This is a genomic window from Pseudomonas sp. G1002, assembly GCF_013385455.1.
GTDB lineage: Bacteria > Pseudomonadota > Gammaproteobacteria > Pseudomonadales > Pseudomonadaceae > Aquipseudomonas.
Map to the genome: position 1 here is coordinate 57,672 of NZ_JACAPY010000016.1, position 115,343 is coordinate 173,014.

At 61.2% G+C, this 115,343-nt stretch carries 99 protein-coding genes and 2 pseudogenes (2 of these 101 cut by a window edge); 42 read left to right on the forward strand and 59 right to left on the reverse strand.

Going from position 1 to position 115,343, the window contains the following annotated elements; translation table 11 throughout:
• The 4 genes from HX801_RS06460 to glyA all read right to left on the reverse strand — a co-directional run.
• A protein-coding gene (locus HX801_RS06460; RefSeq protein ID WP_177021807.1) for a cytochrome c crosses the window boundary here: on the reverse strand, window positions 1-441 show its start. The gene continues 1,002 nt to the left of window position 1, outside the view; only the first 441 of its 1,443 coding nucleotides appear in the window; it begins with the start codon at window positions 439-441; the stop codon falls past the left edge of the window.
• Window positions 442-444: 3 nt separating this feature from the next.
• Window positions 445-2,034, reverse strand: coding sequence for a GMC family oxidoreductase (locus HX801_RS06465; RefSeq protein WP_102369856.1), 1,590 nt, complete (start codon window positions 2,032-2,034; stop codon window positions 445-447).
• A 14-nt stretch (window positions 2,035-2,048) separates the two neighbouring features.
• Window positions 2,049-2,585 carry a sugar dehydrogenase complex small subunit gene (locus tag HX801_RS06470; RefSeq protein ID WP_177021808.1) on the reverse strand — a complete coding sequence of 179 codons (537 nt, stop codon included), beginning with the start codon at window positions 2,583-2,585 and terminating at the stop codon, window positions 2,049-2,051.
• A 256-nt stretch (window positions 2,586-2,841) separates the two neighbouring features.
• Window positions 2,842-4,197: a serine hydroxymethyltransferase gene (glyA, locus tag HX801_RS06475; RefSeq protein WP_177021809.1), complete on the reverse strand. Its 1,356-nt coding sequence runs from the start codon at window positions 4,195-4,197 to the stop codon at window positions 2,842-2,844.
• A 279-nt stretch (window positions 4,198-4,476) separates the two neighbouring features.
• On the opposite strand from glyA, the gene HX801_RS06480 reads away from it, so the two are divergent.
• Window positions 4,477-5,082: a helix-turn-helix transcriptional regulator gene (locus HX801_RS06480; protein ID WP_003216382.1), complete on the forward strand. Its 606-nt coding sequence runs from the start codon at window positions 4,477-4,479 to the stop codon at window positions 5,080-5,082.
• Window positions 5,069-5,965: a queuosine precursor transporter gene (locus HX801_RS06485; protein WP_003216380.1), complete on the forward strand. Its 897-nt coding sequence runs from the start codon at window positions 5,069-5,071 to the stop codon at window positions 5,963-5,965. Before HX801_RS06480 ends, HX801_RS06485 begins: the two co-directional genes overlap by 14 nt.
• 122 nt (window positions 5,966-6,087) lie before the next feature.
• Here the strand turns inward: HX801_RS06485 and queC are convergent, their stop codons facing one another.
• The 8 genes from queC to hmpA all read right to left on the reverse strand — a co-directional run bounded on the left by queC (window position 6,088) and on the right by hmpA (window position 14,442).
• Window positions 6,088-6,780 carry a 7-cyano-7-deazaguanine synthase QueC gene (queC, locus tag HX801_RS06490; RefSeq protein ID WP_177021810.1) on the reverse strand — a complete coding sequence of 231 codons (693 nt, stop codon included), beginning with the start codon at window positions 6,778-6,780 and terminating at the stop codon, window positions 6,088-6,090.
• A gap of 102 nt (window positions 6,781-6,882) precedes the next feature.
• The gene (gene cyoE, locus HX801_RS06495) at window positions 6,883-7,770 is read right to left on the reverse strand and encodes a heme o synthase (RefSeq protein ID WP_003216376.1); all 888 of its coding nucleotides are present in this window, start codon (window positions 7,768-7,770) and stop codon (window positions 6,883-6,885) included.
• A gap of 11 nt (window positions 7,771-7,781) precedes the next feature.
• Window positions 7,782-8,117, reverse strand: a complete 336-nt coding sequence (gene cyoD / locus HX801_RS06500; protein WP_003216374.1) for a cytochrome o ubiquinol oxidase subunit IV — start codon at window positions 8,115-8,117, stop codon at window positions 7,782-7,784.
• A complete protein-coding gene (locus HX801_RS06505; protein ID WP_008435616.1) occupies window positions 8,117-8,743 on the reverse strand; it encodes a cytochrome o ubiquinol oxidase subunit III in 627 nt (208 codons plus the stop codon). The genes cyoD and HX801_RS06505 overlap by 1 nt, the downstream gene beginning before the upstream one ends.
• Before the next feature lie 3 nt (window positions 8,744-8,746).
• Window positions 8,747-10,765, reverse strand: coding sequence for a cytochrome o ubiquinol oxidase subunit I (gene cyoB / locus HX801_RS06510; protein ID WP_003216371.1), 2,019 nt, complete (start codon window positions 10,763-10,765; stop codon window positions 8,747-8,749).
• A gap of 3 nt (window positions 10,766-10,768) precedes the next feature.
• Window positions 10,769-11,710, reverse strand: a complete 942-nt coding sequence (gene cyoA / locus HX801_RS06515; RefSeq protein WP_008435619.1) for a ubiquinol oxidase subunit II — start codon at window positions 11,708-11,710, stop codon at window positions 10,769-10,771.
• A 798-nt stretch (window positions 11,711-12,508) separates the two neighbouring features.
• Window positions 12,509-13,015, reverse strand: a complete 507-nt coding sequence (locus HX801_RS06520) for a disulfide bond formation protein B (RefSeq protein ID WP_003216367.1) — start codon at window positions 13,013-13,015, stop codon at window positions 12,509-12,511.
• Window positions 13,016-13,260: 245 nt separating this feature from the next.
• Entirely contained in the window at window positions 13,261-14,442 is a 1,182-nt protein-coding gene (gene hmpA, locus HX801_RS06525) for an NO-inducible flavohemoprotein (RefSeq protein WP_177021811.1), read from the reverse strand.
• Between the two features lie 147 nt (window positions 14,443-14,589).
• Here hmpA and norR point away from each other — a divergent pair, with 147 nt between their 5' ends.
• Entirely contained in the window at window positions 14,590-16,134 is a 1,545-nt protein-coding gene (norR, locus tag HX801_RS06530; protein WP_087692812.1) for a nitric oxide reductase transcriptional regulator NorR, read from the forward strand.
• A 138-nt stretch (window positions 16,135-16,272) separates the two neighbouring features.
• Here norR and HX801_RS06535 read toward each other — a convergent pair whose 3' ends face one another.
• Window positions 16,273-17,184, reverse strand: a complete 912-nt coding sequence (locus tag HX801_RS06535) for a DMT family transporter (protein ID WP_102369860.1) — start codon at window positions 17,182-17,184, stop codon at window positions 16,273-16,275.
• A 137-nt stretch (window positions 17,185-17,321) separates the two neighbouring features.
• Between HX801_RS06535 and HX801_RS06540 the strand changes: the two genes are divergently transcribed.
• Entirely contained in the window at window positions 17,322-18,197 is an 876-nt protein-coding gene (locus tag HX801_RS06540) for a helix-turn-helix domain-containing protein (RefSeq protein ID WP_008435627.1), read from the forward strand.
• Window positions 18,198-18,332: 135 nt separating this feature from the next.
• Here the strand turns inward: HX801_RS06540 and dacB are convergent, their stop codons facing one another.
• The 8 genes from dacB to HX801_RS06580 all read right to left on the reverse strand — a co-directional run bounded on the left by dacB (window position 18,333) and on the right by HX801_RS06580 (window position 26,887).
• Complete coding sequence (gene dacB / locus HX801_RS06545) at window positions 18,333-19,793, reverse strand: D-alanyl-D-alanine carboxypeptidase/D-alanyl-D-alanine-endopeptidase (RefSeq protein WP_177021812.1); 1,461 nt, start codon at window positions 19,791-19,793, stop codon at window positions 18,333-18,335.
• A 58-nt stretch (window positions 19,794-19,851) separates the two neighbouring features.
• A complete protein-coding gene (locus HX801_RS06550) occupies window positions 19,852-20,886 on the reverse strand; it encodes a YncE family protein (protein WP_177021813.1) in 1,035 nt (344 codons plus the stop codon).
• The gene (locus HX801_RS06555) at window positions 20,886-23,312 is read right to left on the reverse strand and encodes a TonB-dependent receptor (protein ID WP_177021814.1); all 2,427 of its coding nucleotides are present in this window, start codon (window positions 23,310-23,312) and stop codon (window positions 20,886-20,888) included. Before HX801_RS06555 ends, HX801_RS06550 begins: the two co-directional genes overlap by 1 nt.
• 110 nt (window positions 23,313-23,422) lie before the next feature.
• A complete protein-coding gene (locus tag HX801_RS06560; protein ID WP_008435631.1) occupies window positions 23,423-24,358 on the reverse strand; it encodes a glutathione S-transferase family protein in 936 nt (311 codons plus the stop codon).
• A gap of 75 nt (window positions 24,359-24,433) precedes the next feature.
• Window positions 24,434-24,709: a GIY-YIG nuclease family protein gene (locus tag HX801_RS06565; RefSeq protein ID WP_003216354.1), complete on the reverse strand. Its 276-nt coding sequence runs from the start codon at window positions 24,707-24,709 to the stop codon at window positions 24,434-24,436.
• A 36-nt stretch (window positions 24,710-24,745) separates the two neighbouring features.
• Window positions 24,746-25,216: a nuclear transport factor 2 family protein gene (locus HX801_RS06570; RefSeq protein WP_008435632.1), complete on the reverse strand. Its 471-nt coding sequence runs from the start codon at window positions 25,214-25,216 to the stop codon at window positions 24,746-24,748.
• A 100-nt stretch (window positions 25,217-25,316) separates the two neighbouring features.
• Window positions 25,317-25,952 carry a response regulator transcription factor gene (locus tag HX801_RS06575; RefSeq protein WP_003216351.1) on the reverse strand — a complete coding sequence of 212 codons (636 nt, stop codon included), beginning with the start codon at window positions 25,950-25,952 and terminating at the stop codon, window positions 25,317-25,319.
• A 200-nt stretch (window positions 25,953-26,152) separates the two neighbouring features.
• Window positions 26,153-26,887, reverse strand: a complete 735-nt coding sequence (locus HX801_RS06580; RefSeq protein WP_177021865.1) for a response regulator — start codon at window positions 26,885-26,887, stop codon at window positions 26,153-26,155.
• Between the two features lie 504 nt (window positions 26,888-27,391).
• On the opposite strand from HX801_RS06580, the gene HX801_RS06585 reads away from it, so the two are divergent.
• From HX801_RS06585 to HX801_RS06620, 8 genes are all read left to right on the forward strand, one after another.
• A complete protein-coding gene (locus tag HX801_RS06585) occupies window positions 27,392-28,021 on the forward strand; it encodes a DUF1120 domain-containing protein (protein WP_087692818.1) in 630 nt (209 codons plus the stop codon).
• 44 nt (window positions 28,022-28,065) lie between these two features.
• Window positions 28,066-28,683: a DUF1120 domain-containing protein gene (locus HX801_RS06590; RefSeq protein WP_166742204.1), complete on the forward strand. Its 618-nt coding sequence runs from the start codon at window positions 28,066-28,068 to the stop codon at window positions 28,681-28,683.
• Window positions 28,684-28,726: 43 nt separating this feature from the next.
• Window positions 28,727-29,356, forward strand: a complete 630-nt coding sequence (locus HX801_RS06595) for a DUF1120 domain-containing protein (protein WP_177021815.1) — start codon at window positions 28,727-28,729, stop codon at window positions 29,354-29,356.
• Window positions 29,357-29,420: 64 nt separating this feature from the next.
• A complete protein-coding gene (locus tag HX801_RS06600) occupies window positions 29,421-30,047 on the forward strand; it encodes a DUF1120 domain-containing protein (RefSeq protein WP_250884758.1) in 627 nt (208 codons plus the stop codon).
• Window positions 30,048-30,075: 28 nt separating this feature from the next.
• Window positions 30,076-30,774, forward strand: a complete 699-nt coding sequence (locus HX801_RS06605) for a fimbria/pilus chaperone family protein (RefSeq protein WP_008435638.1) — start codon at window positions 30,076-30,078, stop codon at window positions 30,772-30,774.
• 141 nt (window positions 30,775-30,915) lie between these two features.
• Window positions 30,916-33,285, forward strand: coding sequence for a fimbria/pilus outer membrane usher protein (locus HX801_RS06610; RefSeq protein ID WP_177021866.1), 2,370 nt, complete (start codon window positions 30,916-30,918; stop codon window positions 33,283-33,285).
• 11 nt (window positions 33,286-33,296) lie between these two features.
• Entirely contained in the window at window positions 33,297-34,424 is a 1,128-nt protein-coding gene (locus HX801_RS06615; protein ID WP_177021816.1) for a DUF1120 domain-containing protein, read from the forward strand.
• Between the two features lie 15 nt (window positions 34,425-34,439).
• The gene (locus HX801_RS06620; protein WP_087692824.1) at window positions 34,440-35,090 is read left to right on the forward strand and encodes a DUF1120 domain-containing protein; all 651 of its coding nucleotides are present in this window, start codon (window positions 34,440-34,442) and stop codon (window positions 35,088-35,090) included.
• Here HX801_RS06620 and HX801_RS06625 read toward each other — a convergent pair.
• Window positions 35,087-36,367 (reverse strand): CynX/NimT family MFS transporter, encoded by a 1,281-nt coding sequence (locus HX801_RS06625; RefSeq protein WP_177021817.1) that lies wholly within the window; start codon window positions 36,365-36,367, stop codon window positions 35,087-35,089. The genes HX801_RS06620 and HX801_RS06625 overlap by 4 nt on opposite strands.
• A complete protein-coding gene (locus tag HX801_RS06630) occupies window positions 36,357-37,016 on the reverse strand; it encodes a FadR/GntR family transcriptional regulator (RefSeq protein WP_003216331.1) in 660 nt (219 codons plus the stop codon). Before HX801_RS06630 ends, HX801_RS06625 begins: the two co-directional genes overlap by 11 nt.
• Before the next feature lie 159 nt (window positions 37,017-37,175).
• Here HX801_RS06630 and HX801_RS06635 point away from each other — a divergent pair, with 159 nt between their 5' ends.
• Together HX801_RS06635 and HX801_RS06640 are read left to right on the forward strand one after the other, a co-directional pair.
• On the forward strand, window positions 37,176-37,487 hold the full coding sequence (locus tag HX801_RS06635; RefSeq protein WP_003216329.1) for a type II toxin-antitoxin system MqsR family toxin: 312 nt from the start codon (window positions 37,176-37,178) through the stop codon (window positions 37,485-37,487).
• Window positions 37,484-37,966, forward strand: a complete 483-nt coding sequence (locus HX801_RS06640; RefSeq protein ID WP_003216327.1) for a type II toxin-antitoxin system MqsA family antitoxin — start codon at window positions 37,484-37,486, stop codon at window positions 37,964-37,966. The genes HX801_RS06635 and HX801_RS06640 overlap by 4 nt, the downstream gene beginning before the upstream one ends.
• A gap of 61 nt (window positions 37,967-38,027) precedes the next feature.
• Here the strand turns inward: HX801_RS06640 and HX801_RS06645 are convergent, their stop codons facing one another.
• From HX801_RS06645 to HX801_RS06660, 4 genes are all read right to left on the reverse strand, one after another.
• A complete protein-coding gene (locus HX801_RS06645; RefSeq protein ID WP_003171943.1) occupies window positions 38,028-38,792 on the reverse strand; it encodes an amino acid ABC transporter ATP-binding protein in 765 nt (254 codons plus the stop codon).
• Between the two features lie 10 nt (window positions 38,793-38,802).
• Window positions 38,803-39,900: an amino acid ABC transporter permease gene (locus tag HX801_RS06650; protein WP_003216325.1), complete on the reverse strand. Its 1,098-nt coding sequence runs from the start codon at window positions 39,898-39,900 to the stop codon at window positions 38,803-38,805.
• A 10-nt stretch (window positions 39,901-39,910) separates the two neighbouring features.
• Window positions 39,911-41,092, reverse strand: a complete 1,182-nt coding sequence (locus tag HX801_RS06655; RefSeq protein ID WP_003216323.1) for an amino acid ABC transporter permease — start codon at window positions 41,090-41,092, stop codon at window positions 39,911-39,913.
• A gap of 72 nt (window positions 41,093-41,164) precedes the next feature.
• Complete coding sequence (locus HX801_RS06660) at window positions 41,165-42,196, reverse strand: amino acid ABC transporter substrate-binding protein (RefSeq protein ID WP_003216321.1); 1,032 nt, start codon at window positions 42,194-42,196, stop codon at window positions 41,165-41,167.
• A 347-nt stretch (window positions 42,197-42,543) separates the two neighbouring features.
• Between HX801_RS06660 and HX801_RS06665 the strand changes: the two genes are divergently transcribed.
• Both HX801_RS06665 and rhlB read left to right on the forward strand, forming a co-directional pair.
• Entirely contained in the window at window positions 42,544-43,200 is a 657-nt protein-coding gene (locus HX801_RS06665) for an alpha/beta hydrolase (RefSeq protein WP_177021818.1), read from the forward strand.
• A gap of 96 nt (window positions 43,201-43,296) precedes the next feature.
• Entirely contained in the window at window positions 43,297-44,784 is a 1,488-nt protein-coding gene (gene rhlB, locus HX801_RS06670) for an ATP-dependent RNA helicase RhlB (RefSeq protein WP_032899430.1), read from the forward strand.
• Between the two features lie 11 nt (window positions 44,785-44,795).
• On the opposite strand, the gene HX801_RS06675 is transcribed toward rhlB, so the two are convergent.
• Both HX801_RS06675 and HX801_RS06680 read right to left on the reverse strand, forming a co-directional pair.
• Window positions 44,796-49,568: an RHS repeat domain-containing protein gene (locus tag HX801_RS06675; RefSeq protein WP_177021819.1), complete on the reverse strand. Its 4,773-nt coding sequence runs from the start codon at window positions 49,566-49,568 to the stop codon at window positions 44,796-44,798.
• Between the two features lie 46 nt (window positions 49,569-49,614).
• Window positions 49,615-50,640: a hypothetical protein gene (locus HX801_RS06680; RefSeq protein WP_087692829.1), complete on the reverse strand. Its 1,026-nt coding sequence runs from the start codon at window positions 50,638-50,640 to the stop codon at window positions 49,615-49,617.
• A gap of 254 nt (window positions 50,641-50,894) precedes the next feature.
• On the opposite strand from HX801_RS06680, the gene HX801_RS06685 reads away from it, so the two are divergent.
• Window positions 50,895-52,031 carry an FAD-binding oxidoreductase gene (locus tag HX801_RS06685; RefSeq protein WP_177021820.1) on the forward strand — a complete coding sequence of 379 codons (1,137 nt, stop codon included), beginning with the start codon at window positions 50,895-50,897 and terminating at the stop codon, window positions 52,029-52,031.
• Between the two features lie 50 nt (window positions 52,032-52,081).
• On the opposite strand, the gene moaE is transcribed toward HX801_RS06685, so the two are convergent.
• The 5 genes from moaE to HX801_RS06710 all read right to left on the reverse strand — a co-directional run bounded on the left by moaE (window position 52,082) and on the right by HX801_RS06710 (window position 56,279).
• Window positions 52,082-52,531 (reverse strand): molybdopterin synthase catalytic subunit MoaE, encoded by a 450-nt coding sequence (moaE, locus tag HX801_RS06690; RefSeq protein ID WP_003216307.1) that lies wholly within the window; start codon window positions 52,529-52,531, stop codon window positions 52,082-52,084.
• Between the two features lie 2 nt (window positions 52,532-52,533).
• Window positions 52,534-52,776: a molybdopterin converting factor subunit 1 gene (moaD, locus tag HX801_RS06695; protein WP_003216306.1), complete on the reverse strand. Its 243-nt coding sequence runs from the start codon at window positions 52,774-52,776 to the stop codon at window positions 52,534-52,536.
• The gene (moaC, locus tag HX801_RS06700; protein ID WP_008435663.1) at window positions 52,773-53,246 is read right to left on the reverse strand and encodes a cyclic pyranopterin monophosphate synthase MoaC; all 474 of its coding nucleotides are present in this window, start codon (window positions 53,244-53,246) and stop codon (window positions 52,773-52,775) included. Before moaC ends, moaD begins: the two co-directional genes overlap by 4 nt.
• A 164-nt stretch (window positions 53,247-53,410) precedes the next feature.
• Window positions 53,411-54,805, reverse strand: a complete 1,395-nt coding sequence (locus HX801_RS06705; RefSeq protein WP_010170407.1) for a PhoH family protein — start codon at window positions 54,803-54,805, stop codon at window positions 53,411-53,413.
• A 349-nt stretch (window positions 54,806-55,154) separates the two neighbouring features.
• The gene (locus HX801_RS06710) at window positions 55,155-56,279 is read right to left on the reverse strand and encodes a polysaccharide deacetylase family protein (protein WP_003216300.1); all 1,125 of its coding nucleotides are present in this window, start codon (window positions 56,277-56,279) and stop codon (window positions 55,155-55,157) included.
• A 295-nt stretch (window positions 56,280-56,574) separates the two neighbouring features.
• On the opposite strand from HX801_RS06710, the gene yaaA reads away from it, so the two are divergent.
• The 15 genes from yaaA (at window position 56,575) to HX801_RS06785 (ending at window position 76,146) form a co-directional block, all read left to right on the forward strand.
• Entirely contained in the window at window positions 56,575-57,354 is a 780-nt protein-coding gene (yaaA, locus tag HX801_RS06715) for a peroxide stress protein YaaA (RefSeq protein ID WP_102606060.1), read from the forward strand.
• 868 nt (window positions 57,355-58,222) lie between these two features.
• Window positions 58,223-59,539: a nucleotide sugar dehydrogenase gene (locus HX801_RS06720; protein ID WP_003216295.1), complete on the forward strand. Its 1,317-nt coding sequence runs from the start codon at window positions 58,223-58,225 to the stop codon at window positions 59,537-59,539.
• A gap of 84 nt (window positions 59,540-59,623) precedes the next feature.
• The gene (alg8, locus tag HX801_RS06725) at window positions 59,624-61,105 is read left to right on the forward strand and encodes a mannuronan synthase (protein ID WP_017477650.1); all 1,482 of its coding nucleotides are present in this window, start codon (window positions 59,624-59,626) and stop codon (window positions 61,103-61,105) included.
• A gap of 36 nt (window positions 61,106-61,141) precedes the next feature.
• Complete coding sequence (locus tag HX801_RS06730; protein WP_003216292.1) at window positions 61,142-62,311, forward strand: alginate biosynthesis protein Alg44; 1,170 nt, start codon at window positions 61,142-61,144, stop codon at window positions 62,309-62,311.
• Between the two features lie 90 nt (window positions 62,312-62,401).
• Window positions 62,402-63,826 (forward strand): alginate biosynthesis TPR repeat lipoprotein AlgK, encoded by a 1,425-nt coding sequence (algK, locus tag HX801_RS06735; protein WP_371316557.1) that lies wholly within the window; start codon window positions 62,402-62,404, stop codon window positions 63,824-63,826.
• Window positions 63,823-65,310 carry an alginate export family protein gene (locus HX801_RS06740; protein WP_003216288.1) on the forward strand — a complete coding sequence of 496 codons (1,488 nt, stop codon included), beginning with the start codon at window positions 63,823-63,825 and terminating at the stop codon, window positions 65,308-65,310. The genes algK and HX801_RS06740 overlap by 4 nt, the downstream gene beginning before the upstream one ends.
• Complete coding sequence (gene algG, locus HX801_RS06745) at window positions 65,310-66,869, forward strand: mannuronan 5-epimerase AlgG (RefSeq protein WP_177021821.1); 1,560 nt, start codon at window positions 65,310-65,312, stop codon at window positions 66,867-66,869. The genes HX801_RS06740 and algG overlap by 1 nt, the downstream gene beginning before the upstream one ends.
• A gap of 11 nt (window positions 66,870-66,880) precedes the next feature.
• The gene (locus tag HX801_RS06750) at window positions 66,881-68,329 is read left to right on the forward strand and encodes an alginate O-acetyltransferase (protein WP_076014451.1); all 1,449 of its coding nucleotides are present in this window, start codon (window positions 66,881-66,883) and stop codon (window positions 68,327-68,329) included.
• An 8-nt stretch (window positions 68,330-68,337) separates the two neighbouring features.
• Entirely contained in the window at window positions 68,338-69,447 is a 1,110-nt protein-coding gene (locus tag HX801_RS06755; protein ID WP_008434173.1) for a mannuronate-specific alginate lyase, read from the forward strand.
• 217 nt (window positions 69,448-69,664) lie between these two features.
• Window positions 69,665-71,230 (forward strand): MBOAT family protein, encoded by a 1,566-nt coding sequence (locus HX801_RS06760; protein ID WP_177021822.1) that lies wholly within the window; start codon window positions 69,665-69,667, stop codon window positions 71,228-71,230.
• An 11-nt stretch (window positions 71,231-71,241) separates the two neighbouring features.
• A complete protein-coding gene (locus tag HX801_RS06765; RefSeq protein ID WP_177008751.1) occupies window positions 71,242-72,429 on the forward strand; it encodes an alginate O-acetyltransferase in 1,188 nt (395 codons plus the stop codon).
• A 16-nt stretch (window positions 72,430-72,445) separates the two neighbouring features.
• Window positions 72,446-73,093, forward strand: a complete 648-nt coding sequence (locus tag HX801_RS06770; RefSeq protein ID WP_008434181.1) for an alginate O-acetyltransferase AlgF — start codon at window positions 72,446-72,448, stop codon at window positions 73,091-73,093.
• A 149-nt stretch (window positions 73,094-73,242) separates the two neighbouring features.
• Window positions 73,243-74,694, forward strand: a complete 1,452-nt coding sequence (locus HX801_RS06775) for a mannose-1-phosphate guanylyltransferase/mannose-6-phosphate isomerase (protein WP_003216275.1) — start codon at window positions 73,243-73,245, stop codon at window positions 74,692-74,694.
• 154 nt (window positions 74,695-74,848) lie between these two features.
• A complete protein-coding gene (locus HX801_RS06780; RefSeq protein WP_003216273.1) occupies window positions 74,849-75,313 on the forward strand; it encodes a hypothetical protein in 465 nt (154 codons plus the stop codon).
• A 20-nt stretch (window positions 75,314-75,333) separates the two neighbouring features.
• On the forward strand, window positions 75,334-76,146 hold the full coding sequence (locus HX801_RS06785) for an SDR family oxidoreductase (RefSeq protein ID WP_177021823.1): 813 nt from the start codon (window positions 75,334-75,336) through the stop codon (window positions 76,144-76,146).
• Between the two features lie 161 nt (window positions 76,147-76,307).
• Here the strand turns inward: HX801_RS06785 and HX801_RS06790 are convergent, their stop codons facing one another.
• Complete coding sequence (locus HX801_RS06790) at window positions 76,308-77,171, reverse strand: LysR family transcriptional regulator (protein WP_003216270.1); 864 nt, start codon at window positions 77,169-77,171, stop codon at window positions 76,308-76,310.
• 111 nt (window positions 77,172-77,282) lie between these two features.
• Here HX801_RS06790 and HX801_RS06795 point away from each other — a divergent pair, with 111 nt between their 5' ends.
• Both HX801_RS06795 and HX801_RS06800 read left to right on the forward strand, forming a co-directional pair.
• Window positions 77,283-78,473 carry an MFS transporter gene (locus HX801_RS06795; protein ID WP_177021824.1) on the forward strand — a complete coding sequence of 397 codons (1,191 nt, stop codon included), beginning with the start codon at window positions 77,283-77,285 and terminating at the stop codon, window positions 78,471-78,473.
• Window positions 78,470-78,868, forward strand: coding sequence for a DUF4440 domain-containing protein (locus HX801_RS06800; RefSeq protein ID WP_177021825.1), 399 nt, complete (start codon window positions 78,470-78,472; stop codon window positions 78,866-78,868). Before HX801_RS06795 ends, HX801_RS06800 begins: the two co-directional genes overlap by 4 nt.
• A 102-nt stretch (window positions 78,869-78,970) precedes the next feature.
• On the opposite strand, the gene HX801_RS06805 is transcribed toward HX801_RS06800, so the two are convergent.
• Genes HX801_RS06805 through HX801_RS06820 form a run of 4 tightly spaced genes read right to left on the reverse strand, consistent with a single transcriptional unit; the run spans window position 78,971 to window position 83,737 of the window.
• Window positions 78,971-79,831, reverse strand: coding sequence for an HlyD family secretion protein (locus HX801_RS06805; protein ID WP_087692839.1), 861 nt, complete (start codon window positions 79,829-79,831; stop codon window positions 78,971-78,973).
• A 10-nt stretch (window positions 79,832-79,841) separates the two neighbouring features.
• Entirely contained in the window at window positions 79,842-80,042 is a 201-nt protein-coding gene (locus tag HX801_RS06810; protein ID WP_003216262.1) for a DUF1656 domain-containing protein, read from the reverse strand.
• Window positions 80,032-82,215, reverse strand: coding sequence for an FUSC family protein (locus tag HX801_RS06815; protein WP_008434187.1), 2,184 nt, complete (start codon window positions 82,213-82,215; stop codon window positions 80,032-80,034). The genes HX801_RS06810 and HX801_RS06815 overlap by 11 nt, the downstream gene beginning before the upstream one ends.
• 10 nt (window positions 82,216-82,225) lie before the next feature.
• Window positions 82,226-83,737, reverse strand: a complete 1,512-nt coding sequence (locus tag HX801_RS06820) for an efflux transporter outer membrane subunit (RefSeq protein ID WP_032899258.1) — start codon at window positions 83,735-83,737, stop codon at window positions 82,226-82,228.
• 182 nt (window positions 83,738-83,919) lie between these two features.
• On the opposite strand from HX801_RS06820, the gene HX801_RS06825 reads away from it, so the two are divergent.
• On the forward strand, window positions 83,920-84,888 hold the full coding sequence (locus HX801_RS06825; RefSeq protein WP_003216257.1) for a LysR family transcriptional regulator: 969 nt from the start codon (window positions 83,920-83,922) through the stop codon (window positions 84,886-84,888).
• A 13-nt stretch (window positions 84,889-84,901) separates the two neighbouring features.
• Here the strand turns inward: HX801_RS06825 and HX801_RS06830 are convergent, their stop codons facing one another.
• The 4 genes from HX801_RS06830 to HX801_RS06845 are packed head-to-tail and all read right to left on the reverse strand — an operon-like array spanning window position 84,902 to window position 91,223.
• Complete coding sequence (locus HX801_RS06830) at window positions 84,902-86,266, reverse strand: heavy metal sensor histidine kinase (RefSeq protein ID WP_102369879.1); 1,365 nt, start codon at window positions 86,264-86,266, stop codon at window positions 84,902-84,904.
• On the reverse strand, window positions 86,256-86,933 hold the full coding sequence (locus tag HX801_RS06835; RefSeq protein WP_003216255.1) for a heavy metal response regulator transcription factor: 678 nt from the start codon (window positions 86,931-86,933) through the stop codon (window positions 86,256-86,258). Before HX801_RS06835 ends, HX801_RS06830 begins: the two co-directional genes overlap by 11 nt.
• A gap of 31 nt (window positions 86,934-86,964) precedes the next feature.
• A complete protein-coding gene (locus HX801_RS06840; protein WP_008434191.1) occupies window positions 86,965-90,060 on the reverse strand; it encodes a multidrug efflux RND transporter permease subunit in 3,096 nt (1,031 codons plus the stop codon).
• Window positions 90,057-91,223 carry an efflux RND transporter periplasmic adaptor subunit gene (locus HX801_RS06845; protein WP_003216249.1) on the reverse strand — a complete coding sequence of 389 codons (1,167 nt, stop codon included), beginning with the start codon at window positions 91,221-91,223 and terminating at the stop codon, window positions 90,057-90,059. The genes HX801_RS06840 and HX801_RS06845 overlap by 4 nt, the downstream gene beginning before the upstream one ends.
• A 214-nt stretch (window positions 91,224-91,437) precedes the next feature.
• On the opposite strand from HX801_RS06845, the gene HX801_RS06850 reads away from it, so the two are divergent.
• The 4 genes and pseudogenes from HX801_RS06850 (at window position 91,438) to HX801_RS06860 (ending at window position 94,323) form a co-directional block, all read left to right on the forward strand.
• A complete protein-coding gene (locus HX801_RS06850; RefSeq protein WP_003216247.1) occupies window positions 91,438-91,680 on the forward strand; it encodes a hypothetical protein in 243 nt (80 codons plus the stop codon).
• Window positions 91,681-91,849: 169 nt separating this feature from the next.
• The gene (locus HX801_RS06855) at window positions 91,850-92,641 is read left to right on the forward strand and encodes a transporter substrate-binding domain-containing protein (protein ID WP_008434195.1); all 792 of its coding nucleotides are present in this window, start codon (window positions 91,850-91,852) and stop codon (window positions 92,639-92,641) included.
• 107 nt (window positions 92,642-92,748) lie between these two features.
• Window positions 92,749-93,030: pseudogene (locus HX801_RS32215) on the forward strand (PAS domain-containing protein); the annotation flags it as partial.
• A 153-nt stretch (window positions 93,031-93,183) separates the two neighbouring features.
• A complete protein-coding gene (locus HX801_RS06860; protein ID WP_371316558.1) occupies window positions 93,184-94,323 on the forward strand; it encodes a methyl-accepting chemotaxis protein in 1,140 nt (379 codons plus the stop codon).
• A gap of 3 nt (window positions 94,324-94,326) precedes the next feature.
• Here the strand turns inward: HX801_RS06860 and HX801_RS06865 are convergent, their stop codons facing one another.
• From HX801_RS06865 to HX801_RS06880, 5 genes and pseudogenes are all read right to left on the reverse strand, one after another.
• Window positions 94,327-95,070 (reverse strand): YkgJ family cysteine cluster protein, encoded by a 744-nt coding sequence (locus tag HX801_RS06865; protein ID WP_003216242.1) that lies wholly within the window; start codon window positions 95,068-95,070, stop codon window positions 94,327-94,329.
• A gap of 108 nt (window positions 95,071-95,178) precedes the next feature.
• Window positions 95,179-95,661, reverse strand: coding sequence for an N-acetyltransferase (locus tag HX801_RS06870; protein ID WP_003216240.1), 483 nt, complete (start codon window positions 95,659-95,661; stop codon window positions 95,179-95,181).
• 3 nt (window positions 95,662-95,664) lie between these two features.
• Window positions 95,665-96,567, reverse strand: a complete 903-nt coding sequence (locus HX801_RS06875; protein ID WP_003216238.1) for a chemotaxis protein CheV — start codon at window positions 96,565-96,567, stop codon at window positions 95,665-95,667.
• A 51-nt stretch (window positions 96,568-96,618) separates the two neighbouring features.
• A pseudogene (locus HX801_RS31970) lies at window positions 96,619-96,717 on the reverse strand (outer membrane lipoprotein carrier protein LolA); the annotation flags it as partial.
• A gap of 28 nt (window positions 96,718-96,745) precedes the next feature.
• Entirely contained in the window at window positions 96,746-97,720 is a 975-nt protein-coding gene (locus tag HX801_RS06880) for a D-glycerate dehydrogenase (RefSeq protein WP_003216236.1), read from the reverse strand.
• Between the two features lie 351 nt (window positions 97,721-98,071).
• Between HX801_RS06880 and HX801_RS06885 the strand changes: the two genes are divergently transcribed.
• From HX801_RS06885 to HX801_RS06895, 3 genes are all read left to right on the forward strand, one after another.
• Complete coding sequence (locus tag HX801_RS06885; RefSeq protein WP_008434205.1) at window positions 98,072-99,394, forward strand: OprD family porin; 1,323 nt, start codon at window positions 98,072-98,074, stop codon at window positions 99,392-99,394.
• Window positions 99,395-99,480: 86 nt separating this feature from the next.
• Entirely contained in the window at window positions 99,481-100,974 is a 1,494-nt protein-coding gene (locus HX801_RS06890; protein WP_177021827.1) for a sensor domain-containing diguanylate cyclase, read from the forward strand.
• A 51-nt stretch (window positions 100,975-101,025) separates the two neighbouring features.
• Window positions 101,026-102,531 carry a diguanylate cyclase gene (locus HX801_RS06895; RefSeq protein ID WP_102369887.1) on the forward strand — a complete coding sequence of 502 codons (1,506 nt, stop codon included), beginning with the start codon at window positions 101,026-101,028 and terminating at the stop codon, window positions 102,529-102,531.
• A 103-nt stretch (window positions 102,532-102,634) separates the two neighbouring features.
• Here the strand turns inward: HX801_RS06895 and lpxC are convergent, their stop codons facing one another.
• The 11 genes from lpxC to murF all read right to left on the reverse strand — a co-directional run.
• Window positions 102,635-103,546: a UDP-3-O-acyl-N-acetylglucosamine deacetylase gene (lpxC, locus tag HX801_RS06900; RefSeq protein WP_003216227.1), complete on the reverse strand. Its 912-nt coding sequence runs from the start codon at window positions 103,544-103,546 to the stop codon at window positions 102,635-102,637.
• 112 nt (window positions 103,547-103,658) lie between these two features.
• Entirely contained in the window at window positions 103,659-104,855 is a 1,197-nt protein-coding gene (gene ftsZ / locus HX801_RS06905; RefSeq protein WP_003216225.1) for a cell division protein FtsZ, read from the reverse strand.
• 65 nt (window positions 104,856-104,920) lie between these two features.
• A complete protein-coding gene (gene ftsA / locus HX801_RS06910) occupies window positions 104,921-106,183 on the reverse strand; it encodes a cell division protein FtsA (RefSeq protein WP_003216224.1) in 1,263 nt (420 codons plus the stop codon).
• Window positions 106,184-106,198: 15 nt separating this feature from the next.
• Window positions 106,199-107,065: a cell division protein FtsQ/DivIB gene (locus HX801_RS06915; protein ID WP_023659197.1), complete on the reverse strand. Its 867-nt coding sequence runs from the start codon at window positions 107,063-107,065 to the stop codon at window positions 106,199-106,201.
• 4 nt (window positions 107,066-107,069) lie between these two features.
• Window positions 107,070-108,026 (reverse strand): D-alanine--D-alanine ligase, encoded by a 957-nt coding sequence (locus HX801_RS06920; protein ID WP_003216220.1) that lies wholly within the window; start codon window positions 108,024-108,026, stop codon window positions 107,070-107,072.
• Entirely contained in the window at window positions 108,023-109,468 is a 1,446-nt protein-coding gene (gene murC, locus HX801_RS06925) for a UDP-N-acetylmuramate--L-alanine ligase (RefSeq protein ID WP_003216219.1), read from the reverse strand. Before murC ends, HX801_RS06920 begins: the two co-directional genes overlap by 4 nt.
• Complete coding sequence (gene murG / locus HX801_RS06930; RefSeq protein WP_003216217.1) at window positions 109,461-110,531, reverse strand: undecaprenyldiphospho-muramoylpentapeptide beta-N-acetylglucosaminyltransferase; 1,071 nt, start codon at window positions 110,529-110,531, stop codon at window positions 109,461-109,463. Before murG ends, murC begins: the two co-directional genes overlap by 8 nt.
• Window positions 110,521-111,744 carry a putative lipid II flippase FtsW gene (gene ftsW, locus HX801_RS06935; protein ID WP_003216215.1) on the reverse strand — a complete coding sequence of 408 codons (1,224 nt, stop codon included), beginning with the start codon at window positions 111,742-111,744 and terminating at the stop codon, window positions 110,521-110,523. Before ftsW ends, murG begins: the two co-directional genes overlap by 11 nt.
• On the reverse strand, window positions 111,741-113,087 hold the full coding sequence (gene murD / locus HX801_RS06940) for a UDP-N-acetylmuramoyl-L-alanine--D-glutamate ligase (protein WP_003216212.1): 1,347 nt from the start codon (window positions 113,085-113,087) through the stop codon (window positions 111,741-111,743). Before murD ends, ftsW begins: the two co-directional genes overlap by 4 nt.
• A gap of 6 nt (window positions 113,088-113,093) precedes the next feature.
• Complete coding sequence (gene mraY / locus HX801_RS06945; RefSeq protein ID WP_008434230.1) at window positions 113,094-114,176, reverse strand: phospho-N-acetylmuramoyl-pentapeptide-transferase; 1,083 nt, start codon at window positions 114,174-114,176, stop codon at window positions 113,094-113,096.
• On the reverse strand, window positions 114,176-115,343 hold the 3' portion of the coding sequence (gene murF / locus HX801_RS06950; protein WP_177021828.1) for a UDP-N-acetylmuramoyl-tripeptide--D-alanyl-D-alanine ligase. It continues 203 nt past the right edge of the window; only the last 1,168 of its 1,371 coding nucleotides appear in the window; the start codon falls outside the window, past its right edge; it ends in the stop codon at window positions 114,176-114,178. The genes mraY and murF overlap by 1 nt, the downstream gene beginning before the upstream one ends.

Here is a 115,343-nt window from a genome sequence, read left to right on the forward strand (position 1 = left end):
GAACGGGAACGCCAGGTGCGTTTCCGGCACCGGCTGGTCCACGGCTTTGACGCCCTGTTGCAGGTACACATACAAGGCGTGGATGTCGTCATCGCTCATGCCCTGGTAAGAGGTGTAGGGCATCGCCGGGTACAGGTGCTGGCCCTTGGCGTTAATGCCTTTGCGCAAGGCGTCCGCCAGTTGTTGCTCGGTGTAGTCGCCGATGCCGTAGGCCTTGGACGGGGTGATGTTGCTGGAGATGATCTTGCCCATGGGCGAGTCGATCACATACCCGCCGGCCAGCGGCGCGCCGCCATTCTCGGCGGTACGGTGGCAGGCTTCGCAATCGCCGGCACGGGCGACATAGGCACCTTTCTGGATCAGCGCGGCGGTGTCTTCAGCGGCAAACACCGGCAACGCGGTGAGCAGCAAGGCCAGCAGCGGAAATTTAAGCAATCCCATCACCTAGACCTCCCGCGCAATGATGTCGGCCATACGGATACTCAGCGCCACGCCGGCCAGGGTCGGGTTGATGGTGCCGGAGGCCGGTATCACCCCGGTGGTAGCGAGAAACAGGTTGGCGTGGTCGTGGGTGCGGCACTCGTGGTTGACCACCGAATCCTTGGGGTTGGCGCCCATGATCACGGTGCCCATCAGGTGGTCGCGGTTCTGGTAGCCGGTGTTGTCTTCCACCACCGTACCGCCCATCAGCTGCACGAAGTGCGCATAGTCTTCAGTGACGCCGGCCTTGGCCGCCTTCACGTAGTCGCCCACCTCGTAGTTGACCACCAGCATCGGAATGCCCAGGGCGTCCTTGCGGGTGCGGCTCGGGCGCACGGTGTTGGTCTGCAATGGCAGGGTTTCATACACGGTAGAGACGTCGACCCAACGCGCCGCATCGTGGCGGATGCGTTCGTCCAGCTCCTTGCCGTACACGCCCTGGGCGATCAGCCGCTTGGCCACGGCAATGTTCGGCACGTTGTTGGAGATCGAGTGTTTGACCGAGGCCCGTTCCTTGCGGAACTCGCCGTCGCGGCGGTTGAAAATCCCGCCCTGCTGCACCGCGCCGCGTCCCGGCCACAACGGCTCGTCGGCGATAAATTGCAGGCCCTGGCCGGTGTGGTCCATCAGGTTGCGACCGACCTGGTCGGAGGAGTTGGCCACCTCGGAAATCAGCAGCAGCTTGGGGGTTTCCAGACCGTGGGCGGCAACGATGAAGTACTTGGCAGTGAGCCGCACATCAGCGCCGGTGGAGCTGCGGTAATGGATCGCGACGATCTTGTCGTCCGCGCCTTTTTCCAGCTTGTAGGCGGTGGCGTCGGTGATCAGCTTGGCGCCGGCCTGTTCCGCATGGCGGGCGTGCACGTCGCCGCTGTACATCGCGCCGATGGGGCAGACCGGCATGCAGTTGTTGTTGCCGCTGCACGCCGGGCGCCCGTCGTAGGGTTCAGTGGCACGGCCATTGGGCTCATGGATAAAGTGATACCCCGCCGGGGCCATGCGTTCGCGCAGGCGCTGGAACAGGTAGGTATCACCTTCCGGCGCCATCGGGTACGGGCTTGAGCGTGGCGGGAACGCGCCGCCGCCCTGCCCGCTCTGGTCCTGGGTGTCACTGCCGCATACGCCCAGGGCAATTTCCGCACGCACGTAATAGGGTTCCAGCTCGCTGTATTCCAGCGGCCAGTCGCGACCTACGCCGTAGAGCGTCTTGAGTTTCATATCGTTGGGCAAGTAACGCCAGCACGCTGCCGCCCAGTGCCAGGTGGTACCGCCCACCAGTTTCAACATGCCGGGGCGGAACTCGAAAGAACCGGTGTTCTCGATGTATTGCTCATCATAAGAATGATGGGCCCACGGCTCATTTGGATAGGGTGAGTTGTAATTGCCCTTGTTCGACGAATTACGGAAGTTCTCGACTATCTTCCAGCGGGGAATATGTTCACCCGCTTCCAGAATAATCACCGACTTGCCGAGTTTGGCCAATTCAAAGGCTGCGTTACTGCCTAATGCGCCGGAGCCAACCACAATGACATCGGCGTCAAAATCCTGATTCATAAAAGTGCCTTGTCTTAGTCGTTGGCCAGCGTGGCCGGAGGATTGACCCAGTAATTGGTTTTTCCCCGGGAGTACGTCGGGATCACCGTGGCGTCCGCGGTCGGCGCATAGGCCAGGGCGCCGGTGAAGGTGACCAGGCGCGTGCCGTCGGTGGCGCGCAGGGACACCGGCGTGCCGGTGTAGCCCAGGTACCAGGCGGAGACGATTTTCTGCGTCGTGTCCTTGATCACCGGGTCGGCGTAGAACGGGCTGCCGGACAACTGGCCGACGTTACGCAAGTGATGCTGGCCAATCTTGCTCCACAAGGCTTTGATCTTCTCGGGGAATGCAGGGTCGTTCCGGGTGCACTGGGCCAGGATGCGCAAGGACAAGGCGGCATCCAGGTTCGAGCGTTCGAGGAGGAACATCGACAGTTGGCGGAAGGATTCAATGTCGTCGCTGGCGGCGCTGCTGACTTCCTGCGCCAGCGCGGCACCTGCCCACAGCGGGGCAAACAGGCCAGCACCGGTCAAGGCTGCGCCTGTATACAGGAGTTTTCTTCGGGTTATCACGGGATATCTCCTCATGAGTCGAACAACTATCGGCGCACGGGCCTAGTTCGACTTCACTGCAAAAGGCTGAGTACTTCGTTCACGGAGGTTGAACGGACTTTAAGAGCCCTTTTTATAACTGCCAGGAGAACGCCAAGCTGTCGTGCAGCTTGTTAATGATGAGAATGAGCAACAACGCGACCGTCTATAACAGCCGCTTAAACACCGTACAGCAATTTATCCTGCAATAACATGAAACATCCATTTGGATGTTTGCTCAGTTGTGCAGGTAATCCGCGAGGGGATACTTCGCGCACAAGGCTTGAGCCTGCAAGCGCAGTGATTCCTGTGCATTCGGATCCAGGGTGAACTTGTGCTCGTTGAGGGGCGTGACCGCATCGAGTACCCGGCACACCAGTTCGACGACCTGCCGACATCCATCGGCGTCGAGCTGGCGTTGCGCCAGGGAGCCGGTGCCGATACACAACCCGCCAGCGACGAATGATGGTCGCGTCTCTCCCGGTGCGCGATGCTTGTCCACGATGATGCCGCACTGCTCCAGCGCCGCCTGGGCGATGGCGCCGGTGATGCCGCCACGCAAGCGAATCAGCACCGAGTGGTTTTCACTGCGCCCGCCCACCACCTCGTAGTCACAGGCCTGGAACGCGCTGGCCAGTTCGTCGGCCGTGGTGCGAATACGCGCCATCCAGGCGTCGAAATCCGCGGACATGGCGTAGCCGAACGCCGCCGCCTTTGCCGCGATCATGTTGAAGGCCGGTGCGCCCTGCATTCGTGGGAACACGGCTTGATCGAGGAGCCGGCTGAAGCTGGTCTTAAGGCCCGGCACCTTGGTTTCGGAATCGCGACCGGAAAGGATCAGGCCGCCACGCGGGCCGCCCAGTTGTTTATGGGTGCACAGCGTAGTGACGTGGGCTGCGTCGATCGGGCTCGGATGGCGCCCGGTGGCGACCAGGCCGGCGATGGTCGAAATGTCCGCCAGCAGGATCGACCCGGCTTCGTCGGCAATCCCACGCAAGCGCGCGAAATCAATGGTGTGCGAGTAGGCCGTCGCCCCGCAGATGATCACGCGCGGGCGATGGGCCAGCGCCAGTGTGCGCACCTGGTCGTAGTCGATAACACCCTTGGAGGTAGTGCCGTACCTGAGCGCCTTGTAGTTCGCGCCGGTGAACGCGACGGGGCTGGCGTGGCTCAGATGCCCGCCGTGATCGGGGGCCATGCCGAGCACGGTGTCTCCCGGCTCCAGCAAGGCCGCCAGTACCTGATAGTTGGCAGTCGACCCCGAGTGTGATTGCACGCCGGCGTATTGCGCACCGAACAGCTCACGCGCTCGGCGCACAGCCAGGGCTTCGACCCGGTCGGCATTCTCGCAGCCGGCGTGATGACGCCAGCCGGGCGTGCCCTCGGCGGTCACGTTGACCAGCAGCGAGGCGGACGCCGCCAGGATATTCGGCCTCACTGCGCAGGATGAAGCGGCCAGCGACAGCGTCTGGTGTTGGCGCGTGACTTCCGCATCCAGCAACCCTGCCAGCTCCGCGTCTTCTGCCCGTAGATCCGCCAGCCCTCGTTGCAGCAGGTCGGCCTGGTGGGTAAGTGATTGCGTGTCGACTGCCATTGTCCTGTGTTCCTTCCCTGAAAATCCCGTGCGCCTTTCCGTTGGGCGCAGGGCAATTAAGCAGAAAAATGAACATTTTCCAAATTAAATGATTCTTTTTGGCTGAGCATAGGGGGACAAGACGCGGTTTTTCCTGGCTGAATGCTGGCCAATCGCCAAAAAACTGATCACGGTCTTTATTCTTGTGGCAGGCGCATGCAACACTTCGCGCCGCGGCGAAGCACGCACCCCCAGCGCAACATGGACGCTCTGTGTAGAACATAAGGAAGTGGTGGGCATTTGATTCACAGAAAAGAACGCACCGAGTATTTGAAGAGCAATATCAAATACCTGATCAAGAGCCGCGGAGAGACGCAGCTGTCGTTGTGCAATGCGGCCGGCCTGACCAGAACCACGATCTACAACATTCTGGAAGGCAAGGTCGTTAACGTACAGCAGTCCACCATCCGCAAGATCTCGGATTTCTTCGGCGTTTCCTATGAAGAAATCGAGACCCTCGACTTCGAAGAAAAAGAGATCATCGACAGCAGTATTTCCCCCCAGGGCAACATGAACCCTGCTGCCGTGCCGATCATCAAGCAAAGCCAGGTCATGGCGAGCATGGACAAGCGCATTGGCGAACTCGCCACGCTGTACCCGCTGACCTACTACTTCGGCACTTCCTACAACTTGATAGCCGTGCTGCTGGAACATGCGATTGCCGGCGTCAACGAGCCGGGCGATTTGTTGATCGTGCAGAAAGGGACGTCGAGCGACGACAAGGAAAAGTTGGTGTACGACAGGCTCAGCAAAAAACTATTTATCACGGATCAAGCGTGTGTCAGCTCGGATCGTATCTGTGTGGTGGGAGATATCATCGAGGAGCGCTTCAATGACAACGTATGAGCACGAAGTCGAGAACAGCAAATACAAGTTGCTGGGGTTCGAGAATGACAAGAGCCTGGCGGTGATCATGGTGATCGCCACGGGCAAGATCATTCGGATAAAGCTGAGCGAAGTGCTGAACAGCGAAATCATGGACAATTTAAACAAAATGGAAGTGAAGAACATGTACAAGAAGTTCTACTCACAGGGCGGAGCGCTGACCGCGTACGACCTCAACGACCGCAACGAGAACTCATGGATGATTTACATCATCCTGAACCTGCTGCTCTTTACGTTCTATATCTTCACCAGCATCGCCGCGACCAAACCTATTTACCTGGAGTCGCTGGGCATTATCGTCACGCCCGGCACGTTCCTTTACCCGCTGACGTTTCTGATCGTGGACTTGCTCAACGAACAGTTCGGCCTGCGGCTGGCGAGACGGGCCATCCTGTTTGCGTTTGCCAGTAACGCGATGATCATCATCCTGCTCTACGGCTCGACCTTCCTCCCCGGCTTGCCAGGCTGGAAGCTCGACGGGCCTTACAACGACGTGATCATCCAGGTGTCGTCGGTGCTCATCGCCTCTTCGGTTTCGTTCCTGGTGTCGGAGAACATCAACTCGTACCTGCTGTGCAAGATCAAGGAGCTGACCAATTCCAGGTACCTGTTCCTGCGGATTTTCCTGAGTACGTTCTTCGCGGTGATCATCGACAGTTTCCTGTTCTGCTTCATCGCGTTCTACGGCGCCATGCAGACCAGCGACATCCTGAACATGATCTACGTGCAGATCGCGATCAAGGTCTGCTTTGCCTTCTTCAACATCCTGCCGGCCTATGGCGCCCGCTCGCTGTTCAAGCGCTACATCACGGGCGATACCCAGGCCCAACCACACGCCAGCTGATGATCGCTGATGATCGTTCCCACGCTCTGCGTGGGAATGCCGCGTTGGACGCTCCGCGTCCGCCTTTGTGACGCGGAGCGTCACGGGATGCGTTCCCACGCGGAGCGTGGGAACGATCGACATCACGCCAGTTTGCTTTTCAGGCTCTGCATGACGGCTGCCTTGTTTTCGAGGTAGTCGTTCAGGCCACGTGCGCGAAGGTTGCACGCGTCGCAGTTGCCACAACCCGTACCGATAATGCCGTTGTAGCAGGTCAGGGTCTGGTTGCGGATCAGGTCCAGCTGCTGGTGATCGTCCGCCAGGGCCCAGGTCTCGGCCTTGTTCAGCCACATCAACGGCGTTTCCAGGCGCACGTCGTATTCCATGCCCAGTTGCAGCGCTTTGTTCAGCGCCTTGACGAACTCGTCCCGGCAATCGGGATAGCCGGAGAAGTCGGTTTCACACACCCCGGTGATCACCTTCTCCGCCTTGACCTGGTAGGCGTAGATCGCCGCGAGGGTCAGAAACAGAATGTTCCTGCCAGGCACGAAGGTGCTCGGCAAACTCTCGCCCGAGCTGTTCACCGTGGGTACCGGAATGTTGTCGCGGGTCAGGCTGCTGATGGCCAGCTCGTTCAACAGCGACACGTCCATCACTTTGTGAACGGTGGCGCCCAGCTGTTTGGCGAGTTTCTGTGCGACTTCGATTTCCGCCACATGGCGCTGGCCATAATCGAAGGTAATGCAGTGCACCTCGTCATACAGCGCCAGTGCCTGGATCAGGCAGGTGGTCGAATCCTGCCCACCACTGAATACGATAACGGCTTTTTTACTCATCACGCTGCTTCCTGCATTTGTAAGATTTGGCATAGTTTAAAGGCCCCTCAATAAAAAACCCCGCGCTTCTTTCGAAGGCGGGGTTTTTTACTGCTCGATCACTCAGTGAGCGTACGTCAGCAGCAACTCTTTCGGCACCTGGAAATCCAGGGACATCATCACGCTCAAGGCGGTGATGGTGAAGATCGAGAAGACGAACAGCTTGCGTGCCCAGACGGTGTCATCCACCGCCTTGTAGCCGGTCCAGGCCATGTACAACCAGTACATGCCCATGGCGGCGGCAACGGCGAGGTAGCTCATGCCGGCGTAGCCACTGAAGGTCAACATCAAGGTCGCCACGAGGAAGGCCAGGATGTAGAGCAGGATGTGTTTCTTGGCGACCTTGATGCCACGCTTGACCGGAAGAACCGGAATCGAGGCGGCCAGGTAGTCGTTGAAGCGGAAGATCGCGATGGCATAGGAGTGCGGCATCTGCCACAGGCTGAACATCACCAGTAGCACCAACGCGGCCATGTCGAAGCTATTGGTCACAGCCACATAACCAATCACCGGCGGCATCGCCCCCGACAGACTGCCCACCAGCGTGCCGTGAACCGACTTGCGCTTGAGGTACAGGCTGTAGAAGCCGACGTAGATGACAAAGCCGATCACGGCAAACAGCGCCGCCAGCGGGTTGGCCACCTTGTACAGCAACACCACGCCGGCGATACCCAGGATGGTCGCGAAGATCAGTGCCAGTTTCAGGGAGATAAGGCCCTGGACCAGCACACGATTCTTGGTGCGTTCCATCTTGATGTCGATATCGCGGTCGATGCAGTTGTTGAATACACAACCGGAAGCTACCACCAGGGACGTGCCGATCATCGCAGCCAGGAAAATGGCCAGATCGACATGCCCCTTGGAGGCCAGGAAGAAACCGCCTGCCACAGAAAGCACGTTACCGAAAATGATCCCCGGTTTGGTGATTTGGATAAAGTGCTTAAGCGACATCGGGTCTTACCTCACTTCGCCATCATGAACGTATGGATGCTGAACATGATCCATACCGACAGGCCAACCAGCAGGAGGATCACCAAACCTGCGAACACGAACGCAATCACGTTATCGCGCTGAGCCTTCGAGCGGTCCAGGTGCAGGAAGTACACCAGGTGAACCAGAACCTGGATCACCGCGAACGCCAGGACGATCATCAAGGTGATCGACTTCGGCAAGGTTGGGTACATCACCAGGCCGAACGGGATCAGCGTCAGGATGACCGACAGGATGAAGCCAATGGCGTACGACTTGACGCTGCCGTGGCTGTCATCATGGCTGTCATGGGAATGTGCATTAGCCATTACAGAGTCCCCATCAGGTAGACAACGGTGAAGACGCAGATCCAGACCACGTCCAGGAAGTGCCAGAACAGGCTCAGGCAGCTCAGGCGAGTCTTGTTGGTGTTGGTCAGGCCATGTTTGTTGACCTGATACATCATGGTCGCCATCCAGATCAGACCGGCAGTCACGTGCAGACCGTGGGTGCCTACCAGCGTGAAGAACGCCGACAGGAAGCCGCTACGGTGCGGGCCGTAACCTTCGGAGATCAGCAGGTGGAACTCGTTGACCTCCATGCCGATGAAGCCCAGGCCGAACAGGAAGGTCAGTGCCAACCAGCTCAGGACGCCTTTCTTGCTGCCCTTGTAGAAGGCCAGCATGGCGAAGCCGTAGGTGATCGAGCTGAACAACAGCAAGGCGGTTTCGCCGAGCACGTAAGGCAGTTCGAAGATGTCGTGGCCCGACGGGCCACCCGCTACGTTGTTTACCAGTACCGCGTACACCGCGAAGATCGACGCAAACAAGATGCAGTCGGTCATCAGGTAGAGCCAGAAACCGAATACGGTCATTGGCCCCGAGTCGTGGTGATGGTCATCGTGCCCATGGTCATCGACATGGGCGTGTCCAGCATTGGTCACTAAGTTCGACATGGTTTAAGCCTGTTCCAACGAGGTTTCAACACGGTTGGCCGGGATCTTCTTCTCGGCAACCAGGCGAGCGTGTTGCTCGGCTTCGATGCGTTCGATCACGTCGACCGGCACCATGTAGCCTTGGTCATCACGGGCAGCGTGAACGATGAAGTAGCCGATGGTGCCCACCAGGCTCACGATGGCCAGCCACCAGATGTGCCAGATCATCGCGAAACCGAACACGGTCAACAGCGCGCCCATCACAACGCCGGTAGCGGTGTTGTTAGGCATGTGGATCGGTTCGTAACGCGCAGGCTTCTGGTACGCAGTACCGTCTTCCTTGGCTTCGGTGAACGGATCGATGCTGTCAGCCTTCGGCAGTACGGCAAAGTTGTAGAACGGCGGTGGCGACGAAGTCGACCATTCCAGGGTGTGTGCATTCCATGGGTCGCCGGATTCGCACATGTTCTGCTTGCGATCACGCACGCTGACATACAGCTGGATCAGCTGGCAGGCGATACCCACAGCGATCATCAGTGCACCCACCATGGCAACGTACAGGTACGGTACCCACTCAGGGTTGGTCGTGGCGTTCAGACGACGGGTCATGCCCATGAAGCCCAGAGCGTAGAGCGGCATGAACGCGACGAAGAAGCCCGAGATCCAGAACCAGAATGCAGCCTTGCCCCAGCCTTCGTGCAGCTTGAAGCCGAACGCTTTCGGGAAGTAGAAGCTGAAACCTGCGATGTAGCCGAATACTGCGCCGCCGATGATCACGTTATGGAAGTGAGCAATGACGAACAGGCTGTTGTGCAGTACGAAGTCAGCACCCGGGATAGCCAGCAGTACGCCGGTCATGCCGCCGATCGCGAAGGTCACCATGAAGCCCAGGGTCCACAGAACCTGGCTGGTGATACGCAGACGACCGTGATAGATGGTGAATAGCCAGTTAAATAGCTTCACCCCCGTCGGGATGGAAATCAGCATCGTCGCCAGTCCGAAGAACGCGTTGACGCTGGCCCCCGAACCCATGGTGAAGAAGTGGTGCAGCCAAACCATGAAGCCCAGTACCGAGATCGCGCCCGAGGCGTAGATCATCGAGTGGTGACCGAACAGGCGCTTGCCCGAGAAGGTCGAGATCACTTCGGAGAAGATACCGAACGCTGGCAGGATCAGGATGTACACCTCAGGGTGACCCCATGCCCAGAACAGGTTCACGTACATCATTGGATTGCCACCAAGTTCATTGGTGAAAATGTGGAAATCCAGGTAACGGTCAAGCGACAGCAACGCCATGGTTGCAGCCAGGATCGGGAACGATGCAACGATCAGTACGTTGGCCCAGGTGCAGGTCCAGGTGAAGATCGGCATGTCCATCAGCTTCATGCCAGGGGCGCGCATTTTCAAGACGGTGGCCAGGAAGTTGACCCCCGTCAGTGTCGTCCCGAGTCCTGATAACTGTAGCGCCCAGATGTAGTAATCCACACCCACGCCCGGACTGTAGGCCAGGCCCGACAATGGCGGATACGCAACCCAACCGGTCTTGGCGAATTCGCCGACGCCCAGGGACAGGTTGATCAGCACTACGCCGGATACCAGCAGCCAGAAGCTCAGGGAGTTCAGGAACGGGAACGCAACGTCACGCGCACCGATCTGCAGCGGCAAGGCAAGGTTCATCAGGCCGGTGAAGAAAGGCATCGCCATGAAGATGATCATGATCACACCGTGGGCGGTGAAGATCTGGTCATAGTGTTCAGGAGGCAGGTAGCCAGGCGAACCCTCGGTGGCCATGGCCAACTGGGTACGCATCATGATGGCGTCGGCAAAACCACGCAGCAGCATGACCATGGCAACGATGACGTACATGACGCCGATTTTCTTGTGGTCGACCGAAGTCAGCCACTCGGTCCACAGGTAGGTCCACTTCTTGAAGTAAGTGATACCTGCAAACAGTGCCAGACCACCCAGCGCGATCATGGCGATGGTCACCATCACGATCGGCTCGTGGAACGGGACCGCATCCCAACTTAATTTACCAAACATCGTTTACTCCTCTGCCCCAGCAGTTGAATGCGAGCCCGTGTCAGAACCTTCAACCGCGGCCACTTCTTTCTTCTCGTGCTCGATCGGCTTGCCTGGCTTCATACCTTCGTACTTGTCGACGATTTTCTGAAACAGGTCCGGCTCGTACGTGGAGTACAGGGCGACTGGGTTGTTCTGGCTTGGTTTGGCAAGGGCGTCGTATTCAGCTTGATCAAGCTGTTTAGGTGCGGCCTTGACTTCGGCTACCCAGGCGTTGAAATCTTCCTGGCTCGTCGAGATCGCTTTGAATTTCATGCCGGTGAAGCCAGCACCGCTGTAGTTGGCGGAGATGCCTTCCATTTCAGCTTTCTCGTTCGCGATCAGGTGCAGACGGGTCTGCATGCCTGCCATCGCGTAGATCTGGCCACCCAGTGCAGGGATGAAGAACGAGTTCATCACGGCGTCGGAGGTGATCCGGAAATTAAGCGGGGTGTTCTCCGGGAACCGGATCTGGTTCACAGTGGCGATACCCAGGTCCGGGTAGATGAACAGCCACTTCCAGTCCAGCGCGACCACTTCGATGTTGATCGGCTTGACGTCGGAGTCCAGCGGACGGTACGGGTCCAGCTCATGGGTCGACTTATAGGTGATGTAACCCAGGGCGATGATGATGAGGATCGGCACCAGCCACACCGCGATTTCAATCTTGGTGGAGTGCGACCACTTCGGCGCGTAGGTGGCGCTGGTGTTCGACGCGCGGTATTTCCAGGCGAACGCGAACGTCATGATGATCACGGGCACCACGACCAACAGCATCAGCAGGGTGGCGGTGATGATCAGGTTGCGTTGATCCAGACCGACCTGACCTTTAGGGTCGAGCAAGGTCCACTTGCAGCCTCCCAGCATTAACATCATGCCAAGCAGCGGCAAAAAGCCTAGTAATCGGGGGTACCTGTTTTTACTCATCTCACGACCTCTAAAGCAGCTTGCGCAATGCAGTTGGGTTTTGATCGCCAACACTTCACCCTGCCAAGGGTTGGCATTTCTCTTCGATTGAATAAGGGCCTGCCCGTCGCACCTTGCGCGAATCGACACGTCCCGGGCTAGCGGTGAGTTCTTATTCGAATTCGTTGGTCAAAGGCCTTGTTACAGACCAATTCCATTTGGTGCGGATAGTTGAAAGGCTGCCGGCACCTGGGGTCGCATGAAACGTTACATCCGCTTCTCGACCGCCCTAGTTTGCTCAGGGGTGAGCAGCACCGGACATTCAGTGCGGGCGATTGTAGTTAGCTAGCGATGTATAAACCATGTCTTATCCAGAAATAATTTTTATCGTTTCCAGCAATAATCCTTCACCATTATTGCAAAGGTCCGCGATCGTATCGCGTTTGATTCTCGACAAAAACCACAAAAAATGCCGTGTTATTGGGCAATCTGCCACATCCCTTACAGCCTGTAAGGGCATCGAAAACGGATCCAAGTCCCCTAAAAACAAGGCATTCGGACATCGGGCAATGTCGCCGACCGCACGCCACTCGCGGCGTCGGCCAGACGACGAACTGACAGCCATAAAACGCCGCTTCATGCAAATTTATGGCGCGTTTACGAGCGTCAGAAACGTCCTGCGACAGCTTCCGTGTGACAACATGTCGCACGCTGCGCACACCCAAACTTGCCCCGCGTCACGGCCTCTTCACAAATGCCTACAAACAAAAACGCCCCAGCCTTCTTTAGAGGAAGGCCGGGGCGTTGAGTTGTAACCGCTTAGGCGTTGCCCTGGCGATTACGGTAAATGCCCAGTGGCACCAGGATCACCGTCAGCACAAAGGCCACCAGCGCCCACTGGGCCAGGGACAGGCCGAGCACGGGCGGGTACGGCGTCTCGCAGAAGCCGTCGACCTGGAACCCCAGGGGAAACACCGAGGCCAGCGGCAAGCCATCGACAATCGGTTGCAGCACGTCGATGCCGCAGCTGACCTTCGGAAAGAACTGGATGTACACGTGATAGCCGGCAGCGGCGACGCCCCCCAGGGCGCTGAGGGTCACCAGTGCTTCAAACACCGTGACACTGCGGGTGGTGCGCATGGCGGCACCGATGAAGGCGAAGATCGCGATCAGCAGCAAGGCATAACGTTGCAGGATGCACAGCGGGCAAGGGGCCTCGCCCAGCACCACCTGCATGTACAGCGCCCCGCCGATCAGCGCCAGGCAGATGATGCCCAGCAGTACCAGAAAGCGTCGCTCCCTGCCCAAACGCAATTCGTCGATCATCCCCGTTTCCCTTTAGCCAATGATGGTTGTGCCAATGGCCGCAAGTTTACACGCGGACGGTGAAAGTTGAGCAGTTGGCGTGTGGAGGTTTAAACAGGAGGCATTAACAGGAGATTAATCAGGGAAAATGGAGATCAAAATGTGGGAGCGGGCTTGCTCGCGAAGGCGGTGTATCAGACACACATTCAGTGACTGACACTCCGCTTTCGCGAGCAAGCCCGCTCCCACATTTTTGACCGAGTAAGTTATTCCAGAGCCGACGCCGGCCCAAAGAACTCATACCGGCTCTGCGCTTCCGGCACACCCAGGGCCTTCAAGTGACGCTTGATCGCCGCCATGAAGCCTTTAGGCCCCAGGAAGTACGCATCCACATCGCGCTCCTGCGGCAGCCACGCCGCCAGTTGCTCCTGGCTCAGCATCCCGACCTTGTCCGCCGCCGGGCTCACGCCATCATCCTCGGCGTAGCAATAGAAGCGCTTGAGCTGCGGATGCTGCGCCGCCAGGCCGTCCACCCATTCGCGGAACGCATGCACGCCGCCATTACGCGCGCAGTGGATAAAGTGAATCGGACGCTCGGTGGCCAGCGCCGCTTCGAGCATCGGCAATGTTGGCGTGATGCCCACGCCGCCGCTGATCAGCACCAATGGCTTGTCGCTGGCCGCCAGGGTGAACTCCCCCGAAGGCGGGAACAGATCGATGGTCGCACCCACCTGGAACTGGTCATGCAGGTAGTTCGACACCCGCCCACCGGCTTCGCGCTTGACGCTGATGCGGTACTGGCCCGAATCGCCACGCGCCGACAGGGAATAGTTGCGGCGCACTTCCTCGCCCTCCAGCACCAGCTTCATGCCGATGTACTGCCCAGGCTCGGCGGCCAGGATCGGGCCGTTATCCACAGGCGCGAAGTAAAACGAGATAATTTCCGCGCTCTCCTCCACACGCTTGACCAAGGTGAACGGCCGCGCGCCACGCCAGCCGCCCGGTGCTTGTTCCTTCTCTTTATAGATAGCCGCCTCGGCACCGATCAGGATGTCGGCCAATTGGCCATAGGCGGCGCCCCAGGCACTCATCACTTCAGGGGTGGCGATTTCGCTGCCCAGCACTTCGGAAATTGCCCGCAGCAGGCAGGTACCGACAATCGGGTAATGCTCCGGCAGGATCTGCAGGGCCACGTGCTTGTTGATGATCTTTGCCACCAGATCGCCCAACTGGTCGAGTTGGTCGATATGCCGGGCGTACATCAGCACGCCGTTGGCCAAGGCCCGGGGCTGGTCGCCGCTGGCCTGGTGGGCCTGGTTGAACAGCGGACGTACTTCTGGGTATTCGGACAGCATCATCCGGTAGAAATGGGTGATCAGGGCTTCGCCGCCACTTTCCAGCAGGGGCACGGTGGATTTGACGATGGCACGGTCTTGGGCACTAAGCATGGCAGACTCCTGAGTCTTCTTACTGAATACCCTTTACTACTCAGTATTCATGCCAACTAATAAATCCTTATAAATCAAATGCTTAATATTAATGTAGTCAGTATGACTTCCTACGTTATATAGTCACTATGACTACAAGGAGTCATTATGACTGCGAAGCCGCTGCTCACCACCCTGCTGCCCCTGGTCGCCGACCTGTCCCGCGAGTTGCCCGAAGGCGAGCGTTACCGGCGCCTGCTCCAGGCCATGCGCGCCCTGCTACCCTGCGACGCGGCCGCCCTGCTGCGCCTCGACGGCGAATGGCTGGTGCCGCTGGCGGTGGATGGCTTGAGTACCGACACCCTCGGCCGGCGCTTCAAGGTCAGCGAACATCCGCGTTTCGCCGTGCTGCTCAGCAGCCCCGGCCCTACCCGCTTTGACAGCGACAGCGAACTGCCCGACCCCTATGACGGCCTGGTGGATGGCCTGCACGGGCACCTGGAAGTCCACGACTGCATGGGCTGCCCGCTGTTTGTCGACGACCGGCCCTGGGGCCTGCTGACCCTCGACGCCCTGGATACCGAGCGCTTCGAACGGGTGGAACTGGACGCCCTGCAAGCCTTCGCCAGTCTCGCCGCCGCCACCGTCAATGTCGCTGAACGCATTGAACGCCTGGCCCTGCGTGCCGAAGACGAACACCAGCGCGCCGAAATCTACCGCCAGGCCAGCGGCCAGCAGCACAAGGAAATGATCGGCCAGAGCAAGAGCCACAAACGCCTGGTGGAAGAAATCAACCTGGTGGGTGGCAGTGACCTGACGGTATTGATCACCGGCGAGACCGGCGTGGGCAAGGAGCTGGTGGCCCAGGCGATCCATGCTGCATCAAACCGCGCCGAGAAACCGCTGATCAGCCTCAACTGCGCCGCCCTGCCGGAAACCCTGGTGGAAAGCGAACTGTTCGGCCACGTGCGCGGGGCGTTTACCGGCGCGCTCAACGAACGCCGGGGCAAGTTCGAGCTGGCGAATGGCGGCACGCTGTTTCTTGATGAAGTGGGCGAGTTGTCCCTCACCGTGCAGGCCAAGCTGCTGCGGGTGCTGCAAAGTGGCCAGTTGCAGCGCCTGGGGTCTGACAAGGAGCACCAGGTGGATGTGCGCCTGATCGCCGCTACCAACCGGGATCTGGCCGAAGAAGTACGCAGCGGCCGCTATCGTGCCGACTTTTATCACCGTTTGAGTGTGTACCCGTTGCAAGTCCCGGCGCTGCGTGAGCGCGGTCGCGATGTGCTGTTGCTGGCGGGCTTTTTCCTTGAACAGAACCGCTCACGCATGGGCCTGGGCAGCCTGCGCCTGACCAGCGATGCACAGGCGGCACTGCTGGCTTATACCTGGCCGGGGAATGTGCGCGAACTGGAACACTTGATCGGCCGCAGCGCCTTGAAAGCCCTGGGTAACTGCCGGGAGCGCCCGAAGATTCTCAGCCTCAGCGCGGCAGACCTGGACTTGCCGAACGCCACCGCGCCACCGCTCGAAGCGCAGCCCGACCCCGTGCCGGATGTCACCGGCGACCTGCGCCTGGCCACCGAGAACTACCAGCGCCAGGTCATCAGCGCTTGCCTGGAGCGCCACCAGCACAACTGGGCCAGTGCCGCCCGCGAGCTGGGCCTGGACCGGGCCAACCTGGGACGAATGGCCAAGCGCCTGGGCCTGAAGTAGCGAACGGTGACTCTCAGGTAAAAGAGATTAAATGTGGGAGCTGTCGAGCCTTAGCGAGGCTGCGATGGCATCACCGCAGTGCACCTGCAAAACCGCAGCGCCTGCATCGCAGCCTCGCTTGGCTCGACAGCCCCCACACTAAACCTGCTTCGCCTTGTAGATTGGATTGATCGGCGCGCCAGCCTTGGGCTTGCGAAACACCAACACATTCCCCAGCATCACCAGCACCAACCCCGCCAACGCCGGCGGCGTCCACTGATAGCCCTCGGCAAACGCCGAGACGTTCAACGCCACCACCGGGAACAGCACGGTGCAATACGCCGCCCGCTCCGGCCCCATGCGCCCGACCAGGGTCAGGTAGGCGGTAAAGCCAATCACCGAACCCGGGATCACCAGGTACAGCAGCGAACCGATGTACCGGCTGTTCCATTCCATGTCGAACGGAATGCCCTGCACCGCGCAGTACATCGCCAGCATCGACGCACCATAGGCCATGCCCCAGGCATTGGTGGTCAGTGGCTTGAGGCCCGCCTTCTGCTGCAGGCTCGACAGCATATTGCCCGCCGAGAAACACATGGTGCCGAGCAATGCCAAACCCAGGCCGAGCAAGGTTTGCGGGCTGGCGGTGTGCCCCACCAGTTCCGGCCAGAACAACAGCCCGAGGCCGAGCAAGCCAAGGCCGCCGCCCATCAACACATTGCGTGCGACCTTCTGCCCGAAGAACACCCGGGCGTTCAGCGCGTTCCACAAGGTGGCCGTCGAGAACACCACCGCCACCAGGCCGCTGGGAATCCACTGGCTGGCGGTCAGGAAGCACATGAAGTTGACGCAAAACAGGCACAGGCCCTGGGCCAGGCAGATCAGATGCCCGCGCCGGTTCATCACCTGCAGCTTGCGGCTGAGCAGCAGCATCACGAACAGCACCAGCGCCGCGAGGCCAAAGCGATAGACGATGGACACCGGAATCGCCACCACGCCCAGTTGCCACTTGAGGGCAATCCAGGTGGTGCCCCAGATCAATACGGTGAGTAAATACAGGAAAAGGTTCATGGCGGGCTCCGAGGGTTGAGCCACAGTTTCGCCCCTGGCGGCACCAGGTCTCTTGCACATTCTTGCGCTTTTGTCGGCTGCCGGGATCACAGCCGCCGCCGCGGGGAGTAGGATGCAAGCCGTCAGAGAGTACGAATATGCCGCCACTGGAAACCCTGCAAGTCTTTCAATCCCTCAACCGCTCGCCCAACGCTCGCCTCGAGCTGTGCGCCGAGCTCGGTGACGGCTTGTCTGCAGCCTTGTGGAGCAACCATCACGACGCCCAGGATTACGAAGCCCCCGACCACCACACCTTGTCCTGCTACATCGGCGGCGGCACCGGCACCTTTCGCCGCGACCAGCCCGGCACCAAGGGAGGCCCGGACAAGTTGTGCATCCTGCCGGCCGAGCATCAGTCGGCCTGGGTGATCAACGGCGAAATCCGCCTGGCCCACGTGTATTTCAGCCCCGAGCAATTCGCCCTGGGCTGCGTCACCTTGCTGGACCGCGAACCCCGCGAGTTGCAACTGCGCGAGAGCACCTTCCTCGACGATGCGCGGCAGGCCCGGCGTTTTCACCAGTTGATCGGCCTGAACTGGAAAGAGCCCGGCGAACGCCTGCTGACCAGCAGCCTGGCCCATGAAATGCTCAGCCATACCTTGCTCAGCCAGGTGGGGATGCGCGAGGGTTTGCGTTTGAAAGGCGGGCTGGCCGCCCACCAGCGCCGGCAACTGGTGGAGCACATCGACCAGCAACTGGCGGAGCCGATCAGCCTGGGGCAGTTGGCAGGCTTGTGTGCGTTGTCGGAGTACCACTTTGCGCGGATGTTTCGCGAGAGTTTTGGACTGCCGCCCCATCAATATCTGCTGGCGCGGCGCCTGGCCCGCGCCCGGGAGTTGTTGCGGGGTGGGTCGTTGCCGCTGGGCGAGATTGCCCTGGCGTGCGGATTTTCCAGCGCGAGCCACTTTACCAACCGGTTCCGCCAGGCGATGGGCGCCACCCCTGGTGAATACCGGCAGGCGTTCCTGCCTTGAAATGCAATCTGCCTGACGGCACAGGTCCAATGTGGGAGCGGGCTTGCTCGCGAAAGCGGTGTGACAGTCAACACATGTACTGACTGAACCAGCGCATTCGCGAGCAAGCCCGCTCCCACCTTTGATCTTCGGTGCTCAATAGTCCGTGCTGTTGGCCAGTGCCGTGGCCAGGCGGTTTTCCAGCGCCTTGACCCGCGCGCCTGCGACCACGTAATTGTTGGTCACCATCGAAAACACCAGCTTGCGCCCATTGGCATCGGTGACATACCCAGTCAACGACGACACGCCACTCATGGAGCCGGTCTTGCCGTGCAGGTTGTTTTCCGCAGCGGTGCCCCGCAGGCGGTAACGCAGGCTGCCGCCCACCAGGCGCTGCGGATTACCGGCAACCGGCAACGCGTTGTACCAGGCGCTGAACCAGGGCTGTTTGCTGGCGGCCAGCAGCACATCCGTGAGGTTCTGCGACGACACCAGGTTACGCCGGGACAACCCCGAACCGTCCACCTGGTTCAACGTCGCCGTATCAATCCCCTGACGTTTCAGGAACCCGGCCACCGCCGCCACACCGGCAGGCGCCGTACCGGCATTCACGGTCTTGCGCCCCATGCTCTTGAGCAAGGCTTCAGACATGTTGTTATTGGAAAGCTTGAGCAACGGCGTGATCAGTTCCTGCAACGGCGCCGACTCATGCAGCGCGAGCACCGTCGCCGTGGTCGGCGTCACACCCCCGATCATCCGACGCCCCTGCACGACAATCCCCTGCTGCGCCAAGGCCTGTTCAAACAGGTTGGCCACCAGTTGCGTCGGCTCCCACACACTGACCAGTTGCGGGCTCTGCCTGCCCGGCGCCAACGCGCCACTGAGGCGCAACAGGTTGGTGCCGTGCTGGCGATTGATTCCATAGCTGTTGCCTGTGCCGCTGACCGCACGGTTGCTGAGCTGCACGTAATCGGTAGCCGGGCTGATCTCCACCGTCACCGGGCGCCCTGCCACGACCGGCGCCCTGGCCGTGACCAGCAGCGAGCCCGCATCAAAGTCGTCATTGGGCGACACCGTCAGCGCCGAAATCTGCGCGCCGTAGTAGGTGCTTTCATCGTCCTGGGACCAGTCGGTGCCCAGGCGCTCGGCGTCGAAGAACGTGTCGTCGAACACCACGTCGCCCCGCACCTGCCGGATGCCCTGCTGCGCCAGGTTGGCCGCCAGCGCCTGGTAATCCGCCCACTGGATCGTCGGGTCGCCCAGGCCGCGCAGGTAGAGGTTGCCGTCAAGCACCGCGCCCTGGCGGATGCCGTCGCTCAACAGTTGCGTGGAAAACCGATACTGCGGCCCCAGCACATCCATCGCCGCCGCGGTGGTCAGCAGCTTGAGGCTCGAAGCCGGGCTCAGCCGCGTACGCGGGTTGTGCTGGTAGAGCGTGTTGCCGCTGCGGGCATCGCGCACCATCAGCGACACGCTGGCGCCGTGCAGTGCCGGGTCGGCCAGCAACTGGTCGAGGCTGGCGCTGGTGGAAGTTTTCGGCGCCGTGGCGCAACCGCCCAGCAACAAGCTCAAGCCCAGCAGCAGCCCGCCGGCGTGTGTCCATCGTCCCAACCGCATAAACCTGGTAGTCCTTGAATTTCGAGAGTGCGCAGCTTGTGGAATTCCTCCCGGTCAATCAAGGCCCGTAGGTCGTGACGGAAAACGTATTGGCATGAAACAGCGGGTCCGGCTTGGGCTCGGCCTTGCTCGGCGCCGGCTGGGTAAAGTCCATGGCCGGCAGGAATACCCGCTGGCTCGCCGGGTCGAACGCCATGTTGTAGGCCATCGGCAAGGTGCTGACGCTGGCGCGTACGGCGTAGTGGTCGGCATCCGTTTGATCCACCAGCGTCAGGTTGGCATCGACGCCACTGGGGATCAGCAAGCGCCGGTGCTGCTCGTCGTAGGCCAGGGCGTTGACGTCGCGGGTGATCGGCAGCTTCGCCTTTGCTTCACCGGTTTTCCGGTCGGCAACGATCAACACCGGCACTTCACCGCGACACGCCACAAACAGTCGCTGGCGCGCCACGTCCTGGGCCAATGCGCTGGGCTTGGGGCAACCGGCAAACTGCCAGGTGTCAAGCAACGCAAAGGTGCTCGCCGAATAGCGGGCGACCTTGCCTTCATCGCGCATCGGCAGGAAGAAGCTGCCGTCGCCCTTGATCAGCAGCGGGTCGATTTTCTTCACCGCCAGTTCATGGGCGCCGGTGATTCGTTCCTGTTTCGGGTCGAATTCAAACAGCGTCGAACGATCCGCCCGACGCCCACTGACAATAATCACCTTGCCCGTCGATGGCTCGTACACCGCGCTGTTGAGGTTGCTTTGCGCCACCGGGATGCGCTTCAGGAATGTGAGTGTGGATAACTCCACCACACTCAGACTGCCGTCGGTGTTGAGCACGAAAACCCGGTCTACCTCAGGCACGAACACCACGCCGTTGGCGCCTTCGGACTGCGCCACCGTCTCGACCAGGCGCTGCTGTTTCACATCAAACACGCTCAGGCCGTTTTCCCGGCGAGCCAGGAACAGATACGGCCGGGTCGGGTCCAGCCCGACAAAGCCCCAACTGTGGCCAGAGCCGGGCAATGTCACCCGGTGTTCGCGATGGTAGGTCGAGTCATCAGCCGATGCTGCGCCGCTGATCAACAGTGCTGCCAGTAACCAGTGTTTCATCAGAACTCCAGGGTGCTGGAGACGGACACCTGCCGCGCATCGCCGATGGACACGAACTGGGTGTTCACGGCCGAGGTGTAATAGGTACGGTCAAACAGGTTCTTCACGTTGAGCTGGAACTTGACCTTCTGCCCCTCGATTTTAGTGTCATAGGTGGCGAACGCATCGGCCACGGTGTAGCCCGGCAGTTCGAAGCTGTTGGCCGCGTCCCCTGCACGCTCGCCGACATAACGTGCCCCGGCGCCGACCCGCAGTTGGTCGCCACCGAGAATGCTGCCGAAGTCATACACCGCCGACAGCGAGCCGGTGTTCTTCGCCACGTTTTGCAGGCGATTACCTTTGTATTCGGGGTCTTCGGTGACTTCGGCATCGGTGTAGGCATAGCTGCCGATCACGCTCCACTTATCCGTCAGTTGGCCGCTGGCATCCAGTTCCAGGCCTCGGGAGCGCACTTTGCCGGCGACGCTGTAGACCGAGGTCAGGCCATCGCCGACCTGCACCAGCACGTTGCGTTTTTCGATGTTGAACAGGGCGGCGCTGGCGGTGATGCGCCCCGGTATATCGAGCTTGGTCCCCAACTCCCAGGACTTCGACTGCTCCGGCTCAAGGCTGCCATCCAGCACACTTTTGTTCGCCAGCGGTGCGATGGTGGAGTTGGGCTTGAACGACTCGGTGTAACTGCCATAGAACGACAGCTCGTCAGTGTAGCGGTACACCAGGCCCACGCGTGGCACCCACTTCTGGCCATTGCCGTCGGTGTTGGCGGTGAACGGGACACCCTTGCCGGCGTATTGGTCGTACATCTGATAACGCGCGCCACCCACCAGGATCCACTGGTCGGTGAGGTGGATCGCATCCTGCAGGAACAGCGAGTCGCTGCGCAGCAGGTCCATCTGGTTGCTGTCCGGCGCGCTGACGGTGGTGCCCGCCACTTCATTGCCATAGACCGGATCGTTGTAGTTGAACGTGCCACGGGGCGCCTGGCGGATCAGGTCGGCCCGGTAGATCTTGCGGTACTCGTCATCCAGGCCGAAGGTCAGGTCGTGCTGCATGCCCGCGACGTTGACCTTACCTTCAAGGCTGGCGGTGGCGAAGCGGTCGGTGGTCAGTGCGCCCTGGGTGCCGTCCATGCTGCGGGTCAGGGTGCCATTGGCGTTGACCTTGACCACACGCACCTGGCTGGCGTCGTAGGTCTCGCGGTTCCAGCTGTAGCCGAAGTGGGCTTTCCAGTCGTCATTCAAATCGTGATCGGCCTCGAAGCGGTACAGGTCGGAGCGGCCTTCCATGTTGTTGAAGGGCTCGTCCAGGCGGCGAGTCGACGGGATGTTGAGCGGGTGGTTGGTCTTGGGGTCGATGGCGGTGCCCCGGTCGAACGGCGAGAGAAACTCCCGGTGCTCATAGGCAAACAACAGCTTGGTGTTGTCGCCGTACCAGGCCAGCGACGGTGCGATCAGGCTCTCGCGGTGAGTGCCGTAGTTGCGCCAGTAATCTTCGTCTTCGTGATCGACGATCAAGCGGTACGCCAACCCGCTGTCACCGATGGGCCCTGTGGTGTCGAGGTTGCCGCCGCTGCCGTTCTTGCCGTCGCCAAAGGTCGAGCCGCGCACGGTCAGCGAGGTGGACTGGATCAGCTCGGGTTTCTTGCTGACGATATTGACCACGCCGCCCGGATCCTGAATGCCATACAGCAACGACGACGGGCCCTTGAGCACTTCGACGCGCTCGGCGGTGGAATTCAGCGCGCGGCCCTGCACCAGCGGCATGCCGTCCTGCATGATCGAACCGTTTCGGTTGTCACCAAAACCCCGCAGCATCACCGCGTCCTGGGTGCTGCCCAAGGTGTTGGCCTGGGTGATGCCACTGATGTTGGTCAGGGCATCGTCGAGGTTGCGCGGCTGTTGATCGCGCATCACCTGGGCCGGTACAACGTTGACAGTCTGTGGGGTTTCCAGCAGCAGGCCGTGGGAACGCATCACCGAACTGGTAGGCGGCGGTTGATAGCTGGTGGTATCCGAGGCCAGGGCGGCACCGTTGATGGTGGTGGCGCCGAGGTTCAGCGCGCCGTCGGTGGGCAGCGGTTCCAGGGCCAGGGTGCGGGCGTCGATCTGGCGGAAGGTGAAGCCGGAATTACCCAGCAGGCGTTGCATGGCCTGGGCCGCACTCATCTGCCCGGTGATGGCCGGGGCCTTGATGGCGTACGGCGCTTCGTCGGTGTAGACCACGCTGATGCCGGTCACCCGGGTGAAGTCGCTCAAGGCCTGGGGCAGCGGCTTGGCGGCCAGGGCAAAGTTGAACAGCGTGCTCTGCTGCTGCGCCTCGGCCGCCTGCGCCACGCCCAGGGGCAACAGCGCCAGCCCCGAAACTGCCAATACCGAGGCTCCCAGCCAATGTTTAACCGAACCCGCCGACGTTGCCCTGGACTTCATGCTTGAGAACCCGTGTGTAAAAAACGCTGTTAATGCGAATTAATCGCAGTTTCAAGCACTACACGGATGGCCGACAGGTTTACCTCACACCGATTTGAAAATAATTTCAGTCACGCCGGTTGGATCCGAAATCCGAAGCGCGGAACGTGCACATGCACGGTGCCGGCGCGGTCATCGGTGCGCCGCAGAATCAGCTCTTCGCGGCCGGCAAACAGCAACTCCCCGGCCACCGGATCGGTGCCGTAGTCGGTGGCGCTGATGGTCACTTGCTGGCCGGGCTTGAAGCCGTTCGGGTCTTCGAAGATTTCTTCCGGCAGGTTGGCCGGCGTGGCATTGCGCGCGACTTCCAGGGCTTGCTCGGCACTCATCTGGCTCGACGTGCCATGCCCGAAACCCAACACCCGGGCGAGCCAGGCGGCCACCGCAGGATAGGTTTCCACCAGCGGCGAGGTGACCGACGATCCCATGAGGAACCACAACGGGTGCGCCAGGGCGAAGTCGGCAATCGACGGCTCGCCGAACAGGAAGTCGCCCTGCTGGTGCTGCAACTGCTGATTGATACGACCGATGATCACCGGCCATTGATGCTTGGCCTGATCCAGTTGCACACGGGTGGCCGTGCCGCCACTGAACAATTTGCTGCGGTCGGCCACCAGCACCTGGAGCATTTCCGGCGGCACTTTGGCGAACTTGACCGCCAGGGATTCCGGCTGGAACACCAGGCTCACGGCATGGGAGAACACCGTCGAATCAGCCCAGGCGGCGAAGCTTTGGCTGACCAGTTCCAGGCCTTGGGGAAACAGCGCCGGCGCGGACTTTTCCTGCTCCAGACGGCGGGCGATCAGTGCGGTGTCGCAGTAGATATCGGCGCCCACCTGCAACACCGGGGTCTTGCGATAACCACCGGTGAGGGCCGTCAAGTCAGGCTTGGGCATCACCGGCGAGATGTGCACCGAACGCCAGGACAAGCCCTTGAAGCCCAGCAACAGGCGGGCTTTTTCGGCAAACGGGGATTGCGGGTAGTGGTGCAGGATCAACTCAGTCATGCCAGGCTCCGCTCAATGAGTGAGCGTCCAGCTTAGCCTGCAAACCCGGCAAAGGCGCGCATGGGAACCTATCAGTCAAACTGATGGGCCGATCGCCGCCAGGCACTCCTTGGCGCTTTTCTTGAGTTTCTTGATCAGCCGTTCCTGGCGCAGCGCCTCGGCCTTGCTGATGCATGCCTCGGTGTACACCAGCGCCACGGCGGGGCTCGAGAGGAAAAACCGTGCGCCCTTGCCACTCTGGTGCATGGCAAAGCGGCGCACCGGGTCATTGCTGATACCGCAATAGAGCGAGCCATTGGCGGCGCGCACCAGGTAGACAAACCACGGTTTGGCTTCAGAAGGAGTCGTCACGGATCAATTCGGCAAACCAAAGGAACGCCAATCTTATCAACGACTGGCCTGGAACGCCTTCAACCCTTTCAGCGCCTGGGCCCGCACGGCGTTTTTCACCAGCGGCGTCCAGCCCAGCAACAGGCCTTTGGTGCCCAACGCCTGCCGCGACCAGCGCCACAGGTCAAAGTGGTCGTGATGCTCGCAGATCTTGCCGTCACGAAACACAAAGCGCGCCCGGATATCGTTGACTACGGTGTTGCCCGTGGCGCTGAACAGGTAGGTCGCCACCCAATGGGCACTGCCGGTGATTTCATCGCTGCGCACACTGTCGAAGGTCAGGGAAAAGTCCTTGGCCCGGGTGGTCAGCATGCGCCACATGTCGCCGGCATCACGGCCACGCAGTTCACCGAATGCCGGGTCGCTGAACACCACGTCGTCGCTGTAGCAGGCGCTCATGGCCTCGGCATCCAGGCGCTGGAAGGCACTGTAGAACTCGGTGATCAAGGCGTTATGGGCGTCGCTCATGGGCAGGTTCCGCAAAAGAAGTTGGGATGGCCGGTACGATAATCCCCAAGGCCGGGGAACACTACTGGCATCAACGCCAGGAATACCTCATCCCGTCCCTTCAGGGCACCATTCCGCTGCTGCGAGCATAGTGGAACAAATCCACATCGGTGGAGATACACAGCCGGTTCATCGCGGTACTTTTCTGTTTGCTGATGGTGGAGATGCTGCGATTGACCCGCGCGGCAATCTGGCTGACGGTCATGCCGCTGGCCAGCATGCGCACCACTTCGCGTTCCTTGCCCGACAGTTGCGGCGGTTGTGATTGATCGCCCGTGCCGGCCTGCACCAACTGGGTCCGCAGGGACTCGCTGACGAAGGTCTTGCCCTCGCAGACTTCCTTGATGGCCGTGGGCAACTCCTTGGCCGACGCACTCTTGGCGACAATGCCTCGGGCGCCCTCGGCGAACGAGGCACGCAGGGTGGCGATATTGGCGAACATCGTCACCAGGATCACCGGCACCCCGGGGTATTGGCGTTGCAACAAGCCCAACAACACATAGCCGTCAGCCTGCTGCCCGCCCGGCATGGCGAAGTCCGTCACCAGCACATCGCAAGGGGTGCTGCCCAGTACCCGCAGCAGCTCATCCGGGCCGTTGGCCTCACCGACCACCTTGCACTTGCCGTTGGCCTCGATCACCACCTTCTGCCCGATCCGAACAATGGGATGATCGTCAGCAATAATTACGCGAAGCATAGAAATCCATGAGTGATGGCAAATTGATTTGCGCAAAATAACCCTGTCCGTCCCGGGCAACAACCGCCCACCTGGGAGCGGTTTTCAATGGCGTCCCGTGTTCTTAAGCGGGTGATTTTTTACCTACAACAAAAAAGGAAACCACCTACAAACTAAGCCCACAGACAGAGGTAATACCCCCTACAGAATCGCTGAAAATGTCATAAATCTGTCAAATAGCGCAGGTACACCAGCAGGTCCTGGTCGAACCGCTGCAATGCCCGCCTGTTGCACCGGATCCCGTGCTTGCGCACCTGTTCGATCAACTCCCCCGCACAGCGATCCAGCTCCGTCTCGCCAAAAAACGCCAGGCTTCCCGCCAGGCGATGCAGGCAGTCGACCAATGCATGCGGGTCGACGATGCGGCAAGCCTGTACCAGGCCTGCGTAATCAGCCTCGGCCTCGCGCACCAGGGTGCGCAACATTTGGTTCACCACCTGTTCATCGCCAAATGTCCTGATCAGTTCGGCACGAGTCGGCCAGTGCACCCCGGCGCAGGCTGTGGCAGGCGGGTTCGTACTGGCGCCCGGCGGCTGTGGCAGCCACTGCTCCAGCACCCCGCGCAATTGTTCCAGGGTCAGCGGTTTGAGCAGCCAGGCATCCATGCCGGCCTCAAGGCAGCGGCGCGCATCGTCCGCAGAGAGTTTGGCGGTCAAGGCAATGATCGGCACACGCGGGCGGCTGTGTACGGCCTCTCGCCGCCTGATCTCACGAGCCATGCTATAGCCATCCAGCACCGGCATGCGGCAATCGCTGATCACCAGGTCGAAATGCCGCAGGGCGATGGCGGTCAACGCGGCCTGCCCGTTGCACACCAGTTCGTGATCGACTTCGAATTTTTGCAGGAACCAGCCCATCAAGGCGCGATAGGCCTGATGGTCCTCGACGATCAGCACGCTCAGGTGCTTCCAGTGAACAGGAGGACTGCGCCATGGCACCGTTTGCTGCCTGGGGGCGTCGTCAGCAAACACGCTTGGCATCATGGCCACCTCGATATCGGCGCCGACCTGCCAGGGCCATCAGACGGCCCTGGCATATCGTCTAGTGAGGGTGCGCTTGACGGTGATCCTTAACCCATCCGCCTGGCACCCATTACCGAATCAAGCTATCCACATGAATACCACTCTTGCGATACAAGAACTACGAAAAGACAGTTTTTCCTACAGCTCCGCCCACCGATTCCGACTTGACGCAGGCGAGCTAGAGGGATAGCGGATTGTCGTAATTCTTGTATTTCCCCTCCTCCCCCCCGGCGCTAAATTGCGCCCCACCCCAAGAGGGCAACCCGCCAACTCACCTGGCGGCCAACTATCCGAACTGACCCGACGCCCAACCGCGCCTCTTTCTGCGCTGCGGTGAGCTGCACCCGTCAGTTGATCCAACACCGAGACAATACAACCATGAACAAGCACCTGATCGCCGTCGCCAGCGCCCTGCTGATCACTGGCACCGCCCCCGCCTTCGCCGCCAGCACCGTGGACCTGACAGTCAAGGGCATCATCACCCCGAATGCCTGCACGCCGAGCCTGTCCAGTGGCGGGGTCATCGACCACGGCAAGATGTCGGCCAAGGACTTGAACGCCACCCAGATCACCCTGTTGCCGAAAGTCACGCTGCAAATGACCGTGACCTGCGATGCGCCGGTGATCTTCGCCCTCAAGGCGACCGACAACCGTATTGGCTCCGGCAGCGGCAGCGGCTTCGGGCTGGGCTTTATCAACGGCACGCAAAAGCTGGGTTCCTATAGCTTGACCCTTGGCGCCAACGGTAGCCCGCCCCAGGCCGACGGCGAAACCGTGCAAGCCATCGGGTCTTTCGACAATGGCGTCACCTGGGAGCGTTGGAACAGCTTTGAAACCGGCACCTATCTCTCGGTCGCCACCCTGGCAGACGCCAGCACCCCGCGTGCCACCCAGCAACTGGTCACCCCCGTGGCCTACAGCGGCTACATCAACCGCACCGACGGCCTGGACCTGAGCAACGAAGTCAATATCGACGGCTCGGCCACCATTGAAGTGCTCTACCTGTAACCCACCTTCGCCCCTGACCTGCAACCAAAAGGTGCTGCTCGATGATGAATTCCTCACCCGCTGTCTTTCTCGCCACGTTGCTGCTGGCCCCCACCGTCCTGGCCGCCAGCAGTACCGACTTCGCCGTCACGGGCACCATCACACCCAATGCCTGTGAACCCATGCTCTCCGGCGGAGGCGTGGTGGATTACGGAAAAATGCCGGCCAAGGAACTCAACACCGACAGCCCGACCTCACTGCAGCCGCAGACCATGCAAATGGAAGTCCTGTGTGAAGCGCCAACGTTCATCGCGCTGAGCACGATCGATAACCGCGCCGGCACTTCGGCAATTAACGACTACTGGCATGGCCTGGGGCTGACGGACAGTGGCGAAAAACTTGGCGCCACCGCATTCGGCCTGCTCAACCCGGTCGCGGACGGCGTCACGGTCAAGACGATCAACTCGACCGATGGCGGGGTGACCTGGCTCCCGTCGATTTACCTGGGCCACTACACCCAGACCTCGGTCGCCACCAACGGCGGTGCGAACACCCCGATTGCGATACGGCAATTCAGTGCCGACCTGCGCGTGTACACGATGGTCGACGGCACCGACCGCCTGACCGTGCTCGACGAAGTGCCGCTGGACGGCCATGCCACCGTGCAACTGAAGTACCTGTAACCCTTTATTCAACCGGCCCCACTCGAAAGGAAACGTGTGCCCCATGAAACTTACGCTCAATGCCCTGGCCACCGCGCTGCTGCTCAGCACCAGCGCCTCTGCCCTGGCGGCGTCCACCGTCGACCTGACTGTCAAAGGGGTGATTACCCCCAACGCCTGCACACCTGGCCTGTCCGGCGGAGGGATGGTGGACTACGGCAAGATCTCCGCCAAAGACCTGAACCTTACGACCCCCAAACAACTGCCACGCACCACCTTGCAACTGACCATCACCTGCGACGGCGGCACCCTGTTTGCCGTCAAGGGCACCGACAACCGCGCCGGGTCCAACTCCACCGGCGGCACCTACGGCCTGGGGTTGATCAACGGTACGCAGAAGCTGGGGGCCTACGACCTGATGCTGAATAACGCAGTCGCCGACGCTGTCGCCGTCACAGTGCTGGAATCCGGGGATAACGGCACGACCTGGGCAGAGTCGGCGGACGCGATCCTGCCACCCAGCGCATTGGCGGCTTTCGGCGATAGAACCTCGGGCACCTGGCTGCCGGTGCCGATCCAGCAAGTCGTCAGCGACCTGGTGGTGTACGCGCAGATCGCCCGGGCCGACAGCCTGGACCTGAGCGATGAACACCCGATCGACGGCTCGGCCACGCTGGAAGTGAAGTACCTGTAAACCCGCGGCCTCGTCGTTCGCGGCGAGGCGCCTTACTTGCACCGAACACATTGAAGACCGAATGATGAACAGAACCCTACGCCTGTGCACGGCGCTGTTATTGCTCAACACCGGCTCTAGCGTGTTTGCCAGCACCGCCACCGAGATGACCCTGTCGGGCCTGGTTACCCCCAGCTCCTGCACCATCGCGCTCTCCGGCAGCGGCATCATCGACCACGGCACCATCCCTGCCCATCTCCTCAACCAGGTGGCTCCCACCCCGTTGCCTACCCAATGGCTGGAGGTAGAGATCCACTGCAGCGGCCCCTTGTTGTTTGGCCTGATTGGCCTGGACAGCCGCGAAGATTCGTCCGCCGCACCGGACACTACCTACGGCCTGGGGAGAAACCCCATCGCGCCCGCGGAGCAGTTGGGTTACGTCGACCTGGCGTTCGAAGCGGCGCAAGGAGACGGCCAGGCCATGCAGTCACTTGTGTCAAACCCCGAAGGCGGCCTTTGGGCTCCCCAACCGGCCATCCACCCCAAGACACTCATGGGCTTCGCCCGTCCCGGCCGACCGTTTCCGGAACCCATCGTCACCCTGACCACCCGGATCCGCGCACAGACCACCATCCACCCGGCGAACCGTCTGACCCTCAGGCAAGACGTTCCCCTCGATGGCTCACTGGTCCTGGATTTGCGTTACCTCTAAGCCTTGTGATCATTTTAGGAACTGCGTCATGAAGACCTATCCAACCTTGCTGGCCCTGGGCTGGCTGCTGAGCACCCAGGCGTTTGCCGACGGCATGGTGCCCGACACCTCGGTGGTGATCGTCAACGAGGCCGACGGCGAAGCTTCGGTGTCGGTGACCAACACCGACGGCAAACTGGCCCTGCTGCACGTCACCCTGGAAGACATTCCGGAAGACACCGAATCGCTGCTGTTCGTCACCCCGCCCCTGTCCCGGGTCGAGGCCGATAAAAGCCAGCTGGTGCGCTTTATCCTGCGCAACCCCACGCCCCTGAAAACCCAACGCCTGAAGCGGGTGATCTTCGAAGGCATGCCCAAGGACCGTGACGCCGCCCAGGCTGGCCATGCGCGGGTGGGCGTGACCGTGCGCCAGAACCTGCCGGTGATCATTCATCCCAAGGGCCTGGCGCCGAACCGCACACCCTGGACCGGGCTGACCTGGTCGTTGAACGCCGGTCACCTGAACGTCGCCAACCCCACGCCTTACGTGGTGCGCCTGGCCCAGGAGCTGCAATTGCTGCCCGGCAAGCAGAGCCTGGTGCTGCCGCGCACTTATGTGTTGCCCGGCGAAACCCTGCGGCTCAGCACGCCCCACACCGCCACGGCCGTACGCCTGCAACCGGCCACCGTGTACGGCTTTGCCGTCGCCGCCTATGAAGCACCGATAACCGCCGCAAACGCTGAATAACGAAGTGACAGCCCTGTGACTGTCACCGGGAAGCCCGCCAACCGTTGCCGGCTTCCATAACCTGAGTGCCTTTACGTGAACACAGTAACCACTGACCCGGCTGGCGAAGCCGTGCCCGACTGTCCTTTACGCCCCGCCCGGATGCGGGCCGCGCTGCCACTGACCATGGCGTTGCTGTCGGCCGATGCCTGGGGCGACGCCTTCGACGCGCAAACCCTGCACCAGCGCGGTATCGACCCGGAACTGGCCTATCTGTTGCTGGACGCACCGCGCTACACCAGCGGCCGCCACGCCGTGAGCCTGACGGTGAACGGCCAGCGCCGTGGCCGCCTTGATGTTCAGTTCGACAGCCAGGGGGCGCTGTGCTTTGACCGCCCGCTGCTGGACGCCGCCGACCTGGTGATACCCGCGCCGCTGGGCGACAGCACCTGCCATGACTTCCTCGGCGAATACCCGCAAACCGTGGTGGAGCAAGACCCCGCCAGCCTGAGCGTGAGCCTGATGGTGCCCACCGATGCCCTGCGCCCGCGCCAACGTGAGCTGTCCGGTTATGAAACCGGAGGGTTCGCCGGCTTGCTCAACTACGACCTCACCGGTTTGTACAACCGTTATGGCGACGACGCCAGCCGCTTCGGCTCGGCCAATACCGAGCTGGGCTTCAACGCCGGCGACTGGATCGTGCGCAGCCGCCAGGTACAGACCTGGCAAGACTCCCGGTCCCGCAGTACCCACCTGGAAGCCTATGCCCAGCGCACCTTCGCCGAGCAGCAGGCGGTGTTGCAGGCCGGGCAGATCAACCTCTACAACCCGGTGCTGTCGTCCGCGCAGATCACCGGCATGCAGCTGTTTACCGAACAGGCCCTGCAGGACCAGGAACAGGGCTCGACCATCAGCGGCATCGCCAACAGCCCGGCCCAGGTCGAGGTACGCCAGAACGGCGCGCTGATTCACTCCACGGTGGTGCCGGCCGGGCCGTTCTCGCTGACCGATGTGAGGCGCCTGAACACACGCTCGGACGTTGAAGTGACGGTCAAGGAAAGCACCGGCGAAGAGCGGCGCTTCACCGTACCGGCGGCGATGCTCGGCATCGGCTTGCCAGCGCCGGGTTACTCGTTGGGGGCGGGCCGGGTGCGCAATATCGGCGATACACGGGGCGACGATCCATGGGTAATCAGCGGCGGCTGGAGCGGTGCGTTGAACCCGCGCCTGAGCCTGGGGGCCGGCGCACTTGCCGCCGAAGACTACCGTGCCACGGGTGCCAGCCTCGGCCTGTTGCCGTGGCCAGACGGCCAGGTACAACTGTCGACCCAGATTGCCGATGCCCAACGCCTGGGTGAACGCGGCGTACAGACCGACCTGAGCCTGTCCCAGCGCCTGGGCCGGCAATGGTCGATCACCGCCGGCGCCTCCCACCGCACCATGGGCTACCGGGAGCTGGAAGACGCCGCCTACTACGACTCACGGGACGACGAAGGTCGCCTCACCCGCTATCGCGACCAGCAGAGCCTGGCCCTGGGCTGGGCCCATCCATGGCTGGGTGCCTTCAATGCCGGCCTGTCGCGCACTACCACGTTCAACGGCGAAAACAGCAGCCGTGCCCTGGCCTCATGGGGCACCAGCGTGCGCGGCGTGTCGCTGTCGGCCAGTGCCGAGTGGCAGGTCAGCGGCCGGCAGAATAACGAGAACGCGGTGTACCTGAACCTGAGCGTGCCACTGGGTGAGAACCGGCGTGGGCGCTCCTGGGTGCGCAACTCCGGTGGCGAGCATCGCATCGGCCTGGGGGTGAACGAGCAGGTCAACGATCAACTCAGTTACCGGGTCAGTGCCGAGCACGACAGCCGCGACCAACAAGTGGAATCCACCCTCGGCGTCTCCTATCTGCCGCGCTATGCACAACTGGACATGAACTACAGCCGCTCGGACGCCGAACGTTCCAGCTACCAGGGCGGCGCACGCGGTGCGGTGGTGGCCCACAGCGGGGGTGTGACCTTCTCGCCTTACCCGGTGCGCGACACCTTTGCGCTGGTGTCTGTCGGCGATATGGCCGGGGTCAAGCTCACCACACCCAGCGGCCCGGTATGGACCGACTTCCAGGGCCAGGCCGTGGTACCGCAGGTGTCCGCCTACGGGCGCAGCCCCGTGGAAGTGCAAACCCAGTCGCTGCCGCGCAACGCCGATATCAGCAACGGCCTGGCCGTCATCAGCGCCGGGCGCGGTGCGGTCGACCGCGTGGAATTCGGCGTGGCCCTGACCCGTCGTGCCTTGCTCACAGTGACCACCGACCACGGCACGCCGCTGCCCCGTGGCGCCACGGTGAGTACCGTCGATGGCGAGTTCGTGACCCTGGTGCAGGAAGGCAGCCAGGTGTTCCTGCCGAACGTGCTGGACCCACGCCCCCTGTGGGTCAAGGCACCGGGCATGAGCCGCTGTGAACTGCAGGTTGAACTCGCGGAAAAAGCCGACCCGCAGGTGTATTTCGAAACCGCCCCGGCCCGCTGTGTGACGCCATGAGGAAGACTGTGATGAAGCGATTGTTACTGCTGGGATTGGCCCTGGGCGCCATCGTCCAGGGCCGGGCGCACGCCGACGAATGCCAACTGACCCTAAGCCAGTCGCGCCTGGATTTCGGCGTGATGAACCGCGCCGTGCAGCGCAACCCCGGCGCAGAAATCCTGCTGGGAGAACGCCGCCTGAGCCTCAACCTGAACTGCCCGACGCCCACCGATATGCACGTGTTCTACCGGGCCCTGGCCGCGACTGCCGAGCGCTACCGCTTTACCGAGCGTGGCAGTTACCGCGTGCACATCAGCGATGCGGTACTCGACGGCCAGGCTGTTGAACTGGGGTTGACCAGCGGGCAAGGCCAGGCGCCCAGTGCCAGGGGCAGGACACTCGACTGGCGGCCCGACCAGGCCATCGTACCGTTGCGCGACGGTGCGCCGACCACCGGCAGCAGCTTCTCGGCGCAATTGCTGGTCAATTCCTGGGCACAGGCCGACGCCCTGCAAGTGCGCGACGCGGTGACCTGGGAAGCCACCGGCTTGATCGACGCCGTCGCCACCGGCCGCGCCCGGGAGCTGTCGCTGCAAGCCGGCTTCGCTCCGGCGGCCTGCGAGACCACGTTGTCCAACGGCGGCATCATCGACTTTGGCCGTATGTGGGCCAAGAGCCTGAACGCCGAGAAGGAAACCGGCCTGGCCTCCCGCAGCCTGCTGCTGAGTATCGGCTGCGACGGCCCGACTCATTTCGCCTTGCGCATGCATGACAACCGCAAAGGCTCGGCCACCGGCGGCATCGACGAAACCGCCTACGGCCTGGGAGTGGACGACAGCCGTAATAAAATCGGCCGGTACTTCCTCTATTTCGACCCCTTCGACCTGCGCGCCGATGCCCTGCCCCAGGTATATCGCACCGACTCCACCACTGGCGGCGTGGCCTGGAGCAGTTCCAGCGCCTACCCCATTCCCATCGGCAGCAGCAGTTTGCTCGGCTTTACCGCTCTACCCGGCAGCAATGCCGGCCCGACCGCGATCCAGAACCTGAGTGGGCAGATCAGCGTGCGCGCCGTCCTGTCCCCCATGAACAGCCTGGACCTGCGTACGGAAGTACTGCTCGACGGTTCGGGCACGATTGAAATCATCTACCTCTGATCAAGGAGTATGGTCATGCACCTACGCCAGCGTTCTCTCGCAACACTTGCCCTGCTGACCCTCAGCAGCGGTGCCACGGCAGCCTCCAGTGTCGAACTTGGCGTCACCGGCTTGCTCACTCCCAGTGCCTGTACACCGGCGCTGTCGAGCAACGGGCTGATCGACTACGGCAAGATTTCCCAACAGGAGTTGAACATTGATCGCGGCAAACGCCTGCCGGTGCGCTACCTGAGCGTGACCATCAACTGCGAGGCAGCGACTCGCTACGCCCTGCGCATGAGCGACAACCGCGACGGCACCGCCAACGTCAACAGCGAAATCTACTACGGGCTGGGCCTGGACCCGAGTGGCAACAAGATCGGGCTGTACTCCCTGACCTTCGACCCCAAGCAGACGGTGATCGACAGCCTGCCGGAGGTTTACGGCACCGAGTCCACCAGCGGCGGGATCGCCTGGCGCACCGCCAACAGCAACCCGATCGACATCGGTTCGCGCAGCTTTCTCGGCTTTACCGACACCGTCGGCAGCACCAGCGGGCCGACGGCCTTCCAGACGCTGAGCAGCCTGGTCAGGGTCGATACGGTGATCGCTGCCAAGAACAATCTCGACCTCAGCAGCGACGTGCATATCGATGGTTCCAGCACCATGGAAGTGCTGTACCTCTAGACCTTTTCGCTGGTCACGCCGACATACCGCGCACGCCCGGCGCCCAACCCCGCGATGATCGCGCCCAGGCCGATCACCGCGAAAATCCAGCCGGTGGCGTTCCAGCCACCGGTCCAGTCATGCACCAGCCCGACCGCGAACGGCCCCATGGACGCCAGCGTGTAGCCGATGCCCTGGGCCATGCTCGACAGGTTGGCGGCTACATGGGAGTCCCGTGAACGCAGCACGATCAAGGTCAGCGCCAGGCTGAAAGTGCCACCCTGGCCCAGGCCCAGCAGAATCGCCCAGCCCCACAAGCCGTCCAACGGTGCATACAGGCAACCGAACAGGCCGCCCAGGGTCAGCACCATCACCACCACGATGGCCAGGCGCTGGTCCTTGCCGCGGGTGGCCAGCCAGGGCGCAGCCAGGGAACTGGCCAGTTGCACAATCACCGAACCGGAAAGCACCAGGCCCGCCTGGGTGGCGCTCAGGCCACGGCCGATCAGGATCGACGGCAGCCAGCCAAACACAATGTACGCCAGGGAGGATTGCAGGCCCATGTACAGGGTCACCTGCCAGGCCAGCGGATCACGCAACAAGCCCTTCACGCGATAGGCCACCTGGTGCGCGCCGTGTTTCTGGCCGACCTGTGGCAACCAGAACAACGCCGCGACCAACGCCGGGAGAATCCAGAACCCCAGGCCGATGTTCCAGCTGTCGCCGAAGTAATGACTCAGCGGCACCGTGGATCCCGCCGCCAGCGCTGCACCCAGGCACAGGGCCATGGTGTACACGCCGGTCATGGTGCCGGCCTGTTTGGCGAAATCGCGCTTGACGATACCGGGCAACAGCACCCCGATGATGCCGATACTCGCACCCGCCAGCAGGCTGCCGGCGAACAGCCCGGCCTCACCGAATGAACTGCGCAGGATGATGCCGCCGGCCAGGGTCAGCAGAATGCCCAGCACCACCCGCTCGGCGCCAAAACGTCGGGCCAGGATCGGAGCCAGTGGCGCGAACAGGCCCAGGCACAACACGGGCAGCGTCGTCAGCAACCCGGCCTTGGCCGCCGAGAGACCCAGGCTGTGGGAGACCTCAGCGAGCAGCGGCGCCATGCTCGACAACGCCGGGCGCAGGTTCAGCGCCACCAGGATCAGGCCCAGCAGCAACAACCACGGACGGCTTACCACCGGCGGGCTGTGCTGGACCTCATCGTCATCGGCTTCGGCGTCGATCAGCAGTTCATCAAGGGCATTTTCTGAACGGGGCATGGTGGTCTCGGGTTCAAGGTTCATTGATCAACTGCCGGGACAGGGCCTTGGCGCGTTCCGGGTCCTGTTGCTCCACGGCATCGAGCAAGGCGCCGTGCAGGTCGAACACCGCTTGCCGGCGCGGCTGGATATTCAGGGTCTGGCGCAGTTGCGCGCCGACAATGCTCGAGAAGTACTGATACAGCTCGCTCAAGGCCGGGTTGTGGGCCGCGTCCACCAGGCGTTTGTGGAACACCAGGTCGCAGCTGATGTAGTGCTCAAGATCACCGTGGTAATGGTCGCCGCTGGCGTTGAGGGCCGCGCGCAAAGCGACCAGGTCTTCATCGGTGCGGCGCAACGCGGCCAAGCCGACTGCCTCGACTTCAAGAATCTGCCGCGTCTCCTGCGCCTGAGCCAGGGTGCAGTGGGACAAGGCTTTCATCGCTCCCAGCGGGTCGGTCATGGAGCGCAAATAGCTGCCGTCGCCCTGGCGGATCTCGATCAACCCGGAGAATGCCAATACGCGCATGGCTTCACGCACGGTGTTGCGGCTGATCCCCAACTCGGCAGACAACTCGGGCTCGGTGGGCAGGCGTTCGCCGATGGCCCATACGCCTTGGGTGATGCGCTGGCGCAACTGTTCGAGGGCTTGATCGACGAGGGAGCGTTTGATCAGGGGGGCGATGTCTGTCATGGGTTTCGTCCTCTCATCCAATCATAGGATGAATTTTCCCACAGCCTATTCGGAGTTGCCTACAAAGGCAACGCACTAGGGTTCTTGGGCAGGCAAAGGAGCAGTATTTTCGATTGGTAAAATTACCCTCAGAGGGTAATTATTGGACTCAGGTGTCTTATGGAAAAGTACACACCTCATTACGATTTGGCGGTGATAAAGGCGGATGTCAGGCGGCTTGGAAAGCAAGCATTTACTCAAAGCGCACGCCGTTGCGGCGAGGATCTTGATTTAAGCATCGAACAAATGCAGGCGGTCATTTTCGAGTTGAAAAACACGATGCTGTACAAGTCGATGACCACTCATGACGACCATCGAGTTTGGCAAGATGTGTATCACATTCACTCACATGATCTGGAGATCTACATCAAGGTGACCTACCGCACGGATGGTAAACCTCCGGTGATCTCCTTCAAGGAGAAAAACCCATGAAAACAGAGCAATGCTTCAGCTGCGGCAGGCATGACGGAATGCATCACTTCTCAGGACGTAGCGAAACATCGGAAGTCAAAGGTTTGCATCGCCGTATAGACGATCTGTCTGGATGGGAGTGCCAGGCATGTGGAGAGGTGATCCTGGACCCCGAAGACGCGGAACGCTATTCAGACCACTGCGATGAAATCGTTCACAGTTTCAGGCAGATGGTCGGCACCGAGATGAAGCGCATACGCCGCAAACTGCACCTTTCACAAAAAGAAACGGTACAACTGCTATCGGGTGGCGGCCACAACGCCTTATCTCGTTACGAGCGCGGTGAGGTATTGCCCCCCAAATCCCTGGTAGTCCTGATGCGTTTGCTTGAGCGTCACCCCCACTTGCTGGTCGAAGCAAAAATCCTGAGTGAAGGCGCAGATCTTCGCAATTCCGTGCATACGGTACATAAAGAGCACGAGACCCTGACGACAACTTGATTGATGGCAAAAATAAACCCGGCACCAGGCCGGGTTTATTGTTTCAAGCATCACTCATCGATCAATGCAGAATCTGGCTCAAGAACAACTTGGTCCGATCATTCTGCGGGTTGTCGAAGAAGTCATTCGGCGCCGCCTGTTCAACGATCTCGCCCTTGTCCATGAAGATCACGCGGTTGGCCACGGTGCGCGCAAAGCCCATTTCGTGGGTCACGCAGAGCATGGTCATGCCGTCTTCCGCCAGGCCGATCATGGTGTCCAGTACCTCTTTCACCATTTCCGGATCGAGCGCCGAGGTCGGCTCATCGAACAGCATGATTTTCGGCTTCATGCACAGCGCACGGGCAATCGCCACGCGCTGTTGCTGGCCGCCGGACAACTGCCCCGGAAACTTGTGGGCCTGCTCCGGAATACGCACGCGCTCAAGGTAGTGCATGGCAATTTCTTCAGCCTTGCGCTTGGGCATCTTGCGTACCCACATCGGGGCCAGCGTGCAGTTCTGCAGGATGGTCAGGTGCGGGAACAGGTTGAAGTGCTGGAACACCATGCCGACTTCGCGGCGGATCGCTTCGATCTGCTTGAGGTCGTTGGTCAGTTCCACGCCATCGACCACGATGCGGCCCTGCTGGTGCTCTTCCAGGCGGTTGAGGCAGCGGATGGTGGTGGACTTGCCGGAACCGGACGGGCCGCACAGCACGATACGCTCGCCCTGCTTGACGTTCAGGTTGATGTCTTTCAACACATGGAACTGGCCGTACCACTTGTTGACGCCCTGCATCTGAATAATGCCTTCAGGGCTCACAGGCTGTTTGATCGCTTCACTCATCACAACACTCCTAACGCTTGTGGCCTGTGTCCAGCTTGTGTTCCAAATGAATGGAATAGCGGGACATACCAAAACAGAAAATCCAGAACACCAGGGCGGCGAACACGTAGCCTTCAGTGGCCATGCCCAACCATTTCGGGTCGGCGGCGGCTTGCTTGACGCTGTTGAGCAGGTCGAACAGGCCGATAATGATCACCAGGCTAGTGTCCTTGAACAACGCGATAAACGTGTTGACGATGCCCGGGATCACCATCTTCAGTGCCTGGGGCAAAATCACCAGGCCCATGCTGCGCCAGTAACCCAGGCCCATCGCGGCCGCAGCCTCGTATTGGCCCTTGGGAATCGCCTGCAAGCCACCGCGCACCACTTCGGCCACATAGGCCGACTGGAACAGGATCACGCCGATCAAGGCCCGCAGCAATTTGTCGATGCCCATGCCTTCCGGCAGGAACAGCGGCAACATTACCGACGACATGAACAGCACCGTGATCAACGGCACGCCGCGCCAGAACTCGATGAACGTCACGCAGACCACACGAATCGCCGGCATGTTCGAACGCCGACCCAACGCCAGCACAATGCCCAGCGGCAAGGCCCCGGCAATGCCGACGGTGGCGATCACCAGGGTCAGCATCAAGCCGCCCCACTGGCTGGTTGCCACGTTGGTCATGCCGAAGATCCCACCGTGCAGCAGGAAGTAGGCAACGATCGGGTACACCACCAAAAAGCTCAGGCCGTAGACCGCCTTGCGCGTGAAGCGCGAGATGAACAACGGCGCCACACCCACGATGGCCAGCCACACGGTCAGGTCGACGCGCCAGCGCAGGTCGCCGGGGTAGTAGCCGTACATGAACTGCCCGAAGCGCTGTTGGATAAACACCCAGCAGGCGCCCTCCTTGGTGCAGTCGGCGCGGGTGGTACCGACCCAGTTTGCATCGAGGATCGCCCAGTGCAGGATCGGCGGCACGACCAGGTAGATCAGGTAGAACGCCAGCAATGTCAGCAGGGTGTTGAGCCAGCTGGAAAACAGGTTGGCGCGCATCCATGCCATCGGCCCGAACACTTTGTTCGGTGGCGGCATATCAGGTTTGAAAGTATGCGTACTCATGCAGGTTTCCTCACCGCTCGATCAGCGCAATGCGCTTGTTGTACCAGTTCATCAGCAGGGAAATGCTGATGCTGATCGCCAGGTACACGCTCATGGTGATGGCAATAACCTCGATGGCCTGGCCGGTCTGGTTGAGTACCGTGCCGGCAAACAGCGAAACCATTTCCGGGTAACCGATACCGGCCGCCAGTGACGAGTTTTTCGCCAGGTTCAGGTATTGGCTGGTCAGCGGCGGAATGATCACGCGCAGGGCTTGCGGGATGATCACCTTGCGCAGGGTCGGACCGTTGCGCAGCCCGAGGGAACGCGCCGCTTCGGTCTGGCCGTGGCTGACGGACTTGATGCCTGACCGCACGATCTCGGCGATAAACGCCGCGGTATACACGGTCAGGGCCAGGGTCAGCGCCAGCAACTCGGGAATCAGTACCCAGCCGCCGACGAAGTTGAAGCCTTGCAGCTTGGGCATTTCCCAGTGCAGCGGCGCGCCGAACACCAAAGCGCACAGCGCAGGGATCACCACCAACAGCGCCAGGCCGGCCCAGAACTTGTGGAACGGAACACCGGTGGCTTCAAAGCGTTTATTTGCCCAACGGGCCATCAGCACAATGGCGATGATTGCCACCACGACGCTGATCACAAACGGCCAGAAACCCTCCGCCATCAACGCGGCGGGCATGTTCAGGCCACGGCTGCTGACAAAGAACGTGTCGCCGAAGTTGTGGCTGTTGCGCGGCCCCGGCATCGTCAGGAATACCGCGAAGTACCAGAACAGGATTTGCAGCAGCGGCGGAATGTTGCGGAACACTTCCACATACACCGTGGCCAGCTTGTTGATCATCCAGTTGGGCGACAAGCGCGCCACACCGATGATGAACCCGAGGATGGTCGCCAGGACCACACCGATCACCGTCACCAGCAGGGTGTTGAGCAGACCGATCACAAAGACCCGGGCATAGCTGTCCGATTCGGTGTAGTCGATCAGGTGCTGAGCGATGCCGAAGCCGGCACTGCGCTCAAGAAAGTCGAAACCCGAGGTAATGCCCCGGTGTTGAAGGTTGGTTTGCGTGTTGTTGAACAGGTACCAGCCCAACGAGACCACCGCCACAATCGTGATGATCTGGAATAGCCACGCACGCACTTTTGGATCACTGAAGCTGAGCTTCTGTTTTGGTGCGCCGATTTGATTTTGCATTAAGTGCCCCAGAAATAATGGAACAGAACATCACCCGGCGGTTGGCCCACCGGGTGATAGAACCATCAGCGATCAGCGCACAGGTGGTGCGTATTGAATGCCACCGTTGGTCCACAGAGCGTTCAGGCCACGATCGATTTCCAGAGGCGTGCTCTTGCCGAGGTTTTTCTCGAACACTTCGCCGTAGTTACCGACCTGCTTGACGATCTGTACGACCCAGTCCTTCTTCACTTTCAGGTCTTTGCCGTATTCGCCGTCAGCACCCAGCAGACGGGCAACGTCCGGGTTCTTGGTGGACTTGGCTTCAGCTTCGACGTTTTTGGAGGTGATACCGGCTTCTTCAGCGTTGAGCATGGCGTAGCCAACCCAGCGCACGATGGCCAGCCACTCGTCGTCGCCGTTACGCACGACAGGGCCCAGTGGTTCTTTGGAAATGGTTTCCGGCAGTACCACGTAGTCTTTCGGCGAAGCCAGCTTGCTGCGCTGTGCGTAGAGCTGGGACTTGTCGGAGGTCAGTACGTCGCAACGACCGGATTCCAGCGACTTGGCGCTTTCATCGGAGGTGTCGAACGTGATCGGGGTGTACTTCAGGTTGTTGGCGCGGAAGTAGTCGGAAACGTTCAGCTCAGTGGTGGTACCGGCCTGGATGCAGATGGTTGCACCGTCCAGTTCCTTGGCGCTTTTAACGCCCAGCTTGTTGTTCACCAGGAAACCAACACCGTCGTAGTAGGTGATGAAACCCGGGAATTTCAGGCCCATGCCGGCATCGCGGGAGCTGGTCATGGTGGTGTTGCGCGACAGGATGTCGACTTCGCCAGACTGAAGCGCGGTGAAACGCTCCTTGGCATTCAACTGGCTGAATTTGACCTTGGTTGCGTCGCCGAATACGGCAGCGGCAACAGCACGGCACACGTCAGCGTCGATCCCGAGGATCTTGCCGCTGGCGTCCGGCACCGAGAAGCCCGGCAGACCGTCGCTCACGCCACACTGCACAAAGCCTTTCTTCTGTACGGCATCCAGAGTGGCGCCAGCCTGGGCGAAACCACTGACACCCAGTACGGTAGCCGCGGTCACGATGGCCAGGGTGGATTTCAATACCTTCATTCAAACCTCCAGTTTTGCTCTTGTTGTGTCGGAGCTCGAACCCCACCGCACCCTTATGAGGCGACATCGACCCGTGTTGGCTTTTTTTGGGGTCAAACAGCATGAGGTTTTTGCTTTAAGTCCAGTTGCTATCCCACAGGCGCCAGTCACTGATAGTGTTACCGCCTGGGGTGAGCCTTGACATCGGGTTTCACATAGCAAGCCCCGTACCAGACTGATGGCTGAGTCGTTTCAGCCCATGGTCAAGAGCAAAAGATTCAACCTTGCGACATTCTCTTAACAGATCAACCCGTCGCGCACCGTTCCGACGCACTCAATCGGAGCGCACGCACATTTATGGAGCAGACATGACCGAACCCTTGATTCTTCAGCCCGCCAAGCCCGCAGACGCCTGCGTAATCTGGTTGCATGGCCTGGGTGCCGATCGCTACGACTTCCTGCCCGTGGCCGAAGCCCTGCAGGAAAAACTCCTGTCGACGCGCTTTGTCCTGCCCCAGGCGCCGACACGCCCGGTGACCATCAATGGCGGCTACGAGATGCCGAGCTGGTACGACATCAAGGCCATGAGCCCGGCGCGTTCCATCAGTGTTGAAGAGCTGGAAGCCTCGGCAAAAATGGTTACCGACCTGATCAAGGAACAAAAAAGCAGCGGGATAGACGCCTCGCGGATTTTCCTTGCCGGTTTTTCCCAGGGTGGCGCCGTGGTGTTCCACACCGCGTTCCTGAAATGGCAGGGTGCTTTGGGTGGCGTGATTGCCCTTTCCACCTACGCTCCCACTTTCGGTGACGAACTCGAATTATCGGCCAGCCAGCAACGGATTCCGGTGATGTGCCTGCACGGCCAATACGACGACGTGGTGCAGAACGCCATGGGTCGCAGCGCCTATGAGCATTTGAAGTTGCGCGGTGTCACCGTCGCATGGCAGGAATACCCAATGGGCCACGAAGTGTTACCCCAGGAGATACACGATATCGGTGACTGGTTGGCCGCCCGCCTGGGCTGAAAACCACCCATTGTGTAGCCGCATGACCAACGCACTACGCCGCGCCCGATTCTTGCATTACACTGGCCGGCGTACATTCCTTAACCAATTGATGAGATGACCGTGCTCAAAGCACTCAAGAAGATGTTCGGTAAAAGCGAGGCTGAGCAGCTCGCGCCAGGTTCCAGTGCCCCCGCCCACGTTCAAGGCAGCCGCAATGACGGCCAGCAGCCTGGCCGGACCGCACCTGTAGCCTCGCCAAAAAAAGAGCCGGTGACCACACCCGCCACGGTTAACGTCGCTGAAGAGCCAGCCGCCGACCAACCACGCCAGGAGCCACGCCAGGAAAAGCCGCGCCGTGAACGCGCGCCCAAACCTGTGGTTATTCCCTGGAAACTGGAAGACTTCGCCGTCGAACCCCAGGAAGGCAAAACCCGCTTTCATGATTTCAAGCTCGCCCCGGAACTGATGCACGCCATCCAGGACCTGGGTTTCCCGTACTGCACGCCGATCCAGGCGCAAGTGCTGGGCTTCACCCTCGCCGGCAAAGACGCCATCGGTCGCGCCCAGACCGGTACCGGCAAGACCGCTGCGTTCCTGATCTCGATCATTACGCAGTTGTTGCAGACCCCACCGCCAAAAGAGCGCTACATGGGTGAACCCCGCGCACTGATCATCGCCCCGACCCGGGAGCTGGTGGTACAGATCGCCAAGGACGCCGCCGACCTGACCAAGTACACCGGCCTCAACGTGATGACGTTTGTTGGCGGGATGGACTTCGACAAGCAGCTCAAGCACCTGGAAGCGCGCCACTGCGACATCCTGGTGGCCACGCCGGGGCGCTTGCTGGACTTCAACCAGCGCGGCGACGTGCACCTGGACATGGTCGAAGTGATGGTGCTGGACGAAGCCGACCGCATGCTCGACATGGGCTTCATCCCGCAAGTGCGTCAGATCATTCGCCAGACCCCGCCGAAAAACGAGCGCCAGACCCTGCTGTTCTCCGCGACCTTCACCGAAGACGTGATGAACCTCGCCAAGCAGTGGACCACTGACCCGTCCATCGTCGAGATCGAGGCACTCAACGTTGCCAGCGAGAACGTCGAACAGCATATCTATGCCGTGGCCGGTGCCGACAAATACAAGCTGCTCTACAACCTGGTCAACGACAACGGTTGGGAGCGGGTCATGGTGTTTGCCAACCGCAAGGACGAAGTGCGCCGCATCGAAGAACGCCTGGTGCGTGATGGCGTGAATGCCGCGCAACTGTCCGGCGACGTGCCGCAGCACAAGCGCATCAAGACCCTGGAAGGTTTCCGCGAAGGCAAGATTCGCGTGCTGGTGGCCACCGACGTGGCCGGACGCGGGATTCACATCGATGGCATCAGCCACGTGATCAACTTCACCCTGCCGGAAGTGCCGGACGACTACGTGCACCGGATTGGCCGTACCGGCCGCGCGGGCGCGGCGGGCGTGTCCATCAGCTTTGCCGGTGAAGACGACTCGTATCAGTTGCCGTCGATCGAAACCTTGCTGGGCCGCAAGATCAGCTGCGAAACGCCGCCGACGCATTTGTTGCGTCCGGTGGAGCGCAAACGCCCTTAAGCTGGAAGACCTCAGGCCGAATTCCATTCGGCCAGGATGGGTTGGCGAACACGCGAGGCCTCCTGCGAAAAGGCCTCATGGAAAGTGAAGCTGCTGCCCGACATATCGACAAGGCGATGGGCCTGAGGCTGGGGTTGCGGCTGCCCCAGTGGCTGCTGCAAGTTCTCGGCATCGCCCCCGATAGGCGCTGCCGGCTGGCGCTTTCTGATCCGACCGTCGACCGAGCGGTACAGATTGACCACGCGCAAGCCAAAACGCGTCACCCCCCAGGCTTGGCTTGGCAGCGTAATGTCATTGAAGAACTTGTAAGAAGCACCGGTCAGCAACTTGCCAGCGGCCTGCAATCCGGCCCTTGCTTGGGAACTCAATAGACTGAAGCTTCGGACCGCCGGGCTTGCGGCGACTTCAACCGCCCGGGAAGCGCCCGTCGCCGCTATGCCTGCGCCCCCTAAACTGGCCGCGACACCCACCGCTGCAAAGGTCAGCGATGCCCAGTTCAGGACGTTGATTTGACTGGAGCGATCCCAGCCCATCTGATTGTCGACCGCCTCAACGCTCAGTGCGGCAATCCCCAACGTCCCACCTACCGAGGCCGCGCCTGAGGCCGCCAACAGCGCACTCTTGCCGGCAATGGTCAGTACAGCGGCTTGAGCGCTGATGGCAGCGAGCAAGCCCGCAGTTGCAAGCCCAGCGGTGACCACCGACATGCCCAGTGCAACACCGGTCAGTGCCCACCGGGCCCATGTTGGAAAACTGAAGAGGCCGCTGGGGTCCGACCAATTCACCGGGTCACCGCCACAATAGGCGTAGCTGTTGATCCCGCCCTCGTCAAAAGGACTGAGGGGATCAGGAGAGAGAAACACCATGAGTTCGGGATCATAGGCACGGCGCCCATTACCCAGGTGATAGAGGTTGACCGGTACGTCCAGCCGCTCGCCGTTGTAGGCGGGCAATTGCATTTCCATCATCGTGGGCGACACGTCATCCCGCAACTCGATCCTGGCGTCACCGTAGGGTGCGTAATGCCGGCGCACCTGGTCCGTGATCGGTGCCACCACACCGCGGACGCTGCCAGCGCCGTCAAGAACCAGTAGTTTCTGGTAATTACCACTATCTCGGTAGGCCACCACCTGGTCACCGTCGCGCACGTAACGTGCCCGCATGCTGACCTGCGCCAGCGTGTCGAGCCGATCCCCGGCATAGGCCAGCATCACGGGAGCTTCGTTGCCTCGCGCAGCAAGCACCTGGCGTGCTTCGCCGTCGTACTGGTAGCTGTACTTGTCTGTGGCGGTCTGTACAGCAGTGAGCTGGTCAAAACCGTTGTACGTGAAACCGCGACCGAAGGTGCCCTGTTGCAAATTACCGGCGGCGTCATAGCTCAGGGTCAGGTTTCGTACCGGGTTTGTATGGGTCAGGTGCGTCAGGCAGGCAGGGTCCTTACCCTGGAAAAACCGCTCGCTGCGGTCGCTACTGCCATCGATAAACGTTGTCCGCACTTCAGTCATATTATCGAGACCGTCATAACTGAAACGCTGTTCCTTGATCGCCCGATCCAATTTATCCATCGGGTATTGCGTGCCCTCGCACACATAGGATTTGAGTCGCGAATAACCATCGTAAGTGAACGTCTCGCCCGTGACCACGGCGTCATTCGCGTCTTTCAACGTGCGAGTGGCCAGCAGGCCATCGTCGTAATAGGTGCTGACAATGTTCTGCAGTAGCGCACCGTCCTGTTCCAGCTTGCGTTCCGACTCACGCCCCCATGCGTCAAAGGTCACCGAGTCGGTAAGACGCATTTGATAATTGAGGGTTCGCGCCGAAAGGCGGCCCAGACTATCGTAAGTCCGGATCATGCGGACGAAACCGGTGGTGGTCTGTTGGAGGCGTCCGAACTGGTCATATACGAGGTCACTGTGCTGCCCATCCGCCGCGGAGTGCCGCAACAGCCGCCCACCCGGCGAATAACTCGTCAGGCTAGTCAAGGGCTGGCTGCCCAGCGTCTGGACTTCCTTGGCGAGATAGCCGTTCTCGTCGTAACTCATCTCATGCTTGAGCCCGGCGGTGAGTGATTGTCGCATCGCTCCACTGATGGGGTCGTACTCAAGGTCTATCGGTGCATGCCCTGCCATCTTGACGCTCGTTAATGTCTCCAGCTCAGGATCATGACCGTACTCTTGACGATCACCGCGCGGCGAAGTCACCGCCACTGGCGCAACCTGGTTGGGCTTGTACTCCCAGGTCGTGGCTGTTGCGTTGCCACGCGCTTGGGAAATGACGCGGCCCAGGCTGTCGTATTCACGCGTGCCAAGCAGCTTGCTGTCTACGGTGAGGGTGCGCACCATTGGCTCGCTGGTGCCAAGCGCATACGTCGTCAACCGCTCACGGGGCGGCGTTCCGTCGGATGGGGTTTCCAGGCTGCGCACCACACGATCAAAAATGTCATAGGCGTATTCAGTCTTGGTCTTCCTGGCATCGATGCGCTCCGTGCAGCGGCCCAGCCCGTCATAAGTACGGGTTTCCACCACAATGCGCGCACCGCCAATGCTCACCCGCTCAACCCGTGCCGGTTGATTGTGTTCGTTGAACCAGGTTTCCAGTTGCGCGTCACCTTGCACCCCCGTCACCCGGCGGTTGAGGAGCGGGTCATATTCATCGATCAATACCCGACCATCGGGTTGAGTTACCGTCCACGGGTTGCCCCAGATGTTATAGGCGTGGCTGGTTTTCAATGTACGCGGCCCATCACCCAGATAATCCAGACGGGTTTGCTTCACGAGCCGCCCGAGTGCGTCGTACGCCCAGGAACCCAGAAGCCTGTCATTGTCCGCGATGCCATCAAGCGATTGCGCAGCAGAGAGCTGGCGTCCCATGCCATCGAAATACGTGAAGAGCACGGTGCCTTGTGCATCCGTGGTGACCAAATGGGCCATCTTGGCCCCGGCCGAAAAGTGATAGGCATAACGACGTCGGGCCATCTGGAGCGTGGCTGGCGCGGCGGTTTCCGATGTCAGCCGCCCACTGACATCGTACGTCATCGCCAGGCTGCCGACGGCATCACGTGTCATGTCGAGCAGACGCTGATTGGTCAGTGACCACGTGCGCGCGGACTCGAGCCATTGACCAGGCTCACGCCCCTTCAAGCTCCGGACTTCGGTGATCGAGTCGCCATTGAAGGTGCAGGTGAAATCGGAGACCAGAGAGAGTTTGTCGATCGTCGTCGTGGAGCTTTTCAAGCGACCATGCAGGGCGGGGTTGGCGGCCACAGAATGATAGGTATAAGACGTATGGGTGCCCCCTTCAAGGTTGATGGCAAGCGGCATGACGAAGTAGCCGCCCCCCGTTATCGAGACGTCGGTGTGGGAATGTTCAGTGGTCCGAGCCGCAGTGGTCGATCTGGCCGGGAAAAGCTTTTCCAGCTTCAGGTAACGTTGAAAGAGTCCATGGGGGTCGGCAGGGCATCTTCGGGGCTCGCCGGTCACCGGGTAATAAGTGTATTCGGTGCGTACGCCGGAGGCCTCGGTGCGGCTTAGTTCGTTGCCGAAGTCATCGGTGGTGATACTGACCACTTCCGCCCTTGGGGGTTTGCCACCCTGGGGATACAGCTCAAAGGTCTTGGTGATGCGGCTCGGAAGTTGGAGATTGGCGGGCTGATTTGGAAACTGGACGCCCCGAACTTCATTGTAGACAGTCTCGGTTTTGACCTGGCTGCCATTGGCTAGCATTAATTCCTCAGTCATCAGGTGAAAACGATTATAAGTGGCGCGGGTAGACCGCAGGGGCTTGCCATTATTATCAACGTAAGTTTCTTCCGCCCAATAAGCGTACTCGCTATCCACCCGATACAAATTATCCTGGCCCTGGCGGAATCCGCCATTCAGAGGATATCCCGTGAAGTTACGGTTGGGACTGAAGTTATAGGAGCGGACGACAGAGGGCTGCCCGCGCCCAGGGTTTTGCTCCCAGTGGGTGACGACCGGAATATACAAACGGGCATCGTATTGAAGCCCATTGGGGTTATACCGAATTATCTCCTGCCCCCCCATGGGTGTCATAACCTGCGAAATAGCCACCATTGCGTCAGGCAACCTGAGGTACTGAAACGAATAGGCCTCACTTGCGACTGGCCCGGCCAGGTCATAAGGAACCGTGACCTTGGTCAGTTGGTTGTCGATATGAGTATATTCAAATCGCGTACGGGCATAACGATTACCATCAATTAGTGTATCGGCGGTTACCAGCGATCCGGCGGAATACTTCAGCATCAACAGGTCGGTTTCTTTATCGTCAACAATGCTCTGCAATAAGTTATTACCGCCATACCGGAAGCTCAGCCGCTCGCCATTTTCGAACTGGATAGCACTGATCTTATAGGGACCGGGAATGCTGAGGGGACGTAGGATTTCGACAGTGCCATCCTTGTAAATTACGTGCAGCGTATTTTGCGCAACCCGTTTTATGGTGAGGTCCTTCAACTTATGGTCGGTAATAACAGCATTGTCCCCTACGGAGGGCAGCCCTTGGGTTAGGTATTGTTCACCGTTGAGTAGCGTAAGCTTGAAGCTGTTCGGGTCAAATTCGGTATTCGACAAGCTCCAGCCTTTACCGTAGCCACTGTTGCGGGTATCCATCATCGAGAACGCCAAGGCAATCTCTCGACTGACCTCTAACGGCCCTTTTGGGCTCAAGACTGCCAAACGAATCAGACACCCATACTGCCCGGTACGCAGGTCAACCGAACCGCCGAGGTGGGCACTGAAATTAAACGCGTTCGAATAGATGTCCATAGGTCCACCGCTTCGCACTTGGAGAGGGGATGAAATGCCTGGAACGTCAGGGTTTTGAAGTGGCGCGCAGCACCATCACATTGTAATTGTCGGTCTCGGTCAGGTAATAGTGATGCGAGCAGCCATAACTATCGACCATTGTCCAAATACTGGCCCCTTGTTGATCGGTGTTGGGGTTATCCAACCAGGCCTTGACTCGCGCAGCACGCATGATGGTATTGCGCTTGTTCGCAGGAATTGGGTCATTTCCCCCTGAAGATTTTTTCAGCAGGCTATTCATTGTGATGTTTCCAACAGTATTACCCCGTATGACACCGCCGATCTGTCTAATACCGTGCCCAATGTCCCGAGTGTAGTAAATATCAAAGTGATCCCCCTGAACAGATGAATCTTTTAATTTTACGGGATCAGTCGGAGGTATATTCTCGACAAATCTCAACCCAAGGGGGGGCGTCCAATAATAAATATCCACATCCACACCCTGCACTGAAAAGGCGTCGGTATCAGCCCAATGATCGAGCCGCTCAGCAGACAATGTATAGGGCTCTTGACACTTAACAGTGACAGATGATTGATAATTAACATTATCTCTCTCCATATTAGTTGTATATGTTTTACGTCCCACCGTAATTTTTGCCATAAACTGCTGATTACCACTTGATCTCAGATCACACCTCAGGTATCGCTTCTCATTTTCGAGCGGACCAATACCGGGCATCGGCTGAATAATAGGGTTAGAAGGGGCTGTAGCCATGCTGGGTTCCTCAAGCACCCCCGACCACCGACCCATGTTAAATTCGTTCCTTTTTGTATCACAATACCATCCGGCCGGAATTGTCGCTTCTGGGTTTGTGGAATACTCAACCACCGTGGCACTTTCAAGCTCCGTCGCCTCAAAGGCTGCCAGCTCCCATATACCTTCAGCGTTTCTCCTCTCCTTTTGGACAATTATATTGACTTGACATTGCTGTTTGCCACCCAGATACACCTCATTATTAACTACATTGCCACCATCGCGAGGAAATTCAATATCAAACGTTTTTAAACGAACATTGGGATCTTCCGCTTTCATTTCCTTCTCCTTATCCAACATAGAGAACAGTTATCATCAACGCCACATCTTGTACCGGCCTGATGCAAGTAAGCGCTTTATAGAAGGGACCGCCTACTGTTAGAAATAACAGTTTTTCCGGAATTTTCAGGTCAAAAGGAAATAGCGATTTCCTGCTTTATCGCCAGGCTGAATATAAATGTGAAAGCGGGCTTGTGGAGGAGCAAGCAAGCCTGCACATTTGGTTTCAGCATTTTCAAATCCAGGAGGAACACATGAACCAGGCCGACTACCTCATCATCGGCGGTGGCATCGCCGGCGCATCCGCCGGCTACTGGCTGTCACACCATGCCCGCGTCATCGTGCTGGAACGCGAGTCGATGCCGGGTTACCACTCCACCGGCCGTTCCGCCGCCCTGTACATCGCCGCCTATGGTACGCCCCAGGTCCGCGCGCTGACGCTGGGCAGCCGCGCCTTCTTCGATCAGCCGCCCGCAGGCTTTGCCGAACACCCCTTGCTCACCCCACGGGGCGAATTGCTGGTGGACTTGATTGGCGACCCCGGTGAGTTGCAGCGCCAGTACCTGAGTGCCAAAGCCCTTGTGCCAGAAACGCGACTGCTCGACGTCGAGGAGTCGATGTCCATGATGCCGATCCTGCGCCGGGAAAAAGTCCATGGCGGGATCTACGACCCGACCGTGTGTGACATCGATACCGATGCGCTCTATCAAGGTTACCTGCGCGGCATTCGGCGCAATGGCGGAGAAATCCACACCGACAGTGAGGTGCAGAAACTGACCCGTGACGGTCAGGGACTGTGGCAAGTGCGCACGGCCCAACAACACTTCAGCGCCCCGGTGATCATCAACGCCGCCGGCGCCTGGGCCGACCATATCGGCGAGTTGGCCGGTGCACAGAAAATCGGCCTGCAACCCAAACGTCGCAGCGCGTTCGTCTTCTCTCCACCCGCCGAGCTGAACATCCACGCATGGCCGGAGCTGGCGGCCCTCGACGGTTCGTTCTATATGAAACCCGACGCCGGCATGTTCCTCGGCTCACCGGCCAATGCCGACCCGGTGGAGCCCCACGATGTGCAACCGGAAGAGCTGGACATCGCCACGGGCATCTATCACATCGAGGAAGCCACCACCCTGAGCATCCGCCGGCCTGCGCGGACCTGGGCCGGGCTGCGCAGTTTCGTCAGCGATGGTGATCTGGTCTGCGGGTTCGATCCACAGGTGGAGGGATTATTCTGGATTGCGGCTCAGGGCGGCTACGGGATTCAGACCTCACCAGCGATGGGCCAGGCCAGTGCGGCGCTGGTGCGCGGCAAGCCTTTGCCGGATGCATTGGCGGCGTTCGGGTTGACCGAAGCGATGCTTTCTCCACACCGGCTGCACGCCTCGACCTGACCTGTGTGGCGGGGGAGCTTGCTGTGGGGAGGGAGCTCCCTCGCCACACGTTATTTCCAGCGGTCAGCGGCTGCGTGATCGCTGTCGCGCCCTTCCACCCAGCGTGGCCCTTCGCTGGTGTTTTCCTTCTTCCAGAACGGAGCCCGCGTCTTCAGGTAGTCCATCACAAAGGCGCAGGCATCGAACGCGGCCTGACGATGGGCGCTGGCCGCCGCAACAAACACGATCGGCTCACCCGGCTCCAGGGCGCCAATGCGATGCAACACTTCCAGCTTGAGCAGCGGCCAGCGTTGCTCGGCCTCCACGACGATTTTGCCGAGAGCCTTTTCAGTCATGCCCGGGTAGTGTTCGAGGAACATCCCCGCCACATCCAGGCCATCATTGAAGTCGCGCACATAGCCGACAAAACTCACCACCGCGCCTACGCCCACATTGGCCGCATGCATCGCATTGACCTCGGCGCCGGGATCAAACGCCTCGGCCTGCACCCGAATCGCCATGGTCAGCCTCCGGTCACGGGCGGGAAGAATGCCACTTCGTCGCCAGCTTGCAGCGGCTCTTCAAGGTCGCACAGTTCCTGGTTACGAGCGCACATCAGGCTGGCCTCATTGAGCACTGCGAATTCCGGGTCACCGGCCAATGCCTGGCGTACAGCGTCGACCGTCGCGAAGTCACCTTCCATCTCCAGGGAGTCCAGGCCAATCGCTTCGCTGTAGCGCGCAAAAAACAGTACGTTGATGCTCATGCCTGGTCCGCCTTGAAATGCCCGCTCTTGCCGCCGAGTTTCTCCAGCAGCCGAATGGTTTCGATGGTCATGCCACGGTCCACGGCCTTGCACATGTCGTAGATCGTCAGGGCGGCAACACTGGCCGCGGTCAACGCTTCCATCTCCACGCCGGTCTGCCCGGAGAGTTTGCAGCGGGCGACGATGCGCACCGCGTCCAGGCCATCGGCACTGAGCTCGACCTTGACCCCGGTGAGCATCAACGGGTGGCACAGGGGAATCAGATCACTGGTTTTTTTTGCGGCCTGGATCCCGGCGATACGGGCCACGGCAAACACGTCGCCCTTGGGGTGGGCGCCGTCGACAATCATTTTCAGGGTCTCGGGCAACATGCGCACCCGCGCTTCGGCCACGGCTTCACGGAACGTCACGGCTTTTTCAGTGACGTCGACCATGTGGGCGCGACCTTGGGAATCGAGATGAGTCAGCACAGGGATACTCCTGATCAGGAGCTCCGATTGTAAACCCAACGCCGATCAAATGTGGGAGCTGGCTTTTGTGGGAGTCGGGCTTGCCCGCGATGCAGGCACCTCGGTATGTCAGTTACACCGAGGTGATGCTATCGCAGGCAAGCCAGCTCCCACATTGACCGTGGTTACAGGTGAGATTCGGCGTATTCGGCCAGAATCGAGCGAGGGACACCTTGCAGCGCAATGTGCACGCCGTTCGGGAAGTCCTTGAAGCGTTCCGTCAGGTAAGTCAGCCCGGAGCTGGTCGCGGACAGGTAAGGGGTGTCGATCTGTGCCAGGTTGCCCAGGCACACCACTTTGGAACCGGCGCCGGCACGGGTGATGATGGTTTTCATCTGGTGCGGCGTGAGGTTCTGGCATTCATCGATCAAAATCAGGCTCTGCTGGAAGCTGCGACCTCGAATGTAGTTGAGGGATTTGAACTGCAACGGCACTTTGCTGAGGATGTAATCGACGCTGCCATGGGTGTTTTCGTCATCCATGTGCAAGGCTTCGAGGTTGTCGGTGATCGCCCCCAGCCACGGCTCCATTTTTTCCGCTTCGGTGCCGGGCAGGAAGCCGATTTCCTGGTCCAGGCCCTGCACGCTGCGGGTGGCGATGATGCGGCGATAGCGTTTGGTAACCATGGTCTGTTCGATGGCGGCGGCCAGGGCGAGGATAGTTTTCCCCGAACCTGCGGCGCCGGTCAGGTTGACCAGGTGGATGTCCGGATCAAGCAAGGCATACAGCGCCAGGCTCTGGTAGATATCACGCGGTTTCAGGCCCCAGGCTTCCTGGTGCAACAGGGGTTCCTGATGCAGGTCGAGGATCAGCAGCTTGTCGACCTGGATCTCTTTGATCCAGCCCACAAAACCCTGTTCGTCGATGATGAATTCGTTGATGTGCACAGCCGGCAGGTTGTCGATCAGCTGTACCTGGTGCCAGGTGCGGCCATGGTCCTGACGGGTTTCGACCTTGCTGACGCGATCCCAGAACGAGCCGGTCATGGTGTGATAACCACGAGACAGCATCGACACGTCGTCAACCAGTTGGTCGGTACTGTAGTCCTCGGCAGCGATCCCACACGCTCGTGCCTTGAGGCGCATATTGATGTCTTTGGTCACCAGCACCAGGCGCAGGTCCTTGTCGCGTGCGTGCAGGTCGATCAATTGGTTGATGATTTTGTTGTCGTTCAGATTTTCCGGCAGCAGGCTGTTGGGCTCGCTGCGCTTGCTCATCAGAATCGACAGCAAGCCCTTGGGCCCGCTTTTGCCACGCTGGATCGGTACGCCCACCTCGACGTCGTCGGGGGAGGCTTCGCCGAGGGTCTTGTCGATCAGGCGGATGGCCTGGCGGCATTCGGCGGCAACGCTGTGGTGCCCGCTTTTGAGTTTGTCGAGCTCCTCAAGCACGATCATCGGGATGGCGACGTGGTGTTCTTCGAAGTTGAGCAGTGCGTTTGGATCGTGAATCAGTACATTGGTATCAAGCACATAAAGGATTGGCTGGTCGGAAGAAGGGTTACGTCCATGATCATCCATACTCGGTCACCTTTGTGGGAGCCAGTCGACGCAATACCGCGACAGTGCTGCGCCTCGATTCGACCGTCGAACGCACTTGAGGGGCGTCAAGTGCGGTGCACACAAGAGGTGTCTTGGAAGACGCCACCTGTGTTGCAGGTTTCGGCTGTCTGTCTTCGTAATACCGCAAAACACATGACAGGAAAAAGCACTTTGACGCTTTTTTGAAGTTTATTTTTCAGGATGACGAATAGCACTAGGCGCGCCGGCATTGCACCGTTAAAGTCGGAAGTCCGCCTGTATCGAAATACCTCCCAAATTCCCCCCTGAAAAACCTCAGCCCCAACAGGGCCGGGCCTTTCGTGCTTTTTCAGCGAAACGCTTCGCGGCAATCCTGCCAGCCGAGTCCACTTTCTGCCGTGGCGTGTAAAAGCCAGGGTAAAGCGATGCGCGCCTTGTCCTGGGTGTCGTGGAAGACGATCACCCCGCGCCGCCACAACAGCATCAGTGTGAGCACGCGGTTCGCCGACTCATCAGCCTTAAGCTTGCCGGGTTCGTCTTCCGAGTCGATGTCCCACAAGGCCACTTGCAGCCCTTGTGACTGGAAAAATCCCTGGCTGTCGGACCGGCGCTGACCGTACGGCGGGCGGAACAGCGGCAGGTAGTTTTCCGGCATCAGGTTTTGCGCCAGGGAGGCGCTGCGGGTGATGGACGACTGCCAGTCGACCCAATGGCTATGGGAGCGGTACTGCCAGCCCTGGATGCCGACGCACTGGCCCTGGTACAGCGCCTGCACATCGGTGGCCGAGCTTTTCTCGACGCGGGTTTGCAGGCTGTTGCCCAGCACGAAGAAGAGGCTGTGCATTTTCTGTTTGCGCAGGTAGTCGGCGAGCCAGTCGGTATTGCCGCTGACCGGGGACGGTCCGCTGTCGAAGGTCAGCAGGAACATCCGGTCGTTGAGTTCGTCGCCGTTGCGTTCGTGGTCGCCGAAGCGCGCGATTTCGCTGCTGATCTGGGGGAACAGGGCGGCCTTGCGCAACTGTTCATCCAGGTAGCGCTCGTGGAATGCGCGGCTGGGGCCGGCCCAGCCTATATAGAAGGAGTTGTCGCTGACTTCGAATTTGGCGGCTTGTTCGCGCAGGTCGTCCATGTTTTCCACCAGGTAGCAGAAGGAGGCGTCCTGTTCGCAGCTTTGTTGGGCGAAGGTGTAGTTTTCCAGTAGCCGTTGCCAGAGTTGGCGGCGCAGGTCGTCGATCGAGGCCTGGTTGATGATCTTCAGGCCCAGGCGCTGCTTGAGGGCGGGCTCGTCGAGGGATTCGCTGGCGAGCAGGGTGTGGGCGAACATCAGGATTTCTGCGCGTGAGGCGACGTCGAACAGGGCGGGGCTGCTGAGGCGTTCGGGCCAGGTGCCGCGGTCCAGGGTCGCGACATCCACAGGGGCGGCTTGGGCGCCCAGGCAGATGAGCCAGGCTGACAGTAAAAGCGCAATTCGCACGAAGGGTCTCCCTTTCCAGAGTCGTCGGGCACTATAGCCGATCGTGTGGGGGCGCTATTGGGTTGGTGTGTATATGCGTTATTTGAGTGATGGCTTGTATTGGTTCCGCTCTTACAGCGGCTCACTTTTGAACGCTTTTGCAAAGTGACTCGCTGTAAGAGCGAAACCATAAGCCGCCGTAACCGCAGAAACGGATATGCCCCCCCAACGACCGCACAGCTATCTATCACCATCATAGGTGGAGTCAAACCGCCCTACCCCCTAGAATCCCCCCACGATTAAAGGAGACGACTTCATGCTGACGGTGATTTCCCCCGCCAAAACCCTCGATTTCGAGTCAAAGCCGGTCACCCCGCGCTTCACCCAGCCGCAATACCTCGACCACTCCCAGGAGCTGATCGAACAACTGCGCGAACTCAGCCCGGCGCAAATCAGCGAACTGATGCACGTCTCCGACAAAATCGGCGGCCTCAACGCCGCACGCTTCGGCAGCTGGACCCCCGCCTTCACCCCCGCCAACGCCAAACAAGCCCTGCTGGCATTCAAGGGCGACGTCTACACCGGCCTCAACGCCGAAACCCTCAAGGACGCCGACTTCACCTACGCCCAGGACCACCTGCGCATGCTCTCCGGCCTGTACGGCCTGCTGCGGCCGCTGGACCTGATGATGCCGTACCGCCTCGAAATGGGCACCAAACTGCCCAACGCCCGTGGCAAGGACCTGTACGCTTTCTGGGGCACCCGCATCAGCGAGTGGCTCAACGAAGCCCTGGCCGAACAAGGCGATGACGTGCTGCTCAACCTCGCGTCCAACGAGTACTTCTCGGCAGTCAAACGCCCGGCATTGAAAGCGCGGATCATCAACACCGAGTTCAAGGATCTGAAAAACGGCCAGTACAAGATCATCAGCTTCTACGCCAAGAAGGCCCGGGGCATGATGAGCCGCTTCGTGATTGAAGAACGCATCAACGACCCGGCCAGGCTCAAGGAGTTTGACGTGCAGGGTTATCGCTTCAATGCGGAGCAGTCGAAGCCGGATAACCTGGTGTTCCTGCGGGATCACGCCCCGGAATAACCTGACAACGAAGATCCAAATGTGGGAGCGGGCTTGCTCGCGAAAACGGTGGTTCAGTCGATGCCTTTATTGCCTGACACGCCGCTTTCGCGAGCAAGCCCGCTCCCACATTTTGTTTGCATTCCAATTCCGAATTCGTCATTTATTTGGCGTCAAAAATAATTCTTCAGATTCCCTAACATTTATTTCACTCGACATTCGTCAATTTTTTTCGTAGTGGCACCACTTTTTTAAAACAGTAGTGGCACAAAACTATTTACCCCTCGCAACTCCCCGCAACTACTGGCCTAAATAGCAAGTGCTATCAGAATAGTACTAGTGCCATCTTTCCTAATATTTCAAGAAATTTCCGGAAACAGGATGAGTGGACAGGAACTATGTCCTAAAGCACCGCTCATACCACCGGTAACGATTATCTCTGAAGATGTAAGAGATGACTTACGTGGCGACCAAGGGAAGTAGCAAAGTTGTCATATAACTTTGACTCAATGGTCAAATCATCAACTGATTAGTTGAAGGCGGACGCAAAGGTTTCACTACTTTCTCCGACAAGGCCAAGGCTGAGCTCACCTGTATGGGTCAGTGAGACAACCCAAGCCGTTGATATATAAGGGCTCAAAGCCCCTGTCAACGCCTTGCGGCACTGGCGCCAGGCCCTTCCCCAGGAAGGCTGGCTGCATTTCAGGGCAAGCCCCAACAATAAGGCCAAGTTGCGCACAACTTGAGTGCATTAGTTAGTCACTCGACTTTTAGTATGCCTGCACTGGATATACCGACGTTTATTCGTCGCACTTCCCAGTGCCTGGGTGACGCTTCAAAACATGAACTCCGGCCATCTAGTGGCACGATTAACAATGAGGTAAATGCGATGCGCATCAGCATATTTGGTTTGGGTTACGTCGGCGCGGTATGTGCCGGTTGCCTGTCTGCACGGGGCCATGAGGTCGTTGGCGTAGACATCTCCAAGGAAAAGATCGACCTGATCAACGCGGGTAAATCCCCCATCGTTGAACCGGGTCTGGGCGAGCTGTTAAGCCAGGGCGTTCAAACCGGCCGACTGCGCGGCACCACCAATTTCGCCGAGGCAATCCGTGATACCGACCTGTCGATGATTTGCGTCGGCACGCCGAGCAAGAAGAACGGCGACCTGGAACTCAACTACATCGAATCGGTGTGCCGCGAGATCGGTTTTGTCCTGCGTGACAAGACCTCCCGTCACACCATCGTGGTCCGCAGCACCGTGCTGCCAGGTACCGTGGCCAATGTGGTGATTCCGATTCTCGAAGACTGCTCGGGCAAGAAAGCCGGCGTCGACTTCGGCGTCGCCGTAAACCCTGAGTTCCTGCGTGAAAGCACCGCCATCGCCGACTACGACCTGCCGCCGATGACCGTCATCGGTGAATTCGACACCGCTTCCGGCGATGTTCTGCAGTCGCTGTACGAAGAACTCGACGCGCCGATCATCCGCAAGGACATCGCCGTCGCCGAGATGATCAAGTACACCTGCAACGTCTGGCATGCGACCAAAGTGACCTTCGCCAACGAGATCGGCAACATCGCCAAGGCGGTGGGTGTCGACGGTCGCGAAGTGATGGAAGTGGTCTGCCAGGACAAGACCCTCAACCTGTCCCAGTACTACATGCGCCCGGGCTTTGCCTTCGGCGGTTCCTGCCTGCCCAAGGACGTGCGCGCCCTGACATACCGCGCAGGCTCTCTGGACGTGGATGCGCCGCTGCTCAACTCGCTGATGCGCAGCAACGAGTCCCAGGTGCAAAACGCTTTCGACATCGTTTCCAGCCACGACAAACGCAAAGTCGCCCTGCTGGGCCTGAGCTTCAAGGCCGGCACCGATGACCTGCGCGAAAGCCCGCTGGTGGAACTGGCAGAAATGCTGATCGGCAAGGGTTTCGACCTGAGCATCTACGACAGCAACGTCGAATACGCTCGCGTGCACGGCGCCAACAAGGACTACATCGAAGGCAAGATCCCTCACGTGTCGTCCCTGCTCAACTCGGACTTCGACGAAGTGATCAACAACTCCGACGTGATCATCCTGGGCAACCGCGATGAGAAGTTCCGTGCCCTGGCGCACAACGCACCCCACGGCAAGCAAGTGGTCGACCTGGTGGGCTTCATGTCCAAGGCCACCAGCGTGAGCGGCCGTACCGAAGGCATTTGCTGGTAACAGCAACGGCAAGTTTCAAGCGGCAAGCGTCCTGATCCCCGGCGCTTGCTGCTTGAAGCCTCCTTCACCTGCGGAATGACGCCTATGTCCAAGTTAAAACACGTACTCCTCCAATCTGCCGGCTGGCTGTTTTTCCTGAGCCTGCTGATGGGACTCGCCCTGCTGTTGCCGGCGAGTACGTTCGACTCAGAGTCGAAGAATTTTATTTTCCTGATTGGCGCCGTCGGTATCTGGCGCTACTCGATGGGTGCTACGCATTTCTTTCGCGGCATGCTGTTCCTGTACGTGGTCTACCCGCACCTGCGGCGCAAAGTGCGCAAGCTGGGCAAGGCGGCAGACCCGTCCCACGTATTCCTGATGGTTACCAGCTTTCGGATCGACGCGCTGACCACGGCCCAGGTCTACAGCTCGGTGATCCGCGAGGCCATCGAATGTGGCTTCCCTACCACCGTGGTCTGCTCCCTGGTGGAAATGTCCGATGAGCTGCTGGTCAAGAGCCTGTGGGCCAGGATGAACCCGCCCGACCACGTCAAACTGGACTTCGTGCGCATCGCCGGTACCGGCAAGCGTGACGGCCTGGCCTTCGGTTTTCGCGCCATCTCCCGCCACCTGCCGGACGACCGTGCCGTAGTGGCCGTGATCGATGGCGACACCGTGCTCGCCGAGGGCGTAGTGCGCAAGACCGTGCCGTGGTTCCAGCTGTTCGGCAATGTCGGCGGCCTGACCACCAACGAGTTCTGCGAAGTGCGCGGCGGCTACATCATGAGCGAGTGGCACAAGCTGCGCTTCGCCCAGCGCCACATCAACATGTGCTCCATGGCCCTGTCCAAACGCGTGCTGACCATGACCGGCCGCATGTCGGTATTCCGCGCCAACGTGGTCACCGACCCGGGCTTCATTGCCGATGTGGAAAGCGACTCGCTGCAACACTGGCGCCTGGGCCGCTTCAAGTTTTTGACCGGTGACGACAAGTCCAGCTGGTTCAGCCTGATGCGCCTGGGCTACGACACCTTTTATGTGCCGGATGCCGCGATTCACACCGTGGAACACCCGCCGGAAAAGAGCTTTATCAAGGCCAGCCGCAAACTGATGTTCCGCTGGTACGGCAACAACCTGCGCCAGAACTCACGTGCCCTGGGCCTGGGTATGCGTCGCCTGGGCCTGTTCACCAGCATCGTGCTGTTTGATCAACGCGTGTCGATGTGGACCTCCCTGCTGGGGCTGACCGTGGCGATCATCGCCACCTTCAAATACGGCGGCGCGTTCATCCTCGCCTACCTGCTGTGGATCGGCATCACCCGCCTGATTCTGACCCTGCTGCTGTCGTGCTCCGGCCACAAGATCGGCCCGGCTTACCCGGTGATTCTCTATTACAACCAGATCATGGGCGCGCTGGTGAAGATCTACGTGTTCTTCCGCCTTGATCAACAGTCCTGGACCCGCCAGGACACCAAACTGACCCGCGATTTGGCCAGCTTTCAACGTTGGTTCAACACCTGGTCGTCTCGGACCATGACCTTCTCCGCCGGCAGCATTTTCGTCGCCGTGTTGCTGATGATGGTTTGACCCTGCCAAGCCTGAATTAACTAGGAACTAAACACCATGAATAGCCCAGTAAACGCCAACGTTGTCCACGAATCCGAAGCCCAGCGCCAACACGCCCGGGTCAAAATCCCGGCCAAGCTGCGCTTCTTCGGCGCCGATCAAACACCGATGGAAGTGCGGGTGATCGACCTGTCAGCCGGCGGCCTGGCCTTCAACGCCCCGCAGCAGCCGCTGAAAGTCGGCGATGTGCACAAGGGTCGCTTGCAGTTCGTGATCGACAACCTGGGCCTGGCGATGGACGTCGAGCTGCAGATTCGCTCCTACGACCGCCAGACCGGCCGCACCGGTTGCCAGTTCCAGAACCTCGATGCACAAGACATCTCCACCCTGCGCCACCTGATCACCTCGCACCTGGCCGGTGACATCGTGACCATGGGTGACGTGCTGGCAACCCTGCAACGCGACAACTTCACCAAGGCGCGCAAGGTCAAGGACGGCGGCAGCAACATGAGCGTCGGTGGCCGCCTGCGGGCGGTGACTTTCAGCCTCGGGATCTTCGTGGTGGGCCTGGCGGCATTCGGCTTCGTGGTCAAATCGGTGTACGGCATGTACTTCGTCAGCCACGCCACCTCCGGCCTGGTGAGCGTGCCCGGGATGAACGTGACCATGCCCCGCGATGGCACCGTGCAAAGCCTGATCAAAGGCGATGCGGTCGCCGCCAAAGGCGCGCCATTGGCAACCTTCAGCACCAGCATGCTCGACGTACTCAAGGGCCATCTGGACGAAGACCAGCTGCAACCGGCCAAGGTCGAAGAGCTGTTCGGCAAGCAAATGACCGGCACCCTCACCTCCCCTTGCGACTGCGTCGTGGCCCAGCAACTGGTCGCCGACGGTCAGTACGCCAGCAAGGGCGACGTGATCTTCCAACTGGTGCCACGCGGCAGCCAGGCCAACGTTGATGCACGTTTCTCCTATCGCCAGTTTGCCGACGTTCGCCCGGGCACCCGCGTGAACTTCCAGGTAGCGGATGAAGAGCAGGTACGCACCGGCACCATCGTCAGCAGCACCAGCCTGAACAGCAGCGAAATGTCCTCCGACATCCGCGTGCAGATCAAACCCGACGCCCCGCTGGACAGCACCTACGCCGGTCGCCCGGTTGAAGTGACCAGCGATCGCGGCCCGTCCCTGAACTGGCTGATCGACAAAGCCATGGCCAACGGTCTGTAAGCAGAGGACATGCCTGTGATGACTCTCTCAAAAACACCGCAATCCCTGTGGGAGCGGGCTTGCTCGCGAAAGCAGTGTGTCAGCCAACACATGCATCAACTGACAGGGCCCCTTCGCGAGCAAGCCCGCTCCCACATGGGAACTGTGGCGTTGCTGGCTGTTGCGGTCAGCCTCGCCGGTTGCGCCGGTCTGCCCGACCAACGCCTGGCCAATGAAGCGCTGAAACGTGGCGACACCGTCACTGCCCAGCAGAACTACCAGCAGCTCGCGGATTTGGGCTACAGCGAGGCCCAAGTGGGCCTGGCGGATATCCAGGTCGGCACCCGCGACCCCGAGCAAATCAAGCAGGCCGAAGCGACGTACCGCGCGGCCGCCGATACCTCGCCCCGTGCCCAGGCACGCCTGGGCCGCCTGCTGGTGGCCAAGCCCGGCGCGACCGAAGCCGAACACCATGAAGCCGAAGGCCTGCTGAAAAAAGCCTTTGCCAATGGCGAAGGCAACACCCTGATCCCGCTGGCAATGCTCTACCTGCAATACCCGCACAGTTTCCCGAACATCAACGCCCAGCAGCAGATCAGCAAATGGCGCGCCTCGGGTTACCCGGAAGCCGGTCTCGCCCAGGTGCTGCTGTATCGCACCCAGGACACCTACGACCAGCACCTGGATGAAGTGGAAAGCATCTGCAAGGCGGCGCTGAACACCACCGATATCTGCTACGTCGAGCTGGCCACGGTCTACCAGAAAAAAGCCGAGCCGGAAAAACAGGCCGACCTGCTCAAGCAGATGGAAGCCGGCTACAGCCGCGGCACCGTCACCGCCCAACGGGTCGACAGCGTGGCTCGTGTACTGGGTGATGCAAGCCTGGGCAAGACCGACGAAAAAACCGCCCAGGCCCTGCTGGAAAAAATCGCCCCCGGCTACCCGGCCTCCTGGGTCAGCCTGGCGCAACTGCTCTACGACTTCCCGGAACTGGGCGACGTCGACCAGATGATGAAGTACCTCGACAACGGCCGCGCCGCCGACCAGCCCCGCGCCGAACTGTTGCTGGGCAAGCTCTACTACGAAGGCAAGTGGGTCCCGGCTGACGCCAAGGCCGCCGAAGAACACTTCCAGAAAGCCGTCGGCCGCGAAGTCGCCGCCGACTACTACCTCGGCCAGATCTACCGCCGTGGCTACCTGGGCAAGGTCTATTCGCAAAAGGCCCTGGACCATCTGTTGACCGCTGCGCGCAACGGCCAGAACAGCGCCGACTTCGCGATTGCCCAGCTGTTTTCCCAAGGCAAGGGCACCAAGCCCGACCCGCTTAACGCCTATGTCTTCAGCCAGTTGGCCAAGGCCCAGGACACGCCGGAAGCCAACGACCTGGCGACCCAGCTCGAAGCGCCGCTGACCCCGGAACAACGCGCCGAAGGCCAACGCCTGGTGCAACAGGAACTGGCCGTGCGCGGCACCCTGGCCCAAAGCACGCTGCAATTGCACGCCCTGCAAGAAGAAGACGGCGAGGAATCCCTATGAAGCTCAACCCATTCGTCAAGGCCGGCATCGGCCTGACCTTCGCCCTGCTGTGGTCGTGCCCGACCCTGGCGGCGCTGACCGAAGCCAAGAACTTCGGCCTGGAAGTCAAAGTCACCGGCCAGTCCGAAGATGACCGCGACCTGGGCACCCAGAAAGGCGGCGACGTCAACGGCATCGGCCTTGACCTGCGCCCGTGGATCTACGGTGAAAGCGGCAACTGGAGCGCCTACGCCATGGGCCAGGCCGTGACCTCCAGCGACATCATCGAGACCGACACCCTGCAACAGTCCTCGGATGACGCCACTCAACAGACCAGCAATGACGACCGCAAGAGCAAGAAGAACTACCTGGCGATGCGCGAGTTCTGGGTCGCCTATGGCGGCTTCACGCCCTACCCCGGCGAGATCCTCAAGCTCGGTCGCCAACGCCTGCGCAATGACGACGGCCAATGGCGCGACACCAATATCGAAGCGCTGAACTGGACCTTCGACACCACCTTGCTCAAGGCCAATGTCGGCGTCGCCGAGCGCTTCAGCGAATACCGCACCGACCTCAAGGAACTGTCGCCCAAGGACAAGGACCGTCAGCACCTGTACGCCGACGCCGCCTACCAGTGGACGCCAGGCCAGTGGATCGGCCTGCGCGCTCACCACACCCATGATGACGGCAAGCTCGACTACCCGGAACCGGGCGTGGCCACCGACTCGCTGGACAAGCGCGAGAACGGCGACCTGACCTGGCTCGGCATCGAAGCCAACAGCGACGCCTACAACTGGCGCAACACCAACACCGTCAACTACTGGGCGAGCGTCACCGGCATGCAGGGCGACCGCGACACGGTCAACGCCTTGAACGCCGACGGCACCCGCCCGGCCAACGCCAAGCGCAGCGATGACGTGAATGGCTGGGCCACCGATTTGGGTGTACGCCTGCGCCTCGACCCGCAGTGGCAAGTGGGCGCCGCCTACTCCCGCGCCAGTGCCGAATACGAGCAGAACGGCCTGCAAAGCAACCGTTCAAACTGGACCGGTACCCAGTCCCGCGTCCACCGCTTCGGCGAAGCGTTTCGCGGCGAGATGAACAACATGCAGTCCATGAGCCTGTTCGGTTCGTGGCAGCTGCGCGAGGACTATGACGCAAGCCTTGTGTACCACAAGTTCTGGCGCGTCGACGGCAACAAGCCGGTGGGCAGCAACGGCATCGATGCCGTGCAGAACAACACCGATGACGTGACCGGCGCGATCCTGTCCAGCACGTCCCTGCCGCTTGAAGACGGCAAGAAAGATCTCGGCCAGGAGATGGACCTGGTGGTCACCAAGTACTTCAAGAAAGGCCTGCTGCCGGCCGGGCTCAGCCAGTCGATCGACGAGCCGTCGGCCCTGGTGCGCTTCCGTGCAGGCGTGTTCAAGCCGGGCGACGCCTATGGCAGCCAGGTCGACTCGTACATGCATCGCGCCTTTGTCGACGTGATCTGGAAGTTCTGATGGGAGCCTGCGCAATGAAGTCTCAAAGCCTGCTCGTCGCGGCCATGCTGTTGGCCAGCGCCTCGGCCTTCGCCGACAAAGCGCCGACCATCGCCAAAGAGCTGCAACAGGCCAAGACCTACACCATCTCCAGCCCGCCGACCGAGCCGCTGGAGATGGCCAAGCCTGCGCTGCCGGACGTGTCCGGCTACACCGCGGCCAATATCGCGAAAAAGATCGTGCGTACCAAGCCAGGCAAAATCAGCATCCGCCGGATGATGCAGGAAGACGCCCTGAAGGACTTCATCGGCGGCGACAACAAGATGGCCGAATGGGTAGTGCGCCAGCACGGCATTCCCCAGGCGATCTTTGTCGACGACGGCTACATGAACCTCAAGGACCTGCTGAAGAAAGTGCCCAAGCAGTACTTCAGCGAAACCTCGCCGGGGGTGTTCCTGGCCAAGTTGCCGATCGTGGTGGGCCGTAAAGGCATCCTCGAAATCGACAAGCAGACTCAAGAGCTGCGCCTGTCCCAGGAAGCCGGTTCGTTCCTGATCAACGACGGCCAGTTGTTCGTACGTGACACCAGAATCACCGGCTGGCGCGAGAAGACCAACGGCCCGGCGACCTTCCAGTCGCCCAAGGAATTCCGCCCGTTCCTGCTGGCCTGGGGCGGCACCGAGACCTACATCGCCAACAGCAAGATGGCCAGTTTCGGCTACGCCAACAGTAAGTCGTATGGCGTGAGTATTTCCCAGTACACGCCGAACATGGCCAAGGTGCTCAAGCGTCCTGAACCGACGGGCTGGATCGTCGACTCCGAGTTCTCGGACATGTGGTACGGCTTCTACTGCTACGAAACCACCGGCTTTGTGCTCAAGGGCAATATCTACAAGGACAACATCGTCTACGGCATTGACCCCCACGACCGTTCACACGGCCTGATCATCACCGACAACACCGTCTACGGCACGAAGAAGAAGCACGGCATCATCATTTCCCGGGAAGTGAACGACAGCTTCATCTTCAACAACCGCAGCTTCGACAACAAGCTCTCGGGCCTGGTGATCGACCGTAACAGCGTCAACAACCTGATCGCCGACAACGAGATCTACCGCAACCACACCGACGGCATCACCCTCTATGAGAGCGGCGATAACCTGCTGTGGGGCAACAAGGTGATCAGCAACCGTCGCCACGGCATCCGCGTGCGTAACAGCGTGAACATTCGCCTGTACGAGAACATTGCCATGGCCAACGGGCTGACCGGCGTGTACGGCCACATCAAGGATTTGACCGACACCGACCGCGACATCGCCCTCGACCCGTTCGACACCAAGGTCTCGCTGATCGTGGTCGGCGGTGAACTGGCCGCCAACGGCAGCGGGCCGCTGTCCATCGACTCGCCGTTGAGCGTCGAGCTGTACCGCGTATCGATGCTTGCGCCGACCAAATCCAGTGGCATCAGCTTCTCGGGCGTTCTTGGCGATCGCCAGGAAGAGATCCTCGACTTGCTGGTACGCCAGAAGAAAGCCGTGCTGATCGACCCTGTCGAACGCCAGACCGAAATGCAGGACTGAGGATGACCTTTATGCACCCACACATGATCAAACTGCTCAGCCTTTCGGGTTTGACCCTCGGCCTGCTCGCGGCCAGCCAGGGCGTGCGCGCCGACGAAATCAAGGCGCCAACCTTCACCGCCGAACCGTGCTGCAGCCTGTGCCCGGCCGCCCACGACGCGAAGAACTACACCACCCGCTACCAGCAGAACTTCACCACCCTGGTGCAAGCCCAGGGCGACTGGCTGTTCCGGACCCAGGAAGACCTGCGCACCGAATTCGACACCAGCCCCGCCGGCTACAAACGCATGCAGCAGCTGCACGATGCGTTCAAGAGCAAGGGCGTGGAACTGGTGGTGGTCTACCAGCCGACCCGTGGCTTGGTGAACCGCAACAAGCTCAACCCTGAAGAGAAAGCCAGGTTCGATTTCGACAAGGCCCTGGGCAATTACAAGACCATGCTCGGGCGCTTCGCCAAGATGGGCTACGTCGTACCGGACCTGTCGCCGCTGACCAACGAGCAACTGCCGGATGAATTGCCGGCCCACGATTTCTACTTCCGCGGCGACCAACACTGGACGCCATACGGCGCCCAGCGCACCGCCAAAATCGTCGGCGCGAAAGTGCGGGCGATGCCTGAATTTGCCGGCATCCCGCAGCGCGAATTCGAGACCAAACGGTCCGGGCGCATGGGCAAGACGGGCACCCTGCACAACATGGCCGGGCAACTGTGCGGCACCAGCTACGCGATCCAGTACATGGACCAGTTCACCACCGAGCCCAAGGGCGAAGCGGCAGACGGCGACCTGTTCGGTGATTCCGGCAACCCGCAGATCACCCTCGTGGGTACCAGCCACAGTGGCAAGAACTACAATTTCGCCGGCTTCCTGGAACAGGAAATCGGTGCCGACATCCTCAACGTCGCCTTCCCCGGTGGTGGCCTGGAAGGCTCGATGATCCAGTACCTGGGCAGCGAAGAATTCCAGAAGACCCCGCCGAAGATCCTGATCTGGGAATTCTCGCCGCTGTATCGCCTGGACCAGGAGACCATCTACCGCCAGATGATGTCGCTGCTGGACAACGGCTGTGAAGGCAAGACCGCCCAGATGAGCGCCAGCACCACGCTGAAACCCGGCAAGAACGAATTGCTGGTGAACAGTTCGAACAAAGACCTGCGCAACAGCAGTCACCAGGTCGACATCCGCTTCGCCGACCCATCGGTGAAAACCCTGCAAGCCACCCTCTGGTACATGAACGGGCGCCACGAGGACATCAAGATCGAGAAACCCGAAACATCCGATACAGACGGGCGTTTCGCCTTTGAACTGCGCACCGATGAAGACTGGGCCACGCAAAACCTGCTGGCCGTGGAAGTGCAGGGCCCTGAAGCGGGCCAGGCCGCGCAGAAAGTCGAAGCGAAAATTTGCACACGCAACGTATTCCCCGCCGGTGGTCAACAGACTGCTTCAACGGGGCAATGAGGTTACTTATGCAGAAGTTATTGATTCCAACGCTGCTGGGCCTGGCGATGTTTGCCGGCCAAGTCAACGCCGCCGCACCACTGCGTCCGCCCCAGGGTTATTTCGCCCCGGTGGAAGCATTCAAGACCGGCGACTTCAAGAATGACTGCGACGCCATGCCGGCGCCGTACACCGGCTCGCTGCAATTTCGCAGCAAGTACGAAGGTTCGGACAAGGCTCGTTCCACCCTGAATGTGCAGTCCGAAAAAGCCTTTCGCGACAGCACCGCCGACATCACCAAGCTGGAAAAAGACACCAGCAAGCGTGTGATGCAATTCATGCGCGACGGCCGTCCGGAGCAGTTGGAATGCACGCTGAACTGGCTCACGAGCTGGGCCAAGGCCGATGCATTGATGTCCAAGGACTTCAACCATACCGGCAAGTCCATGCGCAAATGGGCACTGGGCAGCATGGCGTCGGCCTATGTGCGCCTGAAGTTCTCCGACTCTCATCCGCTGGCCAACCACCAGCAGGAGTCGCAGTTGATCGAAGCCTGGTTCAGCAAAATGGCCGACCAGGTGGTGAGCGACTGGGACAACCTGCCGCTGGATAAAACCAACAACCACTCCTACTGGGCTGCCTGGTCGGTGATGGCGACCTCCGTCGCCGTGAACCGCCGCGACCTGTTTGACTGGGCCGTGAAGGAATACAAGGTCGGCGCCAACCAGGTGGATGCCCAAGGCTTCCTGCCGAACGAATTGAAGCGTCAGCAACGGGCCCTGTCGTACCACAACTACGCCCTGCCGCCGCTGGCGATGATCGCCAGTTTTGCCCTGGTGAACGGTGTGGACCTGCGCCAGGAAAACAACGGCGCGTTGAAACGCCTGGGTGACAAGGTGCTGGCCGGGGTGAAAGACCCGGAGATTTTCGAGCAGAAGAACGGCAAGGAACAGGACATGAAGGACCTCAAGGAAGACATGAAATTTGCCTGGCTTGAGCCCTTCTGCACCCTCTACACCTGCGCCCCGGATGTGATCGAGCGCAAGCACGGGATGCAGCCGTTCAAGACGTTCCGCCTCGGGGGTGACCTGACCAAGGTCTACGACCCGGCGCACGAGAAAGGCAACAAAGGCAGCTGACGAAACGCACTTCAAATGTGGGAGCGGGCTTGCTCGCGAAGGCGCTGTGTCAGTCGCCCTCTGTGTTGAATGACACACCGCATTCGCGAGCAAGCCCGCTCCCATATTTTGAGCCGGTTTCGTCAGTGGGAATGTAATACCGCCCCTCTCCGTTTTCGGTGGGGGGTTTGGGGGGGCCGTTGGCCCTTGACTGTTGGTTAAACATGGAGAGATCGGGATGGTTTTCTCGTCCAATGTGTTCCTGTTCCTGTTCTTGCCGATCTTCCTCGGCTTGTACTACCTGAGCGGGCAACGCTATCGCAATCTGCTGCTGCTGGTTGCCAGTTATGTGTTCTACGCCTGGTGGCGAGTGGACTTCCTGGCGCTGTTCGCCGCCGTGACGCTGTGGAACTACTGGATCGGCCTCAAGGTCGGTGCGGCAGGCGTGCGCACCAAGCCGGCCCAGCGCTGGCTGCTGCTGGGCGTGGCGGTCGACCTGTGCATCCTCGGCTACTTCAAGTACGCCAACTTCGGCGTCGACAGCATCAACCTGATGATGAAGTCGGCCGGCCTTGAGCCTTTCATCCTGACCCACGTGCTGTTGCCAATCGGGATCTCGTTCTACATCTTCGAGTCCATCAGCTACATCATCGACGTGTACCGCGGCGACACCCCGGCCACCCGCAACCTGATCGACTTTGCGGCGTTCGTGGCGATCTTCCCGCACCTGATTGCCGGCCCGGTGTTGCGCTTTCGCGACCTGGCCGACCAGTTCAACAACCGCACCCACACCCTCGATAAATTCTCCGAGGGCTGCACGCGGTTCATGCAGGGTTTCATCAAGAAGGTGTTTATCGCCGACACCCTGGCGGTGGTCGCCGATCATTGCTTCGCCCTGCAAAACCCCACCACCGGCGATGCCTGGCTCGGCGCACTGGCGTACACCGCGCAGCTGTACTTCGACTTCTCCGGCTACAGCGACATGGCCATCGGCCTGGGCTTGATGATGGGTTTTCGCTTCATGGAAAACTTCAAGCAGCCGTACATCAGCCAGTCGATCACCGAGTTCTGGCGGCGCTGGCACATCAGCCTGTCCACCTGGCTGCGTGACTACCTGTACATCACCCTGGGCGGCAACCGTAAAGGCACGCTGACCACCTACCGCAACCTGTTCCTGACCATGCTCCTCGGTGGCCTGTGGCACGGTGCGAACATCACCTACATCGTGTGGGGCGCCTGGCACGGCATGTGGCTGGCGATTGAAAAAGCCATCGGCCTCAACACCGCACCGCGCAGTTTCAACGTTGTGCGCTGGGCCTTCACCTTCCTGCTGGTAGTGATGGGTTGGGTGATCTTCCGCTCGGAAAACCTGCACGTCGCCGGCCGTATGTACGGCGCGATGTTCAGCTTCGGCGAGTGGTCGCTGTCGGAACTCAACCGCGCCAGCCTCACCGGCCTGCAAGTGGCAACCCTGGTGGTGGCGTACGCAACCCTGGCGTTCTTCGGCCTGCGGGACTTCTACAGCAACCGCCCACCGGAAAAAACCAAGCCTGCGGTGAACACCCAGGCCGATGGCCCGGCGACTGCGCAACCGGGCTTGATCAAGGCCGTACCGGGCGACAACCCGGGCAGCATCCATGAGCCCGGCTACACCTTGGGCACCGAGGCCACCGTGCAACCGGCCTACTGGAGCGCCACCTGGCCACGCTACGCCATGCGCGCCGCAGTACTGCTGCTGTTCGTGGCGTCGATTCTCAAACTTTCGGCGCAGAGCTTCTCGCCGTTCCTTTACTTCCAGTTCTGAGGGAGCCGACCATGACCCGTTCATTACGCGTCCTCTACATCGCCTTGTTCCTCGCCGTGCTGCTGGCGTTGGGCGCCTGGTCGATGCGCAGTTTCTTCGGCTTCAGCACCAACGCCGACGCCACCGTGCTCAACGGCCGCTGGACCAAGGCCGTCGAGACCCACTACGACGACCAGTTCCCGATCAAGCGCCTGGGCACCAACCTCTGGGCAGCGCTGGACTACAAGCTGTTCAACGAAGGCCGCCCTGGCGTGGTGATTGGCCGCGACCACTGGTTGTACAGCGACGAGGAATTCAACCCGATCGTCAACGAAGACCAGAACCTGCAAGGCAACTACGCCTTGGTGGAAGGCGTGCGCCAGAAGCTCAAGGCCCAGGGTATCCAACTGGTGATGGCGATCGTGCCGGCCAAGGTGCGGCTGTACCCGGAACACCTGGGTGAAGTGCAGCCAGCGAGCATCCGCGCCGGTCTGTACCAGGACTTCCATGCCCGCATGGCCGCCGACAAGATCGTCGCCCCTGACCTGATGGGTCCGCTGCAACAGGCCAAGCTGCACGGCCAGCAAGTGTTCCTGCGCACCGACACCCACTGGACCCCGGACGGCGCTGAAGTGGCGGCCAAAGAATTGGCCAAGACAATTGCCAACAAAACGCCCCTGAGCGGCGAGCCTCAACGCTTTGTCACCGAAGCCGAGAAGACCGAGCCACACAAGGGCGACCTGCGCCTGTTCCTGCCGCTGGACCCGCTGTTCGAAAACCTGATGCCGCCCAAGGAGCCACTGCAAAAACGCGTGACGCACCTGGCTGAAACCAAAGGCGACGATGCGCTGTTCACCGACAGTGAAACCCCGGTGGCCCTGGTGGGCACCAGTTACAGCGCCAACCCGAACTGGAACTTTGTCGGCGCGCTGAAGCAAGCCCTGGGCAGCGACGTCATCAACTACTCCGAAGACGGCCACGGCCCGATCCTGCCGATGCTCAGCTACCTGAAAAGCGACGACTTCAAGAACAGCCCGCCACAGGTGCTGATCTGGGAGTTTCCCGAGCGTTATCTGCCTGTGAACAACGAAATCGGCGATGCCGACCCGCAGTGGGTTGCGCAGCTCAAACAAGCCGGTATGCGCCAACAGAACATGGCTATCAACACCCCCACCGTTAAAAACATGAACTCCGAGACGCCCGACCGGGCGCAAAACTGAAAGAGAGGTAACTCACATGACTTTCACTACTAACCTCGCAAAGACTTTTGCCCTCGTCGCCGGCATGAGCGTTGTTTCGATGTCCGCCTTCGCCGGTGGCGACGCCGCCCTCTACGGTCCCGTCGCGCCAAAAGGCTCGAGCTTTGTGCGGGTGTACAACGCCAGCAACCAGGAAGTCAGCGCCACCGTCGGCAGCACCAACCTCAACGAGGTTGCACCGCTGGCCAGCAGTGACTTCAGCTTCATGCCGGGCGGTGACTACAGCGCCAAGGTCGGCAGCCAGACCCTGCCGGTCAAGCTCGCCGCCGACCACTACTACACCCTGGTCAGCAGCGGCAGCGGCCAACCGCAACTGATCGAAGAACCGCCGTTCAAGAACAAGCAGAAATCCCTGGTGCGCGTGCAGAACCTCAGTGACAAGTCGCTGACCCTGAAAACCGCCGATGGCAAGACCGACGTGGTCCAGGCCGTGGCCGCCAAGGGCCGTGGCGAGCGCGAGATCAACCCGGTGAAGGTCAGCCTGGCGCTGTATGAAGGCGATAAAAAAGTCGGCGACGTGAAGCCGGTAGCTCTGGAACGCGGTGAGGCCGCAGTGCTGTACGTCACCGGCACCGGCGCCAACCTGTCGCCAGTGTGGGTGAAACGCCCTGTGTCGACCCGCTGATTAGATTTTCAGATTGACGCTGCCCCCTGTGGGAGCTGGCTTGCCTGCGATGCGGACAACTCGGTGTATCAGGTACACCGAGGTGATGCCATCGCGGGCAAGCCCGGCTCCCACAGGCTCTAACCAAATTTGATTCAAGGAGAAACACCATGATCCCAGTAATCCTTTCCGGTGGTAGCGGCTCACGTCTTTGGCCGCTTTCGCGTAAACAGTTTCCCAAGCAGTTCCTGGCCCTGACCGGCGAGCACACCTTGTTCCAGCAAACCCTGGAGCGCCTGGTGTTCGACGGCATGGACGCGCCCATCGTGGTGTGCAACAAGGACCACCGCTTTATCGTCAACGAGCAACTGGCTGCCCGCAAACTGGAAACCCAGCGCATCCTGATGGAGCCGTTCGGCCGCAATACCGCGCCGGCCGTGGCCCTGACGGCGATGATGCTGGTCAACGAAGGCCGCGACGAACTGATGCTGGTGCTGCCCGCCGACCACGTGCTGGATGACCAGAAAGCCCTGCAACGCGCCCTGGCCCTGGCCACTGTGGCGGCTGAGCGTGGCGAAATGGTGCTGTTCGGTGTACCGGCCACCCGTCCGGAGACCGGCTACGGCTATATCAAGTCGACCAACGATTCGCTGCTGCCCGAAGGCGTCAGCCGCGTGCAACAGTTCGTGGAAAAACCCGATGAAAAACGCGCCGCCGAATTCGTCAAGAGCGGTGGTTATTTCTGGAACAGCGGCATGTTCCTGTTCCGTGCCAGCCGCTTCCTCGAAGAGCTGAAAAAACACGATCCGGACATCTACGACACCTGCCTGCTGACCCTGGAACGCAGCAACCAAACCGCCGACACCATCGACATCGACGAATCCACCTTCGCCTGCTGCCCGGACAACTCCATCGACTACGCCGTGATGGAAAAAACCCAACTGGCCTGCGTGGTGCCATTGACTGCCGGCTGGAGCGACGTGGGCTGCTGGGCATCGCTGTGGGACGTGAATGAAAAAGACGCCAACGGTAACGTCAGCAAGGGCGACGTGGTGATCCAGGACAGCAAGAACTGCATGATCCACGGCAACGGCAAGCTGGTGTCGGTGATTGGCCTGGAAAACATCGTGGTGGTGGAAACCAAGGACGCGATGATGATTGCCCACAAGGACAAGGTCCAGGGCGTCAAGCAGATGGTCAACACCCTCAACGAGCAGGGCCGCAGCGAAACCCAGAACCACTGCGAGGTGTACCGTCCATGGGGCTCGTACGACTCGGTGGATATGGGCGGGCGCTTCCAGGTCAAGCACATCTCGGTGAAACCGGGCGCGTGCCTGTCGTTGCAGATGCACCACCACCGCGCCGAACACTGGATCGTGGTCAGCGGCACCGCCGAAGTCACCTGTGACGAGAACGTGTTCCTGCTCACCGAAAACCAGTCCACCTACATCCCGATTGCCTCGGTGCACCGTTTGCGTAACCCGGGCAAGATTCCATTGGAGATTATCGAGGTGCAGTCCGGCAGCTACCTGGGTGAAGACGATATCGAACGCTTTGAAGATATCTACGGTCGATCCACGCCAATCGAGCGTGGCGTTTCGGTGAAAACCATCGCGCAGTAAACAGAGCAGCACAACAAGCCCCCGCCCCACCGACTGCGTCCCCTATCCGCAGCCGGTGGGCCGGGGGCTTTTTCTTTGGGGCCGGGGAACCCGAAGATGGTCAACTCCACCTACGCTTGGTTAGGATGCCCGTTCCGTTTTCGAGGTTGTTGCCATGTTCTTTGGTGTCTTGCTGATTATCACCTGGCTGATCCTCTTGCTGCGCTACCCCGCCAGGGCGTTGCCGGTTTCCCTCGCGGCCGCCGTCGGCCTGGGCCTGGTGGCGGTATGGGTGGTGTGGCTGGACAACCGCGAGGCCCAGCAATTGGCACGCCTGGAACTGCGTACCGTCTACGCGCCGAAAGAATGCCCGGCAGACCGCCCGCTCAAGCTCACCTTGAACAACGGCAACAACGTACCGCTGACCGAACTGCGTTGGCGCATCGCCGCGTATGCGCCGGGCGATACGGTCAACCTGGCAGACAACGTGTACGCTGCCCCGCGCTATCGCGGCCCCGGCGAACTGCAGGCCGGCGCCACCTGGGAAGACTGCCTGCCAGTGCCGCCGCTGCGCCCCGGCTACCGCCCGCAAACCCTGGAATTTCGTGCCGAGCATTTGCAAGGCAGCTTCTCTGACTGATAACGACAAAGGACTGATCCATGCCCAACGTACTGATCACCGGGTGCTCCAGTGGCATTGGCCGTGCCCTGGCGGACGCCTTCAAGCAAGCCAGCTTTGACGTGTGGGCCAGCGCCCGGCGCAGCGAGGATGTGGCGGCACTTGCCAGCGCCGGCTTTAACGCGGTGCAACTGGACGTCAACGACAGCGCTGCACTGGCGCAGTTGGCCGGGCAGGTCGGCGAGCTGGATGTGCTGATCAACAACGCCGGCTATGGCGCCATGGGTCCGTTGCTCGACGGCGGCACCCGGGCGATGCAGCAGCAATTCGAGACCAACGTATTCTCAGTGGTCGGCGTGACTCAGGCGCTGTTCCCGGCCCTGCGTCGCCGTAAAGGGTTGGTGGTGAATATCGGCAGCGTGTCCGGCGTGTTGGTCACACCGTTCGCCGGTGCGTATTGCGCCTCGAAAGCCGCAGTGCATGCCTTGAGTGATGCGTTGCGCATGGAGCTCGCACCGTTCGGCGTGCGGGTGATGGAAGTGCAGCCAGGCGCCATCGATACAAGTTTTGCAAAAAACGCCGGCACCCAGGCCGAACTGTTGATCAATGAAAAGTCGCCCTGGTGGCCACTGCGCGAAAGCATCCGCGCCCGGGCCAAGGCCTCCCAGGATCGGCCTACGCCCGCTCGCGATTTTGCCGCGGACGTGCTCAAGGCCGTGCAACAGGGCACGCCGCCGCGCCTGTTGCGCTCGGGTAATGGTTGCCGGGCATTGCCGTGGATGGCGGCGCTGTTGCCCAAGGGCTTGCTGGAGACTGTCTTGAAAAAACGCTTTGGCCTGAGCGGCCAGCTCTAAGAGCCCCCGCCTCCCTGTGGCGAGGGAGCTTGCTCCCGCTGGGCTGCGCAGCAGCCCCAAAACCATCCGCCCAAGTTTCCTGAAAGAATGCGCTGACCTTTTCAGGGGTGCTTCGCCCCCCAGCGGGAGCAAGCTCCCTCGCCACACGGTTTCTCGGCTGATCAGCCTTTCATGAAATCAATGAAGGCCCGCACTTTCAGGGGCAAATGCCGGGTATCCGGGTACAACGCGTACACCCCCTGCGGCGCAAATCGATACCCCGGCAGCAACCGCACCAAACGCCCCGCATCCAGGTCTTCCTGCACCAGCCACTGGGGCAGGATCGCCACGCCATGCCCGCGCACGGCAAACGCCTGGAGAATGGCGGCACTGTCGGCAACCAGTGAAGCCTTGCCGGGGCCTGGACGGTACAGGTGCTCATGGCCGGCCGGGTCGAGCACCGTCAACTCCGTCAGCCGCCCGTGCCCCAGCTTGGGCAGTTGCTCCAGCTCTTCCAGCGTGGCGACCCCGGCAAACCCCGGTGCAGCCACGGCGAGGATTTCGTAGCTCGACAGCTGCACCGCCCGATGATTGGAGTCGAGCATCCGCCCCAATCGAATAGCCACATCGAAGCGCTCGGAGATCAGGTCGGCGTGGCTGGAGGAGGTGGATAACTGGATGTTCAATTCCGGGTGCAGGCCGCGAAAGGTTTCCACTGCCGGCACCACCACCGCCAATCCGTATTCGACGGTGGTGGTGATCCGCAATGTGCCCTTGAGCTGGCTGTGCTCCGAACGGGCCTCTTCCACCGCCAGGCGCGCTTCTTCCAGCATGCGCGTGCAGCGCAGGTAAAAGCGTTCGCCCGCATCGGTCAGTGCCAGTTGCCGAGTACTGCGGGTCAGCAGGGTCACGCCCAGCTCGGCTTCCAGGCGCTTGAGGTTGAAGCTCACCACCGCTCGCGTCTGCCCGAGGACATCAGCGGCTGCCGTCAACGATCCGGCCTCGACCACGGCCTTGAAGGTGTCGAAACGATCCAGGCTGACCATATGCCACGCGCTCCTTTGTCAAAATATTTTTGACAAACTAACAGTCAAACCGCTGTTTCCCAAGTGCCCGCACCCGCCTACCCTGCCGCCATCCACAGCAGGAACTGCGCAATGACCTACCGCTCGAAAGTCACCTGGATCTTTCTACTGGGCTTCGCCCTCGACCTGGTGAACATGTTTGTCGCCACCATCGCTTACCCGGACATCGCCCGCGAGTTGCACGCCTCGGTCACGCAACTGGCATGGATCGGCAACGCCTACATGCTCGGCCTGACCGTCGTCATTCCCCTGAGCGTTTGGCTGGCGGCGCTGCTGGGTGAGCGCCGGTTGATTGCCGTCAGCCTGTTGCTGTTCGGCGTAGCCTCGGTGCTGGTGGGCCAGGCCGCCTCGATTGAAGCGCTGATCGGCTGGCGCCTGTTGCAGGGCTTGGGTGGCGGCTTGTTGATTCCGGTGGGGCAAGCCTTGGCCTATCGGCATTTTCCGCCGGCAGAACGCAGCCAACTGACAGCCAGGGTCATGCTGGTGGCGCTGCTGATTCCGGCGTTGTCGCCAGCATTGGGCGGCCTGGTGGTGGACAGCGTGTCGTGGCGCTGGATCTTTTTCGCCAACCTGCCGCTGGCGCTGATCACCGTGATGCTGACCTTGCGCTGGCTGGTGGCAGACACGCCCGCGTCCACACGCCCGGCGCTGGAGCTCGGTCACGTATTGGGCCAGGCTCGCCGCCCGATGCTGCGGGTCGCGATGCTGGTTTACCTGTTCATCCCGGGGGTGTTTATCGGCACCAGCCTGTTGGCGATTCTTTATCTGCACGGTCTTGGCTTTACCGCCAGCCTCATCGGCGCGCTGATGCTGCCGTGGGCGATGGCCTCGGGGCTGGCGATTGCCTTGAGCAAAAAACTGTTCAATCGCTGCGGGCCGAGGCCGCTGCTGCTGGCGGGCATGCTGCTGCAAGCCCTCGGCATCCTGTTGCTGATCGAGCCGCACCCGGTTGTCGTGGTGCTCGCCTACCTCCTGATGGGCCTGGGCGGCAGCCTGTGCAGCAGCACCGCGCAAACCCTGGCCTTTCTCGACATTCCGGCCGAGCGCATGGGGCATGCCAGCGCCTTGTGGAACATCAATCGGCAATTGAGTTTTTGCCTCGGTGCCGCCGTGCTCAGTGGGGTGCTGGCTGCGCTGGACTCGTTCACCGTCACCTTCGCGATTGCCGCGGCGTTGACCCTGTTTCCATTATTTGCCGTACTGTGCCTGGATGCGTCCAAGGTATGGACACTGCTTCACCCTGCCAGCGAGCCCACACGATGATTGACTACCGCGATTTTTTTGATGAAGTGATCCAGGCCCATGTCGAAATCGAACAATGGTTTGCCGGCACAGCCCCCGAGGGAACACTGGAGGTTTTGCTGAAGCGTTTTTCGCCGGACTTTTCCATGATCACCCCGGCGGGCAAACAACTGGATTTTGCACTGCTCAACCAGCTGTTCAGCCAGGCTGGCGGCAAGCGGCCCGGGTTCAAGATCAGCCTCAGCGAGTTTGCAGGGATTGACCGACATGCCCGTGGCGCGACGGTGAGTTATCGCGAGCAGCAGGTGGATGGCAGCGGTGCCCAAACCGATCGGCGATCGACCGTGGTGTTTGAAAAGCAGGCCAGTGGCGCCCTGCTGTGGCGCCACTTGCACGAGACGTTTCTACAGGCCTGACACGGTCAAAATGTGGGAGCGGGCTTGCTCGCGAATGCGGTGGATCAGTCGATATTTTCGTTGACTGACAAACTGCCTTCGCGAGCAAGCCCGCTCCCACATTCAGTTCTGTGTTTGGTTGACGATCACGGTGCAGGTGATCCCCGCCGCCAACAGCACACCTTCCGGCACTTCATCGATATGAATCCGCACCGGCACCCGCTGGGCCAGGCGCACCCAGTTGAACGTCGGGTTCACATCGGCGATCAACTCGCGGCTCTCCGGGTTGTCCCGGTCGTAGATGCCGCGCGAAATGCTTTCCACGTGCCCCTTGAGGGTTTCGCCGCTCATCAACTGCATGTCGGCCTTGTCCCCGACTTTGACGTGGGGCAGCTTGGTTTCTTCGAAGAAGCCGTACACCCAGAACGAGTTCATATCCACCACCGCCATCTTCGCCTCGCCAATACGCGCGTAGTCGCCACGGTGCACGTTGAGGTTGGTGACGTAGCCGTCGACCGCCGCCACCACCTGGGTGCGCTTGAGGTTCAGTTGCGCCGCTTCAAGCTGGGCCAGGGCATGTTGGTAGTCGGCCAGGGCCGAGTCGGCGATGTTACTGGCGTCGTCGCGGTTTTCCTTGGAGATCACCAGGGCGTCGAGGTCGGCGCGGCGGTGGGCGTTGACCTTGCGCATCTCCCAGGTGGCCTTGCGGGAAGCCACCAGGGATTGCGCCTGCTTGACCGCAATCTGGTAATGCTCGGGGTCGATCTGCATCAGCAGGTCGCCCTTTTTCACCAACTGGTTGTCACGCACCGGAACGTTGACCACTTCGCCGGTGACGTCGGCGGCGACGTTGATGATGTCGGCGCGCACCCGGCCATCGCGGGTCCAGGGAGTTTCCATGTAGTGCACCCACAACGTGCGGCCAATCCAGATCGCCAGGGCCAATACCAGCAAGGTCGCGAGCAGGCTGAAAAACTTTTTCATCGGGGCATTCTCAACGGTAGACGGTCAGCGCCAGGGCGCCGAACAAGCAAGCGAACAGGCTCAGGCGCAGCAGCGCCGGGTGCCAGAAAAAACGGTACAGGTCAAAGCCGGCCAGAAACCGGTCAAGGGCCCAGGCCAGGCCCGCCGCGATCAGAAACATCAGGGTCATGGTGGGCATGTAGACGCCGTGGAAGGCGATTTCACGAGGCATGGGCGGGTCCTTCGGGCTTGAGGGCAGCCAGGGGTGATTGCGGGTCCAGCAATGAGGTGCGGATAAAGTGCAGGTAGCTTTTCACCCGGCGCAGGGCCGAGGTGTCGAAGTGCGGGGCGAAGGGTTCGTCGGTGGCCTGCACGCGGCTGATGGCATGGTCCACGGCGATCAGGCTGCGCTCCAGGTTGCTGGCGCTGGGTTGCAGGAACAGCCGCACCAGCGAGCGGCCCATCACCCGGATCGCCTGGCGCCACGGCTGGGACTCGGCATACGCCGGGTGCACCGGCAGGATCGCCTGTTCCTTGCGCAATTCGATGATCGCGTGGCCGACTTCCAGCACCACGAACATCCAGCGCAGCAGGTTGCGTTGCACCTGGGGTTGCCCGGCGGCAAAGCCGTAGGCCTGGTGCAGCAGGTCGCGGGTGCGGCTTTCGAAACCCGACGCCAGGCCCTTGAGTTTGCCGCTGATGGCGAACACCACTTGCTCGCGCAAGTCCTGCTCCAGCCGACGCCACAACCAGCGGCTGTTGGGCGGCAGGATGATCGCGCCCGCCGCCGCACACACCAGCATGCCGATGACCATGGCGATGTAGTCGTTGATGAAGGTATAGGGGTTGTAGATCGTGAGGTTGTCCGGCACCGAGCCGGTGCTGAAGAAGATCAGCAACCCGACGCCGACTCCCGCGTACTGCGGGCGCGAAGCCAGGAACGAACCGAAGATGATCACCGGCGCGAGCATCACGCACAGCAACGGGAAACCGTCGATCCAGGGGAACACGAAGAACATTTCGACAAAGCCCACCAGCGCCCCGATCAAGGTGCCGCAAGCCATTTGAAAGGCCATGCGCTTGGGGTTGGGGGTGGCGGCCGACAAACCCACCGTCGCCGCGGCGATCAGGGTCATGGTGGCGCCACTGGGCCAGGCCGTGGCCACCCAGTAACTGCCGAGCACGATCAGGATAAACGAGGCGCGAATCCCCGAGGCGGCGCAGGCCAGCCAGTTGGTTTTGGGGGTGTAGGGTTCGTCCCAGTGTTCGCGCTCGTGGCTGTGATCCGCCAGGGAGGCGTGGGTCTGGGCGTAGTTGTGCAAGTCGTCGACGAAGCGGTACAGCAGCTCATAGGCGGTGTGAAAGTCCAACAGTTCGGCGTCGCTGGGGGCGCTTTCCTGGAAGCGGGTGCGCAGGCTGCGCACCTTGGCGGGCAGGCCTTCCTTGTAGGCGTTCAACTGATTGGCCAGGCGCGCCGCATCGGGGCTGGTGAGCGCACGGCCGGAAAAACCGTCGAGCAGTTCCGCCAGGTCTTGCAGGCCCGGCTTGATCGCAGCCACCACGTGATCGGCCTCCTGGCTGCGCAGGCGCTCGAGCAATTGGTGCAAGGCGTTGAAGCGCGTGGTGATGCCCATGAACTCGCTGTTCAAGCGCGTCAGCCGGCCATTGCGCCGACGCATGTGCGGGTCTTCGAACACGGTGATGCTGCGCAGCCCTTCCAGGCCCACGGCTTCGGCGATAAAGCGCACGTTGCTGCGTTCAAAGCCTTCGCGCTCGCTGCGACCGCGCAGGCCGTCGGTGACGAACAGCGCGAACACACCGAAGCGCTGGTACAGGGCGTTGCGCATCGCAGCGCTGGAGGTTTGCGGCAGGATCGCGGCGCTGACCAGCGTGGAGCAGACAATCCCCAACGAGATTTCCAGGACTCGCCACACCGCCGCCATAAACGCGCCGTCGGGATGGGCCAGGGCCGGCAAGCCAACCATCGCCGCGGTGTAGCCGGCCAGCACAAAACCGTAGGCGCGAAAGTTGCGATTGCGGGTCGCGCCAGCAGTGCAGATGCCGACCCAGATCGCCAGCGAACCGAGGAACAGTTCAGTGTTCTGCGCAAACAACGCGATCAGGAACACCATCACCGCCGAGCCCGCCAGGGTGCCCAGGAAGCGGTAGAAACTCTTGGCGAACACCTGGCCGCTTTGCGGCTGCATCACGATAAACACCGTGATCATCGCGGTACGCGGTTGCGGCAATTCCAGGCGCATGGCCAGCCACAACGTCAGGAAGGCCGCGATCAGCACCTTGAAGATATAGACCCAGGTCACGCCATCACTGCGTGCCCAATCGAAGAAACCGCGGCGCCACTCAAGCGAGTGCAACCAGCGCAGCGGTGCAGGCAAGGGAGTCATCGCATCCTACTCAGTGATCAAACACGGCGAGGGCCGCCGGGGTCTTGCTCGGTAAAGTCTGGCTGTCCTGAGGTACATCGCTGCCGGCACCGAGGCCACCGCCCAACGCGGTCACCAGTTCGGCGTGGGCACTCAGGCGTGCGGCCTGGACCTGCTGCTGCACCTGCTGCTGGCGGAACAACAGGCTCTGGGCATTCAGCACGTTGAGGTAGTCGGTGAGGCCGCGCTGGTAGGCGATCATCGCGATGTCATAGGTTTTCTGCGCCGAGGCCACCGATTCGGCGGCGAAGGCTTGCTGCTTGTCCATCGACTCGCGGCGGATCAACTGGTCGCTGATGCCCTTGAGCGCGTTGACCAGGGTCTGGTTGTAGTGCGCGACGGCGATGTCGTAGCCGGCGCTGGCTTCACCCAGTTGCGAGCGCAGGCGGCCACCGTCGAAGATCGGCAGGCTGATGGCAGGGCCGGCAGTGTAGTTGAGTTTCTTGCCGGTCAGGAAACTCAGCATTCCGCCGCCGGTGGCGACGTAGCCGAGGCTGCCCACCAGGTCGACGTTGGGGTAGAAACCGGCGTGGGCCACATCAATGCCACGGGCCTGGGCCGCCACTTGCCAGCGGCTGGCGACCACGTCCGGGCGCTGGCCGAGCAGTTCGGCGGGCAAGCTCGACGGCAGTTTCAGCGGTGCCGCGAGGGACAGGGTGGGCCGCTGCAACTGCGCGCCCGCCCCCGGCCCTTTGCCCGCCAGCGCGGCCAACTGGTTGCGACTCAGGGCGATCTGTTCATCCAGGGCGTCCAGCTGGCGATGGGTTTCCGGCAGCGGCGTCTCGGCCTGGCTGACTTCGAAGTGGGTGCCGATCCCACCATTCAAACGCTTTTGCGCAAGGTCGAGAATCTGTTGTTGCTGCGCCAGGGTGGCGGCCACGATATCGCGCTGGGCGAAGTGCAACGACAGCTGGATATAGGCGCGCACCACGTTGTTCTGCAATTCGAGCTGCGCCTGGCGCGCTTCGGCGGCGCTCATGTGGGCCATGTCCACGGCGCGCTCGGTGGCGTTGCTTTCGCGGCCCCAGAGGTCGAGGGCATAACTCAGCCCCAGGGACGCGTTGTTGTCCCAGGTGGTGGAATTGTCCAGCGCGCCCGGGCCGTAGAATTGGTCGCTGGGCCAGTTATGGCGCTTGAGCGTGGCATCACCATTGATCTGCAACGACTCGGCCGACTCGGCGATCCCGGCCATGGCCCGGGCTTCACGCACACGTGCAGCGGCCATGGCCATGCTCGGGCTGCCTTGCACGGCGAGGTCGATCCAGTGGTTGAGTTGCGGGTCGCCGTAGGCTTGCCACCATTGCGCGGTGGGCCAGTGGGCGTCCTGAGCGGCGCTTTTGATCGCCTCGTCGGTGGCCAATGAATTGGCGACGAGTGACTGGCCTTGAGGGGCAATTCCTCCGGTTCCGATGCAGCCGCTGATTGCTAACGATAAGGCCCAAACACTGAGAGTCTTCAGCTCTCTGCTGATGCGACGCGGCACTGCTGCGAATTCCTGAGAGGGTGTTGCGGGGAAGGTGGCGCAATTCTAAGGGGCGGGCCGGATGGCGATAAGGTGGGATTCTTGTGAATCTTTGTTACCGTTCAGGCGATAATCCGTTCGTAGGGATCACTGGATCCTGCAACTTCGTGTCACAATTTGCCATCTCCCCTGAGAGCACCTTAATGGACACCTTGCAAAACATGCGCGCCTTCAGTTGTGTGGCCGAAGCCGGCAGCTTCACCGCCGCCGCCGTGCAGCTGGATACCACCACTGCCAACGTCTCGCGCGCGGTCTCCAACCTTGAGGCCCATCTGCAAACCCGTTTGCTCAACCGCACCACCCGCCGCATCGCCCTGACCGAGGCCGGCAAGCGCTATTTGCTGCGTTGCGAGCAGATCCTGGCGTATGTCGAGGAAGCGGAAGCCGAAGCCAGCGACGCCCACGCCCGCCCGGCCGGGCAGTTGAAAGTGCACACCATGACCGGCATCGGCCAGCACTTCGTGATCGATGCGATTGCCCGCTACCGCCGCACCCACCCGGACGTGACCTTTGACCTGACCATGGCCAACCGCGTGCCGGACCTGCTGGATGAGGGTTACGACGTGTCCATCGTGCTCGCCAGCGAGTTGCCGGATTCGGGGTTTGTCTCGCAGCGCCTGGGGATAACTTACAGCATCGCCTGTGCCTCGCCGGCCTACGTCAAGGCCAACGGCTGCGCGCAACGGCCCAGCGACCTGCTCAACCACGCGTGCCTGCGCCTGGTCAGCCCGGTGATTCAGCTGGATAAATGGTCGTTCAATGGCCCTGAAGGCCAGGAAAGTGTGGCGATCAACAGCTCACCGTTCCTGGTGAACTCGGCGGATGCGATGAAGACCGCGATCACCAGCGGCATGGGCGTTGGCCTGTTGCCGGTGTATGCGGCGATTGAAGGGCTGCGCAACGGCACCCTGGTGCGGGTGATGCCCAACTACCGCTCCCAGGAGCTCAACCTGTACGCCATCTACCCGTCGCGCCAATACCTGGATGCGAAGATCAAGACGTGGGTGGAATACCTGCGCAGTTCCCTGCCGGAAATCATGGCCGCGCATCAGGCGGAACTGGCGGCCTATGAGCTAAGTGGCAGTTTGGGCGGGGTACGACTGAGTAACTGAGGGGGGGCGGCCGCTACACCGGCAGCGTAATGCCAAAGGTGTTGCCGCCGCCCTCGCTGCGCACAAACACATCTCCGCCGTGCATCAACGCGATCGCCTTGACGATCGCCAGTCCCAACCCGTGATTCGCCCCACTATTGCTGCGGGACGCGTCCACCCGATAGAACCGCTCGAACAACCGGGGCAGATGCTCGCTGGCAATCTCATCGCCCGGGTTGGTCACCCCGATCGCCACGTGATTCGCCAGCACTTCGATCTTCACCTCGATCACCTGGCCAGGCGCCGTATGCTGCACCGCATTGCTCAACAGGTTGATCAACGCCCGGCGCAAGTGCGCCTTCTCGATCTGCACCTGGGCATCGCCGGTCACACGCACCTGCACCTGGGCGTCCTCGAGGATAAAGTCCAGGTAATCCAGGGTGGTCGCCACTTCATCCGCCAGCGAACTGGTGATGAGCTTGGTGGCCTTGCTGCCCTGGTCTGCACTGGCCAGGAACAGCATGTCATTGATGATCGAGCGCAGCCGTTCCAGCTCTTCGAGGTTCGATTGCAGCACCTCGAAATAATGCTCGGCCGAACGCCCACGGGTCAGCGCCACCTGGGTCTGGCCGATCAGGTTGGTCAGCGGCGAGCGCAGCTCATGGGCCACATCGGCGTTGAATGACTCCAGGCGCGAATAGGCCTGTTCCACCCGGTCGAGGGTCGAGTTGAAGGAGTTGACGAACTGCTTCAGCTCCGGCGGCAATGGCGACAATTGCAGGCGCCCGGAGAGTTTCGGCGGTGCGAGTTTCTGCGCCTCGTCCGAGAGCTTGATCAGCGGCTTGAGACCGATGCGCGCCACCCAGAACCCCAGCAGCGAGGCCAGCAGCACGCCGACAAACGCCAGGCCGATCAGCGCCACCAGCAGTTGATGCTGGGTGGCGCGGAAGTTCTCGGTGTCGACCGCGATCAGGAAACGCAGCGGCGGGCGCTGCTCCTTGGCTGGAAACTGGCTGACCAATACTTTGAACGGGTAGGCATGGCCCGGCAGGCGCAAGTCGCGCTTGCCGGTCGGGCCGGCGGCAAAGGCGCGAATCTGCGCGTCCGGGTTGCCGTATTCGTAGGTCGGGTCGCTGCTCACCACCCAGAAGCGAATGCGCTTGTCTTCCTCTCCCAACAACTTGAGCTTGGCGGTGATCTTCGCCCAATGGTCCGGCGTACCGAAGCGATTGACCGAAGACTCCAGCACGCTGTAGCGCGCATCCAGCTCGGCCCCGGGCAGCAGGCCCAGGCCTTTGTCCACCTGCTGGTACAGCGCGCCGCCGATCAACAGGAAGATCAGCAGCGCCACCAGGGTGAACATGCCGCTCAGGCGCAGGGCGATGGAGTTAGCCGACACTGCGGTTCTCCAGCACGTAACCCATGCCACGGATGGTGTGCAGCAGTTTCTGTTCGAACGGCCCGTCGAGCTTGGCCCGCAGGCGTTTGATCGCTACTTCCACCACATTGGCGTCACTGTCGAAATTGATGTCCCAGACCATTTCCGCAATCGAGGTCTTGGACAGGATTTCACCCTGGCGCCGGGCCAATACGCTGAGCAGCGAGAACTCCTTGGCGGTCAGGTCCAGGCGAACGCCGTTGCGACTGGCCTTGCGGCTGATCAGGTCGATCCACAGGTCGGCGATGGTCACCTGCACCGGCTCATGCCCGCCACTGCGACGGGTCAGGGCTTGCAGGCGCGCCACCAGTTCGAGGAACGAGAACGGCTTGCCGAGGTAATCATCCGCGCCTTCGCGCAGGCCGCGAATACGGTCTTCCACGCGCTCGCGGGCGGTGAGCATGATCACCGGCGTCTGCTTGCGCGCCCGCAGCGCGCGCAAAACACCAAAGCCATCCAGGCCGGGCAGCATCACGTCGAGCACGATGACCGCGTAATCGTTCTCCAGGGCCAGGTGCAACCCTTCGACGCCTTCACGGGCGACGTCGACGGTATAGCCTTGCTCCGTCAGGCCGCGGTGCAGGTAGTCGGCGGTTTTTTCTTCGTCTTCAATAATCAGTACACGCATGAGCCTTTTGTTCCAGGACGGGGCCTCAGCCTCAGTGTGTGATTGCCAGCTGGGGAGCTGGTTTGGGTCTGTGGAAAAACTTCTCGAGGTACAAGTATATGACCGGTGTGGTGAACAGCGTCAGCGCCTGGCTCACCAGTAACCCGCCCACCACCGCGATACCCAGCGGCTGGCGCATTTCCGCGCCGGGGCCGGAGCCCAGCATCAGCGGCACCGCACCCAGCAGGGCGGCCAGGGTGGTCATGATGATCGGCCGGAACCGCGTGACACACGCCTCATAAATCGCTTCCTCGGGCGGCAGGCCGCGTACGCGCTGGGCGTCCAGGGCGAAGTCGATCATCAGGATACCGTTCTTCTTCACGATCCCGATCAGCAGCACCAGGCCGATCAACGCCATGATCGAAAAGTCCTGGCCCATCAGTGACAGCATGATCAGCGCCCCCAACCCCGCCGATGGCAAGGTGGAGATGATCGTCAGCGGGTGCACGAAGCTCTCGTACAGCACACCCAGGATAATGTAGACCGCCACCAGTGCCGCGAGGATCAGCCAGGGCTGGCTGGCCAATGAACTCTGGAACGCCTGGGCCGCGCCCTGGAAGTTGCCGATGATGGTGGTCGGCATGCCGATTTCATTCTTCGCCTGGTTGAGCAGGATCACCGCATCGCCCAACGCGACGCCCGGTGCCAGGTTGAACGACAGGTTGGCCGCCGGGAACATGCCGTCATGGCTGATGGACAAGGGCCCGACGGTGGGCGGGTCGACCTTGGCCACCGCCGACAGCGGCACCATCTCGTTGGTCAGCGGCGAGCGCAGGTAGAAGTAGTTCAGGCTTTCGGCCTTGCCGCGTTGCTGGGTGTCCAGTTCCAGCACCACCTGGTACTGGTTGATCTCGGTCTGGAATTCGTTGATCTGGCGCTGGCCGAAGGCGTCGTACAGTGCCTGGTCCACATCGGTGGCGGTGAGGCCAAACCGCGCGGCGGCCTGACGGTCGATGCTGATGTGGGTGATGCTGCCGCCCAGTTGCAAGTCGTTGGACAGGTCGCGGAACGCCGGGTTGGCCCGCAGCTTTTCGGTGAGGCGCTGGGTCCAGGTATTCAGGGTCGGGCCGTCATTGCTCTTGAGCACGTACTGGTACTGGGCGCGGCTGGGGCCGGAGCTCAAGTTGATGTCCTGGCCGGCCCGCAGGTACAGGACGATGCCCGGCACTTTCGCCAGTTTCGGGCGGATCCGGTCGATAAACTGGCTGGCCGACACGTCGCGATCCCCGCGATCTTTCAAGGCAATCCAGAACCGGCCGTTGGCGATGGTCTGGTTGCTGCCGGTCACACCCACCGAATGGGAGAACGCTTCCACCGCCGGGTCATCCTTGACGATCTCGGCGATTGCCTTGTGCTTGGCGACCATGTCCGGGAACGACACGTCGGCCGCCGCTTCGCTGGTGCCGAGGACGAAGCCGGTGTCTTGTACCGGAAAGAAACCCTTGGGGATAAACACGTAGCCGACCACGGCCAGGGCCAGGGTCACCATGAAGATCGCGGCCATGGTGCGTTGATGGGCCAGGGCGCGGCGCAGATTGCGCGCATAGCCGGCCAGCAGGCGTTCGCTGAAACCGGGTTTGTCGTGGGCATGATGGGTTGGTGCGCGCATGAACAATGCGGCCAGGGTCGGCGCCAGGGTCAGCGAGACCACCACCGAAATCAGGATGGTCGAGGTGGCTGTCAAGGCAAACTCCTTGAACAACCGCCCCACGACACCGCCCATGAACAGCAGCGGGATAAACGCCGCCACCAGCGAGAAGCTGATGGAGACCACGGTAAAACCGATTTCACCCGCGCCCTTGATCGCGGCTTCGCGCTTGTCGAGGCCCGCTTCCAGGTGGCGGTGAATGTTCTCCACCACCACGATCGCATCGTCCACCACAAACCCCACGGCGATCACGATCGCCACCAGGGTCAGGTTGTTCAGGCTGAAGCCCATCAGGTACATCAGGGCAAAACTGGCCACCAGCGACACGCCGAGCACGCTGGACACGATCAACGTGGCCGACAGCTGGCGCAGGAACAGCGCCATCACCGCCACCACCAGCAGGATGGCGATCAGCAGGGTCACTTCCACTTCATGCAGGGACGCGCGGATGGTCTTGGTGCGGTCGGTCAACACGCTGACCTGCACCGAGGCCGGCAGCATGGCTTGCAGGCGCGGCAGTTCGGCTTGAATGCGGTCCACGGTCTCGACGATGTTCGCGCCGGGCTGGCGGGAGATCACCAGGTTGACGCCTGGGGTGTCGCCGGACCAGGCCTGCACGTATGCGTTTTCCGAGCCGTTGATGACTTTGGCGATATCCCGCAGCTGTACAGGTGCCCCGTCCTTGTAGGACACGATCAGTTGGGCGTAATCCTCGGGGTGGAACAACTGGTCGTTGGTCGAGAGGGTCGACACGCTGTTCTCGCCGTAGATCGCGCCCTTGGCCAGGTTCAGGCTCGATTGCTGGATCGCCAGGCGCACGTCCGCCAGGGTCAGGCCGATGGCCGCGAGTTTATCGGCCGACGCCTGCACCCGGATGGCCGGGCGTTGCTGGCCGGTAATGTTGATCTGGCCGACCCCGTCGATCTGGCTGATCTGCCGGGCCAGCAGGGTTTCCACGTAGTCGCTCAGCTCGGTGCTGGGCATGCTGTCGGAGCTGACGCTGAGGATCAGCACCGGGCTGTCCGCCGGGTTGACCTTCTTCCAGGTCGGCAGGCTAGGCATGTCGCTGGGCAGTTTGCCGGACGCGGTGTTGATCGCCGCCTGCACTTCCTGGGCGGCGGTGTCGATGCTCTTGGTGAGGGTGAATTGCAGGGTCAGCAGGCTGGAGCCCAAGGCACTGCTGGAGGTCATCTGGGTCATGCCGGGGATGGCGCTGAATTGCACCTCCAGCGGCGTTGCCACGGATGAAGCCATGGTGTCCGGGCTGGCGCCGGGCAGCGTGGCACTGACCTGGATCGTCGGAAATTCCGCTTCCGGCAGTGGGGCGATGGCCAGGCGTGGAAAGGCAATCATCCCGAGCAATACCAAAGCGAAGGTCAGCAGCAAGGTGGCGACCGGGTGGTCGACGCACCAGGCCGACGGCGAACGACTGCCACTCATGGCTGCACCTTGGCATCAACGGTCTGGATCACCTGAGGCGGCTCCTTGAGCACATCGACCTGGGCGCCCGCCTTGAGCCGGGACTGGCCGTCGCTGACCAGTACATCGCCGGCCTGCACACCCTGGAGGATGTTCATGTCGCTGTTCTGGTACAGCACCTGCACCGGCACCACCTCAACCTTGTCACCCTTGAGCCGGTACACGAAGTGCGAATCCAGGCCGCGTTGCACCACGGTAGGCGGCACCACCAGGGCATTTTTGTGCAGGGCGGTCTGGATGCGGATCGTCACCAACTGCCCCGGCCAGAGTTTTTGCGCGCCGTTGCTGAACTCGGCCTTGGCGCGGATGGTGCCGGTGGTGCCGCTGATCTGGTTGTCGATCAGGCTCAGGCGGCCCTCCCCCAGCAGGTCGCCGGTCTGGCCGTCGGTGTCGGCGCCCATGTAGGCGTTGACGTCGGCGGGCAGTTGCGCGGCGATCAGGCCTTGCAGGGTCGGCAGCATCTGTTGCGGCAGGGAGAACTCGACGGCAATGGGGTCGATCTGGGTCACGGAGAACAAGCCCTGGGTGTCGCTCATGCGCAGGAAGTTGCCTTCATCCACTGTGCGAATCCCGACGCGACCGGTAACCGGCGAGCGAATCTGTGTGTAGGAAAGCTGCACCTGAGCCGAATCAATCGCGGCCTGGTTGCCTTGGGCCGTGGCCTTGAGCTGGTTGACCAGGGCTTGTTGCTGGTCATAGGTCTGCTTGGACACGCCGTCGTCGATGCTCAGTTCCTTGTAGCGCTTGAGGTTGACCAGCGCGACTTGCAGTTGCGCCTGGCTTTCCCCGAGCTGCGCCTTGGCCTGGTCCAGGCTGGCGCGGATCGAGCGGTCATCAATGGTCGCCAGCAGGTCGCCGGCCTTCACCAGTTGACCTTCCTTGACCAGCAATTTGGTAAGGATGCCGTCGATCTGCGGGCGAATCACCACGCTGTGCAACGACAGCACCGAGCCGATGCCGCTGACAAACCGCGGGATGTCCTGCTGTTTGACGCTGATCACCCGCACCGGGATCGCCGACGATGCGGTCAGTTTGGTCTTGGCCGGGCGGGTCACCACCCAGGCAACCACGGCCAGTACCACAAGGACGCCCACGATCAAGGCAGGTTTTCGTTGAATGTGCATGGGGTGAGGCGCCAGGGCAAAGGATCGGAAGAATGAAGGCTCTTTATAGCCCGCCAACCGGGTCAGCAAAGTGACTGCTAACTGACAGCGCCGTCAGTAAAGTCCGACCATTCGTACGAGCAGTGGTTAAAGATCCGAGGCGCGCAGGTATACTGCGCGGCGGTGTGGCCTGCAAGTCGGGCCCGCGTCATTTTCAGTACTCCCCGGAGCCACCATGAATTCCCCGACACAACCCGCTGTTGAAGCGGTCGACATCGACCAACAGGCCAACCCTGACAGCGTCGAAGGCGAAACCAAGGCCGAGATCCCGGCGTTCAAGTTTCCGTTCAAGCCGGGCGAACTGGCCGGGGCGAAAAACGCCAGCCAGCCGTGGTACAAAAACGGCGCCAAGAACGGCCACACCAAGAGCCCGGGCATGGCGCCTCCCGGCACCCGTCGCTCGATGGGCAAGCGCTGACCGGTAATAAATCCTCCGTAATGGAGATTTATGCCTACAACAGTTACTGACGTTTCGCCTTGTAGGCCTGCGGCCAATTCTTGAAAGCTTGCATGACACCCGCTTGCCCCGACTCTTTCGCTCGGGGCTGGACGTGGTAAAGCTGGTTTTCTGGAAAAGGACGTCCCCTGTGGTTCTGATACGCACCTGTGTCGTGCTGTTGTTGTCGCTGATGGCCAGCGTTTTCTCCACCACTGCGGCCAGCGGTCAACCACGGCATGAAATTCGTTTCGCCGTTGCTGCGCAATTTCCACCCTTCCAAAGCCGCAATCAACATGGCCAGCTTGCAGGGCTGAACATCGAGCTGGGCAATGCCCTGTGCATACAGCTCAATGTGCGGTGTACCTGGGTCGACCAGGTCCTTGTGGAAAACTTCCCCGCCCTTGAAGCCAGGCAATTCGACGCGATCATGGGCATGGCCCCTACACTGAAACGGCGCCAGCGGGTGAATTTCACCGATAACCTTTATCCGATCACCACGCGCCTGGTGGCCCGCAAGACATCAGGGTTGAAGCCGACCCCACGGTCACTGAAGGGCAAGCGCGTGGGCGTTCTGGTGGGCAGCAACCGCGAAGCCTTCGCCCTGTCGAAGTGGGCGCCCAAGGGGGTCATCGTCAAGGCATTCTGGCGCAATGACGAGTTGATCCGCAGCCTGCTGGCAGGCGACATCGATGCAACATTGCAAGGCACCGTGGAAATCCGTGAGGCGCTGCTCGACACCGCTGATGGTCAGGTTTTCGACTTCCTCGGCCCTCACGTCTCCACCGAACTGCTGGGTAACGGCGTGGCGATCGCACTGCGCAAGCCCGACACCGCCTTGCGCAGCGCCCTCAATCACGCCCTCGAGCAACTGAAACAGAGCGGCGAATACCAACGCATCATCGAGCCCTACCGGCTGGACGCGCCGCTCTCCAGACCGTAATGGCCAATTAATTGCGCGGAACATGAGCTGGATCAGTATTTGCCCAACCGGTGCGCTTAGAGTCGACGCCCTGCCGACTCCTCCAACAATCACGAGCGCGCTTTTCCATGAAGATCAATCTGCCGGTCACCGGTCGAAATGTGGATTTTGCCCCCGACGCCAATATCCTCTCGACCACCGACCTGACCAGCGCAATTACCTACGCCAACCAGGACTTCATCGATATCAGCGGCTACACCCGCGAGGAGCTGCTGGGCACGCCGCACAACCTGCTGCGTCACCCGGACATGCCGGCCGCGGCGTTTGCGCACATGTGGCAGGTATTGAAAAGCGGTCGCTCGTGGATGGGCATGGTGAAAAATCGCTGCAAGAACGGCGATCACTATTGGGTCAGTGCCTATGCCACGCCGGTCACCCGGGACGGCGTGACGGTGGAGTATCAATCGGTGCGCACCAAGCCCGATGCACGGCGGGTGCATCGGGCCGAACGGGCCTATGCCCGCCTGCGTGCCGGCACTCGGCGAGCACGGCCCGTGGTGGGCATGACCTTCAAGCTGTCGGCATGGGTCCTGGGGGCTTGCGCCGCAACCTGGGCATTGGGCCTTGAGCTGGCGACTTATCCGCTGACCTGGCAACTGCTGGCGGGAACGGCGGCCTGCGCCGTGGGGGTAGCGGGTGTGCATGGCTTGTTACGGCCCCTGGCACAGTTGAACCAGCGGGCACGGCTGATTGCCGATAACCCGCTGAGCCAGGCGATCTACACCGGGCGCAAGGACGAGTTCGGGCGTATCGAGTTTGCCATGCAGATGCTGGAGGCCCAGGTGGGCGCAGTGGTCGGCCGGATTGGCGATGCGTCGCAACGTCTGTCCGGCCATGCCGCGGCGCTGGTGCAACAACTGGACAGCAGCCACACCAGCAGCCTCGGCCAACAGACCCAGACGGATCAGGTCGCCGCCGCGATCAATCAAATGGCCGCCAGCGTGGCGCAAGTCGCCGAGCACGCGCTGCAGGCGTCCAGGGCCGCTGACCAGGCCGGCAGCGAAACCCGCGAGGGCCATCAACGGGTGGATGAAAGCCGCGACGCGGTGCTGCGTTTGTCCGAGGAACTGGCGCGGGCCACCGCAGTGATCCATCAACTGGAAAGCCACAGTGGCGATATTTCCGGGGTGCTGGAAGTGATCCGGGCGATTGCCGAACAGACCAACCTGCTGGCGCTGAATGCCGCCATCGAAGCGGCGCGGGCCGGGGAGCAAGGACGCGGGTTTGCTGTGGTGGCCGATGAGGTACGAGGCCTGGCCCAGCGTACGCAGGATTCGACCAATGAGATCCAGCGCATGATCAGCACCCTGCAAGGCGGCGCCCGGGATGCGGTGCAGGCGATGGCGCAAAGCAGCCAGCATGTCGAGGCCAGCGTCGATCAGGCCCAGCGCGCCGCTGCCGCACTGGATGGGATCAGCCAGCGAGTGACCCGAATTACCGCCATGAGCCAGCAGATTGCGGCGGCGGTGGAAGAACAGAGTGCGGTGAGCGAAGACATCAATCGCAACATCATCGGCATTCGCAATGCCGGGGAAGTGACGGTCAGCGCTGGCCAGCAGAGCCAGCTCAGCTCAGGGGACGTGGCGGGGCTGGCGGATGACTTGCGGCGGTTGGCGGAGGAATTCTGGGGCAAGCGGCGCTAGCGCTTAAGCCGCCCGCAATGAAATGAAGGCATAGTTCGCCGGCACCTCGGTGGCAATCCGGGCGCCGGCATCCAGCAGTTGCTCGGCAATGTCCATCCCGGACACATGAAACACCCACTCATTGGCCTGCACGACTTCTTGCGTCGCCAACTCGATCGCCTGGGCAAACAGGCCCATGTCGGGCAAGTACGCGGTAAACCCATCGCCCTTGAGCGCCGTGGTATGGATGCCCAGCAACCCGCACACGGCTTCCTTGGCCTGGATATCATCGCGGTCAGCCTGGCGTGAGCGGCGGATCAACTCGGCCAGCTCCTTGTCCATCAACTCGCCCCCCACGATCAGCGCCGGCCCCTGCTCCCAGGATTCCGGCGGGCAGTCCTTGGCTGCCGGGTTCAACGGGATGTGCGGATTGATCTCCATCGGGTAGATGCGGCACACCAACGGCCGCCGCTCGTAAATGCGGCAACGGTCGTCTTCGTCAAGATTCCGGCAGCGCCCGGCGTTATAGGCGGCAAACGTGATTGCCACATACGCCTCGGTATTGCCGCTGGGCACGATGGCGGAACGGCGTTGTGCGTGGTCACGTTGCAACTCGGGCAGCCCCAGGCCACTGCCCAGGAAACCTTCCACCAGCACGATGACATTACCGCCGTCAGCCGCCCAGCTGCGGGCTTCTTCGAGGGTCAAGGGCACATGGTGGTCGGTGCAGCATTTGCCGCAACCGACGCAGGAAAAATGGGTATTCATGGAGGATCTGTCACCAGGCAAGGTCAGAAGGCACTCATGAACGGTGGCGGGTTTTTGCCTCTGTTCACCGTTCTGCCTCTGTGCAAAGCAAGTTATGCGCCAGCGCCGTCAGTCCTCGGGGACAAGGTCGCGAAGCACAAACACCATGCCCACACGTTCATACAGCCGCCGTGCCCGCAAGTTGGACTCCAGCACCTTGAGGTCGACAAACGCTTCGCCGCGTTGCTTGAACACCTGGAAGGTGTGCAGCAATAACGCACGGCCCAACCCCATGCCCTGGGCACAGGGGTGAATGGCCAGGTTCTTGATGTAGGCGCTGGTCCAGCATTGGGACACACCCAGAATGCCGCTGGCGTTACTTGCCACCAGGCACAGTTTTGGGTCGAACTCGGCATCGGTAACGAACTGCTGGCGCCAGTGCTCAAGGGAGCCGACCCGTCCGCCGCCTTGTTCCTGGGCCAGGCTCAATACCGCATGGATCGCCGGGGCCATGGCTTCGCGGTAATGATCCAGCTGGATATCCGCCGGCCACTGCGGGGCGGGCAGGCTGCCGGTGAGGTCGCGGCGCAGCAGCTGGAAATATTCACCCACCGGTCACAGGCCCTGTTGCGCCACGGTCTGGGCGGCTACCACCAGGCACTTGGTCAGTTCCGGCGAAGAAAACTTGGTGAGTACCGCATTGGCGCCGGCCAAGCGGGCTTTTTCGCTGTTCATCGCACTGTCCAGGGAGGTGTGCAGCAGCACATAAAGGTCCTGGAAGTCCGGGGTTTCCCGCAGGGTTCGGGTAAAGGCGTAGCCGTCCATTTCGGACATTTCGATGTCCGAGACCACCACGTTGATTTGCTCGACGGTGCCTTGCAGCTCCAGCAAACGGTCAATGGCTTCCTTGGCGCTGCGGGCGGTGTGGCACGTGAGGCCGAGGTTGCGCAGGGTGTGCACCGACTGCTGCAGGGCCACCTGGCTGTCGTCCACCACCAGGATTCGGGCGTTGCCCAGCACTTCGGCTTCTTCCATGGTCAGGTCGGTGGGCGCCGCTTCGATCTGCGCCGGGGCGATGCCGTGGATGACTTTCTCGATGTCCAGCACTTGCACCAGGGCGCCTTCGACCTGGGTCACACCGGTGATAAACGAACGCGTACCGCCGGAACCAAACGGCGGCGGGCGAATGTCGGTGGTCAGGCAGTGCACGATCTTGCTTACCGCCTGCACATGCAGGCCCTGCTTGGAACGGCTTACATCGGTGACGATCAGGCAGCCGCCGTCCGGGTCTTGCAGGGGCATTTCCCCCAGGGCGCGGCTCAGGTCGATCACCGACAACGCGGTGCCGCGCAAGGTGGCGATGCCTTTGACGTGGGGGTGCGACTCCGGCAGCCTGGTCAGCGGCGGGCAGGGAATGATTTCACTGACTTTCAGCAGGTTGATCGCCATCAGCTTGCCGCTGCGCAAGGTAAAGAGCAGAAGCGAGAGTGAATCTGCGCGGGCTTTGGTGGTGGACATAAAAACCTTCTGTGGATCAGGGATGACGATCTATAGACCGTTATCGACTTGCACGCGAAAAACTGTAGGAGCGAGCTTGCTCGCGAAGAACCTGAGGGCGCTGTGTTTATCCAGGCTGCCCGCGTTATCGTTGACGCTTTTCGCGAGCAAGCTCGCTCCTACCTACAACAAGCAGTCGTCAGCCCTTCCACACCTGCGGGTTTACCAGATCCTGCGGACGCTCGCCCAGCAAGGCGCTGCGCAGGTTTTCCAGGGCGCGATTGGCCATGGCTTCGCGGGTCTCGTTGGTGGCCGAGCCAATATGCGGCAGGGTCACCGCATTGCTCAGCTGGAACAGCGGCGACTCGGACAGCGGCTCCTGCTCGTACACATCCAGGCCGGCACCACGGATGGTCTGGTTTTGCAGGGCCTGGATCAGCGCCGGCTCATCCACCACCGGGCCACGGGAGATGTTCACCAGGATCGCACTGGATTTCATCAGGCCCAGCTCGCGATGGCTGATCAGGTGGCGGGTTTTCTCGCTCAGTGGCACCACCAGGCAGACGAAATCGGCTTCGGCCAGCAACTGGTCGAGGCTGCGAAACTGCGCGCCGAGTTCCTGTTCCAGTTCGGTCTTGCGGCTGTTACCGCTGTATAGAATCGGCATATTGAAACCCAGGCGACCCCGACGCGCCACGGCCGCGCCGATGTTGCCCATGCCGACGATACCCAGGGTCTTGCCGTGTACATCACAGCCAAACAACGGCGCGCCGACGCTGGCTTTCCACTGGCCGGCCTTGGTCCAGGCGTCCAGTTCGGCGACGCGGCGGGCGCTGCTCATCAGCAGGGCGAAGGCCAGGTCGGCGGTGCTTTCGGTGAGCACATCCGGGGTGTTGGTGAGCATGATCCCGCGCTCATTGAAGTACGCCAGGTCGTAGTTGTCGTAGCCCACCGACACGCTGGAAACCACTTCCAGTTTGCTCGCACCTTCCAGTTGCGCGCGGCCCAGTTTGCGGCCTACGCCGATCAGGCCGTGGGCATGGGGCAAGGCTTCGTTGAACTGGGCGTTGATGTCGCCCTGCTTGGGGTTGGGGGCGATGACATCGAAATCCTGTTGCAGGCGTTCGATCATTTCCGGGGTGACGCGGCTGAAGGCGAGGACGGTCTTTTTCATGGAAGGCGGGCTCATCGACTACGTGGGAATGGCAAGCACGCTAACATTCTTGGGTAGGGCTTGTCAGGCCGCCCCTCACACCCCACTGCCAGACTGTTGCGATTTGGGCAACAGTCATTATCTTGTTACACTCTGTATCGCACCGCTCACCTGCGCTAATTTGTCGCATCGATGAGCGCAGCGGTTAAGACCGACCCGCTCTCCCCCGATTTCCCTCGACTTATTTCCAGGGCTCTACACTGGGGATCTGTCTTAAAGCCGCTGAGTTCAGCGGCTTTTTTTTGCGCTGAAAAAAGGCCAGGAACCCCAACAACACTGGCCGGTTTCGATTGACCCAAAGGAGCTCCACCGGTGAAAACCTCGCTGACGTTCACCCCGTTATTCCTCGCGATTGCTGCAACGATCGTTCCCCTTGCCCACGCGGCAGACACCCCGGCCACCGACGGCTTCGTCGAAGGTTCCAGCTTCAAGATCAACACCCGCAACTACTACATGAACCGCGACCGTCGCGACATTCACACCGATGACAGCAAGGAATGGGGCCAGGGCTTCATCGGCATCTTCGAATCCGGCTACACCCCCGGCATCGTCGGCTTCGGCCTGGACGCCAACGCCATGCTCGGCCTCAAGCTCGACGGCGGTGGCGGCACCGATGGCTCGAGCATCCTGCCGGTAAGCTCCGGCAACGGCAAAGCGCCCGGCTCGTTCTCCACCGCCGGCGCCACCCTGAAAATGCGCGCCTTCGACACCGAACTGAAAGCCGGCGACCTGTTCCTCAACAACCCGGTGATTGCCGGCGGCATGACCCGCATGCTGCCCCAGACCTTCCGCGGCGTGAGCCTGACCAACCACAGCCTGGACGGCTGGATGTTCGAGGGCGGCCAGGCCAGCTTCACCAAGCTCTACAACCAGAGCGGCCGTCGCCGCATCGGCACCAGCTACGGCGCATTGCCCAATGGCGAAGACAGCCGCCACCTGGACTGGGCCGGCGTGTCCTTCAGCGGCGTGCCGGGGCTGACCAGCAACCTGTACGCGTCCGAACTCAAGGACATCTGGAACCAGTACTACTACGACCTGGACTACACCTGGCAGTTGAACGAGCTGGTCAGCCTGAACCCGGGCCTGCACTACTACCACACTCAGGAGACCGGCAAAGCCTTGCTGGGCAACATCGACAACAACACCTACAGCCTGCATTTCACCGTGGGCGTGGGCAATCACAGCGTTACCGCCGCCTACCAGCGGGTCAACGGCAACACGCCGTTCGACTACATCAGCCAGGGCGACAGCATCTACCTGGACAACTCCCAGCAATACTCCGACTTCAACGGCCCCAACGAGCGCTCGTGGAAGCTCAAGTACGCCTATGACTTCGTCGGGCTGGGCCTGCCGGGCCTGACCTCGGCGGTGTCGTATATCAGCGGCAAGACCGACCTGACCACGGTCGATCCGGACAGCCGTGGTTACTCATCCTGGTACAGTGCCGACGGCAAGAACGCCAAGCACTGGGAACGGGACATCGACCTCAAGTACGTGGTGCAAGGCGGCAAGGCCAAGGACCTGGCCGTGCGCCTGCAATGGGCGACCAATCGCGGCGGCAATGGCTACGCGGCAGTGGACCGGGACGTGGATGAGTACCGCGTGATCGTCGACTATCCGATTGACGTTTTTTAACCTTCAGGCTTTCTTTTAGCGGCGACGACTTATTTTTCACAGCATGGAACTAAACTGCCAGCATCTTGAGTGCCGAAGCCAGTCCCATGAGTCAACGCCGCGCCTTCACCCTGCCTGCACGCCCGGAGCTTTTGCTGATTCTGGGCAGTGGCCTTACTGTCGTGCTGATCGTGGTCATCGTTGCCGTACTGCTGATCCGCGAACACGCCAGCGCCTTGCAGGCAGCCAAGCGCTCCACCAGCAATATCACCCAACTGATCAATGCCGATGTGCTGCGCAACGTCGAGCTCTACGACCTGGCGCTGAACGGCCTGATCACCGCAACCACTCGCGATGACCTGCCCCAGGTTTCCGCCGAAGTCCTGCATATGGTGCAGTTCGACCAGTCCACGGCCGCCCCTTTCAAAGGCGAAGTCCTGCTGCTGGACAAAACCGGCGCGGTCACCGCCGACTCTTCCACGCTGGCGCCCACACCCCGCAACTTCGCCAATCGCGATTATTTCCAGGTTCACCAGCAGAACCCCGATGCCGGGCTGTTCATCAGTCGGCCCTTCAGGATTCGTTGCGACTGCGATCAAGTCTGGCGCATCGCCTTCAGCCGCCGGGTGCCCGGGCCCAATGGCGAGTTTGCCGGTGTGGCGGTGGCGACCATGCGCCTGGCGTATTTCGACCAGTTGTTCAATAGCCTGACCATCGGCAGCGGCAGCAGCATCAACCTGCTGAATAACGACGGCATCCTGTTGGCCCAGCAGCCGCTGCTCGAAAGAGACATGATCAACAAGGACTTGAGCGCGCGGCCCAACTTCAAGCGAATGCTGCGCGAAGGCAGTGGCAGTTTCAGCGCCATCTCCGCCATCAGTGGCGCGCAACGGCTGTACACCTTCACCAGCGTCGGCGGGTTGCCGCTGATTGTGGTGGTGGCGTTGTCGAGCGATGACGTGTTTGCCGCCTGGAAGCGCGCCGCCCTGCTGATCAGTGGCGCCACCGGCGTACTGTGTGTGGGGCTGTTGTGGCTGACCTGGATGCTGCGCCTGGAACTGCGCCGCCGCTATCGCGCCGAGAAGGTGTTGTCGGAACTGGCGGCCACCGACGGCCTCACCGGCCTGGCCAACCGCCGCACCCTCGACCAGCGCCTGCGCCTGGAATGGGAGCGCGCGCAACGCTCAGGCGAGCCACTGGCCTTGCTGATGATTGATGTCGACCACTTCAAGGCCTTCAACGACCGCCATGGTCACCAGGGTGGCGACGAGGCCTTGCGCAACGTGGCCCGGGTCATCGGCAGCAATATTCGTCGCCCCGCCGACCTGGCCGCGCGCTACGGCGGCGAAGAGTTCGCGGTGATCCTGCCGGATACCGACGGCGAGGGCGCAAGCACCATCGCCGAACATATCCGCAGTGCGGTGGAGCACTTGCCACCGGCGGACGGCGACGCGCTGTCGGTCACCGTCAGCGTCGGGCTCAGTACCTGGGACAAACGCAGCCGTGGCTCGCTGGAAGAGCTGCTGCTGAGTGCCGATCGGGCGCTGTATGACGCCAAGCATTCCGGGCGCAACCGCATCGTTCACAGCCAGGCCACATAAGCCGTTATCAGCAACTACGCTAAGGGCATCCTCGAAGCAGAAGTACGCCCGATGAGCCCAGGCACTACCCGCCCGCCCCGCCCCACCCACCGTCCGGAGCTGCTGCTGATCATCGGCAGTTGCGTCACGGTGCTGCTGATCATGCTGGTGGTCGCGGTGCTGCTGATTCGCGAACACGCCAACACGTTGCAGGCGGCCCAGCGCACGGCCAATAACATCACCCAACTGATCGACGCCGACGTGCTGCGCAACGTCGAGCTGTACGACTTGTCGATCAAAGGCCTGATCGCCGCCACCGAACGCACTGATTTGGCTGGGGTATCGGCCGGCATCCGTCACCTGGTGCTGTTCGACCGTTCGGAAGCGGCGCCCTACAAAGGCGACATCCTGTTGCTGGACAAGGATGGCAACGTGATCGCCGACTCAGCCCTGCAGACGCCCAAATCCGCCAACTTCGCCGACCGCGACTACTTCCAGGCCCATCGGCAGAATCCCGACCTGGGGCTGTTCATCAGCCGGCCCTTCATGGCGCGCTGCGTGTGTGATGACCAATGGCGTATCGCTTTCAGCCGCCGGGTTTCCGGGCCGGATGGGCGATTCCTCGGCGTGGCCGTGGCCACCATGCGCCTGTCGTACTTTCAGCAACTGTTCCGCAGCCTGAATATCGGCAGCGACAGCACCATCAACCTGATCAACCAACAAGGCATCCTGCTGGCCCAGCAGCCGTTGCTGGAACGGGACATGATCGACAAGGACCTCAGCCAGCGGCCAAACGTCGCGCGCATATTGCACGAGCGCGACGGCAACTTTCGCGGCACCTCCAGTGTGGATGAGGAGCACCGCCTGTATACCTTCTCAACGGTGGGCGATTTACCGCTGATCGTCGTCGTGGGGCTGTCCACGAATGACATATTCGCCCCCTGGAAGCGCGCAGCACTGGTGATCAGCGGCGCCACCGGGATTTTGTGCATCGGCCTTTTGTGGCTGACCTGGATGCTTTGCATGGAACTGCGCAGGCGCCACCGTGCCGAACAGGTGCTGTCAGAACTGGCAGCCACCGACGCGCTCACCGGCCTGGCCAACCGCCGCACCCTGGACCAGCGCCTGCGCCTGGAATGGGACCGCGCCCAGCGTTCGGCCGAGCCGTTGACGGTGCTGATGATTGACGTGGACCACTTCAAGGCGTTCAACGACCGACATGGCCATCAAGGTGGCGACGAGGCACTGCGCACGGTGGCGCAGGTGATCGAGGGCAATATCCGCCGCCCGGCCGACCTCGCGGCTCGCTATGGCGGGGAAGAATTTGCAGTGGTGCTGCCGCATACCGACAGCCAGGGTGCACGCGTGATTGCTGAACATATCCGCAGCAGTGTCGAACACCTGCCGCGAGTGGGCGGGGATACGGTGCCAATTACCGTCAGCATCGGCCTCAGTACCTGGACCAAAAACAGCCGCACCACGCTGGAGGAATTACTGCTCAACGCCGACCAGGCGCTGTATGAGGCCAAGCATACCGGGCGTAATCGCGTTGTTGATGCCGGCGCTTTAAAGCCGTGACGCGAAGCGTCACAGGAGGCGTTACCACGCAGAGCGTGGGAACGATCAAAAAAAAGGCCACCCGAAGGCAGCCTTTAAAAACAAAAGGAAAGAGAGTTGTTACTTACACCGCCGCGACGGGACGCATGTAAGAGATCGGTGCGGTGCTGGCATCTTCGAAGGTCACGACTTCCCAGGCATCTGTCTGTGCAATCAGCTTGCGCAGCAGTTGGTTGTTCAGGGCGTGGCCAGACTTGAAGCCTTTGAACTCGCCTATCAGGCTATTGCCCAGCAGGTAGAGGTCACCGATTGCATCGAGGATCTTGTGCTTCACGAATTCGTCTTCATAGCGAAGGCCGTCTTCGTTCAGTACACCATCCGCGTCGACCACAATGGCGTTTTCAACGCTGCCGCCGAGTGCGAGGTTGTGCTTGCGCAGGTACTCGATGTCACTCATGAAACCAAAGGTACGGGCGCGGCTGACTTCTTTTACGAACGAAGTGCTGGAAAAATCCACGCTTGCACTTTGGGTGCGGTCACGGAATACCGGGTGATCGAAATCGATCTCAAAGCTCACTTTAAAGCCTTCGAACGGGACGAAGGTGGCGCGCTTGTCGCCGTCTTCTACTGTCACTTCCCGCAGAATGCGAATGAACTTCTTGGCTGCGTCCTGTTCTTCCAGGCCGGCAGATTGAATCAAGAATACGAAGGGTCCGGCGCTGCCATCCATGATCGGGACTTCGGACGCGGAGAGCTCGACGTAGGCGTTATCGATGCCCAGACCGGCCATGGCCGAGAGCAAGTGCTCCACCGTGTCCACTTTGACGTCACCGTTGACCAACGTGGTCGACATCGTGGTTTCGCCAACATTTTCCGCGCGAGCAGGTATCTGCACCACAGGGTCCAGGTCGGCACGAACAAACACGATGCCGGTGTCGACAGGTGCGGGCTTGAGGGTCAGGTATACCTTCTCCCCGGAGTGCAGACCTACACCTGTGGCACGGATAATATTCTTCAGGGTGCGTTGTTTAATCATGGCTTGGACCGCTTCAGCGCAAATTGCGAACTGGTATCAACAAAGGCTGGCGATAATAGCAGACCAGACCTTTGCTGAACACCAATCACCTTCATAGCCCTGATACATTCCATTAATCGGCCTGACGACGCAGGAAAGCCGGGATGTCCAGGTAGTCCAGGTCATCTTGCGGATTCGGGCTGCGGGATGCAGCAGCACCGGCCTGAGCCTGGTTGCGCATCACGGTCGGACGATCCAGGTCACGATAGTTCACAGACGGCAGTTCCTGGCGCGAAGGCGCTGGAGCGGCAGCTTGCTGGCTGGCGTGGCTGGTATGGACGGTGTTGTCGATGACCTTTACAGGCTTCTCGATTTTCGCACCCAGGCCGGTCGCAACAACGGTCACGTGCAGTTCGTCGCGCATGTCCGGATCGATAACGGTACCGACCTTGACCATGGCGTGCTCGGAAGCGAAGGCTTCGATGATGCTACCCACGTCGGAGTACTCACCCAGGGACAGGTCAGGACCGGCGGTGATGTTCACCAGGATGCCGCGTGCGCCTTGCAGGTTCACGTCTTCCAGCAACGGGTTGCGGATGGCCGCTTCGGTAGCTTCACGTGCACGGTTCGGACCGCTGGCGCAGCCAGTGCCCATCATCGCCATGCCCATTTCGCTCATCACGGTACGTACGTCGGCAAAGTCGACGTTGATCATGCCCGGACGCTTGATGATGTCGGAGATACCGCGAACGGCACCGGCCAGTACATCGTCAGCCTTGGCAAACGCAGACAGCAGGCTTGCGTCCTTGCCGAGGATGGTCAGCAGCTTCTCGTTGGGAATGGTGATCAACGAGTCGACGCTTTCGGACAGCAGACGGATGCCTTCATCGGCGATCTGCATGCGCTTGCGACCTTCGAACGGGAATGGACGGGTCACGACGGCAACCGTCAGGATCCCCATTTCCTTGGCCACTTCGGCAATGATCGGCGCAGCACCGGTACCGGTACCACCGCCCATGCCCGTGGTGATGAACACCATGTTGGTGCCTTGCAGCACTTCAGCGATGCGCTCGCGGTCTTCCAGGGCGGCTTGACGGCCGACTTCCGGATTCGCGCCGGCACCCAGGCCCTTGGTCACGGCTGTGCCCAATTGCAGGATGGTGCGTGCACCGATGCTTTTGAGGGCCTGGGCGTCAGTGTTGGCGCAGATGAATTCAACGCCTTCAATGTTGCTCTTGACCATGTGGTTGACAGCGTTGCCGCCGCCACCGCCGACGCCGATCACTTTGATGACCGGGCTTGCGGGGATGTTGTCTACGAGTTCGAACATTTTCCCTCTCCTTTCATTTCTCTAGTTTTTTCGCCTACTACTTGAAACGGTGTTGCGGTAAATCTTTAGAAATTGCCTTTCACCCAAGCCTGCAACCGCTCGAACAACGGCGCTTTCGCTTCGTCGTCGCTTCTGTAGCTGTCGCGGTTGCTCGGGCCCGACAGGGAAATGCCGTCGGTCTGCTTTTGCAGCCCGTACAACAGCAAGCCCACACCGGTGGAATAAATCGGGTTGCGCACTACGTCGCCCAGGCCTTTCACGCCATGGGGCACGCCCAGGCGGACCGGCATGTGGAAGATTTCCTCGGCCAGTTCGACCGCGCCTTCCATCTTCGAGGTGCCACCGGTCAGCACGATGCCGGCCGGGATCAAATCTTCGTAGCCGCTGCGACGCAGTTCAGCCTGGATCAGGGTGAACAGTTCGTCGTAGCGCGGCTCGACCACTTCGGCCAATGCCTGGCGCGACAGTTCGCGCGGTGGACGGTCGCCCACGCTTGGCACCTTGATGGTTTCACCGGCACCGGCCAGCTTGGCCAGGGCGCAGGCGTAACGGATCTTGATTTCTTCGGCGTACTGGGTCGGTGTGCGCAACGCCATGGCGATGTCGTTGGTCACCTGATCACCGGCAATCGGGATCACGGCGGTGTGACGAATCGCACCCTCGGTGAAGATCGCGATGTCCGTGGTGCCGCCGCCGATGTCCACCAGGCACACGCCCAGTTCTTTTTCGTCGTCGGTCAGTACCGAGTAAGCCGAAGCCAACTGCTCGAGAATGATGTCGTCGATTTCCAGGCCGCAGCGGCGCACGCATTTTTCAATGTTCTGTGCAGCGTTGACGGCGCAGGTCACTACGTGAACCTTGGCTTCCAGACGTACGCCCGACATGCCCAGGGGCTCGCGAACGCCTTCCTGGTTATCGATCACGTAGTCCTGCGGCAGGGTGTGCAGCACGCGCTGGTCAGCCGGGATCGCCACGGCTTGCGCTGCGTCGAGTACCCGCTCCAGGTCAGCCGAGCTGACTTCGCGGTCGCGAATCGCGACGATGCCGTGGGAATTCAGGCTGCGGATGTGGTTGCCGGCAACGCCGACAAATGCCGAGTGAATCCGGCAACCGGCCATCAGCTGCGCTTCTTCGATGGCGCGCTGGATCGATTGCACGGTGGATTCAATATTCACCACCACGCCCTTCTTCAGGCCCCGGGACGGATGCGTGCCGATTCCGACGATTTCCAGCGTGCCGTCGTCCGCGACCTCGCCTACCAGCGCCACCACCTTGGAGGTGCCGATATCCAGACCGACGATCATTTTGCCGCTTTGCACGTTTGCCATGGGTCCTGCCTCTTCTTAATTCTTCGCGACAGCAGGTTGCGCTGCCGTGGGCGCCGCAGGGGCCCGCCAGCCGACGGCAAGGCCGTTGGCGTAACGCAGGTCGATGCTCGCAATGTTCGTAATCTGTTCTTTCAAGGTCTTTTCATAGATGGCGATAAAACGGCGCATCTTTTCCACCAGGTTGCCGCGTCCCAGCAACAACTCGATGCCCGGGCCGGAACTGCCTGCACCCGTGGTCAAAAACCAGCTGCCCCGCTCGCGCAATTCCAGTCGCGCAATCGAGAAGCCCAACGGCCGCAGCATCTGGCTCAACGCCTGGTACTGCTGCATCACTTGCTGCTGCGCCCGCTGCGGTCCGAACAACTGCGGCAGGTGCTCGTAATTCGCCACTTCGCGAGGTGCAAACGCCTGGCCCTGGTTGTTCAACAGCGCACCATCACCCCAACGGGCCACGGGCAGTTGTTCTTCCAGGCGGATCGTCACTTGATCCGGCCACACGCGACGTACTTCGGCGTGGGCAATCCATGGCATCTGTTCCAGCTCGGAGCGCATGCCTGCCAGGTCGATGGTGAAGAAGCTCGACGCCACAAACGGGGCGATTCGCTGCTGCACGGCTTGCTGGCTGATGTAGCTCAAGTCACCCTGCACGCTGATCTTGGTGATCGGCCGGTCGGCATACGGCAGCAGGCGCTGGGCGCCTTCATACGTACCGAACCCCAGGGCCACCAGGATCACCGGCCAGAACAGCGCCTTGAGAAAACCAAAGTTGGCTTTCGGCATGCGCGCCGACATCGGCTCTTTAGCCACCATTCGGCTGGCACCACGCGGCACCGGCTTGCGGCCGGGAGCGGGTTGCTGATGACGAAGCGATGCGCCGTTCATGGTCTTAGCCTCGTGGCTCTATGCTTGCTGCCAGGATCGCCAGCACCAACTGCTGGAAATCCAGGCCGGCGGCACGAGCGGCCATGGGTACCAGGCTGTGGTCGGTCATCCCGGGTGCAGTGTTGACTTCCAGGAACCAGAAGTTCCCCTGGTCATCCTGCATCACGTCTGCCCGCGCCCAACCGGCGATACCCAGCGCCTCACAGGCTTTCGCCGTGAGGTCCATCAATTCCTGTTCCTTGGCTGCGTCGAGGCCGCACGGGATCCGGTACTGGGTATCGGAGGCCACATACTTGGCGTCGTAGTCGTAAAAGGTGTGGGGCGTGCCCAATGCGATGGGCGGCAATACCTGGCCACGCAGAGTAGCGATGGTGAACTCGGGACCTTGAATCCACTGTTCCACCAACACTTGCGAATCGTAGGTACTGGCCGCTTTCCATGCGTCAATCAATTCGGCGGCTGAGTTCACTTTAGCCATGCCGATACTGGAGCCTTCATGGGCTGGTTTGACGATCAAAGGCAGGCCCAGTTCCTTGGCTGCAGAAATACAATCGTCTTCGCTGCACAGCACGCTGTGACGCGGAGTCGGAATACCCAGGCTGTGCCACACCTGCTTGGTGCGCAACTTGTCCATGGCCAGGGCCGAAGCGAGGATGCCGCTGCCGGTATACGGAATGCCCAGGCACTCCAGCAGGCCCTGCATGCTGCCGTCTTCACCGCCACGGCCGTGAAGAATGATGAAGGCGCGGTCGATCTTCTCGGCCTGCAGGCGCGACAGGAAGTCATCACCCACGTCGATGCCGAACGCATTCACACCGGCACTTTGCAGCGCTTCCAGCACGGCATTGCCGGACTTCAGCGACACTTCACGCTCAGCGCTCTTGCCACCGAACAGCACCGCAACCCGGCCGAAGTCGGCAGGTTGAATGGTCGAGAACAGGGAGCCGTAGTCAGTGGTCATTTCGACTTCCCCTGTGCGGCGGCAAACAGCGGGCTTGCCAGCAATTTAGGGGCGAGGCCACCGATGTCACCGGCACCCTGGCACAGCAGGATGTCGCCGGCACGCAGCAGCGGCTTGACGATCGGCGCCAGGTCCACACCACGCTCGATGTAGATCGGGTCCAACTGGCCGCGTTGACGGATGCTGTTGCACAGCTTGCGGCTGTCGGCACCCGGGATCGGTTCTTCACCGGCCGGGTAGACTTCCATCAGCAGCAACACGTTGGCATCCGCCAGTACATTGACGAAATCGTCGTACAGGTCGCGGGTACGGCTGTAGCGGTGCGGCTGGTACACCATCACCAGGCGGCGTTCCGGCCAACCACCGCGTACGGCCTTGATCACCGCTGCGACTTCGGTCGGGTGGTGACCGTAGTCGTCCACCAGCATCACGTTGCCGCCGTCCACCGGCAGTTCGCCGTAGACCTGGAAGCGACGACCCACACCGGCAAAACCCGACAGGCCTTCGACAATGGCTTCATCGCTGACGCCTTCGTCGGAGGCGATGCAGATGGTCGCCAGGGAGTTGAGTACGTTGTGGTTGCCCGGCATGTTCACCGAGACATCCAGCGGCTCGCGGTCAGGACGCAGCACGGTGAAGAAAGTCTGCATGCCTTGCTGGCGCACATTGATCGCGCGCACGTCGCAGTCTTCGCTGAAGCCGTAGGTCACGGTCGGACGCTTCACCAGCGGCAGGATTTCGCGCACCACCGGATCGTCCAGGCACACCACGGCCAGACCGTAGAACGGCAGGTTGTGCAGGAACTCGACGAAGGTTTTCTTCAGTTTGTTGAAGTCACCGTCGTAGGTCGCCATGTGGTCGGCGTCGATGTTGGTCACCACGGCCACCAGCGGTTGCAGGTGCAGGAAGCTGGCGTCGCTTTCATCGGCTTCGGCGATCAGGTAACGGCTGGTCCCCAGTTGTGCATTGGTGCCGGCTGCATTCAGGCGGCCACCGATGACGAACGTCGGGTCCAGGCCACCGGCGGCGAACACCGAGGCGATCAGGCTGGTGGTGGTGGTCTTGCCGTGGGTACCGGCGACGGCGATGCCGTGGCGGTAGCGCATCAGCTCAGCCAGCATTTCGGCACGCGGCACTACGGGAATGCGGCGTTCAAGGGCGGTGGCCACTTCCGGGTTGGAGGTGTTCACAGCGCTGGAGACCACCAGTACGTCGGCTTCGGCAGCGTTCTCGGCGCGGTGGCCGATAAAGATTTTTGCGCCAAACGATTCCAGGCGCTCGGTGACCGGCGACATTTTCAGGTCGGAGCCGGACACCTGGTAACCCAGGTTCAGCAACACTTCGGCGATCCCGCACATGCCCACGCCGCCGATACCGACGAAATGGATGCGACGGATGCGGCGCATTTCCGGTTGCGGCATGGCTTTCTGATTCTCAACCATGGGCCACCTCCAGGCAGATATCGACCACGGTGCGGGTTGCGTCAGGTTTGGCCAGGCGGCTTGCGGTGCTCGCCATGCTGTTCAGTCGTTCCGGTTGCATCAAAACCTCGGTCAGGCGTGCGGCCAAATCGGCGGCGCCAGTCGTTCTTTGCGGCAGCAGGAAGGCAGCGCCCTCCCCGGCCAAATATTCGGCGTTGCGGGTCTGGTGATCGTCGATCGCGTGGGGCAAAGGCACCAGCAAGGACGGCAGACCGGCGGCGGCCAGTTCACTGACGGTCAACGCACCTGCGCGACAGACCACCAGGTCGGCCCAGCCATAGGCTTGGGCCATGTCTTTGATGAAGGGCTGCACATTCGCCTCCACACCCGCATCGCGGTAGCGCGTGGCGGTCACTTCATCGTGGTTCTTGCCGGCCTGATGGAAGATCTCCGGGCGCAGCTCCACGGGGAGTTGCGACACCGCTTCAGGCAGCAATTTGTTCAACGGTTCGGCGCCCAGGCTTCCGCCCAGGATCAACAGGTGCGCCTTGCGACCGGCCAATGGCTGGCGGGCGATGTCCATGAACAGTTCGGTACGCACCGGGTTGCCGGTGGTACGCAGCTTGTCCGCGGCACCAAAGGTCTTCGGAAACGCCTCGCATACCCGTGCAGCCAAGGGCACCAGCAGGCGGTTGGCAGTGCCGGCCACGGCATTCTGCTCGTGGACGATCACTGGCACGCCGGCGAGTCTTGCCGCAACACCGCCCGGGCCGGTCACGTAGCCACCAAAGCCCAGCACGCATACCGGCTTCACTTCGCGGATCACCTTGCGCGCTTGCCACACGGCCTTGAGCAACACGAACGGCGCCTTCAGCAGGGACAATTTGCCCTTGCCACGCAAGCCGGTGACGTTGATCAAATGCAGCGGCAAGCCGGCATTCGGTACCAGATCATTTTCGATGCCGCGCGGCGTACCGAGCCAATGCACGGTGTAGCCACGGTTCTGGAACTCACGGGCACAGGCCAGCGCCGGGAACACGTGGCCACCGGTGCCGCCTGCCATGATCAGCACGTTAGCGCCCATGGTTCGGCTCCTCGGCGAAGTCGCTTTCGCTGAACTCCATCTCTTCGCTGCCCAGGTGGGTCCGACTCTCCCACTCGATACGCAGCAACAACCCGAGACAGGCGCAGCAAATCACCAACGAGCTGCCGCCGTAACTGAGGAACGGCAAGGTCAGGCCCTTGGTCGGCAGCAGGCCGACGTTCACCCCGATGTTGATCAGGAACTGGCCGATCCACAGGAACGACAAGCCGTACGCCACGTAGGCGGCGAAATATTGCTTGGCCTTTTCGGCCCACAAGCCGATGTACATGCCGCGAACACACACGAACACGAACAGCGCGACGGTGCACAGCGAACCGACCACGCCCAGCTCTTCGGCGAGTACCGAGAACACGAAGTCGGTGTGGGCTTCCGGCAGGTAGAACTGCTTCTGCACGCTATTGCCCAGGCCCACGCCCAGCCACTCACCCCGACCGAAGGCGATCAACGCCTGGGTCAACTGGTAGCCGGAACCGAACTGATCGGACCACGGGTCGGTAAAGGTAATCAGACGGGCCATCCGGTAGGGTTGCGCCTGCACCAGAATCGTCACGGCCGCCACCGCCAGCACCACCATCAGGGTGAAGCGGAACAGGCCGACGCCACCGAGGAACAGCATCGCCGCCGCCGCGCCCATCATTACAACGGTGGCACCGAAGTCCGGCTCCATCAGCAACAGGCCGGCCATGGGCAGCAGCACGATGAACGGCTTGAAGAAGCCCATCCAGCTTTCGCGTACTTCTTTCTGGCGCCGCACCAGGTAGCCGGCGAGGTAGATCACCACGAACACCTTGGCGATTTCCGACGGCTGCACGTTGAACGCACCGAAGCCGATCCAGCGCATCGAGCCGTTCACCTCACGCCCGATGCCGGGCAGGATCACCATCACCAACAGGCCGAAGGCGCCCACCAGCATCAGCCAACCCAGGCGCTGCCAGGTGGCGATCGGGATCATCATGGTGACGATGCATGCGCCAAGGCCAATCACCAGGTACACCAGGTGACGGATCATCATGTACAGGGTGTTGCCCGATTGCACCGCGGCCACTTCCGAGGAGGCCGAGGTGATCATCACCAGGCCCAGGCCCAGCAACGCGAGGCAACCGGCAAGCATAGGGAAATCAAGGTCGATACCGCGCCCGGTAATGATCGGCGACGGGTACGGCTTGATGATGTTACGGAAATTGATACTCATGCCAAGGCCTCCACGGCGCGGGCGAACAGCTGGCCGCGCTCTTCGTAGTTCTTGAACATGTCGAAACTGGCGCAGGCAGGCGACAGCAGCACCACGTCGCCCGGCTGAGCCAAGGCTTTGGATTGGGCGATGGCATCGTCCAGGGACTGCGCGCGCACCTGCGGTACGGCGTCGCCCAGGGCATCGGCGATCAGGCCGGAATCACGGCCCATCAACACCACGGCGCGGCAGTTGGCGGCGACCGGGCCTTTAAGGTCCTTGAAGTCGGCACCCTTGCCGTCGCCACCGGCGATCAGCACGACCTTGCCCTGAATGTCGGCACCCAAGCCTTCGATGGCAGCGAGTGCCGCACCGACGTTGGTGGCCTTGGAATCGTTGTAATAGCCAACACCAGCCAGCTCGCGAACCCACTGGCAGCGATGCTCAAGGCCGGCAAAGCTGCGCAGGGCCGAGAGCATGGCGTCGAACGGCAAGCCAACTGCGTGACCGAGCGCCAGCGCCGCCAGGGCGTTGGCCTGGTTGTGGGCACCACGGATTTTCAGTTCGCGCACCGGCATCAGGTTCTGGAATTCGAAGGCCAGGTATTTCTCGCCGTTCTCTTCCCGAAGGCCGAAGGCCTTGAAGTCAGGCTTGTTCAGGCCGAAGGTCCAGCACGGCAGACCTTCGCCGATCAGCGGACGGCTCAGGGCATCCTGACGGTTCACCACCACTTGCCGCGCGCCACGGAAGATCCGGTGCTTGGCCAGGTGATACGCCGGCAGGCCGCTGTAGCGGTCCATGTGGTCTTCGCTGACGTTGAGCACGGTGGCCACTTCGGCGTTGAGCTGGTCAGTGGTTTCCAGCTGGAAGCTCGACAGCTCCATCACGTACAGCTCGACGTCGTCGTTGAGCAGGTCCAGCGCCGGCGTGCCGAGGTTGCCGCCCACGGCCACGCGCTTGCCGGCCGCAGCCGCCATCTCGCCCACCAGGGTGGTCACGGTGCTTTTGGCATTGGAACCGCTGATGGCCACGATCGGCGCCTTCGCGTTACGCGCGAACAGCTCGATATCGCCGGACAACTTCACGCCACGGGCCGCCGCCGCTTGCAGGGCCGGGGTCGCCAGGGCCAGGCCGGGGCTCACGTAGAGCTCATCGGCACGGCATAGAAACTCAACATCCAGCTCGCCACAACGCACTTCCACGTGCGGGTAGTCACGGCGCAGCGTGACCAGCTCCGGTGGATTTTCCCGCGTATCGGCCACGGCAAACGACGTGCCCCGGTTCGCCAGGAAGCGAACCAGGGACATGCCGCTCTTGCCGAGGCCGACAACGATGCGGAAGTGGTCTGAAGCGATCAGGGACACTCGTTTCTACCTCAGTTTCAGGGTGGCAAGGCCGAACAGAACCAGAATCACGGTGATAATCCAGAAACGGACAATCACCCGCGGCTCAGGCCAGCCCTTGAGTTCAAAGTGGTGGTGAATCGGCGCCATGCGGAATACGCGGCGCCCGGTCAATTTGAAGGAGGCAACCTGGATCACCACCGACAGGGTTTCCATCACGAACACACCGCCCATGATGAACAGGACGATTTCCTGACGGACGATCACCGCGATGGTGCCCAGGGCCGCGCCCAGCGCCAGTGCGCCGACGTCGCCCATGAAGACTTGTGCGGGGTAGGTGTTGAACCACAGGAAGCCCAGGCCCGCACCGATCAACGCACCGCAGAACACAATCAGTTCGCCCGCGCCCGGTACATAAGGGATCAGCAGGTATTCAGCGAATTTCACGTTACCCGACAGGTAGCAGAAGATGCCGAGGGCACCGCCCACCATCACCGTCGGCATGATCGCCAGGCCGTCGAGGCCGTCCGTCAGGTTGACCGCGTTGCTGGAGCCGACGATCACGAAGTAGGTCAGCACCACGAAGCCGACGCCCAGTGGAATGCTGGCGTCCTTGAGCATCGGGATGATCAGGGTGGTTTCCACCGCGCTTGGCGCAGTCATGAACAGGAAGATCGCCGCGCCGAGGCCGAACACCGACTGCCAGAAATACTTCCAGCGGCTTGGCAGCCCCTTGGAGTTCTTCTCGATCACCTTGCGGTAGTCATCTACCCAACCGATGGCGCCGAACAACAGGGTCACCAGCAGCACGGTCCAGACATAACGGTTATGCAGGTCAGCCCACAGCAGCGTACTGATGCCGATGGACGACAGGATCAACGCGCCGCCCATGGTCGGGGTGCCGGATTTGGACAGGTGCGACTGCGGGCCGTCGTTGCGTACCGACTGGCCAATCTGCAGGTTTTGCAGGGTACGGATCATCCATGGCCCGAGGAACAGCGACAACGACAGCGCGGTCAGCACACCCAGGATCCCGCGCAGGGTCAGGTACTGAAAGACCGCGAAGCCTTTGTGGAACTGTTGCAGATACTCAGCCAGCAGCAGCAGCATTAATGTTTCTCCGTACTTGAGCCACACAAGGCCGCGACGACGTTTTCCATCACCGCGCTGCGCGATCCCTTGATCAAAATAGTGGTGTGTTTGTCTTGTTCAGCCGCACTCAGTGCCTGGATCAGTTCGGCCTGGCTGGCGAAATGCCTGGCGCCCGGCCCGAAGGTGTCCACGGCGTGCAGCATGTTCGGGCCAACGGCGTACAGGGCATCGACCTTGCCAGTTGCGTACGCGCCGACTTCACGGTGAGACTGTTCGGCCCACTCGCCCAGCTCGGCGATATCCCCCAGCACCAGCACCTTGCGACCGGCGAAACCGGTCAGCAGGTCGATGGCGGCACAGATCGAGGACTGGTTGGCGTTGTAGGTGTCATCAATCACGCGCATGCCGTTGCTGGCCAGTTGCGCGACGGTGCGCCCCTTGACCGGTTGCACGGCGCCAAGGCCGGTGGCAATGCCAAACAACGACACGCCCAGCACGTGGGCGGCGGCGGCGGCAGCCAGGGCATTGGCGACGTTGTGGTTGCCCAGCAGGTTCAGTTGTACGTGCTCGTCACCTTGCGGGGTATGCAGGGTGAAGGACGGGCAGCCACGGGCGTCGGCCTTGATATTCGAGGCATGGAAATCGGCAGCGGCGTTGTGCACCGCGAAGCTCAACACCTTGCGACCGGCGGCACGGACACGCCAGGTTTCGAAGGCCTTGTCATCGAGGTTCAGCACGGCAGTGCCGGATGCGTCGAGGCCTTCGATGATTTCGCCCTTGGCTTCGACGATCTTTTCAGGGCCGCCAAACTCGCCGACGTGGGCAGTACCGGCGTTGCTGATCACCGCGACATGAGGCTTGGTCATGGCCACGGTGTAGGCGATTTCGCCGATGCGCGAAGCACCCAGCTCAATGACGGCCGCCGTGTGTTCCGGGGCCAGTTCGAGCAGGGTCAGCGGAGCGCCGAAGTCATTGTTCAGGTTGCCACGGGTCGCCAGGACCGGGCCGCGCGTGCGCAGGATGCCGGCCAGCAGTTCCTTGACCGTGGTCTTGCCGCTGGAACCGGTGATCGCCGCAACAGGCTTGGTGAAGGCGGCACGGTTCAGCGCCCCCAGTTGGCCGAGGGCCAGGCGGGTGTCGGCGACCAGCAATTGTGGCAGCGTCGAGTCAGCGACTTCGCGCTGC

Excerpts from the sequence above, each read along its gene's own strand:
- HX801_RS06465 (WP_102369856.1), bottom strand. The coding sequence starts at position 2,034 with ATGAATCAGGATTTTGACGCCGATGTCATTGTGGTTGGCTCCGGCGCA.
- glyA (WP_177021809.1), bottom strand. The coding sequence starts at position 4,197 with ATGGCAGTCGACACGCAATCACTTACCCACCAGGCCGACCTGCTGCAA.
- HX801_RS06485 (WP_003216380.1), top strand. The coding sequence starts at position 5,069 with ATGACAACGTATGAGCACGAAGTCGAGAACAGCAAATACAAGTTGCTG.
- queC (WP_177021810.1), bottom strand. The coding sequence starts at position 6,780 with ATGAGTAAAAAAGCCGTTATCGTATTCAGTGGTGGGCAGGATTCGACC.
- cyoE (WP_003216376.1), bottom strand. The coding sequence starts at position 7,770 with ATGTCGCTTAAGCACTTTATCCAAATCACCAAACCGGGGATCATTTTC.
- cyoD (WP_003216374.1), bottom strand. The coding sequence starts at position 8,117 with ATGGCTAATGCACATTCCCATGACAGCCATGATGACAGCCACGGCAGC.
- HX801_RS06505 (WP_008435616.1), bottom strand. The coding sequence starts at position 8,743 with ATGTCGAACTTAGTGACCAATGCTGGACACGCCCATGTCGATGACCAT.
- cyoB (WP_003216371.1), bottom strand. The coding sequence starts at position 10,765 with ATGTTTGGTAAATTAAGTTGGGATGCGGTCCCGTTCCACGAGCCGATC.
- cyoA (WP_008435619.1), bottom strand. The coding sequence starts at position 11,710 with ATGAGTAAAAACAGGTACCCCCGATTACTAGGCTTTTTGCCGCTGCTT.
- HX801_RS06520 (WP_003216367.1), bottom strand. The coding sequence starts at position 13,015 with ATGATCGACGAATTGCGTTTGGGCAGGGAGCGACGCTTTCTGGTACTG.
- hmpA (WP_177021811.1), bottom strand. The coding sequence starts at position 14,442 with ATGCTTAGTGCCCAAGACCGTGCCATCGTCAAATCCACCGTGCCCCTG.
- norR (WP_087692812.1), top strand. The coding sequence starts at position 14,590 with ATGACTGCGAAGCCGCTGCTCACCACCCTGCTGCCCCTGGTCGCCGAC.
- HX801_RS06535 (WP_102369860.1), bottom strand. The coding sequence starts at position 17,184 with ATGAACCTTTTCCTGTATTTACTCACCGTATTGATCTGGGGCACCACC.
- HX801_RS06540 (WP_008435627.1), top strand. The coding sequence starts at position 17,322 with ATGCCGCCACTGGAAACCCTGCAAGTCTTTCAATCCCTCAACCGCTCG.
- dacB (WP_177021812.1), bottom strand. The coding sequence starts at position 19,793 with ATGCGGTTGGGACGATGGACACACGCCGGCGGGCTGCTGCTGGGCTTG.
- HX801_RS06550 (WP_177021813.1), bottom strand. The coding sequence starts at position 20,886 with ATGAAACACTGGTTACTGGCAGCACTGTTGATCAGCGGCGCAGCATCG.
- HX801_RS06555 (WP_177021814.1), bottom strand. The coding sequence starts at position 23,312 with ATGAAGTCCAGGGCAACGTCGGCGGGTTCGGTTAAACATTGGCTGGGA.
- HX801_RS06560 (WP_008435631.1), bottom strand. The coding sequence starts at position 24,358 with ATGACTGAGTTGATCCTGCACCACTACCCGCAATCCCCGTTTGCCGAA.
- HX801_RS06570 (WP_008435632.1), bottom strand. The coding sequence starts at position 25,216 with ATGAGCGACGCCCATAACGCCTTGATCACCGAGTTCTACAGTGCCTTC.
- HX801_RS06575 (WP_003216351.1), bottom strand. The coding sequence starts at position 25,952 with ATGCTTCGCGTAATTATTGCTGACGATCATCCCATTGTTCGGATCGGG.
- HX801_RS06585 (WP_087692818.1), top strand. The coding sequence starts at position 27,392 with ATGAACAAGCACCTGATCGCCGTCGCCAGCGCCCTGCTGATCACTGGC.
- HX801_RS06590 (WP_166742204.1), top strand. The coding sequence starts at position 28,066 with ATGAATTCCTCACCCGCTGTCTTTCTCGCCACGTTGCTGCTGGCCCCC.
- HX801_RS06595 (WP_177021815.1), top strand. The coding sequence starts at position 28,727 with ATGAAACTTACGCTCAATGCCCTGGCCACCGCGCTGCTGCTCAGCACC.
- HX801_RS06600 (WP_250884758.1), top strand. The coding sequence starts at position 29,421 with ATGAACAGAACCCTACGCCTGTGCACGGCGCTGTTATTGCTCAACACC.
- HX801_RS06605 (WP_008435638.1), top strand. The coding sequence starts at position 30,076 with ATGAAGACCTATCCAACCTTGCTGGCCCTGGGCTGGCTGCTGAGCACC.
- HX801_RS06610 (WP_177021866.1), top strand. The coding sequence starts at position 30,916 with ATGCGGGCCGCGCTGCCACTGACCATGGCGTTGCTGTCGGCCGATGCC.
- HX801_RS06615 (WP_177021816.1), top strand. The coding sequence starts at position 33,297 with ATGAAGCGATTGTTACTGCTGGGATTGGCCCTGGGCGCCATCGTCCAG.
- HX801_RS06620 (WP_087692824.1), top strand. The coding sequence starts at position 34,440 with ATGCACCTACGCCAGCGTTCTCTCGCAACACTTGCCCTGCTGACCCTC.
- HX801_RS06625 (WP_177021817.1), bottom strand. The coding sequence starts at position 36,367 with ATGAACCTTGAACCCGAGACCACCATGCCCCGTTCAGAAAATGCCCTT.
- HX801_RS06630 (WP_003216331.1), bottom strand. The coding sequence starts at position 37,016 with ATGACAGACATCGCCCCCCTGATCAAACGCTCCCTCGTCGATCAAGCC.
- HX801_RS06635 (WP_003216329.1), top strand. The coding sequence starts at position 37,176 with ATGGAAAAGTACACACCTCATTACGATTTGGCGGTGATAAAGGCGGAT.
- HX801_RS06640 (WP_003216327.1), top strand. The coding sequence starts at position 37,484 with ATGAAAACAGAGCAATGCTTCAGCTGCGGCAGGCATGACGGAATGCAT.
- HX801_RS06645 (WP_003171943.1), bottom strand. The coding sequence starts at position 38,792 with ATGAGTGAAGCGATCAAACAGCCTGTGAGCCCTGAAGGCATTATTCAG.
- HX801_RS06650 (WP_003216325.1), bottom strand. The coding sequence starts at position 39,900 with ATGAGTACGCATACTTTCAAACCTGATATGCCGCCACCGAACAAAGTG.
- HX801_RS06655 (WP_003216323.1), bottom strand. The coding sequence starts at position 41,092 with ATGCAAAATCAAATCGGCGCACCAAAACAGAAGCTCAGCTTCAGTGAT.
- HX801_RS06660 (WP_003216321.1), bottom strand. The coding sequence starts at position 42,196 with ATGAAGGTATTGAAATCCACCCTGGCCATCGTGACCGCGGCTACCGTA.
- HX801_RS06665 (WP_177021818.1), top strand. The coding sequence starts at position 42,544 with ATGACCGAACCCTTGATTCTTCAGCCCGCCAAGCCCGCAGACGCCTGC.
- rhlB (WP_032899430.1), top strand. The coding sequence starts at position 43,297 with ATGACCGTGCTCAAAGCACTCAAGAAGATGTTCGGTAAAAGCGAGGCT.
- HX801_RS06675 (WP_177021819.1), bottom strand. The coding sequence starts at position 49,568 with ATGGACATCTATTCGAACGCGTTTAATTTCAGTGCCCACCTCGGCGGT.
- HX801_RS06680 (WP_087692829.1), bottom strand. The coding sequence starts at position 50,640 with ATGAAAGCGGAAGATCCCAATGTTCGTTTAAAAACGTTTGATATTGAA.
- HX801_RS06685 (WP_177021820.1), top strand. The coding sequence starts at position 50,895 with ATGAACCAGGCCGACTACCTCATCATCGGCGGTGGCATCGCCGGCGCA.
- moaE (WP_003216307.1), bottom strand. The coding sequence starts at position 52,531 with ATGGCGATTCGGGTGCAGGCCGAGGCGTTTGATCCCGGCGCCGAGGTC.
- moaD (WP_003216306.1), bottom strand. The coding sequence starts at position 52,776 with ATGAGCATCAACGTACTGTTTTTTGCGCGCTACAGCGAAGCGATTGGC.
- HX801_RS06705 (WP_010170407.1), bottom strand. The coding sequence starts at position 54,805 with ATGGATGATCATGGACGTAACCCTTCTTCCGACCAGCCAATCCTTTAT.
- yaaA (WP_102606060.1), top strand. The coding sequence starts at position 56,575 with ATGCTGACGGTGATTTCCCCCGCCAAAACCCTCGATTTCGAGTCAAAG.
- HX801_RS06720 (WP_003216295.1), top strand. The coding sequence starts at position 58,223 with ATGCGCATCAGCATATTTGGTTTGGGTTACGTCGGCGCGGTATGTGCC.
- alg8 (WP_017477650.1), top strand. The coding sequence starts at position 59,624 with ATGTCCAAGTTAAAACACGTACTCCTCCAATCTGCCGGCTGGCTGTTT.
- HX801_RS06730 (WP_003216292.1), top strand. The coding sequence starts at position 61,142 with ATGAATAGCCCAGTAAACGCCAACGTTGTCCACGAATCCGAAGCCCAG.
- algK (WP_371316557.1), top strand. The coding sequence starts at position 62,402 with ATGCATCAACTGACAGGGCCCCTTCGCGAGCAAGCCCGCTCCCACATG.
- HX801_RS06740 (WP_003216288.1), top strand. The coding sequence starts at position 63,823 with ATGAAGCTCAACCCATTCGTCAAGGCCGGCATCGGCCTGACCTTCGCC.
- algG (WP_177021821.1), top strand. The coding sequence starts at position 65,310 with ATGGGAGCCTGCGCAATGAAGTCTCAAAGCCTGCTCGTCGCGGCCATG.
- HX801_RS06750 (WP_076014451.1), top strand. The coding sequence starts at position 66,881 with ATGCACCCACACATGATCAAACTGCTCAGCCTTTCGGGTTTGACCCTC.
- HX801_RS06755 (WP_008434173.1), top strand. The coding sequence starts at position 68,338 with ATGCAGAAGTTATTGATTCCAACGCTGCTGGGCCTGGCGATGTTTGCC.
- HX801_RS06760 (WP_177021822.1), top strand. The coding sequence starts at position 69,665 with ATGGTTTTCTCGTCCAATGTGTTCCTGTTCCTGTTCTTGCCGATCTTC.
- HX801_RS06765 (WP_177008751.1), top strand. The coding sequence starts at position 71,242 with ATGACCCGTTCATTACGCGTCCTCTACATCGCCTTGTTCCTCGCCGTG.
- HX801_RS06770 (WP_008434181.1), top strand. The coding sequence starts at position 72,446 with ATGACTTTCACTACTAACCTCGCAAAGACTTTTGCCCTCGTCGCCGGC.
- HX801_RS06775 (WP_003216275.1), top strand. The coding sequence starts at position 73,243 with ATGATCCCAGTAATCCTTTCCGGTGGTAGCGGCTCACGTCTTTGGCCG.
- HX801_RS06780 (WP_003216273.1), top strand. The coding sequence starts at position 74,849 with ATGTTCTTTGGTGTCTTGCTGATTATCACCTGGCTGATCCTCTTGCTG.
- HX801_RS06785 (WP_177021823.1), top strand. The coding sequence starts at position 75,334 with ATGCCCAACGTACTGATCACCGGGTGCTCCAGTGGCATTGGCCGTGCC.
- HX801_RS06790 (WP_003216270.1), bottom strand. The coding sequence starts at position 77,171 with ATGGTCAGCCTGGATCGTTTCGACACCTTCAAGGCCGTGGTCGAGGCC.
- HX801_RS06795 (WP_177021824.1), top strand. The coding sequence starts at position 77,283 with ATGACCTACCGCTCGAAAGTCACCTGGATCTTTCTACTGGGCTTCGCC.
- HX801_RS06800 (WP_177021825.1), top strand. The coding sequence starts at position 78,470 with ATGATTGACTACCGCGATTTTTTTGATGAAGTGATCCAGGCCCATGTC.
- HX801_RS06805 (WP_087692839.1), bottom strand. The coding sequence starts at position 79,831 with ATGAAAAAGTTTTTCAGCCTGCTCGCGACCTTGCTGGTATTGGCCCTG.
- HX801_RS06810 (WP_003216262.1), bottom strand. The coding sequence starts at position 80,042 with ATGCCTCGTGAAATCGCCTTCCACGGCGTCTACATGCCCACCATGACC.
- HX801_RS06815 (WP_008434187.1), bottom strand. The coding sequence starts at position 82,215 with ATGACTCCCTTGCCTGCACCGCTGCGCTGGTTGCACTCGCTTGAGTGG.
- HX801_RS06825 (WP_003216257.1), top strand. The coding sequence starts at position 83,920 with ATGGACACCTTGCAAAACATGCGCGCCTTCAGTTGTGTGGCCGAAGCC.
- HX801_RS06835 (WP_003216255.1), bottom strand. The coding sequence starts at position 86,933 with ATGCGTGTACTGATTATTGAAGACGAAGAAAAAACCGCCGACTACCTG.
- HX801_RS06840 (WP_008434191.1), bottom strand. The coding sequence starts at position 90,060 with ATGAGTGGCAGTCGTTCGCCGTCGGCCTGGTGCGTCGACCACCCGGTC.
- HX801_RS06845 (WP_003216249.1), bottom strand. The coding sequence starts at position 91,223 with ATGCACATTCAACGAAAACCTGCCTTGATCGTGGGCGTCCTTGTGGTA.
- HX801_RS06850 (WP_003216247.1), top strand. The coding sequence starts at position 91,438 with ATGAATTCCCCGACACAACCCGCTGTTGAAGCGGTCGACATCGACCAA.
- HX801_RS06860 (WP_371316558.1), top strand. The coding sequence starts at position 93,184 with ATGACCTTCAAGCTGTCGGCATGGGTCCTGGGGGCTTGCGCCGCAACC.
- HX801_RS06865 (WP_003216242.1), bottom strand. The coding sequence starts at position 95,070 with ATGAATACCCATTTTTCCTGCGTCGGTTGCGGCAAATGCTGCACCGAC.
- HX801_RS06875 (WP_003216238.1), bottom strand. The coding sequence starts at position 96,567 with ATGTCCACCACCAAAGCCCGCGCAGATTCACTCTCGCTTCTGCTCTTT.
- HX801_RS06880 (WP_003216236.1), bottom strand. The coding sequence starts at position 97,720 with ATGAAAAAGACCGTCCTCGCCTTCAGCCGCGTCACCCCGGAAATGATC.
- HX801_RS06890 (WP_177021827.1), top strand. The coding sequence starts at position 99,481 with ATGAGTCAACGCCGCGCCTTCACCCTGCCTGCACGCCCGGAGCTTTTG.
- HX801_RS06895 (WP_102369887.1), top strand. The coding sequence starts at position 101,026 with ATGAGCCCAGGCACTACCCGCCCGCCCCGCCCCACCCACCGTCCGGAG.
- lpxC (WP_003216227.1), bottom strand. The coding sequence starts at position 103,546 with ATGATTAAACAACGCACCCTGAAGAATATTATCCGTGCCACAGGTGTA.
- ftsZ (WP_003216225.1), bottom strand. The coding sequence starts at position 104,855 with ATGTTCGAACTCGTAGACAACATCCCCGCAAGCCCGGTCATCAAAGTG.
- ftsA (WP_003216224.1), bottom strand. The coding sequence starts at position 106,183 with ATGGCAAACGTGCAAAGCGGCAAAATGATCGTCGGTCTGGATATCGGC.
- HX801_RS06915 (WP_023659197.1), bottom strand. The coding sequence starts at position 107,065 with ATGAACGGCGCATCGCTTCGTCATCAGCAACCCGCTCCCGGCCGCAAG.
- HX801_RS06920 (WP_003216220.1), bottom strand. The coding sequence starts at position 108,026 with ATGACCACTGACTACGGCTCCCTGTTCTCGACCATTCAACCTGCCGAC.
- murC (WP_003216219.1), bottom strand. The coding sequence starts at position 109,468 with ATGGTTGAGAATCAGAAAGCCATGCCGCAACCGGAAATGCGCCGCATC.
- murG (WP_003216217.1), bottom strand. The coding sequence starts at position 110,531 with ATGGGCGCTAACGTGCTGATCATGGCAGGCGGCACCGGTGGCCACGTG.
- ftsW (WP_003216215.1), bottom strand. The coding sequence starts at position 111,744 with ATGAGTATCAATTTCCGTAACATCATCAAGCCGTACCCGTCGCCGATC.
- mraY (WP_008434230.1), bottom strand. The coding sequence starts at position 114,176 with ATGCTGCTGCTGCTGGCTGAGTATCTGCAACAGTTCCACAAAGGCTTC.